Annotated in this window: 105 protein-coding genes, 1 tRNA gene and 18 pseudogenes (1 of these 124 only partly in view); 63 read left to right on the top strand and 61 right to left on the bottom strand. The window is 64.1% G+C overall.

Features of this window, described 5'->3' with window-relative positions:
- Window positions 1-177, top strand: the 3' portion of a protein-coding gene (locus HK436_RS05440; RefSeq protein ID WP_173189970.1) for a tetratricopeptide repeat protein. Its footprint begins 639 nt before the window's first position; 177 of the gene's 816 nt are visible here — the last part of the coding sequence; the start codon falls outside the window, past its left edge; it ends in the stop codon at window positions 175-177.
- Between the two features lie 157 nt (window positions 178-334).
- Complete coding sequence (locus tag HK436_RS05445; RefSeq protein ID WP_173187931.1) at window positions 335-499, top strand: hypothetical protein; 165 nt, start codon at window positions 335-337, stop codon at window positions 497-499.
- A gap of 176 nt (window positions 500-675) precedes the next feature.
- Here HK436_RS05445 and trmB read toward each other — a convergent pair whose 3' ends face one another.
- The 9 genes and pseudogenes from trmB to HK436_RS05490 form a co-directional block, all read right to left on the bottom strand.
- Window positions 676-1,374 (bottom strand): tRNA (guanine(46)-N(7))-methyltransferase TrmB, encoded by a 699-nt coding sequence (trmB, locus tag HK436_RS05450; protein WP_173187932.1) that lies wholly within the window; start codon window positions 1,372-1,374, stop codon window positions 676-678.
- A 136-nt stretch (window positions 1,375-1,510) separates the two neighbouring features.
- A complete protein-coding gene (gene metK / locus HK436_RS05455) occupies window positions 1,511-2,785 on the bottom strand; it encodes a methionine adenosyltransferase (protein ID WP_173187933.1) in 1,275 nt (424 codons plus the stop codon).
- A gap of 180 nt (window positions 2,786-2,965) precedes the next feature.
- Window positions 2,966-3,370 (bottom strand): helix-turn-helix domain-containing protein, encoded by a 405-nt coding sequence (locus HK436_RS05460; protein WP_173187934.1) that lies wholly within the window; start codon window positions 3,368-3,370, stop codon window positions 2,966-2,968.
- A 139-nt stretch (window positions 3,371-3,509) separates the two neighbouring features.
- Entirely contained in the window at window positions 3,510-5,096 is a 1,587-nt protein-coding gene (gene lnt, locus HK436_RS05465) for an apolipoprotein N-acyltransferase (RefSeq protein ID WP_173187935.1), read from the bottom strand.
- A gap of 101 nt (window positions 5,097-5,197) precedes the next feature.
- Window positions 5,198-6,106, bottom strand: coding sequence for a CHAD domain-containing protein (locus HK436_RS05470; protein WP_173187936.1), 909 nt, complete (start codon window positions 6,104-6,106; stop codon window positions 5,198-5,200).
- A complete protein-coding gene (locus tag HK436_RS05475; protein WP_173187937.1) occupies window positions 6,103-6,564 on the bottom strand; it encodes a CYTH domain-containing protein in 462 nt (153 codons plus the stop codon). The genes HK436_RS05470 and HK436_RS05475 overlap by 4 nt, the downstream gene beginning before the upstream one ends.
- A gap of 55 nt (window positions 6,565-6,619) precedes the next feature.
- Window positions 6,620-6,969: pseudogene (locus tag HK436_RS05480) on the bottom strand (antibiotic biosynthesis monooxygenase family protein).
- On the bottom strand, window positions 6,966-7,298 hold the full coding sequence (locus tag HK436_RS05485; protein ID WP_173187938.1) for an NIPSNAP family protein: 333 nt from the start codon (window positions 7,296-7,298) through the stop codon (window positions 6,966-6,968). The pseudogene HK436_RS05480 and the gene HK436_RS05485 overlap by 4 nt, the downstream one beginning before the upstream one ends.
- Window positions 7,299-7,370: 72 nt before the next feature.
- Complete coding sequence (locus HK436_RS05490) at window positions 7,371-7,592, bottom strand: DUF1127 domain-containing protein (protein WP_173187939.1); 222 nt, start codon at window positions 7,590-7,592, stop codon at window positions 7,371-7,373.
- A gap of 97 nt (window positions 7,593-7,689) precedes the next feature.
- On the opposite strand from HK436_RS05490, the gene HK436_RS05495 reads away from it, so the two are divergent.
- The 4 genes and pseudogenes from HK436_RS05495 to HK436_RS05510 all read left to right on the top strand — a co-directional run bounded on the left by HK436_RS05495 (window position 7,690) and on the right by HK436_RS05510 (window position 12,048).
- Window positions 7,690-8,370 (top strand): ArsR/SmtB family transcription factor, encoded by a 681-nt coding sequence (locus tag HK436_RS05495; protein WP_173187941.1) that lies wholly within the window; start codon window positions 7,690-7,692, stop codon window positions 8,368-8,370.
- Between the two features lie 84 nt (window positions 8,371-8,454).
- A complete protein-coding gene (locus tag HK436_RS05500; protein WP_173187943.1) occupies window positions 8,455-9,573 on the top strand; it encodes a helix-turn-helix transcriptional regulator in 1,119 nt (372 codons plus the stop codon).
- Between the two features lie 107 nt (window positions 9,574-9,680).
- Entirely contained in the window at window positions 9,681-11,042 is a 1,362-nt protein-coding gene (locus HK436_RS05505; RefSeq protein WP_173187944.1) for a cytochrome ubiquinol oxidase subunit I, read from the top strand.
- Between the two features lie 2 nt (window positions 11,043-11,044).
- Window positions 11,045-12,048 (top strand): annotated as a pseudogene (locus HK436_RS05510) (cytochrome d ubiquinol oxidase subunit II).
- 16 nt (window positions 12,049-12,064) lie between these two features.
- Here the strand turns inward: HK436_RS05510 and HK436_RS05515 are convergent.
- The 5 genes from HK436_RS05515 to HK436_RS05530 all read right to left on the bottom strand — a co-directional run bounded on the left by HK436_RS05515 (window position 12,065) and on the right by HK436_RS05530 (window position 19,363).
- Complete coding sequence (locus HK436_RS05515) at window positions 12,065-13,591, bottom strand: DHA2 family efflux MFS transporter permease subunit (RefSeq protein WP_173187946.1); 1,527 nt, start codon at window positions 13,589-13,591, stop codon at window positions 12,065-12,067.
- 285 nt (window positions 13,592-13,876) lie between these two features.
- On the bottom strand, window positions 13,877-14,638 hold the full coding sequence (locus HK436_RS31145) for an HlyD family secretion protein (protein ID WP_512770945.1): 762 nt from the start codon (window positions 14,636-14,638) through the stop codon (window positions 13,877-13,879).
- Window positions 14,639-14,649: 11 nt separating this feature from the next.
- Window positions 14,650-15,021: an HlyD family secretion protein gene (locus tag HK436_RS31155; protein ID WP_312860501.1), complete on the bottom strand. Its 372-nt coding sequence runs from the start codon at window positions 15,019-15,021 to the stop codon at window positions 14,650-14,652.
- Window positions 15,018-15,500, bottom strand: a complete 483-nt coding sequence (locus HK436_RS05525) for a MarR family winged helix-turn-helix transcriptional regulator (protein WP_376769129.1) — start codon at window positions 15,498-15,500, stop codon at window positions 15,018-15,020. The genes HK436_RS31155 and HK436_RS05525 overlap by 4 nt, the downstream gene beginning before the upstream one ends.
- Window positions 15,501-15,922: 422 nt before the next feature.
- Complete coding sequence (locus tag HK436_RS05530; RefSeq protein ID WP_312860502.1) at window positions 15,923-19,363, bottom strand: DNA methyltransferase; 3,441 nt, start codon at window positions 19,361-19,363, stop codon at window positions 15,923-15,925.
- Window positions 19,364-19,585: 222 nt separating this feature from the next.
- Here HK436_RS05530 and lepA point away from each other — a divergent pair.
- The 5 genes and pseudogenes from lepA (at window position 19,586) to HK436_RS05555 (ending at window position 23,146) form a co-directional block, all read left to right on the top strand.
- Window positions 19,586-21,399 (top strand): annotated as a pseudogene (lepA, locus tag HK436_RS05535) (translation elongation factor 4).
- 103 nt (window positions 21,400-21,502) lie between these two features.
- Window positions 21,503-21,724: a hypothetical protein gene (locus HK436_RS05540; RefSeq protein ID WP_173187950.1), complete on the top strand. Its 222-nt coding sequence runs from the start codon at window positions 21,503-21,505 to the stop codon at window positions 21,722-21,724.
- 220 nt (window positions 21,725-21,944) lie between these two features.
- Window positions 21,945-22,223 (top strand): DUF1905 domain-containing protein, encoded by a 279-nt coding sequence (locus HK436_RS05545; RefSeq protein WP_173187951.1) that lies wholly within the window; start codon window positions 21,945-21,947, stop codon window positions 22,221-22,223.
- 71 nt (window positions 22,224-22,294) lie between these two features.
- Window positions 22,295-22,411 (top strand): annotated as a pseudogene (locus HK436_RS05550) (hypothetical protein); the annotation flags it as partial.
- 447 nt (window positions 22,412-22,858) lie between these two features.
- Window positions 22,859-23,146, top strand: coding sequence for a GIY-YIG nuclease family protein (locus HK436_RS05555; RefSeq protein ID WP_173187952.1), 288 nt, complete (start codon window positions 22,859-22,861; stop codon window positions 23,144-23,146).
- A gap of 508 nt (window positions 23,147-23,654) precedes the next feature.
- On the opposite strand, the gene HK436_RS05560 is transcribed toward HK436_RS05555, so the two are convergent.
- Window positions 23,655-23,846, bottom strand: coding sequence for a hypothetical protein (locus HK436_RS05560; RefSeq protein WP_173187953.1), 192 nt, complete (start codon window positions 23,844-23,846; stop codon window positions 23,655-23,657).
- 91 nt (window positions 23,847-23,937) lie between these two features.
- The gene (locus HK436_RS05565; RefSeq protein WP_173187954.1) at window positions 23,938-24,555 is read right to left on the bottom strand and encodes a hypothetical protein; all 618 of its coding nucleotides are present in this window, start codon (window positions 24,553-24,555) and stop codon (window positions 23,938-23,940) included.
- Window positions 24,556-25,429: 874 nt separating this feature from the next.
- On the opposite strand from HK436_RS05565, the gene HK436_RS31160 reads away from it, so the two are divergent.
- The 4 genes from HK436_RS31160 to HK436_RS05585 all read left to right on the top strand — a co-directional run bounded on the left by HK436_RS31160 (window position 25,430) and on the right by HK436_RS05585 (window position 28,662).
- Window positions 25,430-25,741: a hypothetical protein gene (locus HK436_RS31160; protein WP_244648546.1), complete on the top strand. Its 312-nt coding sequence runs from the start codon at window positions 25,430-25,432 to the stop codon at window positions 25,739-25,741.
- Window positions 25,742-25,911: 170 nt separating this feature from the next.
- Window positions 25,912-26,355: a D-aminoacyl-tRNA deacylase gene (gene dtd, locus HK436_RS05575; protein ID WP_173187955.1), complete on the top strand. Its 444-nt coding sequence runs from the start codon at window positions 25,912-25,914 to the stop codon at window positions 26,353-26,355.
- Window positions 26,352-26,516: a hypothetical protein gene (locus tag HK436_RS05580; RefSeq protein ID WP_173187956.1), complete on the top strand. Its 165-nt coding sequence runs from the start codon at window positions 26,352-26,354 to the stop codon at window positions 26,514-26,516. The genes dtd and HK436_RS05580 overlap by 4 nt, the downstream gene beginning before the upstream one ends.
- Before the next feature lie 106 nt (window positions 26,517-26,622).
- The gene (locus tag HK436_RS05585) at window positions 26,623-28,662 is read left to right on the top strand and encodes a hydantoinase/oxoprolinase N-terminal domain-containing protein (protein ID WP_173187957.1); all 2,040 of its coding nucleotides are present in this window, start codon (window positions 26,623-26,625) and stop codon (window positions 28,660-28,662) included.
- A 12-nt stretch (window positions 28,663-28,674) separates the two neighbouring features.
- Here the strand turns inward: HK436_RS05585 and HK436_RS05590 are convergent, their stop codons facing one another.
- Together HK436_RS05590 and HK436_RS05595 are read right to left on the bottom strand one after the other, a co-directional pair.
- On the bottom strand, window positions 28,675-29,112 hold the full coding sequence (locus HK436_RS05590) for a DUF1761 domain-containing protein (protein ID WP_173187959.1): 438 nt from the start codon (window positions 29,110-29,112) through the stop codon (window positions 28,675-28,677).
- 85 nt (window positions 29,113-29,197) lie between these two features.
- On the bottom strand, window positions 29,198-30,676 hold the full coding sequence (locus HK436_RS05595) for an alanine/glycine:cation symporter family protein (RefSeq protein ID WP_173187960.1): 1,479 nt from the start codon (window positions 30,674-30,676) through the stop codon (window positions 29,198-29,200).
- A 242-nt stretch (window positions 30,677-30,918) separates the two neighbouring features.
- Here HK436_RS05595 and HK436_RS05600 point away from each other — a divergent pair, with 242 nt between their 5' ends.
- The 13 genes and pseudogenes from HK436_RS05600 (at window position 30,919) to HK436_RS05660 (ending at window position 44,184) form a co-directional block, all read left to right on the top strand.
- Window positions 30,919-33,087: a malate synthase G gene (locus tag HK436_RS05600; protein WP_173187961.1), complete on the top strand. Its 2,169-nt coding sequence runs from the start codon at window positions 30,919-30,921 to the stop codon at window positions 33,085-33,087.
- A 19-nt stretch (window positions 33,088-33,106) separates the two neighbouring features.
- A complete protein-coding gene (gene tsaB / locus HK436_RS05605; RefSeq protein ID WP_173187962.1) occupies window positions 33,107-33,748 on the top strand; it encodes a tRNA (adenosine(37)-N6)-threonylcarbamoyltransferase complex dimerization subunit type 1 TsaB in 642 nt (213 codons plus the stop codon).
- Entirely contained in the window at window positions 33,745-34,236 is a 492-nt protein-coding gene (gene rimI / locus HK436_RS05610) for a ribosomal protein S18-alanine N-acetyltransferase (RefSeq protein ID WP_173187963.1), read from the top strand. The genes tsaB and rimI overlap by 4 nt, the downstream gene beginning before the upstream one ends.
- 33 nt (window positions 34,237-34,269) lie before the next feature.
- On the top strand, window positions 34,270-35,061 hold the full coding sequence (gene olsA / locus HK436_RS05615) for a lyso-ornithine lipid O-acyltransferase (RefSeq protein ID WP_173187964.1): 792 nt from the start codon (window positions 34,270-34,272) through the stop codon (window positions 35,059-35,061).
- A 211-nt stretch (window positions 35,062-35,272) separates the two neighbouring features.
- Window positions 35,273-35,449, top strand: coding sequence for a Flp family type IVb pilin (locus tag HK436_RS05620; RefSeq protein ID WP_173187965.1), 177 nt, complete (start codon window positions 35,273-35,275; stop codon window positions 35,447-35,449).
- Window positions 35,450-35,602: 153 nt separating this feature from the next.
- Window positions 35,603-36,124, top strand: coding sequence for an A24 family peptidase (locus HK436_RS05625; RefSeq protein WP_173187967.1), 522 nt, complete (start codon window positions 35,603-35,605; stop codon window positions 36,122-36,124).
- 132 nt (window positions 36,125-36,256) lie between these two features.
- The gene (gene cpaB, locus HK436_RS05630; RefSeq protein ID WP_173187968.1) at window positions 36,257-37,069 is read left to right on the top strand and encodes a Flp pilus assembly protein CpaB; all 813 of its coding nucleotides are present in this window, start codon (window positions 36,257-36,259) and stop codon (window positions 37,067-37,069) included.
- A complete protein-coding gene (locus tag HK436_RS05635; RefSeq protein ID WP_376769130.1) occupies window positions 37,066-38,568 on the top strand; it encodes a type II and III secretion system protein family protein in 1,503 nt (500 codons plus the stop codon). The genes cpaB and HK436_RS05635 overlap by 4 nt, the downstream gene beginning before the upstream one ends.
- A 12-nt stretch (window positions 38,569-38,580) precedes the next feature.
- Window positions 38,581-39,261, top strand: coding sequence for a CpaD family pilus assembly protein (locus HK436_RS05640; RefSeq protein WP_173187970.1), 681 nt, complete (start codon window positions 38,581-38,583; stop codon window positions 39,259-39,261).
- Between the two features lie 21 nt (window positions 39,262-39,282).
- Window positions 39,283-40,563, top strand: coding sequence for a CpaE/TadZ family protein (locus HK436_RS05645; RefSeq protein WP_173187972.1), 1,281 nt, complete (start codon window positions 39,283-39,285; stop codon window positions 40,561-40,563).
- Window positions 40,564-40,590: 27 nt separating this feature from the next.
- Window positions 40,591-42,115, top strand: a pseudogene (locus tag HK436_RS05650) (TadA family conjugal transfer-associated ATPase).
- A gap of 41 nt (window positions 42,116-42,156) precedes the next feature.
- Window positions 42,157-43,170, top strand: coding sequence for a type II secretion system F family protein (locus tag HK436_RS05655; RefSeq protein ID WP_173187974.1), 1,014 nt, complete (start codon window positions 42,157-42,159; stop codon window positions 43,168-43,170).
- A gap of 18 nt (window positions 43,171-43,188) precedes the next feature.
- Window positions 43,189-44,184 (top strand): type II secretion system F family protein, encoded by a 996-nt coding sequence (locus HK436_RS05660; RefSeq protein ID WP_173187976.1) that lies wholly within the window; start codon window positions 43,189-43,191, stop codon window positions 44,182-44,184.
- A 23-nt stretch (window positions 44,185-44,207) separates the two neighbouring features.
- Here HK436_RS05660 and HK436_RS05665 read toward each other — a convergent pair whose 3' ends face one another.
- The 4 genes from HK436_RS05665 to miaB form a co-directional block, all read right to left on the bottom strand.
- Complete coding sequence (locus HK436_RS05665; protein WP_173187978.1) at window positions 44,208-45,302, bottom strand: hemolysin family protein; 1,095 nt, start codon at window positions 45,300-45,302, stop codon at window positions 44,208-44,210.
- A 27-nt stretch (window positions 45,303-45,329) separates the two neighbouring features.
- The gene (gene ybeY, locus HK436_RS05670) at window positions 45,330-45,800 is read right to left on the bottom strand and encodes an rRNA maturation RNase YbeY (RefSeq protein WP_173187980.1); all 471 of its coding nucleotides are present in this window, start codon (window positions 45,798-45,800) and stop codon (window positions 45,330-45,332) included.
- Window positions 45,801-45,815: 15 nt separating this feature from the next.
- Window positions 45,816-46,811: a PhoH family protein gene (locus tag HK436_RS05675; RefSeq protein ID WP_173189974.1), complete on the bottom strand. Its 996-nt coding sequence runs from the start codon at window positions 46,809-46,811 to the stop codon at window positions 45,816-45,818.
- Between the two features lie 61 nt (window positions 46,812-46,872).
- A complete protein-coding gene (miaB, locus tag HK436_RS05680) occupies window positions 46,873-48,288 on the bottom strand; it encodes a tRNA (N6-isopentenyl adenosine(37)-C2)-methylthiotransferase MiaB (RefSeq protein WP_173187982.1) in 1,416 nt (471 codons plus the stop codon).
- Window positions 48,289-48,445: 157 nt separating this feature from the next.
- Here miaB and HK436_RS05685 point away from each other — a divergent pair, with 157 nt between their 5' ends.
- The 3 genes from HK436_RS05685 (at window position 48,446) to HK436_RS05695 (ending at window position 50,214) form a co-directional block, all read left to right on the top strand.
- Window positions 48,446-48,841, top strand: a complete 396-nt coding sequence (locus HK436_RS05685; RefSeq protein ID WP_376769148.1) for a pilus assembly protein N-terminal domain-containing protein — start codon at window positions 48,446-48,448, stop codon at window positions 48,839-48,841.
- 111 nt (window positions 48,842-48,952) lie between these two features.
- Window positions 48,953-49,540: a TadE/TadG family type IV pilus assembly protein gene (locus tag HK436_RS05690; RefSeq protein ID WP_173187986.1), complete on the top strand. Its 588-nt coding sequence runs from the start codon at window positions 48,953-48,955 to the stop codon at window positions 49,538-49,540.
- Between the two features lie 50 nt (window positions 49,541-49,590).
- Window positions 49,591-50,214, top strand: a complete 624-nt coding sequence (locus HK436_RS05695) for a TadE/TadG family type IV pilus assembly protein (RefSeq protein WP_312860503.1) — start codon at window positions 49,591-49,593, stop codon at window positions 50,212-50,214.
- Window positions 50,215-50,223: 9 nt separating this feature from the next.
- On the opposite strand, the gene HK436_RS05700 is transcribed toward HK436_RS05695, so the two are convergent.
- Complete coding sequence (locus HK436_RS05700) at window positions 50,224-51,033, bottom strand: phosphate/phosphite/phosphonate ABC transporter substrate-binding protein (protein ID WP_173187988.1); 810 nt, start codon at window positions 51,031-51,033, stop codon at window positions 50,224-50,226.
- Window positions 51,034-51,270: 237 nt separating this feature from the next.
- On the opposite strand from HK436_RS05700, the gene HK436_RS05705 reads away from it, so the two are divergent.
- The 10 genes and pseudogenes from HK436_RS05705 to HK436_RS05750 all read left to right on the top strand — a co-directional run bounded on the left by HK436_RS05705 (window position 51,271) and on the right by HK436_RS05750 (window position 61,971).
- Window positions 51,271-52,500: a phosphopentomutase gene (locus tag HK436_RS05705; RefSeq protein ID WP_173189978.1), complete on the top strand. Its 1,230-nt coding sequence runs from the start codon at window positions 51,271-51,273 to the stop codon at window positions 52,498-52,500.
- Window positions 52,493-53,386 (top strand): bifunctional DNA-formamidopyrimidine glycosylase/DNA-(apurinic or apyrimidinic site) lyase, encoded by an 894-nt coding sequence (gene mutM / locus HK436_RS05710; RefSeq protein ID WP_173187990.1) that lies wholly within the window; start codon window positions 52,493-52,495, stop codon window positions 53,384-53,386. Before HK436_RS05705 ends, mutM begins: the two co-directional genes overlap by 8 nt.
- 43 nt (window positions 53,387-53,429) lie before the next feature.
- Entirely contained in the window at window positions 53,430-54,203 is a 774-nt protein-coding gene (locus HK436_RS05715) for an enoyl-CoA hydratase (RefSeq protein WP_173187992.1), read from the top strand.
- 166 nt (window positions 54,204-54,369) lie between these two features.
- Window positions 54,370-54,636, top strand: a complete 267-nt coding sequence (rpsT, locus tag HK436_RS05720) for a 30S ribosomal protein S20 (RefSeq protein ID WP_173187993.1) — start codon at window positions 54,370-54,372, stop codon at window positions 54,634-54,636.
- Window positions 54,637-55,523: 887 nt separating this feature from the next.
- Window positions 55,524-56,991 (top strand): annotated as a pseudogene (dnaA, locus tag HK436_RS05725) (chromosomal replication initiator protein DnaA).
- Window positions 56,992-57,202: 211 nt separating this feature from the next.
- Complete coding sequence (gene dnaN, locus HK436_RS05730) at window positions 57,203-58,321, top strand: DNA polymerase III subunit beta (protein ID WP_173187995.1); 1,119 nt, start codon at window positions 57,203-57,205, stop codon at window positions 58,319-58,321.
- A gap of 14 nt (window positions 58,322-58,335) precedes the next feature.
- On the top strand, window positions 58,336-59,514 hold the full coding sequence (gene recF / locus HK436_RS05735) for a DNA replication/repair protein RecF (RefSeq protein ID WP_376769149.1): 1,179 nt from the start codon (window positions 58,336-58,338) through the stop codon (window positions 59,512-59,514).
- Window positions 59,515-59,554: 40 nt separating this feature from the next.
- Entirely contained in the window at window positions 59,555-60,322 is a 768-nt protein-coding gene (locus tag HK436_RS05740) for a molybdopterin-synthase adenylyltransferase MoeB (protein WP_173187999.1), read from the top strand.
- 3 nt (window positions 60,323-60,325) lie between these two features.
- Window positions 60,326-61,567, top strand: coding sequence for an aconitase X (locus HK436_RS05745; RefSeq protein WP_173188001.1), 1,242 nt, complete (start codon window positions 60,326-60,328; stop codon window positions 61,565-61,567).
- The gene (locus tag HK436_RS05750) at window positions 61,546-61,971 is read left to right on the top strand and encodes an aconitase X swivel domain-containing protein (protein WP_376769131.1); all 426 of its coding nucleotides are present in this window, start codon (window positions 61,546-61,548) and stop codon (window positions 61,969-61,971) included. Before HK436_RS05745 ends, HK436_RS05750 begins: the two co-directional genes overlap by 22 nt.
- A gap of 218 nt (window positions 61,972-62,189) precedes the next feature.
- On the opposite strand, the pseudogene HK436_RS05755 reads toward HK436_RS05750, so the two are convergent.
- A pseudogene (locus tag HK436_RS05755) lies at window positions 62,190-63,190 on the bottom strand (2-hydroxyacid dehydrogenase).
- A gap of 182 nt (window positions 63,191-63,372) precedes the next feature.
- On the opposite strand from HK436_RS05755, the gene HK436_RS05760 reads away from it, so the two are divergent.
- Window positions 63,373-63,930, top strand: a complete 558-nt coding sequence (locus HK436_RS05760) for an SH3 domain-containing protein (RefSeq protein ID WP_173188005.1) — start codon at window positions 63,373-63,375, stop codon at window positions 63,928-63,930.
- Between the two features lie 266 nt (window positions 63,931-64,196).
- On the opposite strand, the gene irrA is transcribed toward HK436_RS05760, so the two are convergent.
- On the bottom strand, window positions 64,197-64,622 hold the full coding sequence (irrA, locus tag HK436_RS05765; protein WP_173188007.1) for an iron response transcriptional regulator IrrA: 426 nt from the start codon (window positions 64,620-64,622) through the stop codon (window positions 64,197-64,199).
- Between the two features lie 231 nt (window positions 64,623-64,853).
- On the opposite strand from irrA, the gene fabA reads away from it, so the two are divergent.
- The 4 genes and pseudogenes from fabA (at window position 64,854) to HK436_RS05785 (ending at window position 69,075) form a co-directional block, all read left to right on the top strand.
- Entirely contained in the window at window positions 64,854-65,369 is a 516-nt protein-coding gene (gene fabA, locus HK436_RS05770; protein ID WP_173188009.1) for a 3-hydroxyacyl-[acyl-carrier-protein] dehydratase FabA, read from the top strand.
- 37 nt (window positions 65,370-65,406) lie between these two features.
- Window positions 65,407-66,626: pseudogene (gene fabB, locus HK436_RS05775) on the top strand (beta-ketoacyl-ACP synthase I).
- Window positions 66,627-66,639: 13 nt separating this feature from the next.
- Entirely contained in the window at window positions 66,640-67,446 is an 807-nt protein-coding gene (gene fabI, locus HK436_RS05780; protein WP_173188011.1) for an enoyl-ACP reductase FabI, read from the top strand.
- Between the two features lie 96 nt (window positions 67,447-67,542).
- Complete coding sequence (locus HK436_RS05785) at window positions 67,543-69,075, top strand: putative bifunctional diguanylate cyclase/phosphodiesterase (protein WP_173188013.1); 1,533 nt, start codon at window positions 67,543-67,545, stop codon at window positions 69,073-69,075.
- A gap of 7 nt (window positions 69,076-69,082) precedes the next feature.
- Here HK436_RS05785 and HK436_RS05790 read toward each other — a convergent pair.
- From HK436_RS05790 to HK436_RS05805, 4 genes and pseudogenes are all read right to left on the bottom strand, one after another.
- Window positions 69,083-70,104, bottom strand: a pseudogene (locus tag HK436_RS05790) (class I SAM-dependent methyltransferase).
- A 77-nt stretch (window positions 70,105-70,181) separates the two neighbouring features.
- A complete protein-coding gene (pnp, locus tag HK436_RS05795; RefSeq protein ID WP_173188015.1) occupies window positions 70,182-72,332 on the bottom strand; it encodes a polyribonucleotide nucleotidyltransferase in 2,151 nt (716 codons plus the stop codon).
- Between the two features lie 279 nt (window positions 72,333-72,611).
- Entirely contained in the window at window positions 72,612-72,881 is a 270-nt protein-coding gene (gene rpsO / locus HK436_RS05800) for a 30S ribosomal protein S15 (protein WP_173188017.1), read from the bottom strand.
- 158 nt (window positions 72,882-73,039) lie between these two features.
- Window positions 73,040-74,125 (bottom strand): sensor histidine kinase, encoded by a 1,086-nt coding sequence (locus HK436_RS05805; RefSeq protein ID WP_312860505.1) that lies wholly within the window; start codon window positions 74,123-74,125, stop codon window positions 73,040-73,042.
- On the opposite strand from HK436_RS05805, the gene HK436_RS31165 reads away from it, so the two are divergent.
- Complete coding sequence (locus tag HK436_RS31165; protein ID WP_244648552.1) at window positions 74,103-74,555, top strand: hypothetical protein; 453 nt, start codon at window positions 74,103-74,105, stop codon at window positions 74,553-74,555. The genes HK436_RS05805 and HK436_RS31165 overlap by 23 nt on opposite strands.
- Before the next feature lie 325 nt (window positions 74,556-74,880).
- On the opposite strand, the pseudogene truB (HK436_RS33405) reads toward HK436_RS31165, so the two are convergent.
- The 7 genes and pseudogenes from truB (HK436_RS33405) to rimP form a co-directional block, all read right to left on the bottom strand.
- Window positions 74,881-75,114: pseudogene (truB, locus tag HK436_RS33405) on the bottom strand (tRNA pseudouridine(55) synthase TruB); the annotation flags it as partial.
- An 18-nt stretch (window positions 75,115-75,132) separates the two neighbouring features.
- A pseudogene (gene truB, locus HK436_RS05810) lies at window positions 75,133-75,861 on the bottom strand (tRNA pseudouridine(55) synthase TruB); the annotation flags it as partial.
- A 2-nt stretch (window positions 75,862-75,863) separates the two neighbouring features.
- Complete coding sequence (gene rbfA / locus HK436_RS05815) at window positions 75,864-76,271, bottom strand: 30S ribosome-binding factor RbfA (RefSeq protein ID WP_173188021.1); 408 nt, start codon at window positions 76,269-76,271, stop codon at window positions 75,864-75,866.
- Between the two features lie 116 nt (window positions 76,272-76,387).
- Window positions 76,388-78,946 carry a translation initiation factor IF-2 gene (gene infB / locus HK436_RS05820; RefSeq protein WP_173188023.1) on the bottom strand — a complete coding sequence of 853 codons (2,559 nt, stop codon included), beginning with the start codon at window positions 78,944-78,946 and terminating at the stop codon, window positions 76,388-76,390.
- Window positions 78,943-79,592 (bottom strand): annotated as a pseudogene (locus tag HK436_RS05825) (RNA-binding protein). The gene infB and the pseudogene HK436_RS05825 overlap by 4 nt, the downstream one beginning before the upstream one ends.
- Window positions 79,593-79,625: 33 nt before the next feature.
- Window positions 79,626-81,230 carry a transcription termination factor NusA gene (nusA, locus tag HK436_RS05830; RefSeq protein WP_173188025.1) on the bottom strand — a complete coding sequence of 535 codons (1,605 nt, stop codon included), beginning with the start codon at window positions 81,228-81,230 and terminating at the stop codon, window positions 79,626-79,628.
- A gap of 46 nt (window positions 81,231-81,276) precedes the next feature.
- The gene (rimP, locus tag HK436_RS05835) at window positions 81,277-81,900 is read right to left on the bottom strand and encodes a ribosome maturation factor RimP (protein WP_173188027.1); all 624 of its coding nucleotides are present in this window, start codon (window positions 81,898-81,900) and stop codon (window positions 81,277-81,279) included.
- Window positions 81,901-82,114: 214 nt separating this feature from the next.
- Here rimP and HK436_RS05840 point away from each other — a divergent pair.
- Window positions 82,115-82,896 (top strand): annotated as a pseudogene (locus HK436_RS05840) (YiiX/YebB-like N1pC/P60 family cysteine hydrolase); the annotation flags it as partial.
- A 241-nt stretch (window positions 82,897-83,137) separates the two neighbouring features.
- Complete coding sequence (locus tag HK436_RS31170; protein ID WP_244648554.1) at window positions 83,138-83,299, top strand: hypothetical protein; 162 nt, start codon at window positions 83,138-83,140, stop codon at window positions 83,297-83,299.
- A 71-nt stretch (window positions 83,300-83,370) separates the two neighbouring features.
- Here the strand turns inward: HK436_RS31170 and HK436_RS31175 are convergent, their stop codons facing one another.
- The 5 genes from HK436_RS31175 to HK436_RS31180 form a co-directional block, all read right to left on the bottom strand.
- A complete protein-coding gene (locus HK436_RS31175; RefSeq protein WP_244648556.1) occupies window positions 83,371-83,850 on the bottom strand; it encodes a sigma-70 family RNA polymerase sigma factor in 480 nt (159 codons plus the stop codon).
- Window positions 83,843-84,394, bottom strand: a complete 552-nt coding sequence (locus HK436_RS05850; protein WP_173188029.1) for a hypothetical protein — start codon at window positions 84,392-84,394, stop codon at window positions 83,843-83,845. Before HK436_RS05850 ends, HK436_RS31175 begins: the two co-directional genes overlap by 8 nt.
- Window positions 84,391-84,777, bottom strand: a complete 387-nt coding sequence (locus HK436_RS05855) for a hypothetical protein (RefSeq protein ID WP_173188031.1) — start codon at window positions 84,775-84,777, stop codon at window positions 84,391-84,393. Before HK436_RS05855 ends, HK436_RS05850 begins: the two co-directional genes overlap by 4 nt.
- Window positions 84,778-84,870: 93 nt before the next feature.
- Entirely contained in the window at window positions 84,871-85,845 is a 975-nt protein-coding gene (locus HK436_RS05860) for a PQQ-dependent sugar dehydrogenase (RefSeq protein WP_244648558.1), read from the bottom strand.
- On the bottom strand, window positions 85,806-86,021 hold the full coding sequence (locus HK436_RS31180) for a hypothetical protein (protein WP_244648560.1): 216 nt from the start codon (window positions 86,019-86,021) through the stop codon (window positions 85,806-85,808). Before HK436_RS31180 ends, HK436_RS05860 begins: the two co-directional genes overlap by 40 nt.
- A gap of 270 nt (window positions 86,022-86,291) precedes the next feature.
- Between HK436_RS31180 and HK436_RS05865 the strand changes: the two genes are divergently transcribed.
- Window positions 86,292-87,404 carry a GGDEF domain-containing protein gene (locus HK436_RS05865; RefSeq protein WP_244648562.1) on the top strand — a complete coding sequence of 371 codons (1,113 nt, stop codon included), beginning with the start codon at window positions 86,292-86,294 and terminating at the stop codon, window positions 87,402-87,404.
- A gap of 18 nt (window positions 87,405-87,422) precedes the next feature.
- On the opposite strand, the gene HK436_RS05870 is transcribed toward HK436_RS05865, so the two are convergent.
- Window positions 87,423-87,761, bottom strand: a complete 339-nt coding sequence (locus tag HK436_RS05870) for a hypothetical protein (RefSeq protein ID WP_173188035.1) — start codon at window positions 87,759-87,761, stop codon at window positions 87,423-87,425.
- A 220-nt stretch (window positions 87,762-87,981) separates the two neighbouring features.
- Here HK436_RS05870 and HK436_RS05875 point away from each other — a divergent pair, with 220 nt between their 5' ends.
- On the top strand, window positions 87,982-89,763 hold the full coding sequence (locus HK436_RS05875; protein WP_173188037.1) for a sensor domain-containing diguanylate cyclase: 1,782 nt from the start codon (window positions 87,982-87,984) through the stop codon (window positions 89,761-89,763).
- Window positions 89,764-89,778: 15 nt separating this feature from the next.
- On the opposite strand, the gene upp is transcribed toward HK436_RS05875, so the two are convergent.
- On the bottom strand, window positions 89,779-90,408 hold the full coding sequence (gene upp, locus HK436_RS05880) for a uracil phosphoribosyltransferase (protein WP_173188039.1): 630 nt from the start codon (window positions 90,406-90,408) through the stop codon (window positions 89,779-89,781).
- 93 nt (window positions 90,409-90,501) lie between these two features.
- On the bottom strand, window positions 90,502-91,482 hold the full coding sequence (locus HK436_RS05885; protein WP_173188041.1) for an adenosine deaminase: 981 nt from the start codon (window positions 91,480-91,482) through the stop codon (window positions 90,502-90,504).
- Window positions 91,483-91,594: 112 nt separating this feature from the next.
- Here HK436_RS05885 and ubiE point away from each other — a divergent pair.
- The 6 genes and pseudogenes from ubiE (at window position 91,595) to HK436_RS05915 (ending at window position 96,454) form a co-directional block, all read left to right on the top strand.
- Window positions 91,595-92,370 (top strand): annotated as a pseudogene (gene ubiE, locus HK436_RS05890) (bifunctional demethylmenaquinone methyltransferase/2-methoxy-6-polyprenyl-1,4-benzoquinol methylase UbiE).
- A gap of 13 nt (window positions 92,371-92,383) precedes the next feature.
- Window positions 92,384-93,956, top strand: a pseudogene (ubiB, locus tag HK436_RS05895) (2-polyprenylphenol 6-hydroxylase).
- Between the two features lie 76 nt (window positions 93,957-94,032).
- Window positions 94,033-94,275 (top strand): FitA-like ribbon-helix-helix domain-containing protein, encoded by a 243-nt coding sequence (locus tag HK436_RS05900; RefSeq protein WP_173188042.1) that lies wholly within the window; start codon window positions 94,033-94,035, stop codon window positions 94,273-94,275.
- Window positions 94,272-94,682 carry a type II toxin-antitoxin system VapC family toxin gene (locus HK436_RS05905; RefSeq protein WP_173188043.1) on the top strand — a complete coding sequence of 137 codons (411 nt, stop codon included), beginning with the start codon at window positions 94,272-94,274 and terminating at the stop codon, window positions 94,680-94,682. Before HK436_RS05900 ends, HK436_RS05905 begins: the two co-directional genes overlap by 4 nt.
- Window positions 94,683-94,700: 18 nt before the next feature.
- Window positions 94,701-95,927 carry a bifunctional phosphopantothenoylcysteine decarboxylase/phosphopantothenate--cysteine ligase CoaBC gene (gene coaBC, locus HK436_RS05910; protein ID WP_173188044.1) on the top strand — a complete coding sequence of 409 codons (1,227 nt, stop codon included), beginning with the start codon at window positions 94,701-94,703 and terminating at the stop codon, window positions 95,925-95,927.
- Window positions 95,924-96,454 (top strand): GNAT family N-acetyltransferase, encoded by a 531-nt coding sequence (locus HK436_RS05915; protein ID WP_173188045.1) that lies wholly within the window; start codon window positions 95,924-95,926, stop codon window positions 96,452-96,454. Before coaBC ends, HK436_RS05915 begins: the two co-directional genes overlap by 4 nt.
- 4 nt (window positions 96,455-96,458) lie before the next feature.
- Here HK436_RS05915 and HK436_RS05920 read toward each other — a convergent pair whose 3' ends face one another.
- The 12 genes and pseudogenes from HK436_RS05920 to HK436_RS33415 form a co-directional block, all read right to left on the bottom strand.
- Window positions 96,459-96,848, bottom strand: coding sequence for a VOC family protein (locus tag HK436_RS05920; RefSeq protein ID WP_173188046.1), 390 nt, complete (start codon window positions 96,846-96,848; stop codon window positions 96,459-96,461).
- Window positions 96,849-96,867: 19 nt separating this feature from the next.
- A complete protein-coding gene (locus tag HK436_RS05925; RefSeq protein ID WP_173188047.1) occupies window positions 96,868-97,230 on the bottom strand; it encodes a VOC family protein in 363 nt (120 codons plus the stop codon).
- The gene (locus tag HK436_RS05930; protein ID WP_173188048.1) at window positions 97,227-97,796 is read right to left on the bottom strand and encodes an SRPBCC family protein; all 570 of its coding nucleotides are present in this window, start codon (window positions 97,794-97,796) and stop codon (window positions 97,227-97,229) included. Before HK436_RS05930 ends, HK436_RS05925 begins: the two co-directional genes overlap by 4 nt.
- Before the next feature lie 3 nt (window positions 97,797-97,799).
- Complete coding sequence (locus tag HK436_RS05935) at window positions 97,800-98,243, bottom strand: SRPBCC family protein (RefSeq protein ID WP_173188050.1); 444 nt, start codon at window positions 98,241-98,243, stop codon at window positions 97,800-97,802.
- On the bottom strand, window positions 98,240-98,590 hold the full coding sequence (locus HK436_RS05940) for an ArsR/SmtB family transcription factor (protein WP_173188052.1): 351 nt from the start codon (window positions 98,588-98,590) through the stop codon (window positions 98,240-98,242). The genes HK436_RS05935 and HK436_RS05940 overlap by 4 nt, the downstream gene beginning before the upstream one ends.
- Window positions 98,591-98,650: 60 nt before the next feature.
- Window positions 98,651-99,967: a thymidine phosphorylase gene (deoA, locus tag HK436_RS05945; protein WP_173188054.1), complete on the bottom strand. Its 1,317-nt coding sequence runs from the start codon at window positions 99,965-99,967 to the stop codon at window positions 98,651-98,653.
- A gap of 9 nt (window positions 99,968-99,976) precedes the next feature.
- Window positions 99,977-100,783: a purine-nucleoside phosphorylase gene (locus HK436_RS05950; protein ID WP_173188056.1), complete on the bottom strand. Its 807-nt coding sequence runs from the start codon at window positions 100,781-100,783 to the stop codon at window positions 99,977-99,979.
- Window positions 100,780-101,174: pseudogene (gene cdd / locus HK436_RS05955) on the bottom strand (cytidine deaminase). The gene HK436_RS05950 and the pseudogene cdd overlap by 4 nt, the downstream one beginning before the upstream one ends.
- Window positions 101,175-101,196: 22 nt before the next feature.
- Window positions 101,197-102,168: an ABC transporter permease gene (locus tag HK436_RS05960; RefSeq protein ID WP_173188060.1), complete on the bottom strand. Its 972-nt coding sequence runs from the start codon at window positions 102,166-102,168 to the stop codon at window positions 101,197-101,199.
- Window position 102,169: 1 nt separating this feature from the next.
- A pseudogene (locus HK436_RS05965) lies at window positions 102,170-103,308 on the bottom strand (ABC transporter permease).
- Window positions 103,305-104,225 carry an ABC transporter ATP-binding protein gene (locus HK436_RS33410; protein WP_376769150.1) on the bottom strand — a complete coding sequence of 307 codons (921 nt, stop codon included), beginning with the start codon at window positions 104,223-104,225 and terminating at the stop codon, window positions 103,305-103,307. Before HK436_RS33410 ends, HK436_RS05965 begins: the two are co-directional and overlap by 4 nt.
- Window positions 104,226-104,390: 165 nt before the next feature.
- Window positions 104,391-104,836 (bottom strand): annotated as a pseudogene (locus HK436_RS33415) (ATP-binding cassette domain-containing protein); the annotation flags it as partial.
- Window positions 104,837-104,982: 146 nt separating this feature from the next.
- Between HK436_RS33415 and HK436_RS05975 the strand changes: the two are divergent.
- Genes HK436_RS05975 through HK436_RS05985 form a run of 3 tightly spaced genes read left to right on the top strand, consistent with a single transcriptional unit; the run spans window position 104,983 to window position 106,795 of the window.
- A complete protein-coding gene (locus HK436_RS05975) occupies window positions 104,983-106,158 on the top strand; it encodes an iron-containing alcohol dehydrogenase (RefSeq protein ID WP_173189980.1) in 1,176 nt (391 codons plus the stop codon).
- Window positions 106,155-106,592 carry an acyl-CoA thioesterase gene (locus tag HK436_RS05980; RefSeq protein WP_312860570.1) on the top strand — a complete coding sequence of 146 codons (438 nt, stop codon included), beginning with the start codon at window positions 106,155-106,157 and terminating at the stop codon, window positions 106,590-106,592. The genes HK436_RS05975 and HK436_RS05980 overlap by 4 nt, the downstream gene beginning before the upstream one ends.
- Window positions 106,589-106,795, top strand: a complete 207-nt coding sequence (locus HK436_RS05985; protein WP_173188064.1) for a SlyX family protein — start codon at window positions 106,589-106,591, stop codon at window positions 106,793-106,795. Before HK436_RS05980 ends, HK436_RS05985 begins: the two co-directional genes overlap by 4 nt.
- Window positions 106,796-106,823: 28 nt before the next feature.
- Here the strand turns inward: HK436_RS05985 and HK436_RS05990 are convergent, their stop codons facing one another.
- A complete protein-coding gene (locus tag HK436_RS05990) occupies window positions 106,824-107,621 on the bottom strand; it encodes a DUF4394 domain-containing protein (protein WP_173188066.1) in 798 nt (265 codons plus the stop codon).
- Window positions 107,622-107,797: 176 nt separating this feature from the next.
- Here HK436_RS05990 and HK436_RS05995 point away from each other — a divergent pair, with 176 nt between their 5' ends.
- Both HK436_RS05995 and HK436_RS06000 read left to right on the top strand, forming a co-directional pair.
- Window positions 107,798-108,349, top strand: a complete 552-nt coding sequence (locus tag HK436_RS05995; protein WP_173188068.1) for a sigma-70 family RNA polymerase sigma factor — start codon at window positions 107,798-107,800, stop codon at window positions 108,347-108,349.
- Window positions 108,346-109,116 (top strand): anti-sigma factor, encoded by a 771-nt coding sequence (locus tag HK436_RS06000; protein ID WP_173188070.1) that lies wholly within the window; start codon window positions 108,346-108,348, stop codon window positions 109,114-109,116. Before HK436_RS05995 ends, HK436_RS06000 begins: the two co-directional genes overlap by 4 nt.
- Here HK436_RS06000 and HK436_RS06005 read toward each other — a convergent pair.
- The 4 genes from HK436_RS06005 to HK436_RS06020 all read right to left on the bottom strand — a co-directional run bounded on the left by HK436_RS06005 (window position 109,085) and on the right by HK436_RS06020 (window position 112,666).
- Window positions 109,085-110,305, bottom strand: coding sequence for an MFS transporter (locus tag HK436_RS06005; protein WP_173188072.1), 1,221 nt, complete (start codon window positions 110,303-110,305; stop codon window positions 109,085-109,087). The genes HK436_RS06000 and HK436_RS06005 overlap by 32 nt on opposite strands.
- Before the next feature lie 119 nt (window positions 110,306-110,424).
- Window positions 110,425-111,420: a BMP family lipoprotein gene (locus HK436_RS06010; RefSeq protein WP_173188075.1), complete on the bottom strand. Its 996-nt coding sequence runs from the start codon at window positions 111,418-111,420 to the stop codon at window positions 110,425-110,427.
- Window positions 111,421-111,642: 222 nt separating this feature from the next.
- Entirely contained in the window at window positions 111,643-112,308 is a 666-nt protein-coding gene (gene msrA, locus HK436_RS06015; protein ID WP_173188077.1) for a peptide-methionine (S)-S-oxide reductase MsrA, read from the bottom strand.
- 31 nt (window positions 112,309-112,339) lie between these two features.
- Window positions 112,340-112,666, bottom strand: coding sequence for a hypothetical protein (locus tag HK436_RS06020; protein WP_173188079.1), 327 nt, complete (start codon window positions 112,664-112,666; stop codon window positions 112,340-112,342).
- A 207-nt stretch (window positions 112,667-112,873) separates the two neighbouring features.
- Between HK436_RS06020 and HK436_RS06025 the strand changes: the two genes are divergently transcribed.
- Window positions 112,874-112,963 (top strand) — tRNA-Ser (locus tag HK436_RS06025).
- The last annotated feature ends 146 nt before the right edge of the window (window positions 112,964-113,109 follow it).

Genomic DNA, 113,109 nt, shown 5'->3' on the forward strand with positions numbered 1-113,109 from the left:
CGCCAGAACCTTGCCCTCGTCGTCGGCCTGCAGGGGCGCTTCAAGGAAGCAGAAGAGATCGCCAGCCGCGAACTCTCACCCGACCAGGCCCAGGCCAACGTCGCCTACCTGCGCACCATGCTCTCCCAACAAAACGCCTGGAGCCAGCTCGAGCAGGAAGAAAAGAACACCAACTGACAGCGGCGATACTTCGACAAGCTTCACGTCCGCATGCCGGCTGGGGCTTTATGCTGCACTGCACAAAAATGCATGGCGGCTATGTCGAAACGTCGCTTCCGCTGCGGCAGCCGGCTTCCTATCTACGTCGCATCGCACAGCCGATGAGACAGGAAAAATGTCCAACAGATCACTGACGAGGGGAATCTCGGAATTCCTCGACATAGTGGGAAGCGCATTCGCCGTATCGGCGGCCACGCGTGAACACCGGCCCGCAAGGGACGCAGACCTTCTGCGTCTCGGCATCGATCCGGTTCGGTTCCGCGGGATCAAGCGCTTCTGAGAGACCGTTCGAGCGTTCGCTCCGGCGAGGCAGGTGGCGCGGTTTTCGAGAACCGACGCGCAGCGTACCTTCGGTACGTGAGCATCGGAAGCGTAGAAAGCCGCGTCAGATGCCAGCCGGAGTAGAACTATCGAGCAGTCTCTGAAGCGGGCACGCGCCCGCAAAGGATGGCCGGCCTATCCGCGCAGAAATGTGAGATAGGCCGGCGTCCTTCCTTCTCTTATCGCCTTCGCCTCGTAGCGTGTGCCCGGCCAGCCCCCATAGGGCGTGCGCCAGTCTTCAGCCGAGGCCGCGCGCCATTCGAACGCCTCGTGCTTCCGGCATGCCAGCAGCGTCCAGTCGACATAGGTATCGATGTCGGATGCGAAGCGAAACACCCCGCCTTTCTTCAGCACCCTTGCAAAACGATCCATATTGGCTTCGTTGACGAAACGGCGCTTCCAGTGCTTCTTCTTCGGCCACGGGTCGGGATAGAACAGGTCTATCCCGTCCAGCGACGCGTCCGGAAGCCAGTCGAGCAGGCGGGTCGCGTCGTCGTCGTAAAGCCGAAGGTTGCCGCGCGGCTCGTCGTCCAGCAGCGAAGCCATCTTGGCCATGCCATTGACGAAGGGCTCCACGCCGATGAAGCCAGTCGTTGGGTTGCGGCCGGCCTCCAGATGCAGGTGCTCCCCGCCGCCGAAACCGATTTCCAGCCGAACGCCATCGACCGGCACGCCGAACAGGCCGGTCAGGTCGTCCGGCGCCGGGCTGCCGAGGTCGAGCATGAGCCCCGGCAGGAGCCGCGCGGCGGCTTCCGCCTGGGCGGGGCGCAACGACTTGCCCCGCCGACGACCGAAGAAGGCCTCGGTCGCGCGCTTGCGCCGCTCTTCCGCCATTCCCCGATGCTCCTTCAGTACCACCCAAGCAATGCGTCAGGGCGAGTCGAAAATGGCGGCTTTCGAGAACCGGAGCGGAGCGTACCGAGGTACGTGAGCACCGGAAGCGCAGAAAACCGCCATTTGCTGACCGGCCTCACGCGTTGCTCGCCACCGCTTCCTTGAGCGCCTTGACCAGATCGGTCTTCTCCCAGGAGAAGGAGCCGTCGCGGCCGGCCTTGCGGCCGAAATGCCCATAGGCGGCGGTCCTGCCGTAGATCGGCTTGTTCAGGTCGAGATGCCGGCGAATGCCGGACGGCGACAGGTCCATAACCTTGCGGATCGCTGCCTCGATCTGTTCTTCGGTCACGCCCTTGCCGGTTCCGTGCAGGTCCACATAGACCGAAAGCGGCTGTGCGACGCCAATGGCGTAGGAGAGCTGGATCGTGCAGCGCTCGGCCAGCTTCGCCGCCACCACGTTCTTGGCCAGATACCGCGCCGCATAGGCGGCCGAGCGGTCGACCTTGGTGGTGTCCTTGCCGGAGAACGCGCCGCCGCCGTGCGGAGCCGCGCCGCCATAGGTGTCGACGATGATCTTGCGGCCGGTCAGGCCGGCGTCGCCGTCGGGGCCGCCGATCACGAACTTGCCGGTCGGGTTGATGTACCAGTTGCAGTCGTCGGCGATCTTCAGGTCGCCGAGCGCCTCGCGGATATACGGCTCGACCACCGCGCGCACCTTCTTCGAATCCCAGCTTCCGTCCAGGTGCTGGGTCGAGAGCACGATCTGGGTCGCCTCGGCCGGCTTGCCATCGACATAGCGCACAGTCACCTGGCTCTTGGCGTCCGGGCCGAGCTTGCTGGCCTCACCCTCACCAGCGTGGCGGGCGGCGGCCAGCAGTTCGAGGATCTTGTGGCTGTAGTAGATCGGGGCCGGCATCAGGTCGGGCGTCTCGTTGCAGGCGTAGCCGAACATGATGCCCTGGTCGCCAGCGCCTTCCTCGCCCTGCCTGTCGGACGCATTGTCGACGCCCTGCGCGATGTCGGCCGACTGGCCATGCAACAGCACGTCGATCTTGGCGGTCTTCCAGTGGAAGCCATCCTGCTCGTAGCCGATGGCGCGGATCGCCTTGCGGGCGGCGGACTTGAACTTCGACGGATTGATCAGCGGAAACTCCGCCGCATTCGTCATGATCGAGCCGTCCTTATTCTTCCTGAGAAGCGAGTCGGGCACCCGGACTTCTCCGGCGATCACGACCCGGTTGGTCGTCGCCAGCGTTTCGCATGCGACACGCACGTCCCAGGGGTTCATCCCGGTCTTCTTGGCCTCGCGATAGACGAGATCCACGATCTCGTCCGAGATGCGGTCGCAAACCTTGTCGGGATGGCCTTCGGAGACCGATTCGCTGGTGAAAAGGTAGTTCTGGCGTGCCACGGGTATCCCCTCTCGAAAGAAATGCCGGAACGATCCGGCAAAGACGCAATCTGTTACCGAGGCCCGCCTTGTGCCGTCAAGCAAACAAACGTTCGTCAATCCTATGAAAAAGGAGAAAATGGTCGTGCGAAGCCGCTACGCTACCGCGCGGCCACGCCGGTTACGCGAGAACGGGCGGGATCATTCCTCGTCGGCGAGTGCCCTTACGAGATCGATGATCTTTGTCCGGACCTTCGGATCGGAAATGCGCACGAACGCCCGGTTGAGCCGCAGGCCCTCGGTGCTCGACAGGAAGTCGACCACATACGTGGTCTGGCTTTCCTCCGACAGGCCTTCAGCACCTGGTCCTCCCGGCGCGTCCTCGAAGAAGAAGGCGACAGGAACCTCGAGGATCGAGGCGATTGCCTGCAACCTGCTGGCGCCGACGCGATTCGTCCCCTTCTCGTATTTCTGGATCTGCTGGAACGTGATGCCGAGGCTTTCCCCAAGCTTCTCCTGGCTCAGGCCCAGCATGTTGCGCCTGAGACGGATGCGGCCCCCGACATGAATGTCGATCGGATTCGGCTTCTTCTTGTTTTCCGGCATGATTCCCTCGCCGTTACCTGCAAAGGTTGAACTTCCAACTTCCCTTTGCCGGAATGGATCGGCTGGATCCCCCATCGATCCAGCGTGACGAATCCCTCGGCAGACGGCTTTTCACTATGAATCTCTAATATACGCGCTGTCAATCAGACCGGTAGCCGGAAAACAGGCAGGTCAAGACCGACCAAAGGCCTAGAATCACCAGAAAGGATGCCCCTGCAAGAGCCGGCGAGCCCAAACCTTCGACCCGCTGCCGCGGCACCGAAACGTCCAGCACGCCCACTGCATCGATCGCAAATGCGTCGATTACGCGGCCATAGGCGTCGACGACCCCGGAAATACCGTTATTGGCGGCGCGCACCAGAGGCCGTCCAGCCTCGACCGCGCGAATCTGCGCCTGGCGGAAATGCTGGTACGGGCCGGGCGTGTTTCCGAACCAAGCGTCGTTCGTCACGTTGAGGATGACATCCGCGTCGACATTGCCGTAGCCCGCGATGCCCGGAAAGATGATCTCGTAGCAGATGAAGGGCAGCGCCTTTACACCGCCCGCCGTCTCGATGCTGCGGCGAGGGCCGCCCGGCGAAAAGTCCGACACCGACTGCACCAGCCTCTTCATGCCGAACCGTCCCAGCAGATCCGCGAACGGCAGGTATTCGCCGAACGGCACCAGCCTGATCTTGTCGACCGCGTCGTAGGTCTCGCCGGCCGCATTGATGCCGACGACGGCATTGTAGTAGCGCACGTCCTGCGCCTGGCTCGCGCCCTCTACGCGTACGGCGCCGACGAGCAGCTCTGTCTGTCCATCCGCGACGAGCTCGCCCAGCGCCACCAGCGCATCCGGGCGATCAGCCAGGATGAAGGGCACGGAGGTCTCGGGCCACACGATCAGGTCGGGCGCTGGCGCGCCCTCCGCCGGTGGCCGCGCGGACAGGTCGAGATAGGTCGCGAAGATGCGGTCGCGCACGTTCGCATCCCACTTCTCGGTCTGGTCGATCGAGGGCTGCACGATACGCACGTTGACGAGCGTCTCCGGCGCGGCATCCGCCGTCGAAAGACGCCATGCGCCATAGCCGGCATGGGCGGCGATCAGGAGGCCCGCGAGGCCGAAGCCAGCCAGCCGCCCTTTGGGAGACGCCAGCAGCGCCGGCATCGCGAACACGAAGACGGCCAGCGCATTCATGCCCGTCATGCCGACGACACCGACCGATTGCATGAGCAGCGGAACGGGCATCGCCGCCTGCCCTATGGCGTTCCAGGGGAAGCCCGTCAGGACAACGCCGCGCAGCCATTCGGCCACGCCGAACGCAAAGGCGATTGCCGCGATCCGGCCGAGGCCGTCGCTCCACAGGAGCCGCGCGACCACGGCGGCCAGCCCGTGGAAGATGGCGAGCAGCGCCGGCAGGCCGAATACGGCGAGCGGCAGCGCCCAGGCAAAGAGATCGGCTTCGACCAGCAGCGCATTTCCGGTCCACCAGAGGCCTGCCACGAAGTAGCCGAAGCCGAACCACCAGCCCGTCAGGAAAGGCCTGAAAATGCGTCGGAAGAACCGTTCGCCGGGCGCGCTGGCCGATCCGTCCAACAGCCACACCAGCACCGGAAAGGCGATCAGGCAGGCAGCGAAGAAATCGAATGGCGGCTGGCCAAGGGCCGCGACTGCGCCGGCCAGAAAAGCAGCCAGCGCCCTGCGCCACCCCCACAGCAGTATGACCTTGCCGGCCAGGCGCTCCATCAGATCCCCGGAATTGCGTGAATCACCCCGACGATGTTCTAGAGCCTTTCCCTGGAAGGGAAACCTTCGGTGCCGGGAATTCGACGATGGCGCGGCGTCTATCACGCAGCTTTGGCGATGCTCCTGCGCAAACGCTTCTTGGGCTTCTCGGGCGCATCTGCCAGAAGCCTCCGGGCCTCCGAAAGCGCCTGTTTCGACAGCGCCCCAACGTTTTTCCGCAGGAGCCGGTCAAACGGTTTCGTATCGATCGCTTCCGGCAAGCCGAGCGCGCCGCTCGCCAGCCCGTCGCGCATCACGTGAATGTCATTGATCTCGCCGAGCCGTTCGCCCAGTTCTTCAACCTCGGCGCGCCGCTTCTTGATGTTGCCGCCCATGAAATCGCGCAGCAGGCCGAGTTGCGCCCAGTGTGCTTTAACGGCCTTGCGCAACTCGTGAAAATCTTCCGGCTCGCCGCGAGCCCGTGCCTTTTCGAGTGCCTTGCCCCAGTGTTTCAGCGTCTTTGCGAAGCCTTTGGCGAGTACCGCGCCGTCGGAGACATCGGCAAGAGACTGGCCGCGACGAAGCCGTTCCAGCGCCGCCCGGCACATGGCAGCCGCTTCATCCCGCGCCTCGTCCAGCGCCTGCCCAGCGATCCTTGCATGACGGGCGTCGAGCGCATCGCGAATTTCCGCCAGATGGCAGGCCTCGACCTTCTCCGGGAACGCGGCAATGAACCGGTCGACCGTCTCTACCGCAGCGGTCGCCTCGCGCGGTCCCGCGATCAGCCGCGCCGCATCGCGAAGGCGTCGCCCTTCCTCTTTCATCAGCGTCTTGTCGGCGGCGCGCACCAGAAGCAGCAGGGCACGCAGCTTCTTGATGCCCTTGCGGGCCTCATGCAGCGCCTTGCCATGGTCGCCCTCCCCGTCTTCCAGATGCCCTATGACGCGACCGCCGGTCTCGTCGAGGATGCGCATCACCTCGGCGTCGAGCGATCTCGACGGAGCAATGCGGACAACCGGCTGGGCCGTCACGGCGCGCCCTCCAGCGCCAGCGAGAGGTTGTAGAAAGCCCGATCGCCCGTCACCTCGTCGCCGAGCCAGTCCGGCAATTCGTCGTCCGGCACGTCGTCGGGTGTCTCCAGCTCGGCGATCACCAGCCCGGCCAGCGCGCCCTCGAACGTGTCGACATCATATTCGCGCCCGCAATGGGGCACCTTGTGGCGCGTCTTTTCGACGACGTTGCCCAGCGCAAAACGCAGCAAGTCGCGCGCATCTGCCAGCGGAATCGGATATTCGAACTCGTCGCGTGCCCGCGCGGCCCCGCCGAACTTGATCGTCAGCTTCGCCTTCTCGCCATCCACTATGCGCACACGCACGGAGCGGTCCTCGCCGGCGCTCACATAGAACTGGCTGATGGCGGTGGCATCCTTCGCCGCCGCCCGCCAGCCGGAGGTCTTCACCAGAAACTTGCGCTCGATCTCCTTGGCCATGCCGGCATCAAATCGCGCGTGTGGCCGGTTGGCAAGCCCGCGGCGGGCAGCCCGCTCAGCGCTCGTGCACCGCCCTGCTGTCGGCAGGCGCCTGTTCGCGGCGCTCTTCCAGCCCATAGTCGCGCACGACATGGGCGATCCGCAGCCTGTAACCGTCGAAGATGCCGCCCCGGCCGGCCTTCTGCGCCAGCCGGTGCTCGCGCGTGTTGCGCCATGCGGCAACAGCATCATCGTCGCGCCAGAACGACAGCGACAGGATGCGGTCCGGGTCCGACAGACTCTGGAAGCGCTCGATCGAAATGAAGCCATCGATCGGGTCGAGCAGCAGGCGCAATTCGCGGCGAGCGACAGATAGGCGTCGCGGCGGCCGGCGGAGGGTTCCACCTCGAAGATAACCGCGATCATGGCGCAATCCTTTCGCCATGCGGCGCCGAGGCCAGCTTCAGGAAGATGCGGTCCTCCTTGAGGATGAAACGCTTCTCGCGCGCGAACCGATAGTTCTCCTTGCCTATCGGGTCGGCGGCCAACCGCGCCCGATAGGTCTCGTATTCAGCGAGGCTGTCGATCGAATAGACACCGTAGGCCGTCGTTGCGGAGCCCTCGTGCGGCGCGAAATAGCCGATCAGGTCGGCTCCGCAGCGCGGGATCGCCTCGCCCCAGTTGCGGGCATAGGTCTCGAAGTCCTCCTTGCCGAAAGGATCGATCTCGTAGCGGATGAAACAGGTAATCGTCATGTCGTCTCCCTTGTTCATTCGATGACGCTTCGATGCGGAACGAAGCATTTCAGCGTCGTACCGCGCTATGGTTCAACGCCAGGGCGGCTTGCGGCACTCGTGCTCGGCCATGCCGCGCGTGATGCCGATGTCGTCCAGCATTCGGTCCTCGAGTTCGGCGAGGTCCAGACGCTGGCGGTGGCGGTCGTTCCAGCGCCAGAGCCGGCGCATCAGGGCAATGACGCCGCGGCCCGGCGAGGGTGCCTTGGCCAGTGTCTCGGAACGGTTCGGTAGCAAAGGCACGGTGGTGCGCATGGCGGAACTCCTTTGAGTAACACCCTACCGATTGCGTGACGACAACGCTTCGACTACCATCGAACCGTGATGTAATTCAGTGAGCCGGGAGGCACCGATGAAGGAAGGTCCGGATCTGTCGCGTGTCGCAGCGCTTGTCGGCGATCCCGCCCGCGCCAACATGCTGTCGGCGCTGATGGGCGGCACGGCGCTCACGGCCAGCGAATTGGCGCTGGAAGCCGGCGTCAGCCTGCCGACGGCCAGCTCGCATCTGGCGAAACTGTGCGATGGCGGCCTCGTACGTGTCGCCGCGCAGGGCCGCCATCGCTATTTCGCGCTTGCCGGCACGCAGGTTGCGTTGATGATCGAGGCGATCTCCGGCGTCGCGGAGGCTGTCGGGCCGCAGCGCACCAGGCCCGGACCGCGCGACAGGGCGATGCGCGAGGCGCGGGTCTGCTACGACCATCTTGCCGGCGAGCGTGGCGTGGCGCTGTTCGACCACCTGGTGGCACGCGGGCTGCTGGTCGAGGACGCCGAGCGACTGACGCCCAGCGACGCCGGCCGGCGCTGGTTCGAGGCGCTCGACATCGATGTCGGCGCGCTCAAGCAGGCGCGACGTCCGATGTGCCGCGCCTGCCTGGACTGGAGTGTGCGCCGCTCGCATCTTTCCGGCAGCCTCGGCGCGGCCATGCTCGACACCATCACGACGCGCGGCTGGGCGCGGCGCGACAAGCACAGCCGCGCCGTGGTCTTCACCCCGACCGGCCGCCGCGCATTCGACAAGTTGCTCGCCGATTGAACCGTGGAAGGTTGACCCTGCCGGCCCGGCGCTTCAATCTGGCTGTGGGGATCGGAACAGCCTTTCGGCGGGAGGTGGCGTTTCGTGCGCGCGGATGCGGTACATAGGGCGCTCGACGCCTGTTACGACGCGGTGTCGGAGCCGGAGCTCTGGCAGACCACGCTACACGACCTCGCCTCCTCGCTCGATTCCGCCTGCGCCATGTTCTACCCCAAGGATGTCGGCGAGCGGGCAACGCTCGTGCCTTCATCCGTTCATTATGCCGATCTTCTCGAGGACTATGTCGCCGGCGGCTGGTATGACAATCACTACCGCGCCGAACGCGGCTGGCCGCTACTGGAGACGCATCCGACCGGCGTGCTGATCGAGCACGATCTCGCCACCGACGAGGAGCGCCGCAAGCTCGCCCACTATCATGACTTCTATCTGAAATGGGGTTATCCCGGCTTCGCCGCGATCGGTTTCCGCGTGGAAGGCCAGCACTGGTGCCTGCCCCTGCTGCGATCCAGCAGCCAGGGGCACTTCTCCTACGAGGAAGCGCATCTGTTCGCACGGCTCGGGCCGGATCTGCGCCGGATGATGCACCTCAGCGAGCAGTTCGCGCAGGCGCGCGCGGCGACCGGCGTCGAGGCGCTTGCGCATATCGGCCGCGCCGCCATGCTGCTCGACTGGCAGGGCCGCGCTATCGAAATCAATGCGCGCGCGGAAAGCCTTCTGGCTGCCGCATCGGACGCGATCGTCATCCGCGACGGGCGGCCACGCGCGGTGCATGCGGCCAGCGACCGGCAGTTGCAGTCGTTGCTCGCAGGCGCCGGCAGCAACGGCCACCGCCGCCAGCGTGCGGCCGAGGCGTTGCCTGTACGCATCGAGCGCCCCGCCGGGCTGCCCCTGATCGCGGAGCTCGTCTCCGTGCGCGGGCTCGTCGCACCCGTCTCCATGCGGGCCTTTGCCATCCTGCTCCTCAGCGACCCGCACGAGCGGCCGCTCGCTGACACCGAGCGTTTGCGGCAGGCTCTGGGGCTTACGCCCGCCGAAGCGCTTTTGGCGGGTGCCATGGCGGAGGGCCGGAGCCTCGAAAGCTGCGCCGACCAGCTCGGCATCGCGATCGGCACAGCGCGCCAGAGGCTCAAGGCGATCTTCGCCAAGACCGGCACCCACCGCCAGGGCGAACTGGTCGCGCTGCTCAGCCGCCTGCTGCGCTAAGCTGCCGCACCGCGACACTCCGCCCCTGCGACAGGCGGCACCTTTGACCCGCCCGCCGCTACGCCCTAACGTTGCAAGCGGGAGCCAAATGGAGCCGGAAGCCGGTCATGGACGCGCTTATTCTTTCCCGCCTGCAGTTTGCTGCGAACATCTCGTTCCACATTCTCTTTCCGACGATCACCATCGCGCTGGGCTGGGTGCTGCTGTTCTTCAAGCTGCGCTACAACGCGACCGGCGACTCGGCCTGGATGCGCGCCTATTTCTTCTGGGTGAAGGTGTTCGCGCTGTCCTTCGCGCTCGGCGTCGTCTCGGGCGTCACCATGAGCTTCCAGTTCGGCACCAACTGGCCGGGCTTCATGGAGAAGGTCGGCAACATCGCCGGGCCGCTGCTCGCCTACGAAGTGCTCACCGCCTTCTTCCTGGAGGCCGTGTTCCTCGGCATCATGCTGTTCGGCTTCCGCCGCGTGTCGAACCGGGTTCACACGCTCGCGACCTTCCTCGTCGCCTTCGGCACGACGCTTTCGGCGTTCTGGATCCTGGCGCTCAACTCGTGGATGCAGACCCCGGCCGGCTTCGAGATGCGCGACGGCGTCGCCTTCCCCGTCGACTGGTGGGCGATCGTCTTCAACCCGTCCTTCCCCTACCGCCTCGTCCATATGCTGCTGGCTTCCGGCCTGACGGTCGCCTTCCTCGTCGCCGGCCTGTCGGCCCTGCGGTTCCTGGCAGGCGACCGCGCCGAATCGATGTGGAAGGCGCTGCGCACCGGCGTCTTCATGGGTGCGGCACTCATTCCAGTGCAAATCTTCGTCGGCGACATGCACGGCCTCAACACGCTGGAGCACCAGCCGCAGAAGGTCGCCGCCATGGAGGCCAACTGGGAGACGCGGGGCAACGTGCCGCTTGTGCTGTTCGCATGGCCTGACGAAAAGGCCCGCGAAAACCGGTTCGAGATCGCCGTGCCCAATGGAGCCAGCCTGATCCTCAGGCACTCGCTCGACGGCATTGTGCCCGGCCTCAACGACTATGTCGGCGAGCATCCTCCGGTCGCGCCGGTGTTCTGGGGCTTCCGCATCATGGTCGGCGTGGGGCTCGCCATGCTGGCGCTGTCCTGGGCGACCTCGTGGTTCCTGTGGCGGCGCGGGGCGATGCCGAAGCTGCTCGCCTATGCCTACGCGCCGATGGCCTTTTCAGGCTGGGTCGCCACGCTCGCCGGCTGGTACACGACCGAGATCGGCCGCCAGCCATGGCTGGTGACCGGCGTGCTGCGCACCGAAGAAGCGGTCGGCCCGGTCGCCGCCTCCAATGTCGGCTTCACGCTCGCCATCTACGTAGTGCTCTACATCGTGCTGATGATCGTCTATCTCGGCGTGCTCACCCACCTGGCGCTCAAGGCAGCCAAGGACGGCGACCAGTCCCCGATGCCCGGCGTCGAAGACCGCGCCCTGGCCCAACCGATGGCGGGAGAATGACCATGACCCTCGACTGGCCCACTCTTCTCCCTCTCATCTTCGCCGGACTGATGGGTCTGGCGATCCTGGTCTATGTCGTGCTCGACGGGTTCGACCTCGGTATCGGCATCCTGTTCGCCGCATCCGACGCGCACGAGAAGGACACGATGATCGCCGCGATCGGCCCGTTCTGGGACGCCAACGAGACCTGGCTGGTGCTCGCCGTCGGCCTGCTGCTGGTGGCCTTTCCCGTCGCCCACGGCGTCATCCTCACCGCGCTCTACATCCCCGTCTTCGTGCTGCTCGTCGGGCTGATCCTGCGCGGCGTCGCCTTCGACTTCCGCGCCAAGGTGCCGGTCCACCGCAAGAAGCGCTGGGACGCGCTGTTCTGCATCGGTTCGCTCGCCGCCTCGCTGGCGCAGGGCTACATGCTCGGCGTCTATGTGCTGGGGCTGGAAACCGGCCTGCCGGCCATCGGCTTCGGCCTGCTCGTGGCGCTGTGCCTTGCGGCTTCCTACGCGGCGATGGGTGCCGCGTGGCTCATCTACAAGACGGAGGGCGACCTGCAGCGCAAGGCCGTGCGCTTCCTGCGCTCCGCGCTGGTCTTCACCGCCGTCGGCATGGTCGCCGTCTCGCTGGCGACGCCGTTTGCGAGCCCACGTATCTTCGAGAAGTGGTTCACCTGGCCCGAGATCGCCCTTCTGGCGCCGCTGCCGATCGTCACGGGCGCGGCCTTCCTCGGCCTGTGGCTGCTCACCTTCCGCATGCCCGCGCCGGGCGACCGCCACGCCATCACGCCGTTCCTAACGCTGGCGGCGATCTTCGCGCTCGGCTTCGCGGGGCTGGCCTATTCCTTCTATCCCTATGTGGTACCCGATCGGCTCACCATCTGGGAGGCGCGGCCGCGACCGAAAGCCTCGCCATCATCCTCGCCGGCACGGCGGTCGTGCTGCCGGTGATGATCGGCGCGTCCTTCTACGTCTACCGCGTCTTCAGCGGAAAGGCCGGCGACCTCAGCTACGACTGAGGCGCCGCTCGCCGCCTCAATCCATGTGGGCTGCCGCCGGCGCGCCGGCTGCGGCCATCTTCGGCTTCCTGAGCAGCAGCGCCAGCGGTATCGCGCACAGCGTCACGATCATCATCAGCTTGAAGTCGTCGATGTAGGAGATCATCAGCGCCTGCTGGTTGACGAGCTGGTCGAGCTGGCTCAGCGTCGAAACGTTGCCCGCAGCCGCGCCGGGCATGGCCGCGGCAAGGCTCTGGTTGAACGGCGTCAGCCCCGCGGACAGCTCGGCGTGGTTGACCTGCACGTTGCGCGTCAGAAGCACGGTGACGATCGAGATGCCGATCGACGAGCCGATATTACGCACCAGGTTGAACAGGCTTGCCGCGTCCGTGCGGAAGCGCGGGTCGAGCGTGGCGAAGGCCACCGTCGAGAGCGGCACGAAGACGAGGCCGAGGCCGAGCCCCTGCACGACGCCCGAGACGATGATCAGGTGATCGTCCATCTGCGGCGAGAAACCCGTCATCATGTGCAGAGACCACGCCGTCAGCGACAGGCCGGCGACGACGAGCACGCGCGCGTCGACCACCTGCACCAGCCGCCCGACGAGCAGCATGGAGATCATCGTGCCGACGCCGCGCGGCGCCATCACGAGGCCGGTGAGCGTGGTCGAATGGTTGAAGAGCCGCGACAGCATCGGCGGCAGCAGCGCAAGGCTCGCCAGCAGGATCACGCCGATCACGAAGATGAAGACGAGGCCGGTCACGAAATTGCGGTCGGCGAAGATCCGCGCGTCGATGAAGGTGTCCTTGCCGGTCATCAGGTGCACGGCGAAGATCCAGAAACCGGTGATCGCCAGCCCAAGCTCGAGCCAGATTTCTACGGCCGAGAACCAGTCGACCTCCGCGCCGCGGTCGAGCATGAGCTGCAGTGCGCCCACGCCCAGCGACAGCATGGCGAAGCCGAAGAAGTCGAAGCCGCGCAGGCGCACGCCGGCCCTCGGCAGGAAGGCGGCCGAGCCGAGGAAGGCGAGGATGCCGACCGGCAGGTTGATGAAGAACACCCAGCGCCAGCTCGCGAACTCGGTCAGCCAGCCGCCGAGCGTCGGTCCGATGATCGGGCCGACCATGATGCCCGCGCCCCAGATCGCCATCGCCTGGCCGTGCTTTTCCTTCGGGTTGATGTCGAGCAGGAAGGTTTGCGACAGCGGCACGATCGACGCGCCGAACAGGCCCTGCATGACGCGGAAGGCGACCATGCTTTCCAGGCTCCACGCCAGCCCGCACAGCATCGAGAAGATGGTGAAGCCGGCGATGGTCACCAGGAAAAGCTCGCGCCGGCCGAACCGGTCGGCAAGCCAGCCCGTCACCGGCGTCATGATGGCGGCGGCGACGATGTAGGAGGTCAGCACCCAGTTGATCGTGTCCTGCGACGCGCCCAGGTCGCCCGTCATCGTCGGCAGGGCGACATTCGCGATCGTGGTGTCGAGCACCTGCATGATCGTCGCCAGCATGATCGAAACTGTGATCAGGCCGCGATGCGGGTAGTCGGTATCGGTTTTGCTCATTTGGTTAACTCTGAAGGTAGCGTCCTACGTTGCCCCCTCTGTCCTGCCGGACATCTCCCCCACACGGGGGAGATCGGCAGCTTGGCGCTCACCGCTCTTCCTGCGACGTCGGCGATTGGCGAAAGCCAGGCGGCCGGCTGATCTCCCCCCGTGTGGGGAGATGTCCGGCAGGACAGAGGGGGCGACATAGAGTGCGGCCTTCGCTTATCCGTTCCTCCGCGCCAGATGCTGATGCCCGCGGCACGGTAACGGGCTTCGGGTGGGCCGAAGAGGGCCGCACGGTGCCTACTGTGCCGCTTCGGCTGTGGCCCCGAACAACCCCGCAAAAGCCGGCAGGCCGCGCGCATGGCCGGTGTCGACCGATACCACCGCGCTCATGCCGGTGCGCAGCAGCGCCTGTGCGTCCGGGTCTTCCACCTTCAGCCGCACCGGGATGCGCTGGGTGACCTTCACCCAGTTGCCGGTCGCGTTCTGGGCCGGCAGCACGGAGAATTCCGCGCCCGTGCCCGCGCCGATGCTTTCGATGGTCGCGGTCAGCGGCCGGTCCGGAAACGTGTCCAGCGTCACCTCCGCCGTCTGGCCGACGCGCATGTTGGTGAGCTGCGTTTCCTTGAAGTTCGCCTCCACCCAGCTATCGCCGGTTTCCACCAGCGAGAACAGCGGCGAGCCCGCCGACACATACTGCCCCTCCTTGAAGGAGGATGCCTGCGCGACGACGCCGTCGACCGGCGCGCGCACCGTGGTCTGCGCGAGCTGATAGGCTGCCTTGTCGCGCGCGGCCAGCGCCGCCTGCACTGTCGGATGCTCGTCCGTTTCGATACCGGCGTTTCCGCCCAGCGCGGCCAGCGCCCCGGAAACCGCCTCGCGGGCGGCCTGGAGCTGGTCCCGCGCCTGCGCAAGCGCGCGGCCGGCCTGGTCGAGCGACGATTTCGTGCTCACGCCGCGCTTTTCCAACGCCTGCTGACGGTCGAATTCGGACTGGAGGTAGGTCACGTTGTTTTCGGCGTTGTGCTGCTGCGCCACCGCCTGGCTATGGGCCGCGCGCAACTGGCCGACATTCAGCCGGGCGCCTCTTCGAGCGCGGCATCGGCCTGCGCGAGCGCGATCCGGTACGGCTCGGGATCGACCACGAACAGCACGTCGCCGGCCTTCACCTGCGCGCTGTCGGCCACGTCGACCTCGACGATGCGGCCTGCGGTGTCCGCCGCGACCGTAATCCGGGCCTGCCGCAGATTGGCGTTGTCCGTTTCCTGATAGCGTCCGCCCGTCGCCCAGACATAGGCGCCGCCGGCCACCAGCAGCAGCGGCACCGCCAGCATCAGCGCATAGCGCCCGCCGCGCCGCTTCTTCTTCGCGGGCCTTGCGGCCTCCTGCGGCTCCGGCGGCTGCGCGCCGGCTTCTTCCTCTTCGATCTTGGTCATCGCATTCATGCTACGTCTTCCTTCGCGACGGTCGTCTTGCAGCCCTCCGCGGCGCAGTCGTCGTCGGAGAGGTTTGAAATCAGGGTTCTGAGGCCACCGACGAGCGCCGCGCGATCGGCGGGCGAAATTCCGGTCAGTGCCTCCTCGTAGATCTCGTTTGCCACGCTCTTCACCTCGGCGAAGGCGCGGCGGCTCTTCTCGGTGGCAAACACCGTGCGCACGCGCCGGTCCGCCGGGTCCGGCCGGCGCTCGATCCAGCCGGCCTCCTCCATGCGATCGAGCAGCCGCGAAACGCTGATCGGTTCGATCTCCAGAAACGTCGCAAGCCGCGCCTGCGGCACGCCCTCGGCCTTCACGAGGCGCACGAGCAGACGCCATTGCGCCGCCGACAGGCCGTGATCGGCCGCCCGCACCTCAAACCGCCGCCGCATCACGCGCGCTGCGTCGTGGATGAGAAAACCCAGCCCTTCGGTGTGTCCATTTTTCATAAGGCACATATATTATAAGCACGCTTACAAACAAGTGCCCAAAGGCGGCAATCATGTCGCACCCTGTCGCGTAGCGGGTCAGTTTCCCATGAGCGATACCGGCCGCAGTGCGCGCGCCCAGAACGTGGTGGATGATCGAAATCCGCCGCTGGCGATTTCTTATTCGCGTCGAGGCTAGGGCCGCCCACGCAAATCCCGAGTGCAAGGCACTCCTCACCCCTTGACCACAAAGGAGCAAGGAGGCCTTGAGGTGCCACCGTTCTTCACAGGATTTGTACCGAGCGCTGCGGTTCTGAAACCGACTGCGGGGGTCCGAATGACGGGCGAGACAAGCAGCTCGCCCCCGCAAGGGTGGGGTTGCCGCCTGCCCCGTGCTCCCGACCTCGCGGGAATCCGAGAGCCGGCCAGACACGCGGTTCACACTATTGGCCGCGTTCAGCGCACCTCAACTCTACCCTCACGCCGCCCGTCGCGCCGCAAATCGGCCGTCGGGCAGGGCGGTGACACGACCGTAGCGCGCAAGCGTGACGAGAACCTGCCCGACGCGCGCCTCGATGCGCTTGCCGCCGCCCTTGAACGCACGCGCGATCGCGCTTGCATCCATCGCGCCGCCCCCCGGCGGCCAGCAGCGCCTCGATGGCAAGCGGCTGTTCGTGGCGGTCCTTCGGAAAGACCGGCTTGCCCGCGTCCAGCGCCACCACCGTCTCGCCGAGATCGAGTTCGCCGGTCCTTGCCTTCGCGCCCTTGGCGAAACGCGGCACCTGATAGTCCGGCCGCAGCCAGCGCACATGGCCTTCGGCTTCTTCGCGCGCGCGCTCGGCATTCAGCGCCACCAGCCGCTCCAGAATCTGCTCGTCGGACAGGTTCTCCGGCCAGTCATAGGCCTGCGCCGTCAGGCGGTCGATGGTCTCGTGCAGCTCCTTGAGGATCAGCACCAGCCCGCGCTCCTTCACATCTTCGTCCTTGTCGGCGAGCGCGGCGCCCGCCTTCACCTTCTCCAGTACATTGTAGAGCCCCGTCAGCGTGAGATCGGGATGATCGGCCAGCACCTTCTTGCGCAGCGCATCCAGCTCCTCGCCGGCGGCACGAAGTTGCTGGCGGATATCGTCCGATGGGTCGGGGAACGGGAATTTCCCGAAGCATTCAGAATGGTTGTAGTTGGAGTCATTCCCGATGCCGAGCCAAGCGCCGGTGCGTTTGGCCCATTCGATGTGAACGCGAGAGCTAACTAGGGCTAACGTTGCCGCTTCGGAAGTCGCTATGGCGACGATCTTTGCATCGCTCAACATGTCTTTGTCGGCAAAACTGAATAATCTGTGCTTCGCCGTGCGGCATGTCACCACGTATCGATCCAAATGTCGGAGTGCCTCCCGCATCCGAGCACGAGGTTCTGCATATACCCAATATTTTTCTCGGTAAGCGGCACGACTCTTGACCTTGCGTTCTTGCTTAACTCTCTCAAGAACAACTTGAAATAAGCGCGGATGGAGAAGGCGCGCCTCTTCCTCATTCAAGCCGAAGAAGTCGATGATGAACCGCTCTAAGGGAGTCTGCACCAGGTCGCGTCCGATCAAATACTTTCGGATCACAGTCGGAAGATTGCCTGGATCGTATCCGAGTTGAGTAACCTCACTTCGCGTCAGCCTGAAACCTTCGCCGAGAGGGGTTACACCTTGGTGTGCCAGATCAATGTTGGCCGCCAGATATGCCGAATTTATTGTGTTAGGTCCGGCGCTCAGGTCAGCAGATATCGCTCCTGTTTCCTTACTGTACTCGATTGTTGGAGCGTCACTGTCCAAGTTTGATGCGCGTTCGACAGTCATTAGCTGACCATCGACAGTACCCTTTTCAACTACGGTCATCGCAATTCGCACAGCCGCTGATGATCGATCTGATCGTGTCCAAGGGTGGTCTGATATGGCGAATATGATCGACACCGGTGCCTTAGCACCCAAATTCGCTTGAATTACCCTTCGGTTATAATTCTGCGTGATCGAGTTGGTCGTCACCAAGCCGCTGCGACGAACCTTGCCATCAGCTACGGCGGCCGTTGCTACTTGCCACCAGTACATCACGAAATCTACACTCTCGGGCACCTTAGAATAGGTGGAACGAAGAGTCTCGACATAGGCGTCACTTAGAAGCTCCCTCATCCGCTTGTTGCCGATAAACGGCGGGTTGCCGACGATGAACTCCGCCTCCGACCAGTCGGGCCGGCGCGCGTTCGGGTAGGTCTCGACGCGCTTGCCATCCTGTTCAACGATCGTCGGCACCGGATAGCCATCCCATGTCAGCACCGCGTCATAGCCTTCGCGGCGGCCGAAATTGATGTTCCGGAACGCTTTCAGGATCGGCTCGGACGGGTGCCCGTCGCGCGTGCGGTAGTGCTGCTGCAGATAGCCGATCCAGACGACCAGCTCGGCGATGGCAGCCGCGCGGGGGTTCAGCTCCAGCCCGAGGAACTGGTGCGGGTCGACCGCCTCGCGCTCGAGGCCCAGCGACTCGGACACGCCGAGCCGCGCCAGCGTTTCCAGCACCTCGCCTTCGAGCTTCTTCATCAGTTCGAGCGCCACATAGAGGAAGTTGCCCGTGCCGCACGCCGGATCGAGCACGCGCGTGGTGCAGAGCTGATGGTGGTAGCCGCGCACGATGGCGACCGCCTTGTCCTCGTCGCCGCTCTCCTTGGCATCCTCCGCCTTGGTCAGCGCCTTCTGCCAGTCGGCGCGCAACGGCTCCATCACCGTCACCTCCACCAGGCGCTGGACATAGGCGCGCGGCGTATAGTGCGCGCCGAGCTTGCGGCGCTCGCCCGGTTCCAGCGCCTGTTCCAGCAGCGTGCCGAAGATTGCCGGGTCGACATCGGTCCATTTCGCCTTCGCCGCCTCGAGCAGTTCGCCGATCTCCTCGCGGCCGAGCGGGAAGGCGCGCGCGTCCTTGAACAGATTACCGTTGAAGTGCCGCAGCCGCTCCTTGAAGGCCGAAAAGAAGCGTTTGTCCTGCGCCGGCTCGTCCATCTTCGCCCACAATTCCTCGATCATCGGCAGGAAGGCGGAGGGCGAGGCGACGCAGTCGGACAGAAGCTCGGTGAACTTGCCTTTCGGCAGGAGGTCGACGTCCTCGGCAAACATCGTGAAGATGCACCGCATCAGGAAATGCGCGACCTCTTCGGGCGGGTGTTTTGCCTCCAGCGCCTTGCTCACCTCTGCCAGCCGCTTGGCGATCGCGCGCGTGACGCGCGCCGATTCCCGTGCCGGGTCCAGGCTCGTGGGATCGGTCCAGATGCGCGCCAGCAGCGCGCGCACCTCCTCCCTGCGCAGATCCTCCATGTAGATGCGGAAGCCCTTGCGGTCGGGGAACTGACCGTAAGCGCGGCCGGTACCGGTGAAATCGGCGAAGATTTCAAAGGCGTGGCCGACATCGCCGGTGATGATGAAGGGCGGCGCGGGATGATCCGGATCCAGCAGGAAGACGTAGTCCTCCGCCTGCCGCCGCGCGTTCTGCATCATCACATCCCAGCCGCGCGCGATCGAGCGGCGGCCCAGCCTTTCCGGCTCGTCGGGCAGCATGGTCAGCTGCCCCGGCAGCGCGTTCTTGCCGCCCGGCAGCCGCGACTGCTTGGCTTCCAGGATGAAGCAACCCTTCTTGTAGAGGTCGATGCGCCGCGACGAGGCTATCTCGTCGCTCTCGCGCCTGCGCACGGCGCGCTCGAACACGTAGTCGTTCTGCGCGCGCTCCGCGCCCGCCGGCTCCGGCCGCGGCACGCCGATCACGTCGCAGAACTCGCTCAGGAACATCTGGTAGTTGGCCCGCTCCGCGCCGCCCTCTCGCGACGTCCAGCGGGCGATGAACGCCTCGATATCCATCCGCCCCCTCCCAAGGCCGGCGCGCACGCGGTCGCTGCCGGCGGGCAAGGCCCGCCGGCGCCGTCGCGACGCCGGTTGCATAGTTTGGATGGAATTATCTTAGGTTGTGTTTACTGGCGATGCAACCACTGCATGCAATGACGTGAATCTCCGCCGGCCCCGCCGCGCCCGTCGCCGCCGAAATCCCTTCCCGTCCCGGCCTTCGCCTGCTAAAGGCGCGCCATGACCAAGACGCCGCTCTCCCACATCCGCAATTTCTCCATCGTCGCGCATATCGACCATGGCAAGTCCACGCTCGCCGACCGGCTCATCCAGGCGACCGGCTCGCTCGAAGACCGCGAGATGAAGGACCAGGTGCTCGACGCCATGGACATCGAGCGCGAGCGCGGCATCACCATCAAGGCCAACACCGTGCGCCTCGAATACGACGCGCAGAACGGCGAGCACTATGTGCTCAACCTCATCGACACGCCCGGCCATGTCGATTTCGCCTACGAGGTCTCGCGCTCCTTGCGCGCCTGCGAGGGCTCGCTGCTCGTCGTAGACGCCTCACAGGGCGTGGAGGCCCAGACGCTGGCCAACGTCTACCAGGCCATCGACGCTGACCACGAGATCGTCGTCGTCCTCAACAAGATCGACCTGCCCGCCGCCGAGCCAGACCGTATCAAGGAGCAGGTGGAGGAGGTGATCGGTCTCGACGCCTCCGAAGCGCTCATGATCTCGGCCAAGACCGGCATCGGCATCGCCGAGGTGCTGGAGGCGATCGTCCACAAGCTGCCCGCGCCGAAGGGCGGCGACCGCGACGACGCCCCCTAAAGGCGATGCTGGTCGATAGCTGGTACGACGCCTATCTCGGCGTCATCGTGCTGGTGCGCGTCATTGACGGCACGCTGAAGAAGGGCCAGCAGGTGCGCATGATGGGCACCGGCGCGAAATACGGCATCGACCGCGTCGGCGTCATCACGCCCAAGATGGTCATGGTCGACGAACTCGGCCCCGGCGAGATCGGCTTCATCACTGCTTCCATCAAGGAGGTGGCCGACACCCGCGTCGGCGACACCATCACCGAGGACAAGCGCCCCACGGCCGCGCCCCTGCCCGGCTTCAAGCCGGCGCAGCCCGTCGTCTTCTGCGGCCTGTTCCCGGTCGACGCCGCCGATTTCGAGGATCTTCGCGCCGCCATGGGCAAGCTGCGCCTCAACGACGCCTCGTTCTCCTTCGAAATGGAGACCTCGGCCGCGCTCGGCTTCGGCTTCCGCTGCGGCTTCCTCGGCCTGCTCCATCTCGAGATCATCCAGGAGCGGCTAGAGCGCGAGTTCGACCTCGACCTGATCGCCACCGCGCCTTCGGTCGTCTACCGCCTCAACATGACCGACGGAAAGCAGATCGAGCTGCACAACCCGGCCGACATGCCCGACGTGGTCAAGATCGACACGATCGAGGAGCCGTGGATCCGCGCCACCATCATGACGCCGGACGACTATCTCGGCGCGATCCTCAAGCTCTGCCAGGAGCGGCGCGGCGTGCAGGTCGACCTCTCCTATGTCGGCAAGCGCGCCATGGCCACCTACGACCTGCCGCTCAACGAGGTGGTGTTCGATTTCTACGACCGGCTGAAGTCGATCTCCAAGGGCTACGCCTCGTTCGACTACCAGCTCACCGACTATCGCGAGGGCGACCTCGTCAAGATGTCGATCCTCGTCAACGACGAGCCGGTCGACGCGCTCTCCATGCTGGTCCACCGCTCGGCGGCGGAAAAGCGCGGCCGCGCCATGTGCGAGAAGCTCAAGGACCTGATCCCCAAGCACATGTTCAAGATCCCGATCCAGGCGGCCATCGGCGGCAAGGTGATCGCCCGCGAGACCATCTCGGCACTGCGCAAGGACGTCACCGCCAAGTGCTACGGCGGCGACGTCACCCGCAAGCGCAAGCTCCTCGAAAAGCAGAAAGAGGGCAAGAAGCGCATGCGCCAGTTCGGCAAGGTGGAAATCCCGCAGGCAGCGTTCATCGAAGCGCTGAAGATGTCCGACAACTGACCCGCCGTTCCTCGCCCCACGCAGTGGGAGAGGTGGCACGCGAAGCGTGACGGAGAGGGGAGCGCGTGAAGAGGAACGGGCGCTGCCGGCAGAGAGAGGCGGCATGATCATACTGCTCGGCGCCATGGTTGTCGGCCTCGCGGTCGCGCTCGCGCCCGTGTGGCCCTATTCGCGGGGCCGGTCGTGGTGGCCCGCTTTTATCCTGCTGGCAATTCTGATCTTGGTAGCCGGGCTGCTGGCCATAGAGCGTATCGAGGCGGCCGATGACGTTCAGGGGGCCGCGCTCGATGCTGTAAGAAGCGGCGCTCCGGAGCGGCTCGCATAGGCACGAGATCCGGATGGCCGGGTTCGTCACGCCCGACCATCCGCGAAAGGAGCCATAGGTCTGCAGATTGACCTCGGCGTTGTCTCACATGTCAGGGCGCGAACCGGTGACTGGCCTCAGTGGCCTTGCAAACTTCCCAGTTGCGCAAATTAATGCGGTGCCGTGTCGAAATCACCGATGGTCATGCGTCATTGATATGAAACCATCCTGGAGAACGACGATGCAACGACCACTCGACAAATCCTTCGATGCCGCGATTCAGAAGAGCCCCGCGAAGGGCGGCTGGACCTATGTGGTCTGGCCCGGTTCCGCAGATTTCTTCGGAACACGAGGCTTGGTGAAGGTGCGGGCGACCGCCGATGGCGTACCCTTCCAGAGCTCCTTCATGGCTCTCGGCGACGGCACCCACAAGCTGCCGATCAAGGCCGACCTGCTCAATTCCATCGGCAAGCAATCGGGCGACACCGTCACCATCAAGCTGGCGGAGCGGCTGAACTAACGCCACTCCGGCTGCACGATCTGGATCGCCTTGAGGTTTCGCGACTAGCACCCGGAAAAGTGCGCCGCTGGCGCAAGCGCAAGCTCCTCGAAAAGCAGAAAGAGGGCAAAAAGCGCATGCGCCAGTTCGGCACGGTGGAGATCCCGCAGGCAGCCTTCATCGAGGCGCTGAAGATGTCCGACAACTGACCCGCTGTTCCTCGCCCCCACGCAGTGGGGAGAGGTGGCACGCGAAGCGTGACGGAGAGGGGGTGGCCCTCTCCACCTCGTCATCCTCGGGCTGAGAAGCGCCGCCCGCTCCTGATCGTCACTCTCGGAGTGAAAAGCGCGACCCTATCCCCTTCGTCATCCTCTGGCTGAGCGGGAGCGAAGCGACTGCGCAGACCCGAGGATCCATGCCTGACCCTCTCCACCTCTCGACGTTCCCATCACACGCCTGATCCTGACACGCCGGCCTGAACCCCGTCGTTCCGGCATGGATGCTCGGGTTTGCCCTTCGGGCGTTCGTTCGCTCGGAAAGCCAAATCGTTGGCTTTCAGTCTGCTTTGCAGACCGCTCCTCACCCCGAGCATGACGAAGGTGAGTGAACACCGATCCCCACATGACGAACGCCCACCGCTCCGCTACGCTTCCGCCATGACCGGCTATGTCTACATGACCGCGAGCCAGAAGCGCGGCACAATCTATATCGGCGTCACCAACTCGCTTTGCCGCCGCATGCCGGAACACAAATCCGGCGAGGGCTCGCGCTTCACTTCACGCTACGCCGTCACCCGGCTGGTCTGGTACGAAGAACATTTCGACATGCGCGACGCCATCCAGCGCGAAAAGTCACTCAAACGCTGGCCGAGGCAGTGGAAGATCGAGCTGATCGAGAAAACCAACCCGGACTGGAACGAACTTTTCATCGGAACGGGCTGGTAGCGACCGCACCGCTTCGCCGACCCACCCCGAAGACGCCGCCCGCCCCTCAACTTCGTCATCCTCGGGCTTGACCCGAGAATCCATGCCGGAACGTGGCCGTCGCGTCAGCGGTCCCATACTGTCGCGAACATCCGCCGCCATATCCTGTGCCGCCGGCCCGCCCCGCCGGTCAGGCATGGATCCCAGGGTCTCCGCGACGGCCTCCGGCCTGCTCCGCCCTGGGATGACGAAAGCATGGCGGCCACGACATCCGCGAGCTGTGCCCTCCATCAGCAAACGTCACCGTTCCACCTCACCACCAAGCGAAAGGCGCTCCCCCTCTCACCTCGTCATCCTCGGGCGGAGCAGAAGCGAAGCGAACTGCGCAGACCCAAGGATCCATGCCGGAACGCTCCTGTCACTGCAGCGATGCCATGCTGGCCATCCGCAACCACATCATACACCCGTCAGAAAGACGTCCGCCCCAAGGAAGATAGGGGGCGACCAGTGGTCGCCCCCTCCATGTTTCTCACGCTGATGGAAAATCAGGCGGAAGCTGCTTGGCCGGCGGGATATCCGGGAATTTGCGTCCCTTCATCACGTCTGCGATGCGGCCCTGATTGATCTGAAAATACGACGCAATGCGTGCATAATTGTAATTCAGATCACGAGCCAGCTTGATTACCGGAACCATGTCCGGCGTCACTTTTCGGTCGTTCATTTACCTTCCTTTCGAAGGCATAACCGATCAGCGGTTGACGAGATTCGATAAATGAATCATAGTCAAATCAGACAATTGGCCGCTGAAACGGTCATTTTGTTGAACTGCGGTTGTTGCTGCGGTTTTGAAAGGCGACCCAAGTTTTCACTTGAGCCGCCACGGTAGTAGCTAAGCTATTATCATGTACCACCTCCCGGACCGGCTTCACGGCCTTTCGCTGGAGCTTCGAACAAGCCTGCTGACGTTCCGGCCAAGGAATTTTCGTCAGCGGGCTTTTCTTTCGACGGAAGGCTAAACAAGCCAGTCTCCGTATCCTTTTGAATTGCCTTCTCCGTGCGCCACATACGCGACGGAACAGTATTCGCAGATGACCCCATTTCATAATTGTAGCGCTGCGCCACGTACTCCCGATCTGGCGAGGTGCGAGCCCTGGCAGGCCGCGCTGCCTTGCATCCATTAGAGCCTCGAAAACTAAATTCCTGATAGTAGGGAGTTCTTCAGGCTTCTTTTGTGCCGGGCGGGGGAACTTTGCTCGCTTCGGAGCAGAAGTTGATGCCGGAGCCTTTGCTTTGCCGGTCAGGCGGAGGAAGACGCCCTTGGCAATCGTCAACTCATCCAGCTCCTTCTCAACGGCGTCGATGCTCTCCCGGAGACGGGTAAGCTCAGCCTTTAATTCAGCCTCTCGAATCGTGATCAGATCGATATTCATTACCTCTCATAGGAAATGGTGGCTTTACGGTCAACCCTTGAGAGGGCTCTCACAGCCCTCTCCATGAACTGAACAAGAACGTTGTGAGGGCCGGCGCTGCCTGCGACATCCAATTTGTCGCCGGAAGCGATCATCGGCGTCATCCACCAGCCTCTGGAGATGGGAACTTCCGCGAACCCATGCCGGCGGAATGGCGGCGGCAGTATACGACGGTCGCAGCCGGGTAGTGACTCAAGAGGCCGAGAGAGAACACACAAGCACCAGCGGCCCCTTCCATCTCCCCCAAAACCTATCCACCCCCTCGTTACCCGCCCGACAATCCCCGTCGACCGAACCGGAGCAAGGCGGCGATGGACTGGAGTGCGGCGATCGAGACGAACCGGGAGGCGCTGAGGCGCATCCTGACGAGGCTCGTGGCCATGGCCGGGCTTCGCGGCCCGTTTGCCCCGGAGGCGCAAGGCTGTCCCGCCGGTGGCGCGCCAACAGGCGGAGAAGACCGGGACGTTGATGCAGCCAGCAGGTACCCGGAAGGGATGCGTAGCGAAGAACGCCCGACGCTCCCCCGCCAACTTCACCGCGCCGTACTGCGGCTCCTGCGCCCGGCCGAGGCGGCGGCGCGGCGGCTTATCATCGTGATGGCGCGCGACCTGTCTCATCCCGCGCTGCGGGGGCAAGGCCCGAGCCTTGAAGGGCACCCACACGCAGCACCTCCCGCATCGCCGAAGGCGCGCAAAGCCGCGCGGCGCGCGACCCTGCCGCTGTTCGATCCGCTGCCGCGCTGGCGCGGCCCGAGGCGGCCGGTTGCCGCCGGCGTGCCGCGCATCTCGTTTCCCGGCGACGGCGCGTCGGCGCCGCTTCCCCACGCCAGCCGCCGATGCCGGACGATCCCATCGACGCCACCCGCCTTGCCCTGCGCCTACGGGCCGTGGCCGCCGCACTCGACGACCTGCCCGCCCATGCAAGCCGCTTCGCTCGCTGGCGGGCGCGGCGCGATGCGGCCCTAAAGGATCAGGCGCAGCGCCAGCCCGCCCACCGGCGCGGCGTCACGCGTCGCGTCTGGCCGCTGCGCCCCGGCCGTCCGCCTGGATGGCGCCCGGCAGGGCGGCATGCCCACCCGGTCCATGACGTGCTCAACATCGTGCACGACCTCGCCTTCTGGGCTATGGAGCGCACCGACACCTCATGAGCGGCGTGCCGAGCAAACATGCCAGGCCATGGACTTCGCAAGGGACCATGCCCCTTGCGAAAGCGCGCGCCCGTGCGCCGGTCGTTTCCAGATGCGACCGCTCTGCCTGTTTACGGGCGGGCGGCACCGTGCCAAGCATTTCGCCGACTCTCTCGATTGCAGGATTTCCCATGCGCGCGCTCGTCCAACGTGTTTCCTCGGCCTCCGTCACCGTCGACGGCGCGGTTGTTGGCGAGATCGGGCCGGGGCTGCTGGTGCTGGTCTGCGCCATGCAGGGCGACACGGAAAAGGAAGCCGACTGGCTGGCGCGCAAGGTGGTCAACCTGCGGATCTTCCGTGATGACGAGGGCCGCATGAACCGTTCGCTGATCGACACCGGCGGGGCGGCGCTGGTCGTCAGCCAGTTCACGCTGGCCGCCGAGACCAAGGGCAACCGGCCGGGGTTCTCCACCGCCGCAGCACCCGCCGAGGGCGAGCGCCTCTACGGCTATTTCTCGGCCGCCGTCGCCGGCCACGGCGTCACCGTCGCCAACGGCATCTTCGGCGCCGACATGAAGGTCGCGCTCGTCAATGACGGGCCGGTGACGATCTGGCTCGACAGCGCGGCAAAATGAGGACACCCCACCTGCGCCCGCTGCTCGCCCTTGCAGCACTCGCCGTGCTTGCCGCCTGCACCAGCCGGCAGCCTTCCTCGCCCTCGCCGACGCCGGTGCCGCAGGCCCGGCCGGACATCGTGCCGCTGACCCTCGAACAGGAATGGGAGATCGCCCAATAGGCATTACGGCGGCCGGCGGGCCGGTTTGCTGGCCCAGCGTCTGCCCGCTTCCGCCCCACGCGGCAATCGGCTAAAGCGGAAGTCCCGCCACGCGAAGCCCCGCCGCATGTCAGCCGCCCCAGCCATCGCCCAAGACGACCAAGCGCTGTTCCTCGGCATCGACACCGGCGGCACCTACACCGACGCCGTGCTCTGGTCGCCGGCGCCGGCGCCGCGCGGCACCGTGCTCGCCAAGGCGAAGGCGCTGACGACACGGCACGACCTCGCCGTCGGCATTGCGGGCGCTGCCGACGCGGTGCTTGCGCGGGCCGGCGTTTCGCCTTCGGCGGTGCGGCTCGTCTCGATGTCGACCACGCTTGCCACCAACGCGCTGGTCGAGGGACAGGGCGGCCGGGTGGCGCTGGTGATGGTCGGCTTTGCGCAGGCCGATCTCGACCGCGCCGGCCTGCGTTCGGCGCTGGGCTCCGACCCGGTGCTGTTCGTGCCGGGCGGGCATGACGTCCACGGCAACGCGGCCCCGCTTATACTCGACGAACTGGAGGCTGCACTGGCCGGCCTTGCGCCTTCGGTCTCCGCGTTTGCCGTCTGCGCCTATTTCGCGGTGCGCAACCCGGCGCACGAGATCGCGGTGGCAAATCTCATCCGGGAGCGGACGGGCCTGCCGGTCACCGCCAGCCACGAACTTTCGGCGAAGCTCGGCGGGCCGCGCCGGGCGCTGACGACGCTGCTCAACGCGCGGCTGATCGCGATGATCGACCGGCTGGTGGCGGCAACCGAAGGTTTTCTCGCCGCGCGCGGCATCGCCGCACCGCTGATGGTGGTGCGCGGCGACGGGGCGCTGGTCTCGGCGGGTTTCGCCAGGCTGCGGCCGATCGAGACGATCCTGTCCGGCCCCGCCGCCAGCATCGTCGGCGCCCGCCACATGAGCGGGCTCGACAACGCCGTCGTCTCCGACATCGGCGGCACCACCACCGACGTCGCCGTGCTCGACGGCGGCCGCCCGCGCCTCGACCCGGAGGGCGCCACCGTCGGCGGCTACCGCACCATGGTCGAGGCGGTCGCCATGCGCACCTTCGGGCTCGGCGGCGATTCGGAGGTGGGGCTGGAGGATGGCGGCCTGCGCCCGCGCCTCGTACTCGGCCCCCGCCGGCTGGTGCCGCTGGCGCTGGCCGCGCATGCCCACGGCGCTGCGGTCACCGATGTGCTCGAACGGCAACTGCGCGCGCCCAACCCCGGCAGGCTCGACGGCCGTCTTGCGCTGCGCACCGGCGTGCCGGACAGGCTGGCCGCCGGGCTCTCGGGCGCGGAGGAGAAGCTTTACGCGACCATCACGGCGACGCCGCAGCCGCTCGACCGGCTGCTGACGTCGAACGCGCAGATCGCCACGCTCAGCAGGCTCGTCGCGCGGGGGCTCGTGCACATATGCGGCTTCACGCCTTCGGACGCCGCGCATGTGCTCGGCCGGCAGGACAATTGGGACGCCGACGCCGCGCGGATGGGCGCGGCACTCTTCGCGCGCCGGCGCGACGGCCGCGGCGCGCCACTCGAAGCGGATGCGGAAGCGATCTCGGCGCGGGTGCTGCGGGCACTGACCCGGCGCTCGGCCGAAGCGATCCTGGAGACCGCCTTTGCCGAGGACGGGCTCGAAGGTCCGCAAACGGTCGCGCATGCGCTGGTGCAGCGCGCGGTCGACGGCAGCACCGGCATCGCCCGGTTGTCGGTCTCGCTCGACCGCCCGGTGATCGGCCTCGGCGCGTCGGCGCCGCTGCATTATGCCGGGCTGGACGTGCTCGTCGGCAACGATTGCATCGTGCCGCCAGACACCGATGTCGCCAACGCGCTGGGCGCGGTGGTCGGCCAGGTGCGCGTCAGCGTCGAGGCGCAGGTCAGCCAGCCGCGCGAAGGCCTGTTCCGGGTGTCGTCGCCACAAGGTATCCGCGACTTCGGCGACGAGGATGCGGCGCTTGCCGAGGCGGAGCGCGCGGCGCGGGACATGCTCGCCACGCGCGCCGCCGAGGCCGGCGCCGAAAATTTCGAGATCACGGTCGAACGCGACGTGCGTGCTGCGACAGTCGAAGGTCGGCGCAGCTTCATCGAGGCTGTGCTGACCGCGACGGCGACCGGGCGCCCGCGCATCGGCCGGTAGGACACGGCCGCCTCAGGCGGAGCGTTCATGCATCCGCCCCGAGCGCTTCGGCCACGCGGTGACGATGACGGCCATCAGCAGCATCTTGATCAGCCAGTCGCCGGCATGCACTACACCGAGCACCGGCGACATGCCGTCCCAGATCACCGCGCCTGCAAGCTGCACGACATAAAAGCCGAACCAGAGAAAGAGGCCGAGCGCGACCGCTCCCTTGCGATCGTTAATGCCGCAGTTAGCGATCAGCACCGCCAGCACCCATGCCGAGATGATCTCGCGCAGCGGTGCGACGAACAGCTTCCAGATCGGCATGGAGGCCGCGGCTTCGCCGCTTGCGGCCGCCCAGATGTCGCCGAAAAGCAGTGGGCTGTACCAGATCAACGAGAATGCGAAGCCGGCAAGTCCGGCGACAATAATAGCGACGACGTTCGGTCTGAATGAAAGGTTTGACATGATGAGGCTCCCTGCCTGGTTGCGACCGGCGGGAATGCCGATCGCAACCATGTCGCGCGAGGAGCCTCGTTTTCGACAGAGACGGTCAGGCCGGCGCGGACGAAGGTCGCGTTTCGCCTTCCACCGGTGCGGCTGCCCCACTCGTGGCATGGGTCCAGGCGCTGTAGTCCAAGTCGAGGTCGGGGAAGTTGCGCGGATCGAGCACCGGCCGCGCCACACCCGCCCTCAACTGCGCACGGAAGTCGTTGAGGATGCGCAGGGCGACCGGGAACAGCATCATGATCGCCATCAGGTTGACGACCGCCAGCACGCCCATCACCGGATCGGAGAAGAAGAACACCGCGGTGGCACCGGGCGCCGTCGCTCCGAGAAAGACAACGGCGATGATCGCGACCCTCAGTACATGCAGCGCCGCCGGCTGCCGGGTCATCACGCTCAGCGCGGTCTCGCCGAGATAGTAATTGTAGATGATCGAGCTGAAGGCGAAGAGCAGCACGGCGAAGGTGAGGAAGTATTGCGACCACTCGCCGACATGGCTCACCAGCGACTGCTGGGTCAGCGCGACGCCGTCGATGCCTTCCGCACCCGGCACGTAAACCGGGCTCAGCAGGATGATGAAGGCCGTGCACGAGCAGATGATGATCGTGTCGATGAATACGGAGAACGACTGGGTGATCCCCTGGCTGAGCGGGTGCCGGACATCGGCCGTGGCCGCGACGTTCGGGGCGGAACCGAGACCCGCCTCGTTGGAAAAGAGGCCACGCCGCAGTCCCTGCGCAAGTGCCGCGCCGACACCGCCGCTGACCGCTTCCTCGATGCCGAATGCGTTGGCGACGATTGTCCACAGCACGCCCGGAAGTTCGGTGATGTTGAGGATGATGACCAGCAGCGCCATGCCGATATAGCCGAAGGCCATGATCGGGATGATCACATCGGCTGCCTTGGCGATGCGTCGGATGCCGCCATAGACGATGAAGCCGGCGATCACCGCCAGGAACAGGCCGGTCCACAGGCGATCGATGCCCAGGCTGTCCTCTGCAGCACCTGCGAAGGTGTTGCCCTGGAACGCGTTGAAGCCGAAGGCGAAGGCTGCCATCAGGCAGACGGCGTAAAGCACCGCCAGCCAGCGATATTGAGCGCCGAGACCGTAGATGATGTATCCGGCCGGGCCGCCGCGAAACGTGCCGTCGCCGTTGGAACGCTTATAGAGCTGCGCCAGCGACGATTCCACGAGGCTTGTCGCCATGCCGACCAGCGCGATAGCCCACATCCAGAACACGGCGCCTGGCCCGCCGAGTGTGATCGCAACCGCGACGCCAGCGATATTGCCGCCGCCGACGCGACCGCCGACGGAAACGAGAAGCGCCTCGCGCGCGCTGATTGCGTTGGGGTCGCCGCTCTGGTTCTTAGAAGACAGGACACGGAACATCCTGCCGAAGAATTCGAGCTGGACGAAGCCGCTCATGACGGTGATGAATACGCCGAAGATCACGAGGATCGGTATGAGTGACCATCCCCAGGTCAAATCCTCGATCAGTCCGAAAAAGCTTCTGATGAGTTCCATCGGCTGTCTCCCTTCCAGGCATTGCGCCTTGCCGAATGTTGTCGACTGCACCCGTCAGGAACTGGAAACGACTCAACAGACTTCGTGGGCCGACGAATAACTATCCTCCCAAGCGCGCGTCCTTGACAACCTCAGGCTTAGTTCGCCCCTCACCACATCGGCGAATTGACCCCGCGCCCCCGGCGTGGTGAAAGCAGACGGCAACTTTGCCAGCCACGCTTGAAAGACCGGAGACCCCCTGAATGACCGATCAGATCGAGATCCGCGGCCTGAAGGTCGCGCCCGCGCTATACGCCTTCATCAACAAAGAGGCGCTGCCGGGAACGGGCGTGAGCGAGGACGCGTTCTGGTCGGGCTTTTCTGCGATCGCCAACGATCTCGCGCCAAAGAACCGCGCGTTGCTCGCCAAGCGCGACGAGATGCAGCGCCAGATCGACGACTGGCACCGTGCCAATGGCGCACCGAGCGACATGGCGGCTTATGAGGCTTTCCTGCGCGAGATCGGCTACCTGCTGCCGGAAGGCGGAGACTTCAAGGTAACGACGCAGAACGTCGACCCGGAAATTGCGGTGGTCGCCGGGCCCCAGCTCGTGGTGCCAATCATGAACGCGCGCTTCGCGCTCAACGCGGCCAACGCCCGCTGGGGCTCTCTCTACGATGCGCTTTACGGCACGGACGCGATTCCGGAGACCGACGGCGCGGAGAAAGGCAAGGGCTATAACCCCAAGCGTGGCGAGAAGGTCATTGCGTGGGCGAAGGCGTTTCTGGACAGCGCGGCACCGCTCGACGGCGCGAAATGGACCGACGTGACGGATATCGAGGCGGGCGAAACGCTTGTCCTGAAGACGGCAAACGGCGCGGTCTCGCTTAAAGACCCTGAAAAATACGCCGGCCACGCCGAACACGACGGCTGGCGCCATGTGCTTATCAAGAACAACGGGCTCGGCATCGAGATCATCGTCAACCGCGACTGGGAGATCGGCAAAACCGATCCGGCGGGCATTGCGGGAGTAAACCTCGAAGCCGCTCTGACCACGATCATGGACTGCGAGGATTCGGTCGCGGCCGTCGATGCGGAAGACAAGACGCTGGTCTATCGCAACTGGCTGGGCCTGATGAAGGGCGACCTGACCGAGGAAGTCACCAAGGGCGGCGAGACCTTCACCCGGAAGCTCTACAGCGACTTCACCTACACCGCCCCCGACAGCTCGGATTTCGTCGTCAAATGCCGCTCGCTGATGCTGATCCGCAACGTCGGGCACCTGATGACGAACCCGGCGATCCTGCTCGACGACGAGAGCGAGATCCCCGAAGGCATCATGGATGCGGCAATCACAGCGCTGATCGCGCTGCACGATATCGGGCCTGACGGCAGGCGCGCAAATTCGCGCGAAGGATCGATGTATGTCGTGAAGCCGAAGATGCATGGCCCCGAGGAAGTGGCTTTCGCGGTCGAGCTTTTCGGCCGTGTGGAGGCGATGCTCGGCATGCAGCCCAACACCATGAAGATGGGCATCATGGACGAGGAGCGCCGTACCACGGTGAACCTCAAGGAGTGCATCCGGGCCGCAAAGGAACGCGTGGTCTTCATCAACACCGGTTTCCTCGACCGTACCGGCGACGAGATCCACACCTCGATGGAAGCCGGCCCGATGATCCGCAAGGGCGACATGAAGCAGTCGGCCTGGATTTCCGCCTACGAGCAGTGGAACGTGGATATCGGGCTGGAATGCGGCCTTTCGGGCAGCGCGCAGATCGGCAAGGGTATGTGGGCGATGCCCGACCTGATGGCCGCGATGCTGGAGCAGAAGATCGGGCATCCGAAAGCCGGCGCCAACACCGCCTGGGTGCCCTCCCCCACGGCCGCCACGCTGCACGCCACGCATTACCACAAGGTCGACGTGCACGCGGTGCAGGAGGGTTTGAAGTCGCGCGAACGGGCGAAGCTTTCCGACATCCTTTCGGTGCCGGTCGCTACGCGGCCGAACTGGAGCGCAGAGGACATCCAGCACGAACTCGACAACAATGCCCAGGGCATCCTCGGCTATGTCGTGCGCTGGATCGACCAGGGCGTCGGCTGCTCCAAAGTGCCCGACATCAACGATGTCGGGCTTATGGAGGATCGCGCCACGCTTCGCATCTCCTCGCAGCATATAGCCAACTGGCTGCACCACGGCGTCTGCTCGCGCGACCAGGTGATGGAGACGATGAAGCGCATGGCGACCGTGGTCGACCGCCAGAATGCCGGCGATCCGCTCTATCGGCCGATGGCGCCCGATTTCGACAATTCCATCGCCTTCCTCGCCGCGCTCGATCTCGTCTTCAAGGGGCGCGAGCAACCGAGCGGCTACACCGAACCCGTCCTGCATGCCCGCCGCCTGGAATTGAAGGCGCGGGATCGCGCCGGATAGGAAGATCGCGGGAACAGCCTTGCGCCTCCTCGCCATCGATACATCGGCCAACCTGTGCGCCGCCTGCGTTTATGAAGCGGGCGGCGAGCGCGGGCGCGCGGTGCTCGACCTCGGCAAGGGACATGCCGAGCATCTGATGAGCGTGATCGATACCGCGCTCAAGGAGGCCGGGACGGCCTATGGCGACCTCGACGCAATCGCTGTTTCAGTGGGACCTGGCTCATTCACGGGCGTGCGGGTCGGCGTTGCGGCCGCGCGCGGGCTGGCGCTGGCGCTTAAGGTACCGGCCGTCGGCATCACGACGCTCGAGGCCATTGCCGAGGAATGCCGTGACGCCGACCCCGACAGGCCGATCATCGCCCGCATCGACGCCGGCCGGGGACAGGCCTATGTCGCCGCCTTCGCGGCAGATGGCACGCCAACCCTCGATCCGGCCGCAGTCGGTGTAGACGAAGCGGAAGCGCTGATACGGGAGACGGGCGCAGACACGTTGCTGGCCGAAGGCAAGACTGCGGACATCGGGACCTATGCGCGCATCGCCATCAAGCGGCTGGAGCAGGATCCGCACACGGCATCGCTGCCGCCGAGGCCGCTCTACCTGCGCGATGCCGACGCGAAACCACAGGGCGCCTTCGCGTTGCCGCGAAAGGATGCGCCGTGAAGCTGCCGTTCTTCGCGCCGCCGCTGGAATTCGCGATCGAAAGGCTTTCGACCGACGACGCGGATCACCTTCCGAACATCCATGCAGAACACTTTCTGCGCCCCTGGTCCGAGGACGAGTTCAGCTCGCTGCTCGACCAGACGCCGGTTTTCGGCTTTGCGGCGTGGCCGGTGGGCCAGCGCAGGGCGCGGCCGGTCGGTTTCGTGCTGGCAAGGCTGGCGGCGGGCGAGGCCGAGATCCTGACGATTGCCGTGGCGCGCAGCCACAGGCGGCTCGGACTCGGTCGCGACCTGATGGAGGCGGTGCTGCGCACGCTTCATGCCGATCGGGCCGAAGCGCTGTTCCTTGAAGTCGACGAGATGAACATGCCGGCTCTGTCGCTCTACAGGCGGCTAGGTTTTCGGGAGGTCGGCCGCAGGCCCGGCTATTACGAGCAGCCCGACGGGCCGCGCAGCGCGGCGCTTGTCATGCGGCGCGATCTTCGCTAGCCGGTTAGGCGATGCACGGGGGCCGCAAGAAGAATGATCGGGACGATCCGTCTGGTGCTGGCGCTTCTGGCAGCGGCCATCGCTACACCCTGCCTGGCTCTCTGGCAGTTCGTCGCCCTGCGGACGGGGTGGCTCGACGAGCGACCGGCCCCGCGCATCTGGCACAGGCTGGTCACCAAGCTGCTGGGCATGCGCATTCGGGTTTACGGAGAAATCGCCGCCGGGCGGCCGCTGCTAATCGCGTCCAATCACGTCTCATGGACCGACATCATGGTGCTCGGTTCGCTGGCGGACGTGCATTTCATCGCCAAATCCGAACTTGCCGGCTGGCCGATCATGGGCACGCTGGCGCGACTGCAACGCACCGTCTTCGTCGAGCGGGAGCGGCGCGGGCGCTCTGGTGAACAGGCCGGGGAGATCGGCGCCCGGCTGAGCAATGGCGACCCGATCGTGCTGTTCGCGGAAGGCAGCACGTCCGACGGCAATCTCATGCTGCCGTTCAAGTCGACGCTTTTCGGCGCGGCGCGGAAAGCGCTGGAAGCCAATGGCGGAAGGACGGTTACGATCCAGCCGGTGGCGATCGCCTATACGCGCCTGCAAGGCATGCCGATGGGCCGCCTGCACCGCGCCCACGCGGCATGGATCGGAGAACGGGCGCTGGTGCCTCATTTGCGCGAGCTTCTGTCTGAGGGCGCGATCGACCTCGAGGTGCATTTCGGCGAGCCGGTGCTGGCGACGCCCGACGCCGATCGCAAGCAGATCGCCAGAGAGGTGGAACGCCAGGTGCGGACGATGCTCGCAGCGGCACTGCACAACCCCGCCTGATGCGCCCGGAAGGCCGCAAGGCAGGTCCTTAAAAAGCAACGGCAAACCTTATTTGGCGATTAACCAAGTGCACGACTTGGTTTTCGAAAGATTTCGGTAAGGGTATTTCTTAAGCCGTTTGAAAGAGCTCTCTCGTAGTGTGCAGCCATCCGATCGACACAGCAGAAACGTTGACGGAAGTGCTGTAAACACATCGAGTAAGGAGCTCACCATGTCGAAGATCGTTGCACGTTTTGTTAAGGACGAATCCGGCGCGACCGCCATCGAATACGGCCTGATCGCGGCCCTCATTGCACTCGCCATCGTTGCCGGCGCCACCACGCTCGGCAATGCGCTGGACAACCAGTTCAGCTTCCTGGCCGACGAGCTGAAGAACGCTCAGAACTAATTTTGATACCACAGGGTGCTTCGCCACCCCGTCGAATGGCCGCCCACCCGGGCGGCCATTTTCGTTTCGGATTGAAGCGCGCGACTTCACCAAAGCTTAAGCGCGCGGATGCTAGACTATTGCAAGTGAAAATGCCGGCTGGATGGTGCAGCGATGCTTGAAGCGCTGATTTTCGTGGTCTTTCCCTTCTGCATGGTCTTTGCGGCCGTTTCCGACATGCTCTCTATGACAATCGCCAACCGCGTGTCGCTGATCCTGATCGCGACCTTCGCAGTGGTCGCGCCGATGACTGGAATGGACTGGGCCACTTACGGCTGGCACTTCGCGGCGGCAGGCCTCGTGCTTTCTGTGACGTTTTCCCTGTTTGCCCTTGGCGCCATGGGCGGCGGCGATGCCAAGCTGCTGGCAGCGACGGCTCTGTGGATGGGTTTTTCCGGCGAGCTGGTTGCCTATCTCGTCAACGCATCGATCATCGGCGGGCTGCTGACGCTGCTGCTGATCCTCTACCGCGGCTCCAGTCTCGCCGTTCTGACCGGCAACAACGTCTTCCTGCGCCACTTCGCCAATGACAAGTTGGGCATCCCCTACGGCGTCGCGCTCGGCATCAGCGGCCTCATCATGTATCCCTCGACGGCGCCGGTGCAGTGGGCACTGGCACGCCTGACGGCGCTGTAAGCAACGGTACCGTACAGTTCGTGTAAACTTTAAATTAATCACGATTGTAAGGCAGCCATTAACCCTAATTTGACGATTGGAACCGCAAAGTCCGGCTCGGCTATGGGATTTGCCGAGTAAGAGGTTCGGACAATGGCTCCAACGCGTGTGATCATTCTTGGCGTCGCCGTCGTAACGGCGCTCGGCGCAGGCTATGTCGCCAAGAACATGTCGGCACCGCCCGCGCAGATCGTCAGCAGTGCGCCAAGCGAACCGGCAATCCGGCTGACCGAGGTGCTGGTGCTCGACGGCGATGTGGCCATGGGCGCGACGCTCGGCGACAGCCTGAGCTGGCAGTCCTGGCCTTCGGCAGGCATCAACGAGAATTTCATAACACGCGACGCGGACCCGGAAGCCCTCGAGGAGTTCAAGGGCGCTATCGCACGCGTACCGATCTACGAAGGTGAGCCGCTTCGGCGCTCGAAGCTCATCGGCCAAGGCCAGAGCTTCATGTCGTCCATCCTGCCGACAGGCAAACGCGCCGTGGCGACGCAGATCGCAGCCGATACCTCGGCGGGCGGCTTCATCCTGCCAAACGATTATGTCGACGTGATCATGACCCGCCGTAATTCGGCGCAGGAAGGCGGCGGTGACGCCTACGTGACGGAGACAATCCTCAAGAATATCCGGGTTCTCGCCATCGACCAGGCGATCCAGGAAGACGAGGAAGGCCGGCGCGTGCGCGTCGGCGACACAGCCACCCTGGAACTGACGCCGCAGCAGGCGGAGATCATCACGGTCGCCCAGCAGATGGCCGATCGGCTCGCGCTGTCGCTGAGGGCGATCGTCGACACCCAGGAAGTGGTTCAAGACCAAGCAGATTATCTGGTCTCCGGCGAAGGCAGGCGCGGAACCGTGCGCCTCATCAAGTCCGGAGAGATGAGCGAAGTGGGGGCTCGCAAATGAAAGCCTTGAAGGAACTGGGAACGGCAAGGACTTTGCTGCGCGCAGCCGCGGTGTCGCTGATCGCGCTGTCGGCAACCACCGGGGCCGGGCTGGGCCTGCTCGCTACGGCTACAGATACCCATGCGCAGGGCATGGTTACCGTAGGCAATGCCGGGACCAGCCAGCGCATCTCGCTTGGCCTCAACAAGTCGATCGTCATCGACCTGCCGCGCGACGCCTATGACATATTGGTTGCGAACCCAGGTGTCGCCGACGCCGTTACACGCACCGCACGGCGCATCTACCTGTTCGGCAAGCAGGTTGGCGAAACCAACATCTTCGTCTTCGGGCCCAATGGCGAGCAGATCGCGAGCCTCGATCTCCGTGTCGAGCGCGACGTCGCCGGCCTCGACAGTCATCTCAAGCGTTTCCTGCCGAATTCCGACATCAAGGCGGAACTGGTCAACGACAATGTCGTGCTGACGGGTACGGTCGAGACCCCACTTGATGCAAAGCGCGCGGTTGACCTTGCAACGCTGTTCGTGAGCGGCGGCGAGGCTACAACGGGGCAGTATTCGCAGACTGCGGCAGGCGGCAGCGCTGCGGCGGGTGTGGCCATCGACAATCCGGACAGCGGACGTCGACGCAGCGCCATCGTCAACATGCTGCGCGTGATCGGCGAAGACCAGGTGACGCTCAAGGTGACCGTTGCGGAGGTGAGCCGCTCGGTCATGAAGCAGCTCGGCGTCAACATGGTAGCGCAGACCGACGGCTTTCGTTTCGACATGCTCGATCCCTCCCAACTGGTACGGGCGGGAACGGGTCTGGGCGGCGCGGACCTGTTGCAGGGCTATATCAACGCCATGGAGCAGTCCGGCGTCATGCGGACGCTGGCGGAACCGACACTGACCGCCGTTTCCGGCGAGAAGGCGACGTTCCGGGCAGGTGGCGAATACAATGTCATCACCAATGTCGAGAACGAGGATGGTCGTTTCGTCCGCACGCTGACCCAGATCGAGTACGGCATCGGGCTCGAATTCCAGCCGGTCGTGCTGTCGCCCGGACGCATCAGCCTGCGGGTGCGCACATCGGTTTCCGAACCGACGCCCGAAGGTGCGGTCGAGGTCGCTGGCGAAAACATCCTTTCGCTGCGCAAGCGCCTTGCCGACACCACGGTCGAACTGCCCTCCGGCGGGTCGATGATGATCGCCGGGCTGGTCCAGGACAATGTGCGCCAGACCTACAATCGCATACCCGGCCTGTCGCAGGTTCCTGTTCTGGGCACGCTCTTCCGCAGCCGCGACTTCAATCGCAGCGAGACGGAGCTGGTCATCCTGGTCACCCCTTACATCTCCAAGCCGGTGGCGCGGACCGCGCTGGCAAAGCCGGACGATAATTTCACCCCTGCAAGCGACGGCGCAGGCATCTTCCTCGGGCGCGTCAACCGCGTCTACGGGTCGATGCAGACCGACAGGCCGGCCGGGCGCTATCACGGCGTCGTCGGCTTCATCTACAAGTGATCGGAGTGGATCATGTCTGACGTGCTCTTGAACAATGCGCCGCGCCTGACCCTGGTGGCAGCCGTCGCCGCGCTCCTGATGGCGGGCTGCGCCAACCGGGACAGCATCCAGGTCGGCTCCATTCCGGACGACTATCGCACTTCGCATCCGATCGTCATCGGCGAAAAGGACAAGAAGATCGATATTCCCGTCGGCCTGATGGACCGGGGCCTTTCCCGCATGCAGCGCGCGGCCGTGGACGGTTTCATCGCCGACTACGACCGCTCCGCAGCGCCGGTGGTAACGGTTCTGACGCCTTACGGATCACCCAACCAGAATGCGGCATCGCTGGTTTCCGCCGACATGGTCAAGCGGCTGCGCGCGGCTGGCGTCCCGGAAGGCTACATACTGCACCAGCCTTATGAGGCAGCCAGCTACGGCGACAACGCGCCGATCCGGCTGATCTACTCGGAGATGACTGCGTCGACCGGGCAGTGCGGCCGGTGGCCGGCCGACCTGCTCGAAGATTCGGAAAACAAGCATTGGGCCAATTTCGGCTGCTCCTACCAGAACAACCTGGCAGCACAGGTGGCTAATCCGGCCGATTTCCTCGGACCGCGCAAGCAGTCCGAAGTGGACAGCACACGCAGGGGCGCATCGATCGACGAATACCGGCGCCGCACAAGCGGCTGGGACCAGGAAGTCGAATACTGATGAACACCGGGGGCGCATGACATGAGTAATCTCGCCTACGACGCGACGACGGATTCCGACGCCGCCAGCGAAAACGAAATCGCCGCCATGAGCGAATTGCGGCCGGTTCCGCGCATCTCCATCCAGGCATTCTGCGAGACGGAGAGCGTTGCCAGCCCGATCGAGCGGGCCGCTGCCGACAGGCGGATGTCCAAGGCGCACCTGAAGGTGCACATGGGCGGTATCGGCACCGCGATCGACTTCTATCACTCGGCGCAAACGCCGAACCTGATCATCGTCGAGTCGCGCGACGAGCCGAAGCAGCTTGTTGCGGAGTTGCACAGGCTGGCCGAGGTCTGCGATCCCTCCTCGAAGGTGGTCGTCGTCGGTCACTATAACGACGTGTGGCTCTATCGCGAGCTGATCCGTTTCGGCATCTCCGAATACGTGGTCGCCCCGATCTCCATGGCTGACATCGTCTCGGTGATCTCGTCGATCTTCGTCGACCCGCAGGCCGAGCCGCTTGGCAAGTCCATCGCCTTCATTGGCGCCAAGGGTGGCGTCGGATCCTCCACTGTCGCGCACAATGTGGCCTGGAGCATGTCGACGCTGTTCAGCTCGGAAGTGCTGGTGGCCGACCTCGACCTTGCTTTCGGCACCGCCAACATCAATTTCGACCAGGACCCGGCGCAAGGCATCGCCGAAGCCGTGTTTTCGCCGGAGCGCATCGACGAAACCTATCTCGATCGCCTGCTTGCGCAGTGCGCCGAGCGCCTGTCACTGCTGGCGGCGCCGTCGATGCTGGACCGCACCTACGATTTCGACGCCGAGGCTTTCACCCAGATCATCGACGTTGCCCAGCGAAGCACGCCACTGCTTGTGCTGGACGTGCCGCATGTCTGGAACGGCTGGACCAAAAACGTGCTGACGCAGGCGGACCAGGTGGTGATCACGGCGACGCCGGAACTCGCCAACCTGCGCAATACCAAGAACCTGATGGACACGCTGAGAAAGCTGCGGCCGAACGACGGCCCGCCGAAATTGGTGATCAACCAGGCGGGTGTTCCCAAACGACCCGAGATCAGCGCCGCCGACTTTGCCGACCCGCTGGAACTCGAGCCGATGGCAGTGATCCCCTTCGATCCCGCTCTCTTCGGCAACGCCGCCAACAACGGCAGGATGCTGAGCGAGATGGATGCCCAGCACGCGATCGTCAAGACGATCAACGAGGTGGCGCATGTGCTGACCGGACGCTCGGAAATCAAGTCGAAGAAAAAGCCGGGGCTCGGCGACCTGCTGGAACGACTGAAGCTCAAGAAATAATTCGAAAAAAGCGGGATCGGCGCGGAAATGTTTGGCAAAAGAGGCAACGACGGCGGACAGAGCGAGACACCGGCTTTCCGGCCTGCCGGAACACCGGCACCCGCGCCCGCAGCGCCCCGCGAGGCGGCCACGAGCACGACGACAATCGCGCCCGCACGCCCGCAACAGGCCGCAGGCGGTGCAAGTGCCGCGCCCGCAGCCCCGAAGCGCGCCATCGAGGCCCCGCCGCTTGCGCCGGAGCCTCCGAAGCGCGCTCCGCGCGAGCGCAGCGACAGCTATTACGATACCAAGAGCCAGGTTTTCTCGGCGCTGATCGACACGATCGACCTGTCGCAGCTGGCAAAACTCGACGCGGATTCCGCGCGCGAGGAAATCCGCGACATCGTCAACGACATCATTGCGATCAAGAATTTCGCGATGTCGATCTCCGAGCAGGAAGAACTGCTGGAGGACATCTGCAACGACGTGCTGGGCTATGGCCCGCTCGAGCCCCTGCTGGCGCGCGACGACATCGCCGACATCATGGTCAACGGCTCGAAGAACGTCTACATCGAGGTGGGCGGCAAGGTCGAGCAGACGACCATCCGCTTCCGCGACAACCAGCAGCTTCTGAACATCTGCCAGCGCATCGTCAGCCAGGTTGGCCGGCGCGTCGACGAATCTTCGCCGATTTGCGACGCGCGTCTTCCCGACGGTTCGCGCGTCAACGTCATCGCACCTCCGCTCGCCATCGACGGCACCGCACTGACGATCCGCAAGTTCAAGAAGGACAAGCTGACACTCGACCAGCTCGTGCGGTTCGGCGCGATTACGCCCGAAGGGGCGGAAGTTCTGAAGATCATCGGCCGTGTCCGCTGCAACGTGGTCATTTCCGGGGGCACGGGTTCCGGTAAAACCACGCTACTGAATTGCCTGACCAACTATATCGACCGCGACGAACGCATCATCACCTGCGAGGACTCGGCCGAGCTGCAAGCTCCAGCAGCCGCACGTGGTGCGACTGGAGACCCGCCCGCCAAACCTCGAAGGCGAGGGCGAGGTGACCATGCGCGATTTGGTCAAGAACTGCCTGCGCATGCGTCCCGAACGCATCGTCGTGGGCGAGGTGCGCGGCCCTGAAGTGTTCGATCTTCTGCAGGCGATGAACACGGGCCACGACGGATCGATGGGTACCATCCACTCGAACAGCCCGCGCGAATGTCTCAACCGCATGGAATCGATGATCGCGATGGGCGGCTTCGCCCTGCCGCAGAAGACCGTGCGCGAGATCATCGTCGGCTCGATCGATGTCATCATCCAGGCGGCACGCCTGCGCGACGGCTCTCGCCGCATCACCCACATCACCGAGGTGATCGGCATGGAAGGCGACGTCATCATCACGCAGGACATCGTCCTCTATCACATCAAGGGCGAAGACGCGCAGGGTCGCATCATCGGCGAGCACGTGTCGACCGGCATCGGCCGCCCTGCGTTCTGGGATCGCGCCCGCTACTATGGCGAGGACGCGCGGCTCGCCAACGCGCTGGAAGCGATGGAAAAGGAAACGCAGTGACCGAGCGCGTCCTCACGGCAGGCACTGCATAGGAGACTGGGATGTTCGGACTGGACAGCACTGTTCTGGCCTTCATCGCGCTGGCAACGCTCAGCGTCGGTGCGCTCGCCTATGCCCTGCTGTTCACATCGATCGAGAACGAGAAGAAGGCCGGCAAGCGGCTGGAGACCATCAAGCGCGCCGACACGGACCGCGCCACGGTCAAGGCGTCGCGGGACCGCGTTGCCGAGGCGGCACGTCGGCGCAAATCCGTGCAGGATTCGCTCAAAGAGCTAGAAACCAAGCAGAAAACCCGCGCCCTCAGCACCAAGAAGCCGCCTCTCAAGATACAGCTTCGCCAGGCCGGCATGAAAGTCACCATACAGCGCTTCTATATCTATTCCGTCATCTGTGGGCTGGTCCTGACGGCGCTGCTGTTCATCGTGGGCGTGCCGCCCCTGGTGCTACCCGGCGTTTTCCTGGCTGGAACGTTCGGCATCCCGCGATGGGTCGTCTCATTCATGCGCGCGCGCAGGGTGAAGGCGTTTCTGCACGAGTTTCCCAACTCGCTCGACGTCATCGTGCGCGCGGTCAAGTCGGGCCTGCCGCTCAACGATTCCGTGCGGCTGATCGCGGCGGAGTCACCCGAGCCCGTGCGGACCGAATTCCGCCGCATCGTCGAGTCGCAGCAAGTCGGCCTCTCGCTGCCGGAAGCGGTGATGCGCATGCCCGAAACCATGCCTTGCGCGGAAGCCAGCTTCTTCGGCGTGGTCATCCAGATCCAGAGCCAGGCCGGCGGCAACCTCTCCGAAGCGCTGGGCAACCTCTCCAAGGTGCTGCGCGACCGCAAGAAGATGAAGGCCAAGATCCAGGCGCTGTCGATGGAAGCCAAGGCCTCCGCCGTCATTCTCGGCGCGCTGCCGTTCCTCGTTGCGCTGCTCGTCTATCTGTCGAGCCCGAACTACATCATGCCGCTGTTCACCCATCCGACAGGGCATCTCATCCTTGCGATCTCCGGCGTGTGGATGTCGATCGGCATCTTCGTCATGCGCAAGATGATCAATTTCGAAGTCTAGCCTCAGGGAAGCGTCACCATGCTGGACCAGATCGCCAAATCCATATCCGATCCGAGCCTGATGATCTCGATCGTGGTCGCGGTCGCGGTGTTCGTCACGATGTTCACCGCGCTTCCCGCGCTCAGCGGCAATCCGCTCAAGGCGCGGATGAAGTCGGTTGCGCTGGAGCGTGACGAGCTGCGCGCAAAGCAACGCGCACGGCTTGCCGCGGAGGCCGACCGCAGGCGCAAGGGCCTGCGCGAGGAACAGTCAGTCGGGATGCGGAACATTGTCGACAGGCTCGATCTGAGGCGCCTGCTCGCAGACGAGAAAACCGCGGCGCAGCTTAAGGTCGCCGGCTTCCGCGGCCAGAACCCGCTGACGAAGTTCCTGTTTTTCCGCCTTGTCCTGCCTTTCATCGGGCTGGCTCTCGGCCTCGTCTACATCTTCGTGCTCGGAGGCCTTTCCGAGCAGTCGCCGCTGATGAAACTTTTCGTCTGCATCCTGCTTGGCTATGGCGGCTTTTACGCTCCGATCCTCTACGTCAGGAACCGGGCCACCAAGCGCCAGCAATCCATTCAGAAAGCATGGCCAGACGCGCTGGACCTGATGCTGATCTGCGTCGAATCCGGCATATCGGTGGAAGCCGCATTCCGCCGCGTGGCAGACGAGATCGGCATCCAGTCGGTCGACCTTGCCGAAGAACTCGTGCTGACGAATGCAGAACTGTCGTTCCTTCAGGAGCGCAAGCAGGCCTACGACAACCTTGCGGCGCGCACGGGACTGGAGGCCGTGAAATCGGTGACGCAGGCGCTGGTTCAGGCCGAACGCTACGGCACGCCGGTTGCCCACGCCCTGCGCGTCCTGTCGGCGGAAAGCCGCGACATGCGCATGAACATCGCCGAGAAGAAGGCAGCGGCGCTGCCGCCCAAGCTGACAGTGCCGATGATCCTGTTCTTCCTGCCGGTGCTTTTCGGCGTCATCCTTGGACCGGCCGGCATCCAGATTTCGGAGCAGGCGATCTTCAGCAAGTGACGGCGATGCCGTCACTCGTCTGATCAGGCGCTCTGCTTTTCAGGCGCTTTGACTTCGGCAGGCGGCGGCAAGGGCTCGTCTCGCGTGACCATCCGCGCCCTGCGGCGGTCCGCCGCCCTGCCCTGAACGATCCTGACCCGCTTGACGCGGCGGGGATCTGCATCCAGCACGTGGAACTCGAAGCCGGGAATCGCCTGCACGACCTCGCCGCGCGCCGGAACACGGCCGAGCGCGTTGAAGATCATGCCGCCGATGGTGTCGACATATTCCTCGTGCTCACCGCCGGTGAAGGCCTCGCCGATGGCTTCGGCGACATCCTCGATCTCTGCCTTGGCGTCGACGACGAAAATGCCGTCGCCCGTGCGGGTGATCATCGGCTCCTCGTCCTCGTCATGCTCGTCCTCGATGTCGCCGACGACCATCTCGACGATGTCCTCCAGCGAAACGAGACCGTCGGTGCCGCCATATTCGTCGATGACGAGAGCCATCTGGATGCGCGCAGCCTGCATGCGGGTCATCAGGTCGGAGGCAAGCATCGACGGCGGCACGAAAAGCACAGGCCGCACGATGCCAAGGTCGCCGATCGGCTTGCCGAGATCGACATTGGCCAGATCGAGCGGCAGTGCCGGGGTTTTGCGCGTGGCGCGGCCCTTCTTCTGCTTGGCGGCGCGCGTGATGTAACCCACAACGTCGCGGATGTGGACCATGCCGCGCGGATCGTCGAGCGTCTCCTGATAGACCGGCATGCGCGAACGGCCCGACTCCTCGAAGAGTGTCAGAAGATCGCCAAGCGCGGTCGACAGTTCGATGGCCTCGATGTCGGCACGCGGCACCATGACATCCTCGACGCGCAGCTCGCGCAGGCGTAGGATGTTGTTGAGCATGGCGCGCTCACCGACCGAGAACACGGTGCCGGTCGCCTGTTCGGACAGCGCATCCGCCAGGTCTTCACGCAGGCTCGATCCGTTGCGCGGTCGAAACCGCGCAGCCAGCCGTTCGAATAATGAGGGTTTGGTGCCGGATCGTCCGGCGGGCGTACTTTGGGACTCGCCTGACTGGTCGGAGCCCTGTTCGCCGCCCTGCTCCGCAACAGCGGCAGATTGTGCGTTTTCGTTCATCGTCTTTCGGTCGTTTGACCTTTTCAGTTATCCATATGGATCAGGAATGGCAAGTCCGGCGAGTATGCGCCGTTCGAGCGCTTCCATTTCCTCGGCTTCTTCGTCGGTTTCGTGGTCGTAGCCGAGAAGATGCAGCATGCCATGCACGATCAGGTGCCTGAGATGGTGCTCGAAGGGCTTTTCTTCCAGTACCGCCTCCGAAGAAATCGTCTCGAAGGCGAGCACGATGTCGCCCAGCATCGCCGGGAGCGGGTCGCCCGGGGCGATTTCGAAGGCGGGGAACGACAGGACGTTCGTCGCCTTGTCCTTGCCGCGCCAGCCGCGATTGAGCTCGGCGATGTGCGCGTCGTCGGTGAAAAGCAGCGAAAGTTCAGCCGTATTTGCCGCTTTCAGGTCGAGCTCGACCAAAACCGCGTCAACAGTCGGAGCAGCAAGCGCCGAAAGCTCATCCTCGGCCGGCCACGCGCCGGCTTCGATCGCGATGTCTATGTCGATCATCACGATATCAGTGCGTCAAACGTCGATCCGACCCTTGCGGTCGGCGCCGGAACCATGGGCGTCGTAGGCCCTGACGATTTCGGCGACCAGCGGGTGGCGGACGACGTCCACGTCGTTGAACCGAACGGTGACGATGCCCGGAACGCCGTCCAGCACCTGAAGCGCCTCAACGAGGCCCGACTTGGTGTTTGGCGGCAGGTCGATCTGGCTCGGATCGCCGGTGACGATCATGCGACCGCCTTCGCCGAGCCGGGTCAGGAACATCTTCATCTGCATCGGCGTGGTGTTCTGTGCCTCGTCGAGAATGATCGCCGCATTGCGCAGCGTGCGGCCGCGCATGAAGGCCAGCGGCGCGATCTCGATGACCTCGGCCGCAATCGCCCGCTCGACCTTGTCGGCGGGGATCATGTCGTAGAGCGCGTCATAGAGCGGCCGCAGATAAGGATCGACCTTCTCCTTCATGTCGCCGGGCAGGAAGCCGAGCCGCTCGCCGGCCTCGACGGCCGGGCGCGACAGCACGATGCGCTCGACCATGCCGCGCTCGAGCAGCATCGCCGCGTGAGCGACCGCCAGATAGGTCTTGCCGGTGCCGGCAGGCCCTATGCCGAAGACGAGCTCGGAGCGCTCCAGCGCCCGCATATAGGCGTCCTGGTTCAATGAACGCGCATAGATCGTGCGTTTGCGCGTGGCGATCTGCGCTGCCGCCACCTTGCCCTTGCGCTCAAGCGTCGGGAGCGTGAGCTGATCGTCGACGGCTATCGCCATGCGGATCGCGCCATCCACCTCGGAGGGAGACACGTCCGCGCCCTTCTGGAGGAGCTCGTAGAGATAATCCAGCGCGCGCCGCGCCTGCTCGGCAGCGACCGGATCGCCCTTGATGGATAGCTGATTGCCCTTCGAGCGTATATCGACGCCCAGCTTCTGCTCCAGCCGGGCCAGATTCTCGTCGAACTGGCCGTAAAGCGCGCTCGCGTGCTTGTTGTTGTCGAAGGTCAGAACGATATGCGCCATGTCGGAGGCCCCGGCGGGCGGTGCTTTCAGTTCTGTTGCGGCGCTCAAACGTCTCTCCTGATTAACGCCCGTCTCCGGTCACAGGTTCGGAGAAAAGGCTGTTGGGACCCGCTTTCGTGATTCGCACTCTGACAATGTCACCGATTTCGCCGGCCATTTCATCAACAATTACCGGCTGAAGCCAAGGGGAACGGCCGACCCGCTGACCGGGATTTCGGCCGGGCTTCTCGATCAGCAGGTCGATTTCCGAACCGACAAGACTTGCGGCAAAAGCAGTCTGCTGTTCGGCCACCAGGGCCTGCAGGCGTTGAAGCCTCTCATTCTTGACGTCTTCGGCCACCTGTAACGGCAAATCGGCGCCAGGCGTTCCCGGCCTCGGCGAATATTTAAACGAAAACGCCTGCGCATAGGTCACGTCGCGGATAATCCGCATCGTGTCCTCGAAATCCTCATCCGTCTCGCCCGGGAATCCGACGATGAAGTCGCCGGACATGGCGATGTCGGGTCGCGCGGCGCGAATGCGGTCGACCAGCCGGAGGTAATCGGCGCCGGTATGCTTCCGGTTCATCGCCTTCAGGATACGATCCGATCCCGATTGAACCGGCAAATGCAGGTAGGGCATCAGCGACGGCAGATCGCGATGGGCGGCGATCAGCGCATCGTCCATGTCGCGCGGATGGCTGGTGGTATAGCGCAGCCGCGCAAGGCCAGGAATTTCGGCAAGGCGGAACAACAGTTGTCCAAGACCCCATTCGGTGCCATCCGGACCCTCGCCGTGCCAGGCATTGACGTTCTGCCCGAGCAGGGTGACCTCGCGAACGCCGGCTTCCGCAAGCCGCTCGGCCTCCGCAACGAGTTGAGAGACCGGACGCGAGACTTCCGAACCGCGCGTGTAAGGCACCACGCAGAAGGTGCAGAACTTGTCGCAGCCTTCCTGGACGGTGAGAAACGCCGTTACGCCCCTGCTGCGCACCGCCTTGCGCTCCAGTGCCGGCAGGTGCTCGAACTTGTCCTCGATGGCGTATTCCGTCTCGACGACCTTCTCGCCCGCCCGCGCCTTCTGCACGACCTGTGGCAAGCGATGATAGGTTTGCGGGCCGATGACCAGATCGACCACCGGCGCGCGACGGAGAATCTCGTCGCCCTCGGCCTGTGCGACGCAGCCGGCAACGCCGACCAAAGTCTCACGGCCGCTGGCGGCTCGCTCGGCCTTGAGCTGGCGGATACGGCCGAGCTCCGAATAGACCTTTTCGGCCGCCTTTTCGCGGATATGGCAGGTATTCAGGAGCACCAGGTCGGCGTCCTCGATCTCGGCCGTAGGCTGGTAGCCTTCCGCAGCGAGCGCATCCGCCATGCGCTGGGAATCGTAGACATTCATCTGGCAGCCGTAAGTCTTGACGAAGACCTTGCGGGGCGCTGCGCCATGCGCCTCGGACGGCAGGTTTGTTTCGCGCGTAATCGTGTCGTTCATTTCCATGGCGCGTCTCTAGCCGTTTTTGATGTCAAAAAACAGATGAATCGCCAGAGATCCCGCGCCTTAACGGTCGGTTCACCAATATCCTTCATTTTTCCTTCAACTGTCCAAGACCTGGAGAACTCGCATGGCGCGGCGCTGGATCAATTTCGTAACGGGCATGGCCCTGGCGAGCGCGGTGGCATTGCCGGCCCAAACCCTTGCAGGCGAACCGATCCAGGTTCAGATGAACCAGGCCAAGATCGTCAAGCTCGCGCGCCCTGCCGACACGATCGTCATCGGCAATCCGGCGATCGCCGACGCTTCCGTTCAGGACGCATCCACGATCGTGCTTACCGGCAAAGGCTTCGGCGTGACCAATCTTGTGGTTTTGGACAATGACGGCGCTCCGATCGTCGACGAGCAGATCGTCGTATCGCGGCATCTTGCCAATTCCGTGCGCATCTATCGTCGGTCCGACGTGCAGACCCTGTCCTGCAGCCCGTATTGCGAATCCTCGTTCAAGAACGAGGCCGAGACGACCTCGGAAGCTGAGATGCGTCGCTACTCCGAATAAGCGTTAACGAAGGGCTGACTTTGGCCGCTCAATTTGAGAGTTCGCCAAAACGGCCCCTCAACCCGCCTACTGTATGGTCCTGCCATGAGATACCACCGGCAGGGTGCCACCATGCATGATGCAAGCGAGAAAAAACCAGTCGAGACGCGCGGCAAGCCGCGGCGACCAGGCTTTCTGCGTCATTTCGTAAAAGATGCGAAAGGCAGCGTCGCGATCGAATTCACGGCGCTGGCTATTCCGTTCGCCATGCTCGTGTTCGCGATCCTGGAAAGCTGCATCTCGTTTGCAGCCCAGCAGCTCATGTCCAGCATCACTGACGACGTGGCCCGCCAGTTCCGCACCGGCCAGATACAGATTGCCGATGTCGAGGCCGACAAGAACCTGGTGCGCAATAAAATCTGCGACCGGCTGGAGATCGTGGTGTCGGATGGTTGTCCCGGCCTCGAGATCGACCTGCGCAGCTTCAACACATTCGCACAGGCTGCACAGCAGCGTATCGCCTTCACCAAGGACAACGATATCGACACCAAGGGCTTCAAGATCGACCCAGGCAAGGCGCTTTCGAAGAACCAGTTGCGGGTATTCTACCGCTGGCCGGTGATGACCGATTTCCTGCGCAAGTCGATGTCGAACCTGAAGGATGGAAAGACGCTGCACTACGCAACGGTCACCTGGCAGAACGAGCCATTCGAGGAATAGACGGCTCCTGGGCCAGACGTAAGAGATTGCTCTAGCGGGGAGAGCAGGGGATGAACATGAAACGCGCTATTCTCAACGGGCTTGTCGGTACAAAGGCAAGGCTCCTTCGCCTCGTTGGCGACCGGCGCGGGGTGGCCGCCCTGGAATTCGCCATGGTCGCGCCCGTGCTTCTGTCGCTCTACTTCGTGACGATGGAAGTTGCACAAGGCATCGAGGCCAACAAGAAGGTCAGCAGGATCGGCTCCATGGTCGCCGACCTCGTCACGCAGCAGCAAAGCATCAACCGCTCCGAACTGGAGGCGATCATGCAGATCGGCAGCGCAATTCTGCTGCCCTACAACCGCAGCCAGCCGGACATCACCGTCACCGCGATCAAGCTCACCGACACAAGCACTCCCAAGGCGATTGTGCAGTGGTCGCGAAGGATGCGGAACGGCGCATTCATGCAGGGGCCGGTAAAAGGCACCGAAACCCAGGTTCCGACGACGTTGAAAATCAGGGACACGTTCCTGATCCAGGTGAGTGCCGGACTGGAATACCGGCCCGTTCTGACCTGGACGGCGGAAAACAAGGCCGCGATTGGACTGGCGGCTTCGTTCGACAGGATCGACATGGATGAAAGCTACTTCCTGCGCCCCCGCATGACGGCGGAGATCGATTGCAGCGACTGCTGACCCCGAAGATCATTCCGTGGGCGAGGCGGAGTTGGCCGGCATCGCCTTGCCGACTGCGCCGAGTGCCTCAATAACGGACAGGTAATCCTCTTGAGCGGTAGCGGCAAAGCCGCCGCCGTGACGACGTTCCAGATAGTAGTTGAGATCGCGATCGGCGACGACGCCGGTCAGCAGGCGCTGCAACGCCTCGACCTGCTCCTGCGGCAGCGTGTTGCGGACCGCGTGCGGCCCGTATCGCAGCAGGGCCGAGTGCCAGGTTATCTCGAAAGCGGAGGCGTCCACGCCGGCTGAGGCAAGACGGTCGATGGAGCCGCCGGACAGCGACCCGTCTCCAGGTTCAGGTGCGGCCGGCACCCAGCCGAAATAGGCATCGACCGCGCCGCTGAGGAACATGGCCTCGGCCTCGCCGGCGCTTTCGGTCGGGACAAATCCGCCAGCCTCGAGCGCATCCACAGCGCCCGGCCAGGACGCCAGAGGCGCAAGCCGCGTCGCCAGACTGTCATCCGGGCCCACAGCAATGGATTTCGGGGCGGTATCGCTTTCGGCCGGGCGCACGATCAGCACCGAACGGAGCCCGAATGAGCCGTCGATGCCGATGGGCGCCGCAACCGGGCGCAGGCAGGCGCAGCGGATCGATGCCGCAGCATAGGCGGGCGCGGTGTAGATGGCATAGTCGATCCGGCCATCCAGATGGCTTTCGATGAGCGCGGGATAGTCACGGGCAACCAGCACATCGACCGGCATCGACAGCGCGTTCGAGAACGCCGTCTTGATCGCCGAAAGGCCCTCGACGGCCGCGCCCTCCCCGCCGGAAGCCACAAGGCCTATCCGGAAGGGCGTTGCGGGCCCTCCGTCAGCCGCCGTAGCCGCACCTGAAATCCAGCATGCGAAAAATACGGCAGCACCCGCTCCCGAAATCGCCCGGTGTCGAACCACGTTTCCTGCTCCAAGCCGTTGCCAGCGCGGATTTTCGGCTGTTTTGGTTTCATAATTGCCAAGATCGGCGCATGAACCTATGTCTTGGAAGTCACCGAACCGGCAGAAAGCACCCAGTACATGGCCCGCGCATTCCTTTTCGTGCTCGATTCCTTCGGCATCGGCGGCGCGCCTGACGCGGCGTCTTTCGGTGACGAGGGATCGGACACGTACGGGCATATCGAAGCGGCCTGCGCGCGTGGCGAAGGCGATGCCGCGGGCCTGCGGAAGGGTCCGCTTCATGTGCCCAACATGCGGGCGCTGGGGTTGGGTCACGCTGCCGCGCTCGCCACGGGCCGACCGATGCCGGCAGAGGCCACCTCCGGCTTCCACGCGGCGGCGACAGAGACTTCGAGCGGCAAGGACACGCCCTCGGGCCATTGGGAGATCGCTGGGCTGCCGGTCCGGTTCGACTGGGGCTATTTTCCAGACACGCAGCCTGCCTTTCCCGCCGACTTCACCGAAGCGCTGATCCGCGAAGGCAACATTCCGGGTATCCTCGCCAACTGCCATGCGTCCGGCACGGGCGTGATCGAGGAATTCGGCGAGGAGCATATCCGCACCGGCAAGCCCATCTGCTACACCTCCAGCGACTCGGTCATCCAGATCGCCGCGCATGAGGAACATTTCGGCCTGGAGAGGCTTTACGAGCTGTGCCGCACCGGACGCAGGCTGGCCGACGCACTGAATATCGGCAGGGTGATCGCGCGCCCGTTCGTGGGTGAAAATGCCAAGGACTTCGAGCGTACGCCGAACCGCAAGGATTTCGCGACGCCACCACCGGAGCCGACGCTGCTCGACCGGCTGACGGACGCCGGCCGCAAGGTCTTCGCCGTCGGCAAGATCGGCGACATCTTCGCGCATCGCGGCATCTCGGACCTGCGCAAGGCCCCCAACAACATGGCGATGTTCGATGCCGCACTCGCGGCGATGCACGAAGCAGGCGACGGCGACTTCGTTTTCGCCAATTTCGTAGACTTCGACACGAATTTCGGCCACCGGCGCGACGTTCCGGGCTACGCGGCGGCACTTGAAGCGTTCGACGCGCGCCTGCCGGAAGCGCTCGCGCAGCTCGCCGACGGCGACATGCTGATGCTGACGGCGGACCATGGCTGCGACCCGACATGGCGTGGAACCGACCATACGCGCGAACGGGTGCCGGTGCTGGGAACCGGCCCTGGGCTCGGCGGCGGATCGATGGGCGTGCGCACCAGCTTCGCGGACATCGGCGAGACAGTCGCCGAGCATCTCGGCATTGCGCCGGGCAAATACGGCACGTCTTTCCGGGCCAAGCTTTCCGGCAATGCCTGAGCTTCCCGAGGTCGAGACGGTCCGGCGCGGGCTGCAGCCGGTATTCGAGGGCGCGCGCATCGTCGCGGTCGAACAGCGGCGGCCCGACCTGCGCTTTCCGTTTCCCGCCGACTTCGTGGCGAGCCTGACGGGGCGCTCGGTGATCTCACTGGGGCGGCGCGCGAAATATCTGACGATGCACCTCGACCGCGACCCGGTTCTGATCTGTCATCTCGGCATGTCCGGATCGTTCCGCATCCTGGCGGGCAGCGATGATTCCGTGCCGGGCGTGTTTCACCACGAGCGATCCAAGAACGAGGCGCACGATCATGTCGTATTCCATCTGGAAAACGATGCGGGCGCGACCAACCGGGTGGTCTTCAACGATCCGCGGCGCTTCGGCTTCATGCTGTTTTCGCCGCGGGCAACCCTTCACGAACACCCGTCACTGGCCGGGCTGGGGATCGAGCCGACGGGCAACGCGCTCGACGGCGCGATGCTGGGCGATCTGTTGCGCGGGCGTCGCGCGCCGCTGAAGGCAGCACTGCTCGACCAGCGGCTGATTGCGGGCCTCGGCAACATCTATGTCTGCGAGGCGCTGTGGCGGGCAGGCCTGTCGCCGCGCCGCGAGGCCGGGTCCATCGCTCCCCCACCGGGCCGTACCAACGCCCGCTGCGAGAGGCTTGCCGAAGCCATCCGCGAGGTAATCGCCGACGCCATCGCAGCCGGAGGATCCTCGCTGCGCGACCATGTGCAGGCCGACGGATCGCTCGGCTATTTCCAGCATTCGTTCAACGTCTACGACCGCGAGGGCGAGCCCTGCCGCAAGCCCGGCTGCGGCGGCACGGTGCAGCGCATCGTGCAGAGCGGCCGCTCGACCTTCTATTGCCCGTCCTGCCAACGTTAGCTATCTGGGCACGCATCGAAACGCCATTTGGAGGAAAGAAACGATGGCCTATGAAACGATCCTCGTGGAGACGCGCGGCAAGGTAGGCCTCGTTACGCTCAATCGCCCCAAGGCGCTGAACGCCCTCAACAGCATGGTGATGGAGGAAGTGGTCGCGGCACTCCAGGCCTTCGAGGCCGACGAGGCAATCGGTGCGATCGTTCTGACCGGCTCGGAGAAGGCATTCGCGGCCGGCGCCGATATCAAGGAGATGCAGGAGAAGTCCTACATCGACATGTATATGGCGGACTTCTTCGCCGGGTGGGACGCCATGACCCGCATCCGCAAGCCGATCATCGCTGCGGTTTCCGGCTATGCGCTCGGCGGCGGATGCGAGCTCGCCATGATGTGCGATTTCATCATTGCCGGCGACAATGCCAAGTTCGGCCAGCCTGAGATCACGCTGGGCGTGATGCCGGGCATGGGCGGCTCGCAGCGGCTCACGCGCTTCGTCGGCAAGTCCAAGGCGATGGATATGTGCCTGACGGGCCGCATGATGGATGCAGCCGAGGCGGAGCGCTCCGGTCTCGTCTCACGCGTGGTTCCGGCCGCCGACGTGGTCGAGGAAGCGGTCAAAGCTGCCGAAAAGATCGCCGGACTGTCGCTGCCTGCGGTGATGATGAACAAGGAAGCCGTCAACCGCGCCTACGAGACGACGCTCACCGAGGGGCTGCGGTTCGAGCGCAGGGTCTTCCACGCGATGTTTTCGCTGGAGGATCAGAAAGAAGGCATGGCGGCCTTCTCCGAAAAACGGCCGGCGACATTCCGCAATCGCTGAGAACGGCAGCAACGCATTGAAGCGTTGACGCGCCGGAAAAGCTCATCTATAAGCCGCCGCAACTGAGGCGGCCTATGGCTGCCCCTTTGTTTTTGCGCCAGACGATAGGTTCAAGCGGAATCGATCCGTTCTGGCGCTTCACGTGACATAGTGAGAGAGAGGCATCATGGCCAATACGTCTTCGGCCAAAAAGGCAACGCGCAAGATCGCCCGCCGCACCGCGATCAACAAGAACCGCCGTTCGCGCGTTCGTACCTTCATCCGCAAGGTCGAGGAAGCTCTGGCCAGCGGCGACAAGGCAGCGGCCCAGGCTGCATTCACCGCCGCGCAGCCGGAACTGATGCGCGCCGCCTCCAAGGGCGTGCTTCATCGCAATACGGCATCCCGCAAGGTTTCGCGCCTTGCCCAGCGGCTCAAGACGCTGACTGCCTGATAAGGCTTTAAGCCTTTAGTCGAAACATGAACCCGGTGACCCGTTCGCCGGGTTTTGTTTTGCGTGGCGCAGGGGCCCGCATATGTGATCCGGCGGGTGCCGCGCAGCCGGCCGTCTTTTGCCGGCGCAACCTGGCCTTGTTCATCCATGAGTTGAACCGGAACAAGCTGCCGCCGCGCCCGAGCTTTTTAAGCTTATAAAATATCGTTCAAAATCAGTCGCTTATTCGCGGTTGCGATTCCGCAGTCGCATATCCGGCGAGTCCAAAGCGGATACCCGGCTGTCAAGACATTTTTGTGAAAAACGGTGGCTTTTTAGTACCGCTGGCAAAAGGTTTTGAATCGTAACGACTTCTCTCACCGGGGGCTTTCGCCCGCAGTGCGTCAAGCTGAATCTGCGCTCCGAATCGTGAAAAATTCCTTACCTGTCTCTTGCCCTGCGCGCCGCCTTTTCGGTAAAGTCCGGACATCGAATGGGGCAGGCCCAAACCCTGCTGATCCCAGCCAGACAGCGGCAACAGCTTAGCGCGGGCGCAAGTTCGCGAGCGGTTTGATTGTGCCTGTTCGACGCAAGGGGACTGTTTATTTGTGACGCAATTTTGTTCCCGGACGCAAGTTCGGGAGGGGTTCTTGTGTCTTGTGTGTGAGTGAAGCCGGCCAGTGCGGATGGCCGGTCTGGAGAATGAAAGGAATGCGACGCCGGTAGAGAGTAACGAGGTACGGCAAAGACAAAAAAGGCGCCCGCGCACCGGATGCGGATTTCAAGTCGGACGACGGAGCGCCACAACGAATACACAGGGAAGTCAGGCAAAGATGCACAGCGGCATTGCAGAGCGGGCCGAACCGGCCACGTTTGTTCCAGCACAACAGATCGAGGAGAGGACGGGGATGACGCCGGCGAGCGGGCCCGAGGCCAATTTCGAGCGCGTGAAAGCGCAACTCAAGGCCAGGCTTGGCAACGACGTCTATTCGAGCTGGTTCGGTCGAATGAAGATCGCGGAGACGTCCCGCGGCCTGATACGGCTCTCCGTGCCGACGGCGTTCCTGCGCCAGTGGATCAACAATCACTACCTCGACCTGATCGCCGAACTTTGGAAGCAGGGCGACCCCGCCATGCTCAAGCTGGAGATCGTCGTCCGATCCGCCACGCGTAGCGCCGCACCCCAGATCGAGGAGGAGCGCGCGCCGGCCAAGAAAGCGGACCGCCAAGTTTCCGTCGGACTGCAGGCACCCGTGCCAACACACCCACGCATGGAGAAGCCGGCGCAGCCGCGCATGAACGGCGCCGACCTTGCCGGCAAGCAGTCCGTGCTCGGCTCACCGCTCGATAGCCGCTACACGTTTGCCTCATTCGTCGAGGGACCATCCAACCGCGTCGCATTCGCAGCCGCCCGCTCGGTCGCCGAGGCCTCGTCCAACGCCCTGCGTTTCAACCCACTCTTCATCCATGCCTCGGTCGGCCTCGGCAAAACGCACCTGCTGCAGGCGATCGCGGCCGAAGCGATCAGGCTCAAGCCCAATGCGCGGGTGGTCTACCTGACGGCAGAATATTTCATGTGGCGCTTCGCCACGGCGATCCGCGATAACTACGCGCTACACCTGAAGGAGCAGCTCCGCGACATCGACCTGCTGATCATCGACGACATGCAGTTTCTGCAGGGCAAGTCGATCCAGCACGAGTTCTGCCACCTCATCAACATGCTGCTGGACAGCGCCAAGCAGGTGGTCGTTGCCGCCGACCGCCCGCCCTCCGAGCTGGAATCGCTGGAGCCCCGCGTTCGCTCGCGCCTCAATGGCGGCGTCGCGCTGGAAATGGCCACCCCCGACTACGGGATGCGGCTGTCGATCCTGAAGCAGCGCCATGCAGCAGCCGTGGCTGAAGTGCCCTCGCTCGACATTCCCGAGGAAATCCTCGCGCATATCGCACAGGCGGTGACCGGAAGCGGGCGTGAGCTCGAAGGTGCATTCAACCAAATCCTCTTCCGCCAGTCGTTCGAGCCTGAAATGTCGGTCGCCTGGGTCGACGAGGCTCGGCAACGTCTACCGCGCCGGCGAGCCCAAGCGGGTGCGCATCGAGGACATCCAGCGCATCGTCGCGCGCCACTACAACGTCTCGAAGACGGAACTGCTCTCGAACCGACGCACCCGCACCATCGTCAAGCCTCGGCAGGTGGCGATGTATCTGGCAAAGGTGATGACGCCCCGCTCCCTGCCCGAGATCGGCCGTCGCTTCGGTGGCCGGGATCATACGACGGTTCTTCATGCGGTACGCAAGATCGAGGGTCTTTCGGGCGCCGACAACACGATGGCGCAGGAAATCGAACTGCTGAAAAGGCTCATCAACGAACAGGCCTGACGGCGCGGTCAGCAGGCCGGCAGCCATCTGTCGGCCTGGCCGCTATTTTTCTCTTGAGAAACCTCACCTTGGCGGGTCCGCAACCTCCCTGCGGGCTTGCCTTCGCAGGCATTTTCCTGTCAGGTTCGTTGTCCATTTGCGCGTCCGGCAGGCCCGATCGAGGGAAATGCGGCGCGGCCTCCGAAATGCTTTGCTGCGAGACTTGCGTGTCATGCGTGTTACACTCGAACGCTCCAACCTCCTGAAGTCGCTGAACCACGTCCATCGCGTCGTGGAGCGGCGTAATACGATCCCGATCCTTTCCAACGTGCTGCTGTCGGCCTCCGGTGCCAGCCTGGAAATGAAGGCGACGGATCTCGACCTGGAGGTGACGGAAGCGACCGCGGCCGTTGTCGAGCAGACCGGCGCGACCACCGTGCCCGCGCACCTGCTCTACGACATCGTGCGCAAGCTGCCCGACGGATCCGAGGTAATGTTGAAGGTGGACGAGAGCGGCAACTCGATGTCGGTGATCTCCGGTCGCTCGTCGTTCCGCCTGCAATGCCTGCCGCAGGCCGACTTCCCCGAGCTCTCGGCTGGATCTTTCAGCCACATCTTCCGCCTGGATTCTCAGGCCTTGCGCGGCCTGATCGAAAAGACCCAGTTCGCCATCTCCACCGAGGAGACGCGGTACTACCTCAACGGCATCTACCTTCACGCCCACGAAGAGGGCGGCAAGCTGATGCTGCGCTCGGTGGCCACCGACGGGCACCGTCTGGCGCGCGCCGAAGTGGAAGCGCCGGCAGGCTCGGAAGGCATGCCGGGCATCATCATCCCGCGCAAGACCGTCAGCGAACTGCAGAAGCTGGTCGACGATCCCGACGTGGCGGTGACGACGGAGTTGTCCGACACCAAGATCCGCTTCACCATCGGCAGCGTGGTGCTGACCTCGAAGCTGATCGACGGTACGTTCCCCGACTACCAGCGCGTCATCCCGACCGGCAACGACAAGAAGCTCATCATCGACCGGCAGAGCTTCGCCCAGGCGGTTGACCGCGTGTCGACGATCTCGTCCGAGCGCGGGCGCGCGGTGAAACTCTCGATTGCTTCCGGTCAGGTGACGTTGACGGTAAACAATCCCGATTCGGGCAGCGCGACCGAGGAAGTGGCGGCCGACTACGATGCCGACCCGATCGAAATCGGCTTCAACGCCAAATATCTGCTGGACGTCGCCGCGCAGCTTTCGGGCAGCGAGGCGCGCTTCATGCTGGCCGATGCCGGCGCGCCGACGCTGATCCACGACATGACCGACGACCACGCGCTCTACGTGCTGATGCCGATGCGCGTCTAGGCGCGCAGCGGACGATCGTGACCGGAACCGGAACAGCCGAACCGCCGCGAGGCGCGGCGCAGACCCGTATCGAACGCCTGCTGCTGACCGATTTCCGCAACTACGAAAGCCTGGCGCTGGATTTCAACGCCGGCGCGGTTGTGCTGACGGGCGAGAACGGCGCCGGCAAGACCAATCTGCTCGAAGCGATCTCGTTTCTGACGCCCGGACGCGGCCTGCGACGGGCGACGCTTGACGACGTGCCGCGCAGCGGCGCGGGGAGCGGCTTTGCGATCCATGCGCGGGTCGCGGGTGCGTTCGGCGAGGTCGAGATCGGCACGGGAACGCTCGGTGAGCGGAATGCGAACGGCGATAGTGTCGGCCGCAAGGTGCGCATCAACGGTGCGACCGCGCGCTCGGCAGACGAGATGCTGGAGTGGCTGCGCGTGATCTGGCTGGTGCCTGCGATGGACGCGCTGTTCACGGGCGCGGCGGGCGACCGGCGCCGCTTCATCGACCGGCTGGTGCTGGCCATCGACCCCGCCCACGGGCGACGCGCGCTCGACTATGAAAAGGCGATGCGCGGCCGCAACCGGCTGCTTTCCGAGCAGGCGCGCGACGACCAGTGGTTCGATGCCATCGAAACCCAGATGGCGGAGACGGGTACGGCGATCGCCGCCGCGCGGGTGGAGATCGTGCGGCTGCTCGCCGCCATGGTCGAGCGGCTGCCCGGCGACAGCCCCTTTCCGCAGGCCGACATCGCGCTGGCTGGCACGCTTGAGGAAGCGCTGACGCAGCAGCCGGCGATCGAGGTAGAGGAAGGTTTCCGGCGTTCGCTGTCGCAGAATAGGTTCCGGGACCGCGCGGCCGGGCGCACGCTCGAAGGCCCGCACCGCTCGGACCTTCTGGTGCGGCACCGGCCGAAGGACATGCCCGCCGGGCAATGTTCGACCGGGGAACAGAAGGCGTTGCTTACCGGCCTCGTACTGTCGCACGCACGGCTGGTGGCTGAACTCTCCGGGTCGGCGCCGATATTGCTGCTCGACGAGATCGCCGCGCATCTCGACGCCGGCCGGCGGGCTGCGCTGTTCTCGATCCTCGACGAGCTCAACTGCCAGGCCTTCATGACCGGCACAGACGCGGCACTGTTCTCCGCGCTGGAGGGCCGCGCGCAGTTTCTGTCGGTTTCGGCGGGCATGGTCACCGCCGGTTGAGCCGCTGACATTCGCGCCGGCAGCGCTTATGTTGAGTGCCATGGACACGCCCGCGACACCACCGCTTTCGCCCGAGGAACTGGAGCGCTACGCGCGCCATATCGTGCTGCCGGAAGTCGGCGGCCCGGGCCAGCAGAAGCTCAAGCGCGCGCGGGTGCTGGTCGTCGGCGCAGGCGGGCTGGGCGCGCCGGTGCTGCACTATCTGGCGGCTGCGGGCGTGGGGACGCTCGGCATCGTCGACGATGATCTCGTGTCATTGTCGAACCTGCAACGGCAGGTGATCCACGATACCGTAAGCGTTGACTTACCTAAAACCGAAAGCGCAGCGGCGACCATCACCCGCATCAACCCGCACGTGACCGTCGAGCAGCACAGGCTGCGCCTGACGGCGGAGAATGTCGCGGAACTGGTTTCCGTCTATGACCTCGTCATCGACGGGACCGACAATTTCGACACGCGCTATGCGATCGCGGACGCCTGCGCCGAAGCTGAGCGGCCGCTGGTGACCGGAGCGGTCGGGCGCTTCGACGGGTCTATCACAGTTCTCAAACCCTACGAGACCGGAGCGGACGGACGACGCAACCCGTCCTACCGCGACCTTTTCCCCGAGCCGCCGCCGCGCGACCTCGTGCCTTCCTGCGCCGAGGCGGGTGTGCTCGGCGCACTTGTGGGCGTCATCGGCACGCTGCAGGCGATGGAAGCCATCAAGCTCATCACAGGCATCGGCGAACCGCTGGTCGGCCGGCTGTTGATGTATGACGGGCTAGGCGCGAATTTCGACACGGTTCGCTACCGCGCAAAAGGTTAGCCATTGCTTACGGATATAGAACGCCACATTGCGGCGGGCACCGACGGAGCCGCCATGGCGATGCGGATCGTCGCGGAGGCTGCGCGACTGATGGGCGCGCCGCGGCTGATCCCGATAGCGTCCGCGCATATCGATGGGGCGCTTTATCATGGCGATTCCGGCACGCTGTTTGCCGAAAGGCTGGTCGAGGGTGGCGCCAGGGTTTCCGTGCGGGCAACGCTCAACGTCGGCGCGCTCGATCTGACCGGCTGCGCGCGCGTCCGGCTTGAGGAACCGGCACGGTCAATGGCAGCCCGGATGATGTCGGCGTACCGCACGCTGGGGTGCGAGCCGACATGGACCTGCGCGCCCTATCAGGCGGGCCACCGGCCGGCACGCGGCACGGATGTGGCATGGGGCGAATCCAACGCGGTCGTCTTCTGCAACTCCGTGCTCGGCGCGCGCACCAACCGCTACGGCGACTTCCTCGACATTGCCTGCGCCATCGCCGGCCGCGCGCCCGACTATGGTCTGCACAGGCCGGAGAACCGAAAAGCGACCGTTGTTTTCGACGTTTCCGGTCTGCCATCGGATTTCGTGGAGGCCGATTTCGCGTGGCCGATCCTCGGCAGTCTCTACGGACGTGAAGTGGGCGACGCCATCGGCGTCGTCGCCGGCATGGGTGGCAGTCCCGACGAAGACGCGCTCAAGGCGTTCGGCGCGGCGGCGGCTTCGACCGGTGCGGTAGGCCTGTTCCACATCGCCGGCGTCACGCCTGAGGCGGCCGATTTGGAGACCGCGCTGGACCATGCCGAACCGGCTGAGGTGATCCGGGTCGACATCGGGATGGTCGCCCACGCGCGGGCGCGTCTTTCGACCGCCGAACGGCCGGACAGGATCGACGCCGTGGCAATCGGCAGCCCGCACCTTTCCAGCGAGGAACTGGTAAGGCTAGAGCGTCTGGTGGGCGGCCGCAGGCTTGCGGTGCCAATCTATGCCTGCACCGGGCGCCACGTGCTGGCGTCGCTCGGGCCGGATCGGCGTACCGCGCTGGAGAAAACCGGCGTTATCCTCGTGGCCGACACATGCGTCGTCGTTACCCCGATCATGCCGGCACTTGCCGACGGCGTGCTGATGACCAATTCGGGCAAGTTCGCGCATTACGCGCCCGGCAACACTGGCTATTCGGTGCTTTACGGATCGCTTGCCGAATGCGTCGAAAGCGCCGTTTCGGGGAGGCCGCAGTGGACGGGGTCCCTGTCGTGAAGGGCGATGTGCTTGTCGAAGGTGCCAGCGGTACTGGCGAGGGCCTCGTGCTTTCGGCGCCGATCAGCTTCTGGGGCGGCGTCGACCCCAAATCCGGCAGGATCGCCGATGTGCGCCATCCCCAGCACGGCCGATCCATTGCCGGAACGGTGCTTTTCCTGCCGGGCACGATCGGCTCTTCGTCGGCATCCGCGGTCCTTCTGGAACTCGTCAGCGCCGGCAAGGCCCCGGCCGCGCTCGTTCTTCACGAGCCGGACGCAATCCTGCTGCTTGGGCTTGTCGTGGCCAAGGAGATGGGCCTGCACGTGCCTATGGCTGTCAGGCTGGACAGGACCGCGTTTGCGGCTTTCGCGGGTAAGAGCGTGAGCGTCGGCGGGGACGGCATGGTTGCGGTGAAAGCCTAGCGGTAGCGGTCTTACAGTGCGTCCTTCGAGGCTCGCTCCGCTCGCACCTCAGGATGAGGGAGGTGGTTTGTCGGCCCCACAGAGCAGCGCACTCGATGCTCAACGTTCCTCATCCGGAAGAATGTTGGAGATCGAGCCCACAACATGGTCGGCACTAGAGCCAACCTTCCTCATCCTGAGGTGCGAGCGGAGCGAGCCTCGAAGGACGCACCTACCGCCTACACCCGAGACGGCAGCACTCGGTCCGGGGGCGGTGGCCGTCGAAGAAGGTGCGGATGTTGATAATCACCTTCTCGCCCATATCGATGCGGCCCTCGATGGTGGCCGATCCCATGTGAGGGAGAATCACGACCTTGCCCTTGGCGGCGAGGCGGACGAGCTTGGGATTGACCGCCGGCTCATGCTCGAACACGTCGAGGCCCGCACCGGCCAGCTTGCCGGTCTCGAGCATCGTGACCAGCGCATCCTCGTCGATGATGTCGCCGCGTGCCGTGTTGACCACGTAAGCGGTCGGCTGCAGCAGCGCGAGCCGCCGCGCCGAAAGCAGATGAAAGGTTCCCGGCGTCGAGGGGCAGTTGACCGAGATGATATCCATGCGGGCAAGCATCTGGTCCAGGCTGTCCCAATAGGTCGCTTCCAGCGCATCCTCGGTGGCAGGCGCCACCCGGTGGCGATTATGATAGTGGATCGAGAGGCCGAACGCCTTGGCGCGGCGGGCGACGGCCGTGCCGATGCGGCCCATGCCGACGATGCCGAGCCGCTTGCCCCAGATGCGACGGCCGAGCATCCAGGTCGGCGACCAGCCGGCCCATTTGCCGTCATCGGTCAGCATCGCCGCACCTTCGGTGAGGCGGCGCGGCACGGCCAGCATGAGCGCCATCGTCATGTCCGCCGTGTCCTCGGTGAGCACGTTGGGCGTGTTGGTGACCATGATGCCTTTGGCAGCGGCGGCGGCTACATCGATATTGTCCACGCCGTTGCCGAAATTGGCGATCAGCTTGAGGTTCTCGCCGGCCTGAGCGATCAGCGAGGCATCGATTCGATCGGTGACGGTCGGCACGAGCACGTCGGCTTCCTTGACCGCAGCGACAAGCTCCGGCTGGGTCAGCGGCCGGTCCTCAACATTCAGCCGTGCGTCGAAAAGCTCCCGCATGCGGGTCTCGATCGCATCCGGCAGCTTGCGGCTGATCACGACGAGAGGCTTTTTCCTGCCGGCCATCAGTTCCTCGAATCCGGGTCTTGTTGAGACCTCTTTAACCAAGATTGGCGACACTTGGGAATGGCGTCGGCCCGGTCGCGGTTCTCGATCCTGTGTATCAAGCCGCCCTGCCGATGACAAAGAAAAAGGGCCGGTGGCAATGCCGCCGCACCCGAGCAGACTTGGGTATCGTGGGTAAGGTCATGTCTTCACGCATCGTGTTTCGTGCGCTTCTGTGCAGCACGCTGGCACTGGTTTCGCTGGCTACCGTCTCCGTGACTGTGCCCCTGGGACAGGCGGCCGCACAAACTGCGGCGGTCGGCCCCAGCGGATTACCGCTGCCGCGCTTCGTCAGCCTCAAATCAAACCGTGTGAACCTGCGCATCGGGCCCGGCATCAACTATCCGGTGGACTGGCTCTATCTGAAATCGGGCGTACCGATGGAGATCATTCAGGAGTACGACAACTGGCGGCGTGTACGCGATGCGGATGGCGCGGAAGGCTGGATCAACCAGTCGCTGCTGTCGGGCCGGCGCACGGCGGTGGCAGCACCCTGGCAGCGCGGCGAGGATACCGAACTGCTGCTGCGCACCGATCCGGACACGACGTCGCGCATCGTCGCCAAGCTGGAGCCCGGCGTGATCGGCACGCTCAAGACCTGTAACGGGCAGTGGTGCGAGATGGAATTTTCCGGCCATCGCGGCTGGATCAGCCAGACCCAGATCTGGGGCGCCTATCCAGGCGAGACCTACAAGGACTAAGGTTTCGCTGCTTGGCACCGCTCGTGTGTGAAGTGGGTGCGTCCTTCGAGGCTCGCCCGCCAAGACCTTTCTCTAGCCTTACACCGAGACACGTGGCTCGCACCTCAGGATGAGGAAGGTCGTGGCCATCGGGCGCCGGTTCTGGAAGGCTATGGCATTTTCGGCTGGGCACGACCTACCTCATCCTGAGGTGCGAGCCCGCAATCCCTTGCAATGTATGATATTGCAACCGCCGGGCGAGCCTCTAAGGACGCACCCGAAAACAACTACCGCGCCTTTGGCCTCAGGCGCACGACGATGTCGACATTGGCGATTTCCATGCCTTCCGGAGGTTCCGGGAGGTTGTGGACCGAAACCGGGCCGGTCTCGATGTCCATCACGCGGTTTTCGCCCTCGATGAAGAAGTGATGATGGTCCGACGTGTTGGTGTCGAAATAGGTCTTTGACCCTTCGACGGCCAGAATGCGCAGGAGGCCGGCATCCGTGAACTGGTGGAGCGTATTGTAGACCGTCGCCAGCGACACGGCCACGCCCGCAACGAGGGCTTCCTCGTGCAGCTCCTCGGCCGAAAGGTGCCTGTCTCCCTTGGCAAACAGCAACTCGGCCAGAGCAATGCGCTGCCGCGTCGGCCGCAATCCGGCATCGCGGACGCGCGTCTCGACTTCGGCGGGTTGATTGCAGTCAGTTTCCATCAAGCCGATTTGCTTCCCTGATCGACGCCGCGGACCCGATTCGGGCATTTCTCCATACGGCAATGTTGTCAATATATATTCGGTCGCAGAAATGCGATCAATAGCGGCACATTGACCCTCGATGATGCGCAAGATAGAGCGCGTCGGTGGTTTCCTGTCCGAAACAGTCTGTGATAGGGGATGGCCCTAACAGGCAGTGACAGAGCCCGGACGGCGAAGGGACGGAGGACTATGGTCGAACAGAAATCGAGCTACGATTACGAAGATCTGCTTGCCTGCGCACGCGGCGAGCTGTTCGGGCCGGGCAACGCCCAGCTTCCCTACCCGCCGATGCTGATGTTCGACCGCATTACCGACATCAGCGAGACCGGAGGCGAATTCGACAAGGGCTATATCCGCGCTGAACTCGACATACGCCGCGACCTCTGGTTCTTCCCCTGCCACTTCATCCAGAACCCGGTGATGCCCGGCTGCCTCGGCCTCGACGCCATGTGGCAGATGACGGGCTTTTTCCTGGGCTGGCTGGGCGAACCGGGCAAGGGCATGGCCCTTTCGACCGGCGAGGTGAAGTTCAAGGGCATGGTCACGCCTTCGGTCAAGAAGGTCGAGTACGGCGTCGATTTCAAGCGCGTGATGCGCGGCCGGCTGGTGCTTGGCATTGCGGACGGCTGGCTAAAGGCCGATGGCGAACCCATCTACAAGGCCACCGATCTGCGCGTCGGCCTTGCCAAGCAGGAAGCCGAATGAGCGGTCGGCCAACGACATCGAATTCAGGGAGCGTCAGATGAGACGTGTAGTCGTAACGGGCCTGGGCATCGTTTCCTCGATCGGGAACAATGCGGACGAAGTGCAGGCATCGCTTCGCGACGCCAAATCCGGCATCAGCTTTTCCAACGATTTCGCCGAGCACGGCTTCAGGTGCCAGGTCTGGGGGCGCCGACGCTCGACCCGACCGAACTGGTCGACCGCCGCGCCATGCGCTTCCTGTCCAAGGGCGGGGCGTGGAACCACGTCGCGATGGAACAGGCGATTGCCGATGCGGGCCTCGAAGAAGGCGACATCACCAACGAGCGCACCGGCATCGTCATGGGCTCGGGCGGACCTTCGACACGCATGATCGTCGAGGCTGCCGCGATCACGGAAAAGAACGGTAGCCCGAAGCGGATCGGCCCCTTTGCCGTGCCGAAGGCGATGTCGTCCACCGCATCGGCAACGCTGGCGACCTGGTTCAAGATCCACGGCGTGAACTACTCGATCTCGTCGGCCTGCTCGACCTCGGCACACTGCATCGGCAACGCCTACGAGCTGATCCAGTGGGGCAAGCAGGACATGGTCTTCGCGGGTGGCCACGAGGATCTCGACTGGACGATGTCGAACCTGTTCGACGCCATGGGCGCGATGTCTTCCAAGTTCAACGACAGGCCGGAAGTCGCTTCGCGCGCCTATGACCTGAACCGCGACGGGTTCGTCATCGCCGGCGGCGCGGGCGTTCTGGTGCTCGAGGAACTGGAGCACGCCAAGGCGCGTGGCGCCAAGATCTATGCCGAAGTGGTCGGGTACGGCGCGACGTCGGACGGCTACGACATGGTAGCGCCTTCAGGCGAAGGCGCGGTTCGCTGCATGCGCCAGGCGCTTTCGAGCGTGAAGGGGGACGTGGACTACATCAACACGCACGGCACCTCGACGCCCGTGGGCGATTCCCGCGAGATGGGCGCGATCCGCGAGGTCTTCGGCGACAAGCTGCCGAACATTACCTCGACGAAGTCGCTGACGGGCCATTCGCTAGGTGCGGCCGGTGTGCAGGAATCGATCTACTCGATCCTGATGATGCAGGGCGGGTTCATCGGCGAAAGCGCCCATATCGAGGATTTCGATCCCGAATTCGAAGGCATGCCGGTAGTGCGCAAGCGCATCGACAACGCCAAGATCGATACCGTGCTCTCCAACTCCTTCGGCTTCGGAGGCACAAACGCGACGCTGGTCTTCCAGCGCCATCAGGGCTGACGGGACCACACGCATGGACGGACTGATGAAAGGCAAGCGCGGCCTCGTGATGGGGGTCGCCAACGATCACTCGATCGCCTGGGGCATCGCCAAGCAGCTTGCCGACCATGGCGCGGAACTGGCCTTCACCTATCAGGGCGAAGCTTTCGGCCGCCGGGTGAAGCCGCTTGCCGATCAGGTTGGCGCAAAGCAGGTGCTTTCCTGTGATGTCGAAGACAGCGAGAGCGTGGCCTCGGTGTTCGACACGCTGAAGAGCGAATGGGGCTCGCTGGACTTCGTCGTCCACGCGATCGGCTTTTCCGACCGCAACGAGCTCAAAGGGCTCTATGCCGACACCACGCGTGAAAACTTCGTCCGCACGATGGTGATTTCCTGTTTCTCCTTCACCGAGGTGGCGCGAGGTGCTGCGGCGCTTATGGCGAATGGCGGATCGATGATCACGCTGACCTATGCGGGTTCGGTGCGCGTCATGCCGAATTACAACGTCATGGGCGTTGCCAAGGCAGGGCTCGAGGCCAGCGTCCGCTACCTGGCCAACGATTTCGGCCCGCGCGGCATCCGCGTCAACGGCCTGTCGGCCGGTCCGGTTCGTACGCTTGCAGGTGCGGGCATCTCCGATGCGCGGCTGATGTATGGCTACCAGCAGCGCAATTCACCGCTGCGCCGCACCGTGTCGCACGAGGAGGTCGGCCGGTCGGCTCTCTACCTGTTGTCCGATCTTTCTTCCGGCGTGACTGGCGAAATCCATTATGTGGATTCCGGATATCACATCGTTTCCATGCCGACACTGGACGAACTGAAGCGCACCGACGAAGGCTGAAACAGCGCAACCGACGAAAAACCAATTCTAATGAACGTCGGAAACGGTTCTTAAGGAATAACAGATATATCCTGCCAGGGTTCAGGGGACTCTGGCATGGACAAAATGCATAATCCGGTAAGAAGCCTTGGCTTCCGCCTCGCGACGATTGCGGTTACTGGCGTCTGCAGTTTCGTAATCGGCCTGTGGGGCATCAAGCTCGGCTTCGGTCCGCACATCGGCGGTGTACCGGCTGAACTGCTGAGCGCCATGCTTGCGACGCTGTGCGCGCTTGCCGCGTCGCTTGCCGTCATGTCGTTCTTCGCTGGCGTCGAGGAATCCGCAGCCTATGTCTACAAGGAAACGCAGCTCGACAAGCTGACCGGGCTGCACGCCCGCACGGCAATGATCGGCAAGATCGCCGAATCTGCTTCAGCGACGATCCGCTCCGGCGAGCCGGTTTTCCTGATCGACATCGACATCGACCGGTTCAAGCAGATCAACGAATCGATCGGCTACAGCCACGGCGACCAGCTTATCCGGGTATTCGCCCAGCGGCTGAAGGACCTCCTGCCCGAAGGCACCGAAATCGGCCGTATAGGCGCCGGCGAGTTCGCGGTTCTGATCCCCGACACACCGGATACGGGCTCCGTCGACACGCTCGTCGAATATCTCATCGACAATCTCATGGAGCCCTACCAGCTTCCCTCGCACCTGCAATCGGTGAACCTGTCGGTCGGTATCGTCGCCATGCCCAAGGACGGGCTGGACCCGGTGATCCTGCTGCGCCGTTCGAACCTGGCGCTGCAACATGCGCGGGCGGGCGGCATCGGCAACTGGTCGGTTTTCCACCAGCAGATGGGTCTCGTCGCCGAATACCGGCAGTGGATCGAATCGGAACTCCATACCGCATTCGAGCGTGGGGATTTCGTCGTCCACTACCAGCCGCAATACGATCTGCTGAGCGGCAAGGTCGTCGGCTATGAGGCGCTTGTGCGCTGGCGGCACCCCGAGCGGGGCATGATCCCACCGCAGGAGTTCGTGCCGATTGCCGAAGAAACGGGAATGATCGCGCTTATCGGTGAATGGGTATTGCGCAAAGCATGCGCGGACGCCCACCTGATGCCGCCTGAGTGTTCCGTGGCCGTCAACATCTCGACCGTCCAGTTCATGACGAAAGACTTCCTCTCGCAGGTGCGGGGCGTCATCAAGGCAACCGGCATCGAACCGCACCGATTAGAGCTGGAAGTCACGGAAACGGCCATGATGCAGGACCGTGAGCGAGCCGCCACCATTCTGGAGGAACTCGCCAGAATGGGGATCTCGGTAGCCGTGGACGATTTCGGCACCGGGTATTCCAATCTTTCCTATCTGATCGATTTCACGTTCAAGAAACTGAAGATCGACCAGTCATTCGTCCGCCGGCTCGAGACGGACGCCAATTCAGGCGCCGTCGTTTCAACCATCGTGGGTCTGTCGCGCGCGCTTGGCGTGCGCACGATCGCCGAGGGCGTGGAGACGGAAAACCAGGCAACGCTGCTCAAGGCCGCCGGCTGCGAAGTCGTCCAGGGCTATCTGTTCGGCAAACCGGCTCCATTGCAGGTGCGCGAGACCCATGTTGAGCCTCCACGACGGGTCGCAACGGCGTAGCGCGGGATCATCGCACTGCCCAAAGCACCTTGAAGCGTGTATCGCGCACCGTCTCGCCATGGCGGGCAAAAGCGCTTTCCAGCACAGCTTCGTAGGGTAGCTGCCGGTTGGCGACCATGAACAGTCTGCCACCCGGCCGCAGCGCAGCACTGGCAGCCTTGATCATGCCCTCGCCAATAGACGGTTCCGCCGCGCGCCCCTGATGAAATGGCGGGTTCATCACGATGACGTCGTATCTGCGCTCTACGGGCTCGGCCAGCAGATCGTACCAGAGAACCCGGCTTTCGACGCTGCGCACAAGGTTGTTCATATTGGCCTTGGCTGCGACACAGGCTGAAAAGCCTGCCTCGAACAGCTCGATCGTGCGGATGGCAGGCGCGCGCTCGGCCAACTGGACAGACAGATAACCCCAGCCGGCACCGAAGTCGGCTGCGTCGCCTTCCAGATTTTCGGGCAGGTTCTCGGCCAGCAGTTTCGAGGCCGGATCGATGTGTTCCTGCGAAAAGACGCCAGGCACGGTAAGAAACCCGCCATCCAGCAGAAGGGGCGGGTTGGCTGCCTCCAGCGCCTCAATGGCGGCATCGGTCGACTCCGAGCGCATCATCCAGAAGACAACGCCATGGTTCTTCGATGCGTGATCGTCGATCGGCATCAGGTCGGCGAGGCGCTTGCGCAGGCTTGCGGCACCATCGGTCTTGCCGCCTGCAACGACGATGCGACCGCCTTCGCGCGTACGCTTCAGCGCCTCGGCGACCCATAGTTCGTTCTGGCCGCGATGGCGCCCCGTCAGGACCAGGGTGAGATCATACCCTTCGCCGTCGGGCTGCGGAACCACCGTATGGGTTCCGCCCTCAAGCACACGGAATGTCGGGCGAAAATCCTGTTGGAGCGTGACGTTTTCAGGAATCCCGCCGGCAAGACGAAGCCGGGATCTGCGTTGAGAAAGAGAACCCTGGCGTCAGCACCCGGCCCTTCCAGCAATCCCGTATCGAAAGGATGAAAAAGGGTCTTGAGCGTTCCGTCGTTCATTGTTGGCAGTCCTTACAAGAGAAACGGGCGCAAGCCTTTCGGCTGCGCCCGCCCCCCTCAAAGCAGTCAGTCAGATATCAGGCGTCGGCCTCTTCGGCGTCTTCCTTCTTCTTGTCCTTGGCAAGTTCCTTACCGGTCTCCTGGTCAACGACCTTCATGGAGAGCCGCACCTTGCCGCGCTCGTCGAAGCCCATCAGCTTGACCCAAACCTTGTCGCCTTCCTTGACGACGTCCGTGGTCTTCTGGACGCGCTCCGGCGCGAGCTGCGAGATGTGGACGAGGCCGTCCTTGGGGCCGAAGAAGTTGACGAAGGCGCCGAAGTCGGCGGTCTTGACGACCGTACCCTCGTAGATCTCGCCGACTTCCGGCTCGGCAACGATGGTGTGGATCCACTTCTTCGCCGCTTCGATCTCCTTGGCGTTGGACGAAGCGATCTTGACCGTGCCGTCATCCTCGATGTTGATCTTCGCACCGGTCTTTTCGACGATCTCGCGGATCACCTTGCCGCCGGAGCCGATCACGTCGCGGATCTTGTCGGTCGGAATGTTCATCACCTCGATGCGCGGCGCGAACTCGCCGAGCTCCGAACGGGCGCCGGTCAGGGCCTTGCCCATCTCGCCGAGAATGTGCTCGCGGCCGCCCTTGGCCTGCTCGAGCGCGACTTTCATGATCTCCTCGGTGATGCCGGCGATCTTGATGTCCATCTGCAGCGAGGTGATGCCGGCGCTGGTGCCGGCAACCTTGAAGTCCATGTCGCCGAGGTGATCCTCGTCACCGAGAATGTCGGAGAGAACCGCAAAGCGCTCGCCTTCGAGGATCAGGCCCATGGCGATACCGGCAACCGGCTTCTGGAGCGGCACGCCGGCATCCATCAGCGCCAGCGAGGTGCCGCAGACGGTCGCCATCGAGGACGAGCCGTTGGACTCGGTGATCTCGGAAACCACGCGCAGCGTGTACGGGAACTGCTCGGCGGCCGGCAGCATCGGATGAATGGCGCGCCAAGCAAGCTTGCCGTGGCCGATCTCACGACGTCCCGGAGAGCCGATGCGGCCGGTCTCACCCACCGAATAGGGCGGGAAGTTGTAGTGCAGCAGGAAGGCTTCCTTGCGCGTGCCGGTCAGTTCGTCGACGAACTGCTCGTCCTCGCCGGTGCCGAGCGTTGCGACGACAACCGCCTGCGTCTCGCCGCGGGTGAACACGGCAGAGCCGTGTGTGCGCGGCAGAACGCCGACTTCCGAAACGATCGGGCGAACGGTCTTGAGATCCCGGCCGTCGATACGGCTACCGGTATCGAGGATATTCCAGCGCACGATCTTGGCCTGGAGCTCCTTGAACACCGAACCGACCTGCTCGGCAGTCCATGCAGTGTCGTCAGCGCCCTCGGGCAGCAGCGTTGCCTTCACCTTCGCCTTGGCGGCGTCGACGGCGGCGTAGCGGGCCTGCTTGTCGGTGTTCTTGTAGGCGGCGCGCAGTTCGTCCTCGATCAGGCCGAGCATGGTCTGCTCGAGTTCCTTGAGATCGGGCGCAACGTGGTCGCGCGGGTCCTTGGCAGCCACTTCCGCCAGCTTGATGATCGCATCAATGACCGGCTGGAAGGCCTTGTGGCCGAACATGACGGCGCCGAGCATGATCTCCTCGGAGAGCTCATGGGCCTCGGATTCGACCATCATGACCGCATCGGTCGTGCCGGCCACAACCAGATCGAGCTTCGATTCCGGCATCTCGTCGATGTGCGGGTTCAGCGCGTATTCGCCACCGATGTAGCCGACGCGGGCAGCCGCGATGGGGCCCATGAACGGCACGCCCGAGAGCGTCAGCGCCGCCGACGTCGCGACCATGGCGAGGATGTCCGGATCGTTCTCGAGGTCGTGCTGGAGAACGGTGACGATGATCTGGGTGTCGTTCTTGTAGCCTTCGGCAAAGAGCGGGCGGATCGGCCGGTCGATCAGGCGCGACGTCAGCGTTTCCTTTTCGCTCGGACGGCCTTCACGCTTGAAGAAGCCGCCGGGGATCTTGCCGGCCGCGAACGTCTTTTCCTGGTAGTTGACGGTCAGCGGGAAGAAATCGAGGCCCGGCTTTGGCTCCTTGGCGGAAACGACCGTGGCGAGCACAACCGTTTCGCCGTAGGTGGCGAGCACGGCGCCGTCGGCCTGCCGCGCGATCTTGCCGGTTTCCAGAATCAGGGGGCGACCGCCCCACTCGATTTCCACTTTGTGATGATTGAACATGTCTTGTCCTTCAATACGGGAACGGGGCGCGCCAGCTCTTGCGGCACGGAGAATGTTCCCTTGCTTCGTTGCAGGACGAGCCACGGGCAAGACAACGGGACGCTTCGCTTTGAAGAGGGCGGCGGAAACCGCCAAAAGCGCCCTGCAATCCTGCCCCATGACCCTGTCCTGGGGCGGCTCCGACATACTGCCTTGTCCGTTGCGGAGCCGGGCGGGCGGCATGTGGGCCACCCATGTGAAAGGCCGGCGGACCCTCGCGGAACCGCCGGCCAAACTGACTTATCGGCGCAGGCCGAGCTTCTCGATCAGCGTCTGATAACGGGCTTCGTCCTTGCGCTTGAGATAATCAAGCAGGCTGCGCCGCTGTGAGACGAGGGCAAGCAGACCACGACGGGAATGGTTGTCCTTCTTGTGATCCTTGAAGTGTTCGGTCAGGTTCTTGATGCGCTCTGAAAGAACCGCCACCTGGACTTCCGGAGAACCGGTGTCGCCCTTCTTGGTCGCGAACTCGCTCATCAATTCCTGCTTACGCTCTGCGGTAATCGACATCGCGCTTTTCCTTATATGTTGGAGGAAACGGGTCGCCCACAGCCAGGATGTCGTCCAGCAGGGGCCGGTGAACATGCGCTCAAATGCGGATGTTGCGGGGCATATAGTGTAAAATCCGCTGGATTGCCAGCGAAATCGCCGAGCCGGCGCAAAGCCCGTCAGGGTTCGTCCCCGTCGCCCTCGGCATCTGCCCGTTCGGGTTCCAGCCGCGCGATCGGTATCGTGAAACGGCATTCGAGCCCGTTGGGGTGAATGACGCGCTCGATCTGCGCGTCCAGCGTTCCGCCGAGCATGCGCTCGATGACCTCCGTGCCGAAGCCGGGCGTGACTGTGCGCCGTCGTAGACGGGGCACGAATTCGCGCCAGAGAAGATCGAGCTGCCCCTGGCTGCGCTTCCACTGGATCGTCAGCCGGCCGGAAGGTGTGGCGAAAGCCCCGTATTTGGATGCGTTCGTGGCCAGTTCATGCAGTGCCAGACCCAGCGTCTGCGCCGCCTGGTTCGAGAGCCGGAACGCGGTGCCCTTGATCTCCAGGCGCTCGCCGTCGCTTGGCCGGAAAGGTTCGATCTGCGCTTCGATCAGCTCACGCAATTCGACACCGACGGCGCCGCCGGCAATCAGCAGATCGGTAGAACGGGCCAGCCCATGCACCCGCTTTTGAAAGGCATCCTGGAATGCCGCGAAGGTGCGCGCATGACGGGCCGTCTGCTTTGCGATGGACGATACGACGGTGAGCTGGTTCTTTGACCGATGAGCGACTTCCCGCATGAGGAAGCGAATCTCGTTTTCGGCAGCCTGACGATCTACAGATGCTTGCGCCAACGCCAGAGACACGGTGGAAATCTCGGCAACAGGATACTCTGCCGGCTCGACCCTTTCGCCCGCGCCCAAGCGACGCGCATCGCGCGCAAGCCGGCGGATGGGCTTCGATATCTGACGTCCGAGCACCCAGGCAAGCAGTGCGCCAAGGGCGATGATGGTGAGGCCGCCTAGCGCCAGTACCCGCAAGGTGCGTTCCAACGGCGCCTGAACCACGGCGGTGGGCGCCCACACGATAGTCTCCCAATCGCTGCGCGACGAGGAAGACCGGATCGTCTCGTAAGACTCGCCCTCGAGCTCCACGGAATCGCGCAATGTCGAGCCCGCTTCCGACTTGCTGGTCGCTTCGGCCAGAAAGAAGGGCTTTCCGATATCGGAGCTCATATATGACGAGGTGAGCACTGTGCCTTCGCCATCGACCAGCACCGCATTCCAGCCGCCGCGCAGGTTTCGGCTTGCAAGGATCCGAAAGACGCTCCGCGTCCTGCGTCAGTATCAGCAGACGCACCTGCCCATTATCAACACGCACCGGGAGGATTACGTTGAAGACCCAGCGCTGGGCGATCTGCCCGAAGAATGCGCTCGAGACCGCGGGTTCGGCGCTTGCCAGCGCTTTGCGCGCGGTTTCGACATCCGAGATCTTTCCCAGAGGCGAACCAAATGGGACGCGCGTATTCATAAGCTGGTTAAGGTTCTCGTCGGTGATGATGAGATAGGCGTCCGAACCTTCCAGCGCCCGGTCTGCGCGATAATAAAAATCCGCCAGGTTGTCGGCGCCGGCCGAGCGCGAGGTGGCCAGAACGCGCAGTGTCGTCAACATGCCCGAGAGCTGCCGGTCGACGGTTTCAGCGATTGAACCGGCTGTCGCCTCGGCAAGCGTCGAGACCATTTCCTGCTGGGCCTGGTTGTTGCGCTGGAGAAGCATCACCGCGAAAATCAGCGCGGGGATGATGATCGCAGATCATCAAAAGCGACAGGATCGCGCCAACCGAAATCTGGCCTATGCGGTTGCGCGACCTGGCCGCCGACGACGCAGGCGCCCCAGCCTCGGCAAGCTCTGGATTGTGAGCAGGCCGCGTCTTTTGCGACACCTGACTGGTACTATCGCTCATTTTCCAGATTCATCCACGGAATGCATGGGACAGACAATGCCCGCTGGCGCGCGGTTTCGCCAGAGGAAATCAGAGGCTGAAGACCCGTTTTGGCTTGAACATGCCCGCCTCGATCGCGCCGATCGCCACCAGCCTGCCCCGAGCGAAGGCGCAGGCCTCGTCAGCCTGCGCGGGTGCATCGCGTCCGCGCACGATGACAGGGTTGCCGAGCCTGAGACGAGCGGCCGTGTCGTCGTTGACCACCACCTGCGGCAGGCAGTCGAGAGCCGCGCCGGTGTCCATCAGGAGTGCATCGAGCGCCTTCCACTGATCCGGTCCGGGGCGCGGCGCCTGTGGGGCGTCATCCTCTTCGGTCGCCGTCGGCTGCACCGACGCGATTGCCTGCTCGATTTCGGCCATGGTGACCAGCTCATCCGCGGTGAACGGATCGACCTCCGTTCTGCGGAGCTCCGAGATATGTCCGTAGCAGCCCAGGTCGCGCCCCATGTCGCGCGCCAGCGAACGCACATAAGTACCCTTGCCGCACTCGATTTCGAACACCGTCGCATCCGCGCCGCGCATCTCCACCAGATCGAAACGGCCGATTTCCACCTCGCGGGCAGGGATGTCGACGGCTTCGCCTTCGCGCGCCAGATCGTAGGCTCGTTCGCCGGCTATCTTGATGGCTGAAAACTGCGGCGGGATCTGCATTATCACGCCGGTATATTTCGGCAGGAGCGCGCGGATCGCCTGCTCATCAGGGCGTTCCGGCGAGGACCTTGTTACCTCGCCCTCGAGATCATCGGTGGAGCGTTCCTCGCCCCAGCTCACCGTGAAGCGGTAGACCTTGGCGCCGTCCTGTACATAGGGAACGGTCTTGGTCGCTTCTCCAAGCGCAATCGGCAGCATGCCAGAGGCAAGCGGGTCGAGCGTGCCGGCGTGGCCGGCCTTGTCGGCGCCGTAGAGCCACTTGATCTTGGACACGGCCTCGGTCGACCCCATGCCGAGCGGCTTGTCCAGGACCATCCAGCCAGAAACCGGCCGGCCCTTCTTCTTGCGTTGGCGCGCCATTGCTATTCCTCGTCGTTGCCGTCGTTATCGAGATCGCGCGCGACTTCCGGAGAACGCAGCAATTCGTCTATGCGGGCCATGTTGTCGTAGCTGGTGTCGAGCCGGAAGCGGAATTCCGGCATGTATTTCATCTGCTTGAGAGCGCCCGAAACGCGGCCGCGAATGAATTTGGCGTTGCGCGCCAGCGCCTTGATGACCGCCTGGTCGTCGGCAGCACCCAGCGGCGTGACGAACGCGGTCGCGATCTTGAGGTCGGGCGACATGCTGACCTCGGAGATCGAAATCACGGTGGATTCGATGAGATCGTCGCGGACCTCGCCGCGCTGGAGCACGTCGGAGAGAGCATGGCGCACCTGCTCGCCCACGCGAAGCTGGCGCTGGGATGGGCCTGAACTGGAAAAGCGGGACATGGTGGCTGTTTCCTGTGTCGCGGCGGCCGGGATGGAACCGGACGCCCGTTGCACACGCGCCGGCGGCGGGACAACCCGCCGCCAGCGTCAGTGAACTTGCAAGTAGCTGCCGGGCGCTAGAGCGTCCGCGTGACCATCTCGACGCGATAGGCCTCGATGACGTCGCCCTGACGGATGTCCTCGTAGTTGGCGAACGCCATGCCGCATTCCTGGCCGACGGGCACTTCCGAGACTTCGTCCTTGAAGCGCTTGAGCGTCTTCAGCGTACCCTCGTGGATGACGACGTTGTCGCGGATCAGGCGCACGCCGGCACCGCGTTCCATCTTGCCTTCGGTCACGCGGCAGCCCGCCACCTTGCCGACCTTGGTGATGTTGAACACCTCGAGGATCTCGGCGTTGCCGAGGAAGGTCTCGCGGCGCTCAGGCGACAGCAGGCCGGACATGGCCGCTTTGATGTCGTCCACCAGATCGTAGATGATGTTGTAGTAGCGGATCTCGATGCCGGCCTGCTCGGCCGCGTCGCGCGCCTGCTTGTTGGCACGGACGTTGAAGCCGATGATCGCGGCCCCGCTGGTTTCGGCCAGCGAGATGTCGCTCTCGGTGATGGCACCGGCGCCCGAGTGAACGACACGGGCACGCACCTCGTCGGTCCCGAGCTTGTCGAGCGCGGCGACGATCGCCTCGATCGAGCCCTGCACGTCGCCCTTGATAAGAAGCGTGAACTCCTTGAGACCGGTCGTCTGAAGCTGAGACATCATCTGCTCGAGCGAGCCGCGCTGTCCAGCCTGGCGGGCAACCGCCTTCTCGCGGGCAAGCCGCTGACGATATTCGGAAATCTCGCGCGCCCGCGCCTCGTTCTCGACGACGGCGAAGCGGTCGCCGGCCTGCGGCGGACCCTGGAGACCGAGCACCTCGACGGGCATCGACGGACCGGCTTCCTTGATCTGGTCGCCATGGTCGTTGACGAGCGCACGCACGCGGCCCCACTCGTTGCCGGCGACGAGAATGTCGCCCGGCTTGAGCGTTCCGGCCTGAACGAGCACGGTCGCAACCGAGCCGCGCCCCTTGTCCAGCTTCGCCTCGATGACGACGCCCTCGGCCGTCCGGTCCGGATTGGCCTTGAGGTCGAGAATCTCGGCCTGGAGCAGGATCGCGTCGAGCAACTTGTCGAGGTTGGTGCCCTTGGTGGCCGAAACCTCGACGTCGAGCACCTCACCACCCATGGATTCGACGAACACCTCGTGCTGGAGAAGTTCGGTCCGAACCTTCTGCGGGTTGGCTTCCGGCTTGTCGATCTTGTTGATGGCAACGATGATCGGCACGCCTGCTGCCTTGGCGTGATTGATGGACTCGATCGTCTGCGGCATCACGCTGTCGTCAGCGGCAACCACCAGCACCGCAATGTCGGTGGCCTGGGCGCCGCGGGCGCGCATCGCGGTGAACGCGGCGTGACCGGGCGTATCGATGAAGGTGATCTTCTGACCGCCTTGTTCGACCTGATAAGCGCCGATGTGCTGGGTGATGCCGCCCGCCTCGCCAGCCACGACGTTCGCGTGGCGGATGGCGTCGAGCAGCGAGGTCTTGCCGTGGTCGACGTGACCCATGATGGTGACGACCGGCGAACGCGACTTCAGGTCCTCGGCGTTGTCCTCGATATTGAACAGGCCTTCCTCGACGTCGGACTCGGCAACGCGGCGCACCGTGTGACCGAATTCCGAAGCGACCAGTTCGGCCGTGTCGGCGTCGAGCACGTCGCCGGGCTTCATCATCTGGCCCTGCTTCATGAAGTACTTGACGATATCGACCGCCCGCTCGGCCATGCGGTTGGCGAGTTCCTGGATCGTGATCGTCTCGGGCAGCACCACTTCGCGCATGATCTTCTCGCGCGTCTCGCCGTGCATGGCGCGCTTGAACTTCTCCTGGCGGCGGCGCATCGACGACAGCGAACGGCCGCGCGCCTCGTCACCGGCGAGCGCGGCATTCAGGGTGAGCTTGCCACGGCGGCGATCTTCCTCGCCCTTGGCCTTGACGGGCTTCGGGGTGGCAACCTCCGGCTTGACCGGGCCGCGCTTGACGGCGGCGGCACCACGCGGCTTGGCCTCTTCCTCGTCCTCGACGGCCCGCGTTTCAGCGGCAGGGGCGCGGCGGCGCGCTTCTTCTTCCGAACGACGACGGGCTTCTGCCTCGGCCTGGAGACGGGCTTCCTCTTCCGCCTGACGGCGCGCGGATTCCTCGCGCTCGTGGCGGCGGCGCTCTTCTTCCTCGGCGCGACGCGCGGCATCCTCGGCCGCGCGCTTGCGTTCCTCAACCTCGCGCACCTTGGAATCCTGCAGCGCACGACGGCGCGCGTCCATCTCCTCGGTGGAGAGCTCGTTCAGCACCATGCCCGAACGCGACGACGGCGCCGGCGCAGGAACGGCCGGACGCGGCGGCGCCGGCGGCTGCGGCGCCTCGGGCTGCGGCGCGCGCGGCTTCAGCGTCACCGCGGGCTGCGGCGCTTCCTGCTTCTCGCCAGGCAAGGAAAACTTGCGCTTCTTGGTCTCGACGACGACAGCCTTCGTCCGCCCGTGCGAGAAGTTCTGACGCACCGTGCCCTGCTCCATGCCGGGGCGCTTCAGCGTCAGCGTCTTCTTCGGGTTTACGCTCAGCGTCTTGTCGTCTTTGGTATCACTCATTCCATATCCTCTGCGGCGTCATCATGATCGCCGGTTGCCGCAAGCATCATCCGGTCTTCGGGGGAACCGCCCCTGTATCGGTCAAGCGCCACCATGCGCTTAAGCACCGCCTTGCCCGTATCACCAGCGAGCACGGCTGCATGTATCACATTTGTACCCCCAATGCCAAACCCAATTCGGCCTCCGAAAAGAGTTTGTAGGCGGGGATGGACGGGCCTTCCTGCCACACGACCGCACGGCGGGCCTGGTCGAGCTTGCGCACACCATCTGGAGAGGCCTCCAGGGCATGCAGAACCAGCGCGGCCTTGCCGGAGCGGATCGCACTATCGACCTTGGCCGCACCCATGACCAACTGTCCGGCCTTGCGGGCAAGTCCGAGAGAGCCAAGCGCCGCACGCGCCATCAGCATGTCAACCATACCGCCCAGATCATCGGGCGGCGTCACCTTGGCCTTGAACGCCCGGGAGAAGAGGTTCTTGCGGGCCGCTTCCTCGACGTGAATGCGTTCCGCGCTAACCCAGCATCCACGACCCGGGAGCTGCCTCTTGAGATCGGGAACGACGGACATGTCCGGAGCCACGACGAAGCGCAGCAAGCCATCCGGCTCGCCCGCCCGGCGCGTCACTATACATGTGCGTTCGTTCATCTCGTTCAAGGGCTCTCCCGGCCGGACGCATCATCATGCTCCGGTCGCTTCTTCCTCTTCGGCGGTTTCCTCGGCCTCTTCGACCAGGTCTTCTTCGCTGATCCAGCCCATCTTCAGACGGGCGGCGACAACCATCTGCTCAGCATCGGCACGGCTGACGCCGAAGTCCGCGAGCACGCCAGGATAGAACTTCGTCTCGCCATCCTTGCGCTCTTTCCAGCCGACCAGATCGTCGATCGCGTAGCCGGCAAAATCCTCGATCGTCTTCACGCCATCCTCGCCAAGGGTGACCATCATGGCGGTGGTGACGCCCGGAATCTCACGCAGCTCGTCCTCGACGCCCAGTTCACGGCGCTTGGCGTCGTGCTCGGCCTCGATCTTCTCGAGGTATTCGCGGGCGCGCATCTGGATCTCTTCAGCCGTGCCTTCATCGAAGCCGTCGATCGAGGAAATCTCGTCCGACTCGACATAGGCGACTTCCTCGACCGAGGTGAAACCTTCGGACGCCAGCACCTGGCCGACCATCTCGTCGACGTTGAGCGCATCCATGAACAGCGAGGAGCGTTCGACGAATTCCTTCTGGCGACGCTCGCTTTCCTCCTGCTCGGTCAGGATATCGATATCCCAGCCGGTGAGCTGCGAAGCGAGGCGCACGTTCTGGCCGCGACGGCCGATCGCCAGCGAGAGCTGGTCGTCCGGCACCACAACCTCGATGCGCTCGGCCTCCTCGTCGAGCACGACCTTGGCCACTTCGGCAGGCTGGAGCGCGTTGACGATGAAGGCAGCCGCATCCTGCGACCACGGAATGATGTCGATCTTTTCGCCGCCCAGCTCGCCGACGACGGCCTGCACGCGCGAACCGCGCATACCGACGCAGGCGCCGACGGGATCGATCGATGACTCACGCGAGATGACGGCGATCTTGGCGCGCGAGCCCGGATCACGGGCCACCGACTTGATCTCGATGATGCCGTCGTAAATCTCCGGCACTTCCATGGTGAACAGCTTCGCCATGAACTGCGGGTGAGTGCGCGACAGGAAAATCTGCGGCCCGCGCTGCTCGCGGCGCACGTCATAGACATAGGCGCGAACGCGGTCGCCATACTTGAAGTTCTCGCGGGGGATCAGCTCGTCGCGACGGATGATCGCCTCGCCGCGGCCAAGGTCGACCACGACGTTGCCGTATTCAACGCGCTTGACGGAGCCGTTGACGATCTCGCCGATACGATCCTTGTATTCATCGTACTGGCGGTCGCGCTCGGCCTCGCGCACCTTCTGCACGATGACCTGCTTGGCAGACTGGGCTGCAATGCGGCCGAAATCCATCGGCGGGAGCTGCTCGGCGATGAAGTCGCCGACCTGGGCATCGGGGTTGCGGGTGCGGGCATCGGCCAGCGAAAGCTCGCGCGCCGATTCCTCGACTTCCTCGACCACCTCGAGAAGCCGCTGCAGCTTCATCTCGCCGGTGTTGGGGTTGATGTCGGCGCGGATGTTGGTTTCCTGACCATAGCGCGAGCGCGCCGCCTTCTGGATCGCATCGGCCATCGCCGCGATCACGATCTGCTTGTCGATCGACTTTTCGCGCGCGACCGCATCGGCGATCTGCAGAAGTTCCAGCCTGTTTGCACTGACTGCCATGTTAGTCTCCTCGGGCATTTCCACCGGCACCTGCCGGATGCTCGTCTCAGTTGTCGTTATCGGGCTCGTGTTCGGCAGCGTCGTCTTCTTCCGCGCCGCTTTTCTTCTTGGCCTGCTGGCGGGCCTGCTTGTCCTTCTTCAACGCCTCGTCGATGAGGTCGTCGGTCAGGATCAGCCTTGCCTCGGCAATCGCGTCCCAGGGCACGGTCACCACCGGCTCGTCGCCGTAGCTCGCCTGATCGCGCTCGATCGTGACAGCCTCGCCGTCGGTCGACGCGATTTTGCCGCGAAAACGCTTGCGCTCGGCAACCATGACCGCCGTTTCCATCTTGATCAGATGGCCAAGAGCCGCCTCGAAATCGGACTTGCGCACCAGCGGCCTGTCGATACCAGGCGAGGACACTTCAAGATGATACGCCTTGTCGATGGGATCTTCCACATCGAGCACCGGCGAAATGGCGCGGCTGACTTCCTCGCAACCTTCGACATCCATCGTGCCGTCCTTGCGCTCGGCCATGATCTGCAGCGTCAGGCCGTTCTGGCCGGAGAGGCGCACGCGCACCAGCCGAAAACCGATCGTGTCGAGCACAGGCATGATGATCGACGCGACTCGCGCGTCGACGCCAGTCTCGCGAATGATGCGATCATCGCCGGAAGCAGATTCTGCCATTTCGTCTCCAGACGCCGGTTAACAAAAAAGAGCGGGACCGGGTGGACCCACTCTTCGCCATACCGACCAAGAATTTGACGTTGATATAGACGAGACGGCGCAGCTTATCAAGGTCGCTCGGCGGCAATGCGCCAACTGCGTCTTCGGCCTTTGCGCTTCGGAGCCCGACTTGATAGCGTGCCGCGCGCTTTCGACGAACGCTACCCGGCACAGGATGACCCAGCAAACCGACACGCTCCTCGACCGCCTCGGCCGCTTTCTGGCGCGCCGGTTGCAGACGGAATCCTCCGGCTACGAACCCTACACGCCTTCAGACCCCGAAACGCTGCGGCGCACATTGCAGCCCGGCGACATCCTGCTGATCGAGGGCAACCAGAAGATATCGGCCGCGATCAAATATCTGACGCAGTCGACCTGGTCGCACGCGGCACTTTACGTCGGCGATGCACTGGACGAACCGGAGGACGGCTCGGAGCGGCCGCGCCTCATCGAGGTCAATCTGGGCGAAGGCTGCGTTGCCGTGCCGCTGTCGAAATACCAGACCTACAACACCCGCATCTGCCGGGCGCTGGGGCTGACGCCGGAAGACCGCAAACATGTCGTCGAGTTCATGACCTCGCGGCTGGGCCTGAAATACGACACCAAGAACATCCTCGACATGCTGCGCTATTTCCTGCCGACGCCGCCGGTACCGGTGCGCTGGCGCAGACGCATGCTGGCCTTCGGATCGGGCGACCCGACGCGAGCGATCTGCTCGTCGATGATCGCGGAGGCCTATGGCGAGATCGGCTATCCGATCCTTCCTGAAATCACCCGGGCGCCGGGCAGGGCGTCGGCCCAGTCCAGTTTCTCGCGGGCGGAAATCATGCATATCCGCCACCACTCGCTTTATACGCCGCGCGACTTCGACCTCTCCCCTATTTCCAGATCGTCAAGCCGACACTGGTCTATGGGTTCGACTACAAGCAGGTCGTGTGGGGCGAAGCGCCGGCGGGCGATACCGGCGTTCAGCCAGTCGAATCGCTACCGGCAGATACGGGGAAGCAACCGAGCCCAAATCCGCCTCGGGCTGAAACCGAATATGGGCAAGTTTGTCGGGATTGCGCACCACGTATATCCCCGCGATCAGGCCGTTTTCGTCGAGCTCCAGGCTCATCGTCTGGTCGAGTTGTCCGTCCAGCGCGATCACCAGACCCGGCAGGTCGTTGATGCGCGCCAGTTCGGAACTGGCCACACGATGTTCGAGCTGCTTCTGTGCCAGACCATAAAGAAGACGGGCGACCTTATCGGCACCCCTGACGACCTGCAGCGCAGCGGTGACCTTGCCGCCCCCGTCGGATACGAACTCGACCTCATCCGCGAGCAGGCGCTTGAAGGGCTCCAGGTCGCCACTGGCTAATGTCTGCATGAAGCTCTGCTGGAACCGGTCGACATCGCCTGCGCTGGGCCGGAATCTCTGCCCGGACGCAGTCAGCGCCGACCTTGCCCTTGTCGCCATCTTGCGGCACGCCGCGGGGAGCGCTGGAGCGTGTCGGCAATCTCGTGGAACGGCATCTCGAACAGGTCGTGCAGGAACAGCACCGCCCGCTCCAAAGGCGACAGGCGCTCGAGGGCGCGCATGACGCCGAATGAAATGTCCAGCGCCGTCTCGCCGACTTCAGGATCAACGATGCCGGCTTTCTCGATGAGCGGCTCCGGCAACCAGGGGCCGACATAGGTTTCGCGCCTCGCGCGCGCGGACTTCAACCGATCGAGGCACAGATTGGTCACGATCCGCGACAGAAACCGCCCGGCATCAAGGGGCTCGGGCGAGGCCTGGAAACGGATCCATGCATCCTGCACAACGTCTTCGGCCTCGCCTACCGACCCGAGATGCCTGTAGGCAAGGCGCAGCAGTCGCTGCCGATGGGCGAGATAGGCCTCGAGACGACGTTCCTCACCTTCAGCCATCTGCCGCCACCCCTTCGCTTTGAGCCTTGAGCGCGGCAAGGACCGGCTCGCAGGCATTCCCGTGGCCCAGCCCGCGCTTCAACAGTGGGTAGAACATGCCGGATACAGTGGCAGCCGCAAGTCCGGCAAGTCCTTCCTCGCCCCAGCGCGCGCGGCACTCCTCGACCAGCTCCATGTGGTCGGGATGGTTGCCTATAAGCGCCTCGGCGTATCGGCTTGCGAACCGCATCGGTTCGGGAACGGCATCGGCGGGCCCGGCCAGCAGCGCGACGACATTGCCTCGTTCGACGCCCGCCTCCAGCGCCATCGCAACGGCGAGCCGCAGGCACGAACCGCAATCGGCGTGACGCACCGCCGTAATCTTGGCCGCGTAGTAGGCATCTCGCGGTGCCCCGAAGGTGTGGCTGGTAAAGAGCGAGACCAGCCCCAGCTTGACCCCGCCGGCGGGGTCCAGTTCGGCCACGTCTTCGAGGTAACTGGCGTCGTAGTCGTAACGCCGGCCGAATCGATCGAATGCGGCCTTCAGGATTGTGGCGAGCATCATGCACGCTCCCCGTTCGGTATCGTGGGTGCCGACTTCAAGGCGACCAACGGCAGCAGGGCCGGCAACACTATGGTCGTCAGGTCTCTCACGGCAGCGGTCGCCGTCGTGCCGTGGGCGATCATTTCGACAACATGCAGTGCAGCGTGGCCTCCAAGAAAGACCAATGCCGGAAGCAGCGCGCTCCGGTGGCCGCGCGCTACAAGCACCAGCGCCATCGCCGACGCCAGGAAGCCGAGACCTATATCGCGAATGAAATGGACGTTAATCGGCCCCGTGTGCTCGACATCGGGAACAACAGAATACCAGGTTTCGGGCGCTGCGAGCATCACAGCCCCGTTCATGCCGTGATAGGCGGCCAGAACAAAAAGCAGGGTTCGTGTCATGTCAGTTTCCTTTCACTGACATGACGAGATAGCCGCCAGAAGTGTGACCCGGAATTTCGTCCCGGCTGCCGAACCCTCTCGATGAAGGCCTGCTCAGTCGGCAGGCGCGATGCGCAGGATGCCGCCGTTCTGCTCGTCTGTCGCCACGTAAATCGCGCCGTCCGGCCCTTCGGCAACGTCGCGGATGCGCAGACCGAGCGGCTCGAGCAGTCGTTCCTCGTGGGTGACGCTGTCGCCATCGAGTTCCAGCCGCACGAGCGCCGTCGAGGCAAGGCCGCCGACGAAAAGGTCGCCCTGCCATTCCTCAAATGCATCACCGCCGTAGAACATCATGCCCGAAGGCGCGATGACCGGGGTCCATGTGTAGATGGCGTCGACCATGCCCTCCGCGGTTTCCAGTCCCTCGCCGATGGTGCCGCCACTATATTCGACGCCGAGCGTGACCAGCGGCCAGCCGTAATTCGCTCCCGGCTCGATGATGTTGAGTTCATCGCCTCCGCGCGGACCATGCTCGATCTCCCACAAGAGCCCGGTTTCGGGATGGAGGGCTGCGGCCTGCACGTTGCGTACGCCATAGGCCCAGATTTCGGGCAACGTGTCGTCCTGGCCTACAAATGGATTGTCGTCGGGCACGCTGCCGTCGGGATTGATGCGCACGATCTTGCCGAGGTGGGAGTCCAGATCCTGCGCCTGTCCGCGAAACTGCGCCTGCGAACGCTCGCCGAGCGTGACGTAGAGATGGCCCTCGCCGTCGAAAACCAGCCGCGATCCGAAATGCGCCCGGCTCTGCACCTTGGGCTGCTGACTGAAGATGATCTCGACATCTTCGAGCGCCGACAAGTCTTCATTCAGACGACCGCGCGCAACCGCCGTACCGTTGCCGCCCTCGCCCGCCTCGGCGAAGCTGAGATAGACAAGCCGGTTTTCCTGAAACTGCGGGTCGAGCGCAACATCCAGAAGGCCGCCCTGTCCCCGCGCATCGACCTCCGGCACCCCTTCGACGGGTTCCGAAACGGATCCGTCGCTGGCTACACGGCGAAGATTCCCGGGGCGCTCGGTGACGAGCATGCCACCATCCCCGGCAGGAAAGCAATTGCCCATGGGTGGCTGAGGCCCGAGGCAATTGTCGAGACCTGGATCGCGCCGGTTTCGGTCTCGAAGGTTTCCTCGACCGCATAGGCTTGAGATGACACGCCTGCAACGGTCAGCGATGCAACCAGCGTGTGAAACAGATAGCGGTGCATATGTGGTCCCTCTCGATTTCACGGACGTGGCAACTGGCTCCATACTTAAGGCGCGGCGGTGGCATGTGTTCCGCTTCACGGAATGTTGTTGGTGTATTGTGATTACGTCACGGCATGCTAATGGAAGCGAAGGTCGGGCGCTGGGGACTACTGAACTTAACCTACGCTTAATGACGTAGGGTTAGCTTGATTCAAATGTGGGTGCGGATAGCGCAACGGTCCGCAGGGTGGCCTGCGCGGCCATTTACGCGTGCATGGCGAGGGACGGGTTTGGGGACAGGTAGGCCAACGACACAGGCGCCGGACGAGCCGGAGCCACGCCGCGCCGAGGGGGCAGGCAATCGCCCCGATGCCGCGGCAACCGTCGTTTTGACGATGCGCCAGCTCGGGGTCGTGCCGCTGCCGCGCAATTACGAACTGTTCTACGAAGCCGTGACCGCCGGGAACAAGGAGCTGTCCGATGCGCTTTCGGCGCTCGGCGCACGCCCGACACAGAAGCAGCTCGACGAGATCGCGCGTCGGTTCCTGTCACGCCCGAATGAAGGCGACGCCGACGAAGCACGCGATTCGATCACGACCAAGCTGGACGAGATCATCACGCTCCTCAAAAAGGAGCGGTCTTCGATGGAGACCTACAGCAAGATCCTGGGCGAAACGTCGAACGGTCTCGGAAACAGACAGGCCATTACACGCGAATTTCTGGAGAAAATCGTCGGGGTCACCGCGACGGCCACGCGCGCGTCTATCGAGAACCGCAGCCATATCGTCTCCTCCATCACCAACAAGTCGGAGGAGCTGCGGGAGGTCAAATCCAAGCTCGAGGAATACAGGCGCCTTGCGGAAACGGATGCGCTGACCCAGTTGCAGAACAGGCGAGCCTTCGACCAGGCAATCGCAGGCATCTACGACAGCAATCGCGGCATCGCCTTCGGCGCGCTGATCCTCGCGGACATCGACAGCTTCAAGTCGGTCAACGATCGCTTCGGGCATCCGGTCGGCGACCGCATCATCCAGATCGTCGCCAGCATCATGCGCTCCACGGTCAAGGAGCGTACATTCGTCGCCAGGACGGGCGGAGAGGAATTTGCCGTTATCCTCGAAGGCTCAGGAGAGGAAGCCACCGCGCGGGTGGCCGAAGAAATCCGGCAGGCCGTGATGGAAGCGCCGTTCGTGAACGTTGCGAAGGGCACCAATTACGGCCCGATCACGATTTCGCTCGGCATCTGCATGGCCACGCAGGCCCAAGGGCCGGACGACCTTTATGTGAAGGCCGACCGCGCACTCTATGCTTCCAAGTCCGCAGGGCGTAACCGCGTCACGCGTTTCTCGGCGCTATCTGCCAACAACTTCGCCAAAAACTGGCTGATCTATCGCGGCGACTAGCCGGCGCGCGGGCAGCAATCAGCGTGCGGAAAGGTAGGGTCCGACGGTGATCAGGCCTATTGCCGCGATGGCCGCCAGAATGCCCAGTCCCTGAAGCGCGTTCACCTTCTCGCCGAACCACAGGAAAGCGACGAGGTTGACCGCGACAAGCTGAATGACGGCGGAGAGGCTGAGAGCCACACCCATGCCGAACTCGCGGATCAGGCGCAGCATGATCAGGTTGCCCGCCGTATAAAGCGCAAGGACGAGAGCAAGCCGCCAGTGGGTGGGGGTTATCGTCCAGCCTTTGGCGGCGCTGGCTGCCAGCACGAAGATCACGGTCGACGCGCCGAGTTGAAACAGTCCTGAGTAGGTCACGACGCCTCCGGGCAAACGGAAAGGAAACGCGGCCCGTAGAAAGCCAGCGCATTTCGACGCTCTGCGCCCGCGCCGACGTTCCGTCAATAGGCTGCCTTCGCAAAGCCTGTCGGCGGCTGCACCGCGATGGCTGTCTTTTAACTAAAGTTCGGATACATACCGTCCTTCAGGCAGGGGAAAGGCTTGGGCTGTTCGCCCAAGCTGCGGGACCGGGGTATTCATGGCAGCCAGTATTCTGACGTCGCTGAAGCAAAAATTCGCGGCCAGTCTGCGCCTGCGCGTGCTTGTCCTGACGCTGGCGGCGTTCGTCACGGTCGCGATTCCGGCCGCTCTTGCCTTCACATGGATCGTCGACCGGACGGTCGTCACGCTGGGCACGCTTTTTGCCGAGCGGCAGATCCTCTACGACCGCTATCGCGGCCTTGAGGCGCTGCGGCGCGAGGTAGCGCTGGCCGAGACGCTGATGCGCTCGCCGACGATCATCGACTGGGCTCGCAACGAGTTCGGTGACGACAGCAAGGCGCGCGGGATTGCCGAGCTGGAGCATTTCCGGCGAACGTTCATCGACCGCAGCTACTTCTTCATCGTCGGCTCGTCCGGCAACTACTATTTCAACGACCAGGACGGCACCTACACCGGCGACCAGCTACGCTACGCGGTGTCCCCGGCCAATCCAAGCGACGATTGGTACTACAAGACGCTCGCCGCCGGCCCCGGCTGCCATCTCAACGTCAACCACGACGTCGTGCTGGCAGTCACCAAGGTGTGGATGAATTGCGTCATCGAGGAGGATGGCGACGTGCTCGGCGTCGTCGGCACAGGCATCGACCTGACCACCTTCCTGCGCGAGGTCGTCGAGAGCGACCAGCCCGGCGTGGAGAGCATGTTCGTGGACCGGTCGGGCGCGGTGCAGGCCAGCCGGGACGCCAGCCTGATCGATTTCCGCAGCCTGACCAAGGACGACAGCGACAAGAAGACGTTCTTCCGTTTCCTCGATACGGAAGGCGACCGCGCAACGTTCGCGGCCATGATGGACGCGGTGGCTGAGCAAGGTGACGGCAAGGCGCAGGCACGCTTCCTGAAGGTGAACGGCACGGACATGCTCGTCGGTGTCGGCCACCTCCGTGAGCTCGGCTGGTACAACGTCACGCTGATGGACGTCGGCACGATCATAGATCGGCGCCTTTTCGGCCCCATAGCCTGCCTGATCGGGCTGGTGATGCTCGTTGCAGCCGGGCTGGTCACCTACCTCTTCAAGCGCAGCGTGCTTGACCGGCTGGCGCGCACCGAAACCGTCGTGCGACGCATCGAGGCTGGCGACTTTTCACAGGCCGCCGACGAAAAGGGCTCGGACGAGATCGCACGGCTGGCACGGACCCTGAACGTGATGGCGCGGACAGTCGGAACCGACCGGGCCATGCTGGAAGCCGCCGTTCGCCAGCGCACGGAGCAGCTAGAGCGGATCGCCTATGTCGACCAGCTCAGCGGCGTACTGAACCGGCGCGGCTTCGTGGAAGCTTTCGCGCAGGAAGAAAGGCGCATGACCATCAATGCGCCGCGCCCAGGCCTGCTGATCCTCGATATCGACCACTTCAAGTCCGTCAATGACGGCCATGGCCATGTGGTCGGCGATGTCGTCATCGCCGAGGTCGCGCAGCGGCTGCTTGAAGTGACCCGCGAACAGGATCTGTGTGCCCGCTGGGGCGGCGACGAGTTCGTGGTGATCCTCAAGGCCTGCGACATGCGCTCGCTGGCAGCCATCGGCGACAAGATACTCAATACGATCCGCGCGCGCCCAATCGATATCGCCGGCGGCCCGAAGCTGCGCGTCACGACATCCATCGGTGCGCATCTCGTCAGCGTCTCGGACACGCTCGAAAGTGCCGCCAGCAAGGCAGACCACGCACTCTATGCGGCCAAGCAACAGGGCCGCAATCGCATGGTCGTCTACGATCCGGCCGCGCACGGCGAAGCAAAGTCAGTGAGCCGGGTGGTCGCTTAGAGGACCGTCGGGCACTTATTTGGTGCCGTACATCCTGTCTCCGGCATCGCCGAGGCCCGGCACGATGTAGCCCTTTTCGTTGAGCTTCTCGTCGATCGAGGCTGTGAAGACGGGCACGTCGGGGTGGGCCGAGGTGAAGCGCTCGATGCCCTCGGGCGCGGCCAGCAGGCAGAGGAAGCGCAGATTGGTCGCGCCGCGCTGTTTGAGCTTGTCGACGGCCGCGATGGCCGAATTCGCCGTCGCGAGCATCGGGTCCACCACGATGACGAGGCGATCCTCAAGGTCGCCCGGCGCCTTGAAGAAATATTCCACGGCTTCCAGCGTGTCGTGATCGCGGTAGAGGCCGATATGGGCGACGCGGGCGGCCGGCACCAGGTCGAGCATGCCGTCGAGCAGGCCGTTGCCGGCACGCAGCACCGAAGCGAACACAAGCTTCTTGCCCTCGAGCGTCGGCGCTTCCATCGGCATCAGCGGTGTCTCGATGGTGCGTGTGGTCAGGTCCAGCTCGCGCGTGACCTCGTAGCATAAGAGCAGCGAAATCTCGCGCAGCAGGCGGCGAAAGCTGGCCGTCGAGGTTTCCTTGTCGCGCATGATGGTGAGCTTGTGCTGGACAAGCGGGTGATCGACCACGGTTACGCCATTCATGTGCCTTGCTCTCCGAAATCCGTTGATTGCCGGCGATATTAACGACTGCGCGGCAAAGGAGATACCGTGCGCGTTTCGACAACCACAAATTTGTCAGTGACGCGATGCGGGCGCATCGAGCCTTGCCAGCAACGCGGCCCGCGTCTTGCGGTCGACGAAAGCGGCCTCGATCGCGGCGCGCGTGATCTGGTTCAAATCCTTGCCGGAAAGACCGAAATGCTCGGCCGCGACCTCGTATTCGCGCTTCAGCGACGTCCAGAAATAGGGTGGATCGTCGGAGTTCAGCGTGACCTTGCAGCCTGCCTTGCGCAGCGCGGGGAACGGGTGCTCGGCAAAGGACGGGAAGACCTTCAGTTCGATGTTCGAGACCGGACAGACCTCGAGCACGATGCCTTCGGCGGCGATGCGCCTGACGAGATCCGGGTTTTCAATCGCGCGAACGCCGTGGCCGATACGTGACGGTCGCAGATGGTCGAGCGCGGCCTGCACGCTTTCCCAGCCCGCCAGCTCGCCGGCATGGACGGTGATGCCGAGGCCTGCCTCGCGCGCGATCTCGAAGGCGCGGACGTAATCCTCGACCTCGCCGAAGCGCTCGTCGCCCGCCATGCCGTAGCCCGTGACCAGCGGATGGCCGCATTTGGCCGCAAAGCGGGCCGCGGCCTCGACCGATTCGACCCCGAAATGCCGCACGCCCGTGACGATCATGCGGCCTTCGATGCCGGTCTTGGCCTTGGCGCGCATCATGCCTTCGCCGAGCGCATCGGTATACGCCTTCGGCGAAAGACCGGCCTTGGTGGCGTGGTCGGGCGAGGTGAAGACCTCGGAATAGATCGCGCCGTCGCGCGCCAGGCCGGTCAGGTAGTGCTCGGTGAGCTTGGCGTAGTCCTCTTCCGTGCGGAACAGGTCGGCAGCGAAATCGTAGGCGGCGAGAAAGGACGTGAAGTCGTGCCAGACGAAAGATCCGTCACGGATGAAAGGCTCGACCGGCTTGTCGTATTTGCGTGCCTGTTCGATCACCAGGTCGGGCGCGGCGGCGCCTTCCACATGGCAGTGCAGTTCGGCCTTCAGCGCCATCGCTTTCTCCTCGTCTCGCCGCTGCGAGGCGCGGCCGTTCATCGCGGCTTCGACAATAGCGCCCCGTTCCGCGATCGGCTATGGTCCGGCCAAAATTCGAACAGGTGAGCATATGTCGGAACAGCGCACGACCGCCACGGGCGGCATGGAGACGGCCTACGGCTTTCGCGAGGTCGGCGCTGGCGAGAAGCAGGAGCTCGTCAACGACGTGTTCCACAAGGTTGCCAACCGCTACGACCTGATGAACGACCTGATGTCGGGCGGTCTGCACCGTCTCTGGAAGGATGCGATGGTGGCCTGGCTGAACCCACCAAGGCGGCCCGGCTGGCGTGTGCTGGACGTTGCAGGCGGCACCGGCGACATCGCTTTCCGCATCATCGAGGCTTCACAGCGCAATGCTCACGCCACGGTGCTGGACATCAACGGGTCGATGCTGGCAGTTGGCCGCGACCGGGCAGAGCAGCGCGGCATCGCCCAGCATATCGATTTCGTCGAGGCGAATGCCGAGGAATTGCCCTTCGACGACCGGACTTTCGACGCCTATACGATCGCGTTTGGCATCCGCAACGTGCCGCGCATCGATGTTGCGCTTGCCGAAGCGTTTCGCGTTCTGAAGCCGGGGGGCGTCTTCTCTGTCTCGAATTCTCCGAGGTGCAGATGCCGCTTCTGGACAAGGCCTATGAGGCATGGTCCTTCAACGCCATTCCGCGCATCGGCGAAATGGTGGCCGGCGAGGGCGAACCCTATCGCTATCTGGTCGAATCGATCGCCAAGTTCCCCAACCAGGAGAATTTCGCGGCGATGATCCGGAAAGCAGGCTTCGACCGCGTGACCTGGCGCGATTATTCGGGCGGCATTGCGGCGCTTCATTCGGGCTGGAAGCTTTGAAGCAGGCGGCCGTATGAGCACTTTGGGCGCCTATTTCCGGCTCGTTCGCGCCGGCTGGATTCTCGCGCGCGAAGGCGTGTTCGCAGCCCTGCCAGGCGACCAGCTCACCGGCGCGCCCCGAATGGCATGGCGCACGGCGAAACTGCTTGCGCGGCGCAAGGTGAAGAACCGCGAGCGCAGCCAGAGGATGTCGCTTGCCGTCGATCGGCTGGGCCCCTCCTACGTGAAGCTCGGCCAGTTCCTGGCGACGCGCCCGGACGTCGTCGGTGCCGATGTGGCGACGGACCTTGCCAATCTCCAGGACCGGATGAAGACCTTCCCGACCGCGGAAGCTGTCGCCGAGATCGAGGAATCGCTGGGCCGGCCGATCACTGAACTCTACCGTCACTTCGACGCGCCAATCGCCGCCGCATCGATCGCGCAGGTGCATCCGGCAGCCGTTCTGCGGGATGGCAGCGAGACGAAAGTCGCGGTGAAGGTGATCCGGCCGGGGTGCGCCGGCGCTTCTTCAACGACCTGGAGAGCTATTTCATCGCCGCGCGGATGCAGGAGCGCTTCATGCCTTCCTCGCGCAGGCTGAAGCCCGTCGAGGTGACGCAGACGCTTGCGCAGACGACCAAGATCGAAATGGATCTGCGGCTCGAAGCGGCCGCATTGTCCGAGCTGGGCGAGAACACGCGCGACGACCCGGGCTTCCGCGTGCCTTGGGTGGACTGGGAGCGCACCGGGCGCGATGTCGTCACCATGGAGTGGATCGACGGCGTCAAGATGAACGACATCGATGGCCTGCGCGCCGCGGGCACACCCTCAAGGCGCTGGCGGCATCGCTGATCCAGTCGTTCCTGCGCCACACGCTTCGCGACGGGTTCTTCCATGCCGACATGCACCCCGGCAACCTGTTCGTGGAAGCGGACGGGACCATCGTCGCCGTCGACCTCGGCATTGCCGGGCGGCTCGGAAAGAAGGAACGTCGGTTCCTCGCCGAAATCCTCTACGGCTTCATCACGCGCGATTATCTGCGCGTCGCCGAGGTGCATTTCGAGGCCGGCTACGTGCCGCGCACCCACGACGTGCACGCCTTCGCGCAGGCGATCCGCGCCATCGGCGAACCGATCCACGGGCAGCCGGCCGAAACCATCTCCATGGCGCGGCTGCTGACCCTGCTGTTCGAGGTGACCGAGCTATTCGACATGCAGACCCGGACCGAGCTGGTACTGCTGCAGAAGACCATGGTGGTGGTGGAGGGCGTGGCGCGCACGCTCGACCCCGCCTTCAACATGTGGAAGACGTCGGAGCCGGTGGTGGGCGACTGGATCCGGGCCAATCTCGGGCCGCGCGGCATGCTCGAAGACGCCCGCGACGGCGTCGGCGCGCTGGTTTCGCTGGCCCGCCAGGCACCCGACCTTGCTGCGCGCACCGAGCGGTTGTCGCGCGAGATCGACGCGATGGCCGAAAACGGACTTCGTTTCGACGACGAAACGGCCGACAAGATCGGACGCGCCGAGGCTCGGCGGACGCGATCCGGGCGGATAGCACTATGGATCATCGCGGCGACGTTGATCTGGATCGCGGTGCAGCTCGGGTAGGGCAATTTGACTGCAATGCTAGCAATGCTTACATTGATAGCATTCTCGAATGACAATTTCGGCAAGGGGTCAGTCAGTGAGCACTTTGACGATCCGTAATCTCGATCCAAATGTGAAGTACCAGTTGCGCAAGCTCGCCGCGGAGCATGGAGTGTCCATGGAACAGGAGGCGAGGGATGCCTTGGCACGCGGCGTTGCAGTCGAGCAGCCTCGCCGCAAGCCGTCGATAGAAGCGCTAACCCAACTTGGGAGGAAGCCGGATAAGCCGTTCGACTTGAAGAAGGTGAGCGACGAGATGTGGGATGAAGGGCTGCGTTGATTCTCCTCGTTGTGGATACGTCAGCCATCATCGCAGTTCTCAACGACGAGCCCGATTCACCCGTCTTCAAGCAGGCTTTTCATGAGGCCGACCAGGCACTGATCAGTTCGGCGACGCTGTTCGAGGCGACCTGCGTCGCGACGGCGGAAAGATTCAGCGATCGCAGCGAACGGCTAGACCTTCTCATCGACCTGCTCGCGCTGACCATCATACCGTTCGACAAAGATCAGCTTGCCGCTGCCCGACTGGGCTATGCCCGCTACGGCAGAGGATCGAAACACCGTGCCAACCTCAACATGGGCGATTGTTTCGCTTACGCCCTGGCCAAGACACGCGGCCTTCCACTGCTGTTCAAAGGCGACGATTTCGTCCATACCGACGTCGAGCCGGCACTGAAGCCGGCGTGACGTGATCGCGGGCGACGCATGATCCTTTCCGGCAAACGCATCCTGCTCATCATCGGCGGCGGCATCGCGGCCTACAAATGCCTCGACCTGATACGGCGCCTGCGCGAGCGCGGTGCTTCGGTGCGCTGCGTGATGACGGCTGCGGCCCAGGAATTCGTGACGCCACTGGCCGTCGGCGCGCTCTCGGCCGATCATGTGTTCAGCGACCTTTTCGACCGGCAGGACGAGCACGATGTCGGCCATATCCGCCTGTCGCGGGAGGCCGACCTTGTAGTCGTGGCGCCTGCCACCGCCGACCTGATGGCGAAGATGGCGAACGGGCTCGCCAACGACCTCGCATCGACCACGCTGATGGCCACCGACAAGAAGGTGCTGATCGCGCCGGCCATGAACCCGCGCATGTGGAGCCATCCGGCCACGCGCCGCAATCGCGCGACATTGGAGCAGGACGGCGTCGCCTTCGTCGGACCGGGGCGCGGCGAGATGGCCGAGAGCGGCGAGGCCGGTGACGGCCGCATGGCCGAACCGCTGGAGATCGTCGCCGCGATCGAGGCTCTGCTGGACGAGGCACCAAAACCGCTTGCCGGCCGCAAGATCGTGGTGACATCGGGACCGACGCACGAGCCGATCGACCCGGTGCGCTACATCGCCAACCGTTCTTCGGGCAAGCAGGGCCATGCGATCGCCGGCGCGCTAGCGCGGCTCGGCGCGGAGGTGCATCTCGTATCGGGTCCGGTGACGCTCGCCGACCCGGCCGGCGTCAATGTCATCCACGTCGAATCTGCCCGGCAGATGAAGGCCGCCGTGGAAGCGACGCTGCCTGCCGACGCCGGCGTTTTCGTTGCAGCGGTCGCCGACTGGCGCACCGAGGGCGAGGCGGGCGAGAAGATCAAGAAGGAACCGGGCAAAGGGCCGCCGGCGCTGCAGATGGTCGAGAACCCCGACATCCTGGCCACCATCGGGCACCACGCCAACCGGCCGAAACTGGTGGTTGGCTTTGCGGCAGAGACGCAGAACGTGCTCGAAAACGCCCGCGCGAAGTTGAAGAGGAAGGGCGCCGACCTGATCGTCGCCAACGACGTTTCCCATGACAGCGGCGTTAACGCGTCGGGCGTGATGGGCGGCGACCGTAATCTCGTCCGCATCGTCTCCGCCGACGGCGCCGAGGAGTGGCCGGAAATGAGCAAGAACGACGTGGCGACAAGGCTTGCCGCATTGATTGCCGAAAAGCTCGGCGGACAATGAGCACCGTTCCCGTTCTTCACACCGAGCGCCTCATCCTGAGGGAGCATCGCCCGGAAGACCTCGACGCCTATCTCGACCTCTGGACCCAGGATGACGTCGTGCGGTTCATCAGCGGTCGTCCGCTCACCAGGTCGGAATGCTGGGGTCGCATCCTGCGTTCACGGGGCCTGTGGGCCGTGCTGCGCGCCGGGTTCTGGACACTGACGGATCGAGAATCCGGCAAGCTTGTCGGGGAGGCCGGGCTGATGGACATCAAGCGCGCGATCGAACCCACGCTGGACGGCACGCTGGAGGCTGGCTGGGTCCTGCACCCTTCCGTCCAGGGAAAGGGTCTTGCGCGGGAAGCCATGACCGCCATCCTCGGCTGGGCCGATCAGAACCATCGCGGCGTTCCCCTGAGCTGCATCATCAGCGAGGGCAACACGCCTTCCGTGCAGCTCGCTGGTCGCCTCGGGTTTAAGGAAACGGCACGCGGCAGCCTGGAAGACGGAACCGTCATCCATTTCCGGCGTGCGACGGGCGCATAGGCGGTCAGCCCTCGACCAGCAGGATCAGGTTTCCGCAGCCATCTTCGAAGGTCGCCATCAATGGCATGTCCGGCCCCGGTGCGCGCGGCTCACCGCGGAAAACGACGCCGAGCCCCGTCAACCGCTCGTACTCCGCCTGCACGTCATCGCAGCCGAGCTGGGTGAAAGGGATGTCGCGCTCGTAGAGCGCCTTCTGGTAATCCCGGGCGAAATCCATGCCCGCCGGCTCCAGCAGCAGTTCCACACCGGAACCGTCGGCGGCCTCAACGGTGAGCCAGCGCGCCGCTCCGGCCGGAACGTCGTGCTTCTTCACAAAGCCCAGCCGTCCGACATAGAAATCCTCGGCCTTCTGCTGGTCTAGCACCGTCACCGAGGACAGATTGCATCGTATCATCGGGTTTGCCCTTTCGTATTCACCAGGCTCCGGTCCTTTCGTCGACGAGGTGAATGATCGACGAAGGGCTGGATACCCAGAAGCCCTTGAAATCGGAGCCCAGCGGCTCGATTTCATCGCGACGGGCGACGCCGGCCTTCGCCAGATGGTCGGCGGCGGCGTCCTTGTCGTCCATGACGATTTCCAGCCAGATTTCGGCCTGGCTCATGCCCGGCGCCTGGTCGATCCAGAGCTGGTTAGCCCCGAAGTGAAAGCCGACAGCAGGCTCGTGGCCCTCGATCTGGGCAAGGCCGATGACATCGCGATAGAAGCGCACCGTTTCTTCATACTGGTGGGGCGGCACCTTCATGGCGATGTTGCGGCCGCCTGCAAAGTCGGTCATCTGCTGTTCTCTCCGTCGATTTTGTTGAATCTGTCCCGATAGATTTCTTCGAGCCGCGCGTGAGTGCTCCAGAAGCCGCGCGGCGTGTCGCCTGCCAGCCGGTCGGCAAGGATGCCCAGATGCGCATCCCAGCCGCTGGCGACGCTGACCATTGTCTCCGGGTCGCCCAACCTGCGGTGAGTCACGACAAGCAGCACATCACGCCCTTCGGGAAAGAGCTCGAAGGTAACCTCGCTCGCACCGCTGTCGCCGGGCCATGTGTAGGCGAGGGTGCGCGGCGGATCCCATTGCGTGACCTCGCCGTGCATGGCGGGGCTGTCCTCAAAGTCGCGGTATCTTTCCGGGGTTGCCTCGTCGGACAGTTCCCGATGACGGAACAGGTGCTCGACCTGCCCGCCGGGGTGGGGCTCCATGATACCGGCAGCCAGCCAGAGCCGCCGCTTGGCGGGATCGGTGAGATAGTCCCATATGCGCTCGACCGGCCCAGGCAGCAGCTTTTCTATCCGCACCGTCGCGGGCTCGGAAACGATGCCCTGCCCGTCCTGTGTCGGATCGACCCTGAACATGGCTCAGGCCTCCAGTTGAGCCGCGAGGGCGTCGAGCATCATGGTCCAGCCCTTGCGGGTCTGCTCGCCCCACTCGGCAAAGACATCCGGCGCCATCTCGCTCGTCAGGGTCAGTTCGCATCCCTTGTCGAGACGCGCGATTTCGATCGTCACGCGGTCGTATTCCGGGCTGAACGCCAGCACCGCGAAGGTGAAGACCAGCCGTCGCGGCCGGTCGATCTCCAGATAATCGCCGGTATGTTCGATGTCGCCATCCTTGCGGTGGCTGACAAAGGCAAAGCTGCCGCCGACCCGTGCATCCACACGGCCAGTGACGGCCTCACCTTCCTCGCTGCGGAACAACCATTTGCCGGCTGTCTCCGGATCGAGCCAGGCGTCGAAGACCCGCTCCGGCGATGCGTCGAACCGGCGCTTGACCTGCAAGATGACGGGCTGACTGGCGGTCATTTCGAATTCTCCATCTCTTCGTCCTCGGCGCGCAGCAGCGCATCCAGCGCATCGAGACGGCCGGTCCAGAAGCGCTCGTAGTAGCGAAGCCAGGCCTGCGCCTCGGCGAGCCGCGCGGCGTCGAGCCTGCACAGATGCGTGCGGCCTCGTATCTCGCGGCGCACGAGGCCTGCGCCTTCCAGCACCTTCACGTGCTTGGAGGCGCCCGCGAGGCTCATAGAGAATGGCGCGGCCAGCTCGCCGATGCTTCTCTCGCCCGTCGAGAGCGTGTGCAGCATCGCCCTGCGCGTCGCATCGGACAGCGCGTGGAAGACGGCATCGAGTTGGGCGGCTTCATTTTCAACCATATGGTTTAATTAGAGCTCGCCCGACTGAATGTCAACCGATCGGTTTAATGTTTTTCTTACTCAGCTTGAGAGCGCGATGCGGCGGATAACTGGCCGAGGCATACGCGGCCTGCCCTCGCCCAGCGTGTAGGCGGCATGAACCGCCGCTTCCGCCTGGTCCGCGTCGGCTTCATTGGGCGCATGGACGATCGCCAGCGCGTCACCCTTGGCGATGTCAGTGCCGACCGGCGCGAGCGCCGTGATGCCGACAGCATGGTCGATCACGTCTTCCGGCTTCGTGCGGCCGCCGCCGAGCGCAACGACGGCGATGCCGATGTCGCGCGATGCGATTGCCGTGACGAAGCCCGACTTACCGGACTTCACCGGCCGTATGACGGGCGCCTGAGGCAGGTAGGTCTCGTACTTATCTACGAAGTCCGCCGGGCCGCCCAAAGCCGAGACCATGCGGCCGAAGACATCCGCAGCGCGACCAGACGAGAGCGCATTGCCGGCGAGGCTGTCGGCCTGACGGTGGGTGGATGCGATGCCGGCCGCGAGCAGCATCTCGGCCGCAAGCGCCAGCGTCACCTCCAGCCGGCGGTCGCGGGCGCGGCCGGTGAGGAAATCGACGGCATTGGCAACCTCGACGGCGTTGCCGGCAGCGCTTGCCAGCGGCTGGTTCATGTCGGTCATCAGCGCCGTGGTCGGCAGGCCTGCGCCGTTCGCGACCTCGACCAGGCTTTGCGCGAGCCCGGAGGCACTCTTCTTCGTTGCCATGAAAGCGCCATTGCCGGCCTTCACGTCGAGCACCAGCGACTGGAGCCCGGCAGCAAGCTTCTTCGACAGGATGGACGCGGTAATCAGCGGGATCGATTCGACCGTGCCGGTCACGTCGCGAATGGCATAGAAGCGCTTGTCGGCGGGCGCCAGATCGGCCGTCTGGCCGATGATCGCGCAGCCCACCTCGCGCACCACCTTGCGGAACAGCGCCTTGTCGGGTTGGCTGGTGTAGCCGGGGATGGCATCCATCTTGTCGAGCGTGCCGCCCGTGTGGCCAAGCCCCCTACCGGAGATCATCGGTACATAGGCGCCGCAGGTCGCGACGATGGGCGCGAGCATCAGCGAAACGTTGTCGCCGACGCCGCCCGTCGAATGCTTGTCCGTCACCGGGCCGGGCATATCCGACCAATCGAGCACAGTACCGGAATCGCGCATCGCAAGCGTCAGCGCGACGGCTTCGTCGCGCTCCATGCCGTTGAGGAAGATCGCCATGCCGAGCGCCGCGACCTGCCCCTCGGAGAAGGAACCGTCGGTAAGGCCGGCTACGAAAGCGGCGATCTCATCGGGCGTCAGCGGCTGCCGATCGCGCTTTTTCCTGACGATTTCCTGAGGGAGCATGGCCGGCGCCTACCCGTCGACCAGTCCGTCGGCGAACATTTTCTTCAGGATCGTTGCGAGACGCTGGCCGCCGAGCGGTGCCATCTCCTTCGTCTCGTCGTGCGAAAGCTCGCTGCCGGTCATGCCAGCGGCAAGGTTGGTGATGACCGAACACGCGGCCACGCGCAGGCCGAGGAAACGCGCGACGATCACCTCCGGCACGGTCGACATGCCGACGGCGTTGGCACCCATGATGCGCGCCATGCGTATCTCTGCAGGCGTCTCGAAGGATGGTCCGGAGAACCACATGTAGACGCCCTGGTGGAGCGCCGTGCCAGTCGCTTCCGCGGCCTTCTCGAATGCGGCGCGCATGCCGGCGTCGTAGGCTTCGGTGAGCCCGACGAAGCGTCTATCGGTCGGCTCGCCGAAGAGCGGGTTGGTGCCGGAAAAATTGATGTGGTCGGTGATCAGCATCACTGAGCCGGGCCCCATATCGGGCTCCAGCGAGCCCGCCGCGTTGGTGAGGATCAGCTTCTCGATGCCTATCCCGGTCAGCGCCTCCAGCGCCGGCCGCATGGCTGCGGGATTGCCGTGCTCGTAATAGTGGGCGCGTCCGGCCAGCATGATGACAGGCGTGCCGCCGAGGTCCCCGGCGACGAGCTGCCCCGCATGGCCGGTCACGCCGCTGTGCGGAAAGACCGGCAGCTCGGCATAGGGGATGCGAACCGCGTTCTCGACCTCGTCGACGAGGCTGCCAAGCCCGGAGCCTAGAACCAGCGCCGTCTTGGGCGTGCGCCCCTCCAGTGCCTCGGTGATCTTGGCGATGGTGCGGTTCATTTCAGGATGTCTCCGGCAAAGCCCAGCGGCAGGATCTCGCCCATGGTCAGGGTCTGGACGACACCCGTTTCGTCGCACAGGTGAAGCCGTGCGTCCGGCCCGGCGAACTCGGCGAGCCGCTGGCGGCAGCCGCCGCAGGGCGTGATGCGCGGCATCTTTTCGGCGACCACCGCGATCTCGGTGATCCTGCCGCCGCCGCCCATCACATAGTGGCCGAGCGCCGTCGTTTCCGCGCACCAGCCCTCGGGATAGGACGCAACCTCGATGTTCGCGCCGGAAAAGATACGCCCGTCCTCGGTGCGGAGCGCGGCACCGACCGGAAATCTGGAATAGGGCGCATGGCACTTCGCCATCGCTTCGCGCGCGGCAAGAAAAAAAGATCATGCGACATGGCGGCACTCGAACACTTTCAATCAACGCTCCTTCACATAGGGCACGCCGCCGGCGCGCGGCGGGATCGCCTTGCCGATGAAGCCTGCAAGCAGGATCACGGTCAGCACGTAGGGCAGCGCCTGGAAGAATTGCACCGGCACGCGGCCGACCAGCGGCAGCGGCGTGCCCTGCAGGCGGATCGCCAGCGCGTCGAGGAAGCCGAACAGCAGGCAGGCGAACATCGCCGGCACCGGCCGCCACTTGGCGAAGATGAGAGCCGCGAGCGCGATGAAGCCGCGACCGGCGGTCATGTCCTTGACGAAGCCGGCATTCTGCGTCAGCGCCAGATAGGTGCCCGCAACGCCGCAGAGTGCGCCGGTGATGAGTACGGCGCGATAGCGCAGCCATGTGACCGAGATGCCTGCGGTGTCGACCGCGGCCGGGTTTTCGCCCACTGCGCGCAGGCGCAGGCCGAAGCGGGTGCGGAACAGCACCCACCATGTGGCGAAGACCATGAAGAAGGCGAAATAGGCGAGGATCGATTGGCCGGAAATCAGCTCGTAATAGACGTAGCCGACAACCGGGACATCGCGCACGGCCTCGGCAAACGGAAGGGTGATGGCACCGAAGCGGCTGTCGCCGCCGAGCGAGGGCGTGCGGCCGCCCTGGCTGAACCAGGCCTGACCGAGAATGATGGTGGAGCCGGCAGCTATGAAGTTGATGGCAACGCCCGAGACGATCTGGTTGCCGCGATGGGTGATCGAGGCAAAGCCGTGAACGAGCGCAAGAAAACCGGAAACGAGGATCGCCGCGCCGAGCCCATACCACGCGGAGCCGTAGACGGCTGCAGCCGCGCCGGCGGCGAAGGCGCCGGCCAGCATCTTGCCCTCGAGGCCGATGTCGAAGATGCCGGACCGCTCGGAGTAGAGACCCGCAAGGCAGGCCAGCAGCAGCGGGATCGACAGGCGGATCGTCGAGTCGAGGATGACGACGAGGGTGTTGAAGAACTCCATCTCAGGCGTCTCCCTGCCGGGCAGCGGTCACGCCCATGGACTTCGGACTGAGGCTTGCAAACAGCGCCTGAACCGAGGGCCGGAACATGTGCTCGAGCGCGCCGGCAAACAGGATGACGAGGCCCTGGATGATGACGATCATGTCGCGGCTTATTGCGGGCATCTCGAAGGCTAGCTCCGCGCCACCCTGGTAGAGCATGCCGAACAGGATAGCGGCCGGGACGATGCCGGCCGGATGCGAGCGGCCCATCAACGCCACGGCGATGCCGACGAAACCCGCGCCGGTGACGAAATCGAGCTGAAGCCGATTCTGGTCGCCCATCACCGGGTTGAGGGCCATCATGCCGGCGAGCGCACCGGAGATCATCATGGTGATGATGATGATGCGCGCCTCGCCGATGCCGGCATAACGCGCGGCCTTGGGGCTGAAGCCCTGGGTGCGGATCTCGTAGCCCAGCTTCGTGCGCCAGATCAGCAGCCAGACGAGGAAGGCGCAGAGCAGCGCCAGCAGAAACGATATGTTGAACGGCGACGAGCGCACGGTGAAGCCGAACGCCTCCATCAGCCAGTTGAGCTTGGGGAGCTGCCCGCCATCGAGGAAGGTGCGGGTCTGCGGCGCCATCGATCCGGTGGGCTTGAGCACGCCCACCAGCAGATAGACCATCAGGCTGGCGGCGATGAAGTTGAACATGATCGTCGTGATGACGATATGCGAGCCGCGCTTGGCCTGCAGATAGGCGGGAATGAAAGCCCAGGCCGCACCGATGGCCGCCGCGCCGAGAATCGCGAGCGGGAAGGTGAGCCACCACGGCAGAATGGAATCAAACGTCAGACAAACCAGCGCGACGCCGAGCCCGCCGACATAGGCCTGCCCCTCGCCACCGATGTTGAACAGGCCGCCGTGGAAGGCCACCGCAACCGCAAGGCCGGTGAAGATGAAGCTCGTCGAATAATAGAGCGTGTAGGCGATGTTGCGTCCACCGCCGAATGCGCCCTCGACCATGATGGCGGCTGCCCGGAAAGGGTTCTCCCCACCAGCAGCACGACCAGCCCCGCGACCGCGAAGGCGACGACGAGATTGATGACGGGGATCAGTCCATAGTCGGCCCAGGCCGGAAGCTTTGCGTAGGGCGCGCTCATTCCGCGGCCTCCTGTTGTTCGACGCCGGCCATGAGCAGGCCCAGTTCGCCTTCGCTGGCCTCGCCGTCGCGCTCGCCGACGATGCGACCGTCGAACATCACGAGAATGCGGTCGGACAGCGAGCGGATTTCGTCCAGCTCCACCGAGACCAGCAGCACGGCCTTGCCGGCGTCGCGCATGTCGATGAGGCGCTTGTGGATGAACTCGATGGCGCCGACGTCGACACCGCGCGTCGGCTGGCCGACGACCAGAACGCCCGGGTCCTTCTCCATCTCGCGCGCCAGCACGATCTTCTGCTGGTTGCCGCCGGAGAAATTGGCCGTCTTCAACCGCTCGTTGGCGGGGCGGATGTCGTATTTCTCGATCTTTTCGCGCGCATCGGCGCGGATGGCCTCGATGTCGAGAAAGGGCCCTCGCAAATACTGCTTGTGGTCGTGATAGCCGAGGATCGAGTTCTCATATTCCTCGAACGGCAGGACGAGGCCGACATAATGCCGGTCCTCCGGAACATGGGCGAGCCCCCTGTCGCGCAACTCGCCGGGGTCGGCCAGCCCGGTCACGTCGATCGGCTTGCCGTCGAGCATGACGGTGCCGGATTCGGCGCGGCGGATGCCGGCGATGGTTTCAAGAAGCTCGGACTGGCCGTTGCCGGCAACGCCTGCGATGCCGACGATCTCGCCGGCGCGCACGTCGAAGGAGACGTCGTTGACCATGGTCACGCCGCGCGAATCCTTCACCGTCAGGTTCTTGACCGAAAGCTTGAACTCGCCGGGTTTGGCTGCGCCCTTCTCCACCTGTAGCAGCACGCGACGCCCGACCATAAGCTCGGCCAATTCCTCGACCGTGGTTTCGGCGGTCTTGCGCGTGGCAACCATCTGGCCCTGCCGCATGACCGAGACGTTGTCGGTGATGGCCATGATCTCGCGTAGTTTGTGCGTGATCAGGACGATGGTCTTACCCTCGTCCTTCAACTGGGCGAGGATACGGAACAGATGGTCGGCCTCGGCCGGCGTGAGCACGCCGGTCGGCTCGTCCAGGATCAGGATCTCGGCGCCCCGATAGAGCGCCTTGAGGATTTCCACGCGCTGCTGCAGGCCGACAGGCAGTTCCTCGATGATCGCGTTGGGATTGACTTCGAGGCCGTATTCCTTCTCCAGCCGCACGAGTTCCGCGCGCGCCTTGGCGATGGAGGAGCCCAGAAGCGCCTCGCCTTCCGCGCCGAGAATGACGTTTTCCACAACGGTGAAATTCTGCACCAGCATGAAGTGCTGATGGACCATGCCGATGCCGGCCGCGATCGCGTCGTTCGGCGTGCCGATCTGGATCGGCTTCCCCGACACGCGATCTCGCCGCTGTCGGCCTGATAGAAGCCGTACAGGATCGACATCAGGGTCGACTTGCCCGCGCCGTTCTCGCCGATGATGCCGTGAATGGTGCCGCGCGGAATCTCGAGATGGATGTCCCGGTTGGCGTGAACCGCGCCGAAACTCTTGTTTATGCCGACCAGTTCGATCGCAGCTTCTGCCATGCGCCCGATCAACCCCTCTGGAACTTTGTTTTTATCGTTTGGTCAAGACATCTAGCATGGCGATTTCCGCCTTGCCAATGCGCTCAACTTGCCACAATCCCGGTTCACTCTCGACAAATCAGCGCGCCCTTGTCAATTTCGACGGCATGGATACCCACGCCTTTGCCCCCTTCACCTTCAACACAACCCCATCCGTGATCTTCGAGCCGGGGGCCGCGCGCCGGTTCGGCGCGCTCGCCGGCCGCAAGCTCGGACGGGTGGTGCTGTTCGTCACCGATCCCGGCCTGCGCAAGCTCGGGCTTTGCGACAATGCGATAACATCGCTGGAGGCGGAGGGTGCGACCGTCACCATTTTCGACGCGGTCGAGGCGGACCCTTCGCGCCAGACACTTGAAAAGGCGGTGGAAGCAGGCCGTACTGCAGGCGCCACGGGTCTCGCGGGTTTCGGCGGCGGATCGTCGCTCGACGTCGCCAAGCTCGCCGCCCTGCTGATCGGCTCCGGAGAGGATCTCGACACGGCCTGGGGCGTGGCGCAGGCCAAAGGGCCGCGCCTGCCGCTGGCACTGGTGCCCACCACTGCGGGCACCGGATCGGAGGTGACGCCGGTCTCCATCATCACCGTTGGCGAGGAAGAAAAGCGCGGCGTGTCCTCGCCAATCATCTTGCCCGACATCGCGGTTCTCGACGCCGAGCTGACACTGGGCCTGCCGCCGGCAATTACCGCCGCGACCGGTATCGATGCGATGGTGCATGCGATCGAGGCCTATGCGTCCAGGAACGCCAACAACAACCCGCTGTCGCGGATGCTCGCCCGGCAGGCGCTACAATTGCTGGGGGCCAATATCGAAACGGCCGTGCTCGACGGCAGCAACATCGAGGCGCGCGGTGCGATGCTGCTGGGGTCCATGCTGGCGGGCCAGGCCTTCGCCAACTCGCCGGTCGCCGCGGTGCACGCGCTTGCCTATCCAATCGGCGGCACGTTCCACATTCCACACGGGCTTTCCAACGCGCTGGTGCTGCCGCATGTGCTGCGCTTCAACGCGCCGGATGCGGCGCATCTTTACGCGGAGATCGCTGCCGACGCGTTTCCGCAGCTCGCCGCCGAGGACGGCGTGCAGGGTCGCTGCGCGGCCTTCATTGAGGAACTGGCGACGCTGTCGCGCAGGGTGGGGCTGCAACCGCGATTGCGCGATGTCGGCATCGGCGAGGAGCATCTGGCGAAGATGGCTTCAGACGCGATGAAGCAGCAGCGCTTGCTGGTCAACAATCCGCGCGACGTGAACGAGGCCGACGCGCTGGCGATCTATCGGGCGGCATGGTGAGCGAGCGCCCCACCCCATCGAGCCGCGGCGACTACCGCGCGTTCCGCACGATTGCGACGCGCTGGATGGATAACGACCTCTATGGTCACATGAACAATGTGGTGCACTATTCGCTGTTCGACACGGCGGTGAATGGCTGGCTGATCGAACAAGGGGTGCTCGACATCCACAAGGGCGAGCAGATCGGTCTGGTCGTGGAAACCGGCTGCCGCTATTTCTCGGAGATGGCGTTTCCCGACATGGTCACGGCCGGCATTCGTGTGGCGCGGCTCGGCTCGTCGTCGGTGCGCTACGAAGTCGGACTTTTTCGCAACGAGGAGCAGACGGCCGCCGCAGAAGGTTTCTTCATTCACGTGTATGTCGACCGTGCAACGCGCCGGCCGAAGCAGCTCGATACCGGCCTGCGCGCCGCTCTGGAAGGCATCACGGCATGAGCGACGAGGCGCGCCTGACCCAACTCGAAATCCTGGCGGCCGAGCAGGAGAAGACCATTTCGGAGCTGTCGCAGGAGATCGCCGAACAGTGGAAGACGATCGACAAGCTGCAGCGCAAGCTCGACGCCTTGACCGAACGTTTCCTGGAACTGGAAGAACAGGCTTCACCGGACGTCCCGGTGACGAAGCCGCCGCACTGGTAGCGGCGGCTTCGCGGGTGGGGATACGAACTTACATCGCCGGCAGGATGGCGATGTCGCGCAGCGTGCCGTCGAGGCCGCTGAATTCGGACTCCATGGTTGCCGCACCACTTTCGACATTGACGGTGTAGAGGCCGTTGCCGGCGGCGAGCCAGAGAACGTTGTCGTCGATGGCGCGCACCTCGAAATCGATGGCGTAGTGATCGGCGCCTTCGATGCCTAGCATGCCAATGGTGGCCAGCGTGCCGTCATTCGGCGCCGTCTGGCGCAGCAGCGCACCCAACGACGCGTCGATGTCCCACATCGAGGTCTTTTCCGGCTTGTCCAGCCCGTTGGTGTAAGCGGTGGCCACCACGTTGGGCGTGGCTTCGGCGTTCGCGTCGCCGGGCTCGAAGTTGAGGCTCCCGTCGACGGTCGCAGCGCCGGTCTCGACATCGATGCGCAGATTGGTGCCATCCGAGCCCATCAGGCGAAGCTTGTCAGCGACCGGGTTGAAGTTGACGCTGGCGGTCACGCCGTCAGGCAGCTTCTCCGACAGTTCAGCGCCCATGGTGGCGGCGCCGCTCTCCAGGTCGATCGTCACGATCATGCCGTTTCCGTCAACGCCGTAGAGCATCTTGTTCGACGGACGTACGTCGATACCCATCAGGCTATCGACGCCTTCAACCTCGACGCTGCGCGTGACTTCGGCATTGTCGGTGTCAAACCATACGAGGGTCTTGTCGCCGACGAGACCGACTGCGGGTGCTGCGGTGGCCGCGGCAGTCAGCGCGATGAACGATGCGCCAGCGAGCGTGGAACGGATGATTGTCCGGGTGGTGGGCTTCATGGCTTGTCTCCTCTAGGTGTAAAATGGCGTTGGCGGCACATGTCCGCATGGTGGTTACCCGCGAGGCACGCCTGCTGGATGCAGCGAGAGAAAATTTTCTTCCGTCTGCATCGTTTCGATGATTTCGCGTGTAATCTGCATATCGGGCTGGCTGGTGCGAGGAGAGCGATCGCTGCATGAGTGCGGACAATCAGGACGATGCGAGTACCCTTCTCCTCGAACGGGTTGCCGCCGGAGATCGAACCGCGCTCGCGGAACTGTTCAAGCTCGAGGCCGGCCGCCTTATCGCGGTCGCGCGACGCATCGTGCGCCGAGCCGACCTAGCCGAGGAAGCGGTGCAGGACGCATTCGTCACCATCTGGCGCAAGGCCACCATGTTTGACCCGATGCGCGGCTCCGGGCGGGCATGGATGACCAGGATGGTTCGCAACCGTGCATTGAACATGGTTCGTGACGGCCAACGCATGGAATTTGTAGAGCCGCAGATGCTGGCAGAACTTGGCGACGCTGGCAGCGACGCGGATCTTGCCTATGAGGCGCTGCCCGCCGCAAGCGACCTGCGGCGCTGCCTCGATCAGCTGGAACCCGTACGCCGCCGCTCCATCGTTCTGGCTTATGTGGGAGGCTTCACGCACGGGGAAATTGCCGGGAGACTCAAGGCGCCGATCGGCACTGTCAAGGCATGGATAAGACGCGGCGTCATTGCCTTGCAGGAGTGCATGTCATGAGCCGCGAGGAACGCATGGCGCGTGCCGGAGACTATGTGCTGGGTCTGATGGACGAGAAGGAGCGCACACGCGCGGAACGCGACATGGAGGTCGATGCGGAGTTTCGCGACTGCGTCATCCATCTCGCCGAACGCTTCCATGCCTTCGACAAGGACGTGGCGCCCGCCGAGGTTCCCGGCGATATGTGGCAGACGGTTGCCGCGCGGATTGCCGACATGCCGCAGATGACCGCGGCAGACATCGCCCGTGAGCGCCTCGATTTGACAACCTTGCAAGCGCCCGACCCCAGCCGCAAGGGGATACTCCAGTTGAAGCGGCCCTACGCACACCAGTTCGCCGGTTGGCGCGGGGGACTGATCGCCGCCTGCCTGATCGGGGCGCTGGGCGTCGGCTATCTGTCCGGGCAGGCGATGGGACCTGCGCCCGAGCCGGTCGTCGTCGTCGTGCTGGCCGATGAAGACAATGCGCCGGGCGCTTTCGTCGAAGCCTACGGAAACGATGCCGTCCGCATCGTTCCGCTGGTCGATTTCGAGGTGCCGCAGGGCAAGACCCTCGAAGTCTGGACACTTTACGACCGCGACGTCGGCCCGGTGTCGCTCGGAACTTTCGGACGCTCGACCGAGATCACCCTGCAGGGCCCGGACCAGCCCATGCCGCAGCCGCAGCAGCTCTACGAGATCACGCTTGAGGATGCGCCCGGCTCGCCGGTCGGGCGCCCGACCGGACCGATCCTGGTCAAGGGGCTCGCGGTGCGTCCGCCGCGCTAGCTTTCGCTGCCGGGTAGCGGCTCAGGATAGGAAGCATGCAGGCGAGGCCCACAACGGCCACCGCCGACAGGAACCATCCGAAGCCGGACCAACCGAACGCCTCGACCACGGATGCCGCCAATGGTGGGCCGAATACGGTTCCCAGACCGCCAGCCTGGCAGACGAGACCGATGGCCACCGGAACCGAGCCGCCGCGAGGCGTAATTAAAGGAATTGCCGCGAACTGCGCGGACGCCACCAGAGCGCCCGAGATTGCCAGCGCCAAGACCGAAACTGTCGCAAGCACCGGGTCCGCAAGCGTGAAGGCCGGAACCCCGGTTGCCGCACTGACGGCAAAGCCGAACACGGCAAGCCGTGCCATGTAGCCGGCGCCTCTACCTCTCACCAGGACGCTGGCGAGAATGTTGCCGACGGGCACGCTCAGCGCGACCACGCCGGCGGAAATGAGGAAATGCGCGCCATCGCCGGCCACGAAGGTTGGCATGAAGGTAAACATGGAGACGGACAGGACCACGAACGCGCCGAATGCGACGGCCACCAGCACAACCGGCAGCGACAAGGTCTTCGACACGCCGCCCGTCGCGCCGGCTGGCGCGGAAACCGCAATGCCGCTGACGAGCCAGAGCGCGCCTGCGGCCAGAACGGCAAACAGCAGCACCATCGTGAGCAGATAGGCCGGGGGCGCATAGAATGGCAGCATCGCCAGCGCCAGAAAATCCGACGTTGCAAAGCCCAGCGGGACGAACCCGCTCCAGATCGCCAGCACCGGCCCCTTCCAGTTGACCGGAGAGATGTCGGCGAGAATGGCCGGCAGCGCCACACACAGGGCAAGATAGCCGACAGCCTCGACCAGCCTTGCCGCAAAGATCGCAACGGGCGTTTCCGCCAGCGCGAGCGCGATACCACCTGCTGCCAGGAGCAGTGCACCGGTCATGATGGAACGCTTGAGGCCTATCCGGTCGATCAACCAGCCCGCGGGAAGAGCGGCCAACGCAATGAAAATGCCGAGGATCGCCGCCAGCCAGCCGGCCTCGACCAGCGAAAACCCGACCTCGTTGCGATACCAGGGAATGAGCGGCGCGATCTTGCCGAGCTGCGCGCCCGTCAGCACGCCGGCAAGCAGGATGAACACGATCGCCATAAGGCGCGGCGCGATTGCATGGGAGGGGCCGAAGGAATCAGAGCTCATTGCGGGCCACGATAGGCAATGAACGGCGGTCGGTCATTGCACAGAGCGCGAAAACTCATGCGCCAAAGAAAACCGCCGGGCTCGCGCCCGGCGGTTCGCTGCAAGACTTCCGTTCCCGATCAGTACGGGCAGGAATTGTCGCTCATGAAGTCGTGGACCTCGATCTCGCCGGCGATGATCTTCGCCTTGGCTTCCTCGACGGCGGCCTTCATCTCGTCGGTGATGAGCTTCTCGTTGTTTTCATCGACGGCATAGCCGACGCCGTCCTCGGCGAGGCCGAGCACGTTGATGCCGGCGCTGAACTCGCCCTTCTGCGCGTCCGTGAACGCGTTGTAGACGGCCACGTCGACGCGCTTGAGCATCGAGGTTAGCACGCTGCCGGGATGCATGCCGTTCTGGTTGGAGTCGACACCGATACCGAGCTTGCCGGCGTCCGCCGCAGCCTGAAGTACGCCAACGCCCGTTCCGCCCGCCGCATGGTAGATAACATCCGCGCCCTGATCGATCTGCGAACGAGTGATTTCACCGCCGCGCGTCGGATCGTTCCAGGCTGCCGGCGTGTCGCCGGTGTAGTTACGGATGACGGTGGCTTCCGGGTTGGTCTCCATCACGCCCGATGCGTAGCCGCACTCGAACTTGCCGATGAGCGGGATCTGCATGCCGCCGACGAAGCCGACCGTTCCAGTCTCGGATGCCATCGCGGCCAGCACGCCGACGAGGTAGGAGCCTTCCTGTTCCTTGTAGACGACGGAGCGCACGTTCGGCTTGTCGACCACCATGTCGATGATGGCGAAATCGGTATCCGGGAACTCCTCGGCGACGATTTCGAGCGCGGACGCCCACGAAAAACCGGCCATGACGATCGGGTTACGGCCATCCTCGGCAAAGCGGCGAAGCGCCTGCTCGCGCTGGGCGTCGTTCGAGATCTCGAACTCGACATATTCGATGCCGGTTTCGGACTTGAACTTCTCGGCGCCGCCGAACGATGCCTCGTTGAACGACTTGTCGAACTTGCCGCCGAGGTCGAACAGAAGACCCGGCTTGATATCTTCCTGCGCGAATGCCGTAGCGGTCATCGCGGTGGCGGCCAGAAGGCCGAGAACAAAACGCTTCATATGATCCACACCCTGTCGGTTGCTTTTTGGCTTCACGACGCGAGCTGCCGGCTTGCAACAAGCGGCTACCCCCGTCCGGCAGGGGTTTGAGCCCCCGCTCAGATTTTACTGTTGCACGAGCGTTGCAAAAACTCACGCAGAATTTTGACCTTTTGGATAAGAGCAGGAGCACCGGAAACCAAGTGGCTCCGGCGCTCAGCCCTACGCGGTCTGCCGTTGCAATCAGGCGCTGACGGGCGCGGGAACGGCGCAGGCGACGCCGGTGCCCTTCAGGCCGCAATAGCCGAACGGGTTCTTGGCGAGATATTGCTGGTGGTCGGCTTCAGCGAAATAGAATGCAGGCGCCGGCTCGATCTCGGTGGTGATGCGCGAACGGCCGGCAGCGGCCAGCGCATTTTCGTAGGCCTCTTTCGAGGCGACGGCCTCGGCGTGCTGGGCATCGATGGTGGTGTAGATCGCCGATCTGTACGTCGTGCCGACATCATTGCCCTGGCGCATGCCCTGCGTCGGGTCGTGGCTTTCCCAGAAAATCCGCAGCAGCTCCGCATAGGAGACCTCGGACGGGTCGTAGACCACCATCACCACCTCGGTGTGGCCGGTCAGGCCCGTGCAGGTTTCCTGATAAGTCGGATTGGGCGTCACGCCGCCCTGATAGCCCACCGCCGTCACCCACACACCCGGCGTTTCCCAGAACAGGCGCTCGGCGCCCCAGAAGCAGCCCATGCCGAAATAGGCGACTTCCAGCCCTTCCGGATAGGGGCCATGCAGCGGGCGTTTTGAGACATGGTGCTTGGACGCGGTCGGTATCGCGCGCTCACGGCCGGGCAGCGCCTCCTTGGCGGTCGGCGGCTTCAGCTTCTTGTTCAGCATGTCGCTCAGAAAGAACATCTCTTCGCTCCTTTCGCCCTTGCGGGCATTGTCAGCGCTGTACCACGAACCGGCTGGCGGTGCGTTCTCGCCTGCGCCCCGCAATTGCAAGTAAGAGAGCAAGGCCGGCAAACACCGCAAACCCCGGCAAGCTCAGAAAGCCGGTCGCCAGCGGATCGGAGAAGAAGCCCGGCAAATTCTCTGAAATCGATCGCTCAACCGTTTCCAGCGTCGACGGCGCCACGGCGGCCCAGGAATCGCCTAGCGGCGTCAGAACAAGGGCGCTCGCCGCGATCGACCGCGTCGCATCCAGCACCGCCATGATGACGGCGATGGCAAGCATGACCATGGACAACAGGCGCAGCAGTGCTTTGAACATGAAACGTAACGGGCCGTTTGCCCGCGCCGGCGCGACGACAGGCTTCTTCTCCCATCAGATAGGCAAGGAAGGGCACATTGGCAATCGCCGGCGATGTGGAAGCCATCAGCGCGTTCGCAGGAAAGAACGCATTCACGGCTTGGCATTCGGCAAAGGATCGACTAGATGAGCGCCATCGACCGCCCCGCATTAGCGGGGACGTGCTGCGGAGAGGTGGCCGAGTGGTTGAAGGCGCACGCCTGGAACGCGTGTATACGGGAAACCGTATCGAGGGTTCGAATCCCTCTCTCTCCGCCATTTCAGCTTGCCATGCAGTTGCTTTTATTGGCTTTTCTCAAATCCCTTGGGGTACAAACCCTCAATTCACCCCACATTTTTCCTGGATCCTAGTGGACTACATCGTTGCTTTAGCGCGGCACCGCCCGTAGCGGCACTATTCCTTG

The organism is Neoaquamicrobium sediminum (assembly GCF_013240295.1).
Classification (GTDB): domain Bacteria; phylum Pseudomonadota; class Alphaproteobacteria; order Rhizobiales; family Rhizobiaceae; genus Aerobium; species Aerobium sediminum.

Coding starts and splice junctions, on each gene's coding strand:
- HK436_RS05595 (WP_173187960.1), bottom strand. CDS start 30,676: ATGGAACTCATCAGAAGCTTTTTCGGACTGATCGAGGATTTGACCTGG.
- HK436_RS05540 (WP_173187950.1), top strand. CDS start 21,503: ATGATCATACTGCTCGGCGCCATGGTTGTCGGCCTCGCGGTCGCGCTC.
- HK436_RS06010 (WP_173188075.1), bottom strand. CDS start 111,420: ATGAAGCGTTTTGTTCTCGGCCTTCTGGCCGCCACCGCGATGACCGCT.
- HK436_RS31155 (WP_312860501.1), bottom strand. CDS start 15,021: ATGAATGCGATGACCAAGATCGAAGAGGAAGAAGCCGGCGCGCAGCCG.
- HK436_RS05660 (WP_173187976.1), top strand. CDS start 43,189: ATGCTGGACCAGATCGCCAAATCCATATCCGATCCGAGCCTGATGATC.
- HK436_RS06000 (WP_173188070.1), top strand. CDS start 108,346: ATGAGCCGCGAGGAACGCATGGCGCGTGCCGGAGACTATGTGCTGGGT.
- HK436_RS31160 (WP_244648546.1), top strand. CDS start 25,430: ATGCCGGACGATCCCATCGACGCCACCCGCCTTGCCCTGCGCCTACGG.
- HK436_RS05920 (WP_173188046.1), bottom strand. CDS start 96,848: ATGATACGATGCAATCTGTCCTCGGTGACGGTGCTAGACCAGCAGAAG.
- HK436_RS05975 (WP_173189980.1), top strand. CDS start 104,983: ATGGATACCCACGCCTTTGCCCCCTTCACCTTCAACACAACCCCATCC.
- HK436_RS05875 (WP_173188037.1), top strand. CDS start 87,982: ATGGCAGCCAGTATTCTGACGTCGCTGAAGCAAAAATTCGCGGCCAGT.
- fabI (WP_173188011.1), top strand. CDS start 66,640: ATGGACGGACTGATGAAAGGCAAGCGCGGCCTCGTGATGGGGGTCGCC.
- HK436_RS05625 (WP_173187967.1), top strand. CDS start 35,603: ATGCTTGAAGCGCTGATTTTCGTGGTCTTTCCCTTCTGCATGGTCTTT.
- nusA (WP_173188025.1), bottom strand. CDS start 81,230: ATGGCAGTCAGTGCAAACAGGCTGGAACTTCTGCAGATCGCCGATGCG.
- HK436_RS05515 (WP_173187946.1), bottom strand. CDS start 13,591: ATGAGCAAAACCGATACCGACTACCCGCATCGCGGCCTGATCACAGTT.
- HK436_RS05585 (WP_173187957.1), top strand. CDS start 26,623: ATGTCAGCCGCCCCAGCCATCGCCCAAGACGACCAAGCGCTGTTCCTC.
- HK436_RS05565 (WP_173187954.1), bottom strand. CDS start 24,555: ATGAATATCGATCTGATCACGATTCGAGAGGCTGAATTAAAGGCTGAG.
- lnt (WP_173187935.1), bottom strand. CDS start 5,096: ATGGAGCGCCTGGCCGGCAAGGTCATACTGCTGTGGGGGTGGCGCAGG.
- HK436_RS05460 (WP_173187934.1), bottom strand. CDS start 3,370: ATGCCGGAAAACAAGAAGAAGCCGAATCCGATCGACATTCATGTCGGG.
- HK436_RS05655 (WP_173187974.1), top strand. CDS start 42,157: ATGTTCGGACTGGACAGCACTGTTCTGGCCTTCATCGCGCTGGCAACG.
- HK436_RS05850 (WP_173188029.1), bottom strand. CDS start 84,394: ATGATGCTCGCCACAATCCTGAAGGCCGCATTCGATCGATTCGGCCGG.
- HK436_RS05960 (WP_173188060.1), bottom strand. CDS start 102,168: ATGGAGTTCTTCAACACCCTCGTCGTCATCCTCGACTCGACGATCCGC.
- HK436_RS05990 (WP_173188066.1), bottom strand. CDS start 107,621: ATGAAGCCCACCACCCGGACAATCATCCGTTCCACGCTCGCTGGCGCA.
- HK436_RS05995 (WP_173188068.1), top strand. CDS start 107,798: ATGAGTGCGGACAATCAGGACGATGCGAGTACCCTTCTCCTCGAACGG.
- HK436_RS31175 (WP_244648556.1), bottom strand. CDS start 83,850: ATGGCTGAAGGTGAGGAACGTCGTCTCGAGGCCTATCTCGCCCATCGG.
- HK436_RS05715 (WP_173187992.1), top strand. CDS start 53,430: ATGGCCTATGAAACGATCCTCGTGGAGACGCGCGGCAAGGTAGGCCTC.
- HK436_RS05525 (WP_376769129.1), bottom strand. CDS start 15,500: ATGAAAAATGGACACACCGAAGGGCTGGGTTTTCTCATCCACGACGCA.
- HK436_RS05705 (WP_173189978.1), top strand. CDS start 51,271: ATGGCCCGCGCATTCCTTTTCGTGCTCGATTCCTTCGGCATCGGCGGC.
- HK436_RS05485 (WP_173187938.1), bottom strand. CDS start 7,298: ATGACGATTACCTGTTTCATCCGCTACGAGATCGATCCTTTCGGCAAG.
- rbfA (WP_173188021.1), bottom strand. CDS start 76,271: ATGTCCCGCTTTTCCAGTTCAGGCCCATCCCAGCGCCAGCTTCGCGTG.
- HK436_RS05740 (WP_173187999.1), top strand. CDS start 59,555: ATGGACACGCCCGCGACACCACCGCTTTCGCCCGAGGAACTGGAGCGC.
- HK436_RS05530 (WP_312860502.1), bottom strand. CDS start 19,363: ATGGATATCGAGGCGTTCATCGCCCGCTGGACGTCGCGAGAGGGCGGC.
- rimP (WP_173188027.1), bottom strand. CDS start 81,900: ATGGCAGAATCTGCTTCCGGCGATGATCGCATCATTCGCGAGACTGGC.
- HK436_RS05930 (WP_173188048.1), bottom strand. CDS start 97,796: ATGTTCAGGGTCGATCCGACACAGGACGGGCAGGGCATCGTTTCCGAG.
- HK436_RS05940 (WP_173188052.1), bottom strand. CDS start 98,590: ATGGTTGAAAATGAAGCCGCCCAACTCGATGCCGTCTTCCACGCGCTG.
- upp (WP_173188039.1), bottom strand. CDS start 90,408: ATGAATGGCGTAACCGTGGTCGATCACCCGCTTGTCCAGCACAAGCTC.
- HK436_RS05560 (WP_173187953.1), bottom strand. CDS start 23,846: ATGAACGACCGAAAAGTGACGCCGGACATGGTTCCGGTAATCAAGCTG.
- miaB (WP_173187982.1), bottom strand. CDS start 48,288: ATGGAAATGAACGACACGATTACGCGCGAAACAAACCTGCCGTCCGAG.
- coaBC (WP_173188044.1), top strand. CDS start 94,701: ATGATCCTTTCCGGCAAACGCATCCTGCTCATCATCGGCGGCGGCATC.
- HK436_RS05985 (WP_173188064.1), top strand. CDS start 106,589: ATGAGCGACGAGGCGCGCCTGACCCAACTCGAAATCCTGGCGGCCGAG.
- HK436_RS05675 (WP_173189974.1), bottom strand. CDS start 46,811: ATGGCGCATATCGTTCTGACCTTCGACAACAACAAGCACGCGAGCGCG.
- ybeY (WP_173187980.1), bottom strand. CDS start 45,800: ATGATCGACATAGACATCGCGATCGAAGCCGGCGCGTGGCCGGCCGAG.
- HK436_RS05580 (WP_173187956.1), top strand. CDS start 26,352: ATGAGGACACCCCACCTGCGCCCGCTGCTCGCCCTTGCAGCACTCGCC.
- HK436_RS05950 (WP_173188056.1), bottom strand. CDS start 100,783: ATGAACCGCACCATCGCCAAGATCACCGAGGCACTGGAGGGGCGCACG.
- HK436_RS33410 (WP_376769150.1), bottom strand. CDS start 104,225: ATGGCCATCACCGACAACGTCTCGGTCATGCGGCAGGGCCAGATGGTT.
- dtd (WP_173187955.1), top strand. CDS start 25,912: ATGCGCGCGCTCGTCCAACGTGTTTCCTCGGCCTCCGTCACCGTCGAC.
- HK436_RS05690 (WP_173187986.1), top strand. CDS start 48,953: ATGCATGATGCAAGCGAGAAAAAACCAGTCGAGACGCGCGGCAAGCCG.
- HK436_RS05490 (WP_173187939.1), bottom strand. CDS start 7,592: ATGCGCACCACCGTGCCTTTGCTACCGAACCGTTCCGAGACACTGGCC.
- HK436_RS05640 (WP_173187970.1), top strand. CDS start 38,581: ATGTCTGACGTGCTCTTGAACAATGCGCCGCGCCTGACCCTGGTGGCA.
- HK436_RS31180 (WP_244648560.1), bottom strand. CDS start 86,021: ATGCACCGCTATCTGTTTCACACGCTGGTTGCATCGCTGACCGTTGCA.
- irrA (WP_173188007.1), bottom strand. CDS start 64,622: ATGGAAACTGACTGCAATCAACCCGCCGAAGTCGAGACGCGCGTCCGC.
- HK436_RS05620 (WP_173187965.1), top strand. CDS start 35,273: ATGTCGAAGATCGTTGCACGTTTTGTTAAGGACGAATCCGGCGCGACC.
- HK436_RS31170 (WP_244648554.1), top strand. CDS start 83,138: ATGTTCGAGCTGCTTCTGTGCCAGACCATAAAGAAGACGGGCGACCTT.
- HK436_RS05590 (WP_173187959.1), bottom strand. CDS start 29,112: ATGTCAAACCTTTCATTCAGACCGAACGTCGTCGCTATTATTGTCGCC.
- HK436_RS05860 (WP_244648558.1), bottom strand. CDS start 85,845: ATGCTCGTCACCGAGCGCCCCGGGAATCTTCGCCGTGTAGCCAGCGAC.
- HK436_RS05925 (WP_173188047.1), bottom strand. CDS start 97,230: ATGACCGACTTTGCAGGCGGCCGCAACATCGCCATGAAGGTGCCGCCC.
- HK436_RS05685 (WP_376769148.1), top strand. CDS start 48,446: ATGGCCCTGGCGAGCGCGGTGGCATTGCCGGCCCAAACCCTTGCAGGC.
- trmB (WP_173187932.1), bottom strand. CDS start 1,374: ATGGCGGAAGAGCGGCGCAAGCGCGCGACCGAGGCCTTCTTCGGTCGT.
- rpsO (WP_173188017.1), bottom strand. CDS start 72,881: ATGTCGATTACCGCAGAGCGTAAGCAGGAATTGATGAGCGAGTTCGCG.
- HK436_RS05935 (WP_173188050.1), bottom strand. CDS start 98,243: ATGACCGCCAGTCAGCCCGTCATCTTGCAGGTCAAGCGCCGGTTCGAC.
- HK436_RS05445 (WP_173187931.1), top strand. CDS start 335: ATGTCCAACAGATCACTGACGAGGGGAATCTCGGAATTCCTCGACATA.
- HK436_RS05475 (WP_173187937.1), bottom strand. CDS start 6,564: ATGGCCAAGGAGATCGAGCGCAAGTTTCTGGTGAAGACCTCCGGCTGG.
- HK436_RS05915 (WP_173188045.1), top strand. CDS start 95,924: ATGAGCACCGTTCCCGTTCTTCACACCGAGCGCCTCATCCTGAGGGAG.
- HK436_RS05555 (WP_173187952.1), top strand. CDS start 22,859: ATGACCGGCTATGTCTACATGACCGCGAGCCAGAAGCGCGGCACAATC.
- infB (WP_173188023.1), bottom strand. CDS start 78,946: ATGAGTGATACCAAAGACGACAAGACGCTGAGCGTAAACCCGAAGAAG.
- HK436_RS05505 (WP_173187944.1), top strand. CDS start 9,681: ATGGACGCGCTTATTCTTTCCCGCCTGCAGTTTGCTGCGAACATCTCG.
- rpsT (WP_173187993.1), top strand. CDS start 54,370: ATGGCCAATACGTCTTCGGCCAAAAAGGCAACGCGCAAGATCGCCCGC.
- dnaN (WP_173187995.1), top strand. CDS start 57,203: ATGCGTGTTACACTCGAACGCTCCAACCTCCTGAAGTCGCTGAACCAC.
- HK436_RS05635 (WP_376769130.1), top strand. CDS start 37,066: ATGAAAGCCTTGAAGGAACTGGGAACGGCAAGGACTTTGCTGCGCGCA.
- HK436_RS05600 (WP_173187961.1), top strand. CDS start 30,919: ATGACCGATCAGATCGAGATCCGCGGCCTGAAGGTCGCGCCCGCGCTA.
- HK436_RS05645 (WP_173187972.1), top strand. CDS start 39,283: ATGAGTAATCTCGCCTACGACGCGACGACGGATTCCGACGCCGCCAGC.
- fabA (WP_173188009.1), top strand. CDS start 64,854: ATGGTCGAACAGAAATCGAGCTACGATTACGAAGATCTGCTTGCCTGC.
- cpaB (WP_173187968.1), top strand. CDS start 36,257: ATGGCTCCAACGCGTGTGATCATTCTTGGCGTCGCCGTCGTAACGGCG.
- deoA (WP_173188054.1), bottom strand. CDS start 99,967: ATGCTCCCTCAGGAAATCGTCAGGAAAAAGCGCGATCGGCAGCCGCTG.
- HK436_RS05545 (WP_173187951.1), top strand. CDS start 21,945: ATGCAACGACCACTCGACAAATCCTTCGATGCCGCGATTCAGAAGAGC.
- HK436_RS05665 (WP_173187978.1), bottom strand. CDS start 45,302: ATGAACGAAAACGCACAATCTGCCGCTGTTGCGGAGCAGGGCGGCGAA.
- olsA (WP_173187964.1), top strand. CDS start 34,270: ATGATCGGGACGATCCGTCTGGTGCTGGCGCTTCTGGCAGCGGCCATC.
- HK436_RS05785 (WP_173188013.1), top strand. CDS start 67,543: ATGGACAAAATGCATAATCCGGTAAGAAGCCTTGGCTTCCGCCTCGCG.
- HK436_RS05695 (WP_312860503.1), top strand. CDS start 49,591: ATGAACATGAAACGCGCTATTCTCAACGGGCTTGTCGGTACAAAGGCA.
- HK436_RS05855 (WP_173188031.1), bottom strand. CDS start 84,777: ATGACACGAACCCTGCTTTTTGTTCTGGCCGCCTATCACGGCATGAAC.
- mutM (WP_173187990.1), top strand. CDS start 52,493: ATGCCTGAGCTTCCCGAGGTCGAGACGGTCCGGCGCGGGCTGCAGCCG.
- msrA (WP_173188077.1), bottom strand. CDS start 112,308: ATGTTCTTTCTGAGCGACATGCTGAACAAGAAGCTGAAGCCGCCGACC.
- pnp (WP_173188015.1), bottom strand. CDS start 72,332: ATGTTCAATCATCACAAAGTGGAAATCGAGTGGGGCGGTCGCCCCCTG.
- HK436_RS06005 (WP_173188072.1), bottom strand. CDS start 110,305: ATGAGCTCTGATTCCTTCGGCCCCTCCCATGCAATCGCGCCGCGCCTT.
- HK436_RS05885 (WP_173188041.1), bottom strand. CDS start 91,482: ATGGCGCTGAAGGCCGAACTGCACTGCCATGTGGAAGGCGCCGCCGCG.
- HK436_RS06020 (WP_173188079.1), bottom strand. CDS start 112,666: ATGTTCAAAGCACTGCTGCGCCTGTTGTCCATGGTCATGCTTGCCATC.
- HK436_RS05495 (WP_173187941.1), top strand. CDS start 7,690: ATGAAGGAAGGTCCGGATCTGTCGCGTGTCGCAGCGCTTGTCGGCGAT.
- HK436_RS05760 (WP_173188005.1), top strand. CDS start 63,373: ATGTCTTCACGCATCGTGTTTCGTGCGCTTCTGTGCAGCACGCTGGCA.